The following is a 115,343-nucleotide window of genomic DNA, read 5'->3' on the forward strand; positions in this document are numbered from 1 at the left end:
GCCGTCCGGTGGTGATCCCTGGCCCACGCTGGACGTCCCGGCCCGTGCGCTGACGGCACAGACCGCGGCCCGGGCCGTCACCAAGGCGGTCGCGGCGGACCGGCCGCTGGACGAGGTGGAGCGGTCACTGGTCGACGCCTGCGCGCGGATGGCCGCCGCCGGCCCTTGCCTCCCACGGACTTGACCCCGGATCCGGCGCAGTAGGGTGCAACCGACCCGCGGGCGGACGGAGTCTGTCCTGGCGATACACGAAGCGGGAACGACCGGCGAGGAGTTGACCGATCATGCAGTGTCCGAAGTGCCGTGCACCGATGCATACCTACAACCGCAACGGTGTCCAGATCGAGCAGTGCAGCGGGTGCCGGGGCATCTTCCTCGACTACGGCGAGCTGGAGTCACTGACCCGGCTGGAGTCCCAGTGGTCCCAGCCCGCGCCCCCTGCCGCGGCGCCCCCTGTCGCCCCGCCGGCCGCCCCGCAGGCGTACCCGGCGGCTCCCCAGGCGCCCGGGTGGGGGGCCCCGCACGGCGGCCACTACGGTCACCGCCGGAAGAAGGGCTTCGGGCACATGCTCTTCTCCAGCTGACCCGCACGACGAAGCCCCCGGTCGCGCGGACCGGGGGCTTCGGGGATGTGGACGATACTGGGATTGAACCAGTGACCTCTTCCGTGTCAGGGAAGCGCTCTCCCGCTGAGCTAATCGTCCTCGGGACCACGACCACTCCGGGGAGCGGATCATGAGCACTGCGTGCGCGATACTGGGATTGAACCAGTGACCTCTTCCGTGTCAGGGAAGCGCTCTCCCGCTGAGCTAATCGCGCGGGGGATCCGGGGATCCAGTGGACGATACTGGGATTGAACCAGTGACCTCTTCCGTGTCAGGGAAGCGCTCTCCCGCTGAGCTAATCGTCCTTGGAGGTGGAGACGGGATTTGAACCCGTGTAGACGGCTTTGCAGGCCGTTGCCTCGCCTCTCGGCCACTCCACCCGGAGTGCAGGGGGCCGGGATGCCCCCTCTTCCTGCGAGCGGACGACGAGGTTCGAACTCGCGACCTCAACCTTGGCAAGGTTGCGCTCTACCAACTGAGCTACGTCCGCCTGTCGGTTCGGTCGGCTTGCGCTTTCCGGCGACGAGGTGAACTCTAGCGGATTCCGGTGCCAGTACAAAAACCCGTTTGTGCAGCGTGCTGCGGTGCGCCTGCTCACAGAGGTGCCCGGCCGCCCTCGACGCCCGTGACCACGCCACCCGTGACGCGCCCGCCATAGACTCGACACGTGCTCGACCTCCCGCCTCTCGCCCGCTTCGGCGACCGCGTCGCCACCGGACTTCTCGACGTCACCGACGATCCCGCGGCCCTGGACTCCAGTGGCTTCTGGGCCGTCGCCGCCGACTTCGAGGGCCGTCTGACCTGCGCTCGCTTCCGGGAGGTCAGGGAGGAGCCGGTCCCGGCGCCGGTGCCGGGAGCCTGGCGGGGACCCGCGGACGGTGACTGGGCGTCCTCGCTCGACCGCGCCGCGTACACGGCGGGCGTCCGCCGCATCCGCGCGCACATAGCCGCCGGCGAGGTCTACCAGGCCAACCTCTGCCGCGTCCTGTCCGCCCCGCTGCCGGCGGACGCCGACGTGGACGCCCTCACCGCCCTGCTGGCCCGGGGCAACCCCGCGCCCTACGCCGGAACGTTTCGGCTGCCGGAGCACGGAGTGGAGATCGCCACCGCGTCGCCCGAGCTCTTCCTGCGCCGCGAGGGCCGGACCGTCGAGTCCGGGCCGATCAAGGGGACCGGCCGGACCGAGGCCGACCTGCTGGAGAAGGACTACGCCGAGAACGTCATGATCGTCGACCTGGTCCGCAACGACATCGGCCGCGTCTGCGCGACCGGCACGGTGACCGTCCCCGACCTGTGCGCCGTCGAGAAGCACCCCGGCCTGGTCCACCTCGTGTCGACGGTGCGCGGGGAACTGCGCACCCGGGCCGGCTGGGCGGACCTGCTCGCGGCCGCCTTCCCGCCCGGCTCCGTCACCGGCGCGCCCAAGTCGAGCGCCCTGCGGATCATCGACGCGCTGGAGACGGCACCCCGCGGACCCTACTGCGGAGGCATCGGCTGGGTCGACGCCGACCGCGGCACCGGAGTGCTGGCGGTCGGCATCCGCACCTTCTGGATCGACCGGCACACCGGCGTCGGCGCCGTACTGCGTTTCGGTACCGGCGCCGGGATCACCTGGGGCTCCGACCCCGAGGGGGAGTGGCGGGAGACCGAACTGAAGGCCTCCCGGCTGCTCGCGGTAGCGTCGGGAACGTACGAGGTGACTGAAGGGACCTGGACGTGAAGATCTGGCTCGACGGCGGGCTGCAGGACACGGAGTCCGCCCGCGTCTCCGTCTTCGATCACGGACTGACCGTGGGCGACGGCATCTTCGAGACGGTGAAGGCCGTGGACGGACGTCCGTTCGCGCTCACCCGGCATCTCGACCGGCTGACCCGCTCGGCCCGGGGGCTGGGGCTGCCCGATCCCGACCTCGACGAGGTCCGCCGCGCCTGCGCCGCCGTCCTCGAGGCCAATCCCATGCCGCTCGGCCGGCTGCGGCTCACCTACACCGGTGGCCACGGCCCGCTGGGCTCCGACCGCGGCGAGCACGGGCCGACCCTCGTGGTCGCCCTCGGCGAGACCGCCCGCCGTCCCGACTCGACCGCCGTCGTCACCGTCCCCTGGACGCGCAACGAGCGTGGTGCGCTCACCGGCCTGAAGACCACCTCGTACGCCGAGAACGTCGTCGCCCTCGCCCGGGCCAGGGAACAGGGCGCCTCCGAGGCCTTGTTCGGCAACACCGTGGGACAACTCTGCGAGGGCACAGGGTCGAACGTCTTCGTCGTGATCGACGGCGAACTGCACACCCCGCCGCTCGCCTCCGGCTGCCTGGCCGGCATCACCCGGGCGCTCGCCGCCGAGTGGACCGGTGCCAGGGAGACCGACCTGCCCCTGGACGTGCTGGAGCGGGCGGAGGAGATCTTCCTGACCTCCACCCTGCGCGACGTACAGGCCGTGCACCGCGTCGACGGCCGTGAACTGCCCGGCGCCCCCGGCCCGGTGACCGCCAAGGCCATGCGGATCTTCGACGAGCGCTCCGGGGCCGACCTCGATCCGTGAGGTCCCGGAACCCGGTCCGCCGGAACCCGGTCCGCCGGGACGCGGACCGGCCGGGCAGGTCCCCGGGGGCCCTCGGTGCCGGGCGGGGAGCAGGCGGGTAGAACCTCTTCTGATGACCACCACCCTGCGGCCGGCCGAGCCGCTTCAGCTGGCCCCCGACGGCACGCGTTCACGCCGCTACCAGGTGTGTGTGAACGGCCGTCCCGTCGGAGAGGTCCACCTGGGCACACACCCGGTCTTCGGTGATGCCGTGGCCCGGATCATGGTCCTGCGCATCGACGAACCGGACCGTCACCGCGGCCGGGGCACCGTGGCGGCGCTCGCGGCGGAGGAGGTGGCCCGGGGCTGGGGGTGCCGCCGTATCGAGGCATCGGTCCCCGGCGGCTCCGGTACCGCCCTCGGGCTCGCCACCGCGCTCGGTTACGTCGTACGCAACCGGAACCTGGACAAACAACTCGACGCCACCCCGCCCGCTCTGCCGCAGGGCAGCGTGGCCCGGTCCATGACCGAGTCGGAGTTCGGCCCCTGGCGGGCCAGGGGGCGGGAGGAGTACGCGCGGGACTGGATCCGGCGCGGGGTGCCGGAGGCCGAGGCGCGGGCCAAGGCGGCGAACGACGACGCCGTGCTCCTGCCCGCGGGCCACGCCACCGAGGGCATGCTCTTCAGCGTTCTCGAGCACCGGGGTACGCCCGTGGGCACCCTGTGGCTGGCGGTGACCGGGGAACGGGCCTTCGTCTTCGACGTCGAGACCGACGCCGCCCACCGGGGCCGGGGGCACGGACGCGCTCTCATGCTGCTCGCCGAGGCCCAGGCGGTCGCCGCGGGCCGGCGGACCATCGGCTTGAACGTCTTCGCCGGCAACACGCCGGCCGAGCGGCTCTACGACTCCCTCGGCTACGGCACGACGCGGTACTTCATGTACAAGGCGCTGGCATAGCTCAGGCATCGGTGGGGTGGCCCGGTGCCGGCGCTCGGCTCCGGTGTCAGTCCCGCCGCTCGGCCAGCAGCCGGTCCACGATCTCCTCGACGCGCCCGCGCAGTCCCTCCTGGCTCTCTCCTCCGTCGAGACGCTCACCGCCGATCACATACGTCGGCGTGCCGGTCACCCCGATCGCCTTGCCCTCGGCCTGGTCCGCGTCCACGATCAGGATGTGCCGCCCGTCGATCAGCGCGGTGTCGAACTCCCCGGCGTCCAGACCGAGGTCCCGGGCGACCTCGACGAGGAACTCCTCACCCCGGCGGTCCAGCTCCTCGACCCGCCCCAGCACGGCTTCGGCGTACGCCCAGCCCTGCCCCTGCTCCAGCGCCTCCTCGACGGCCTGGGCGGCGGCGAAGGCGTGCTTGTGCTTCGCCAGCGGGAAGTGCCGCAGCCGCAGCTCCAGACCGTCGCCGTAGCGCGCCCGCAGGGCACGGAGATCATCGAGGGCGCCGCGGCAGTCCGGGCACTGCAGTTCGCACCAGATGTCGAGGACGGGGGTGCCGGCGGGACGGACGGGGGAGGAGTCGCTCATGGGCCACAGTCTTCCAGCCCGGTTCCGCACCGCCCAAGTCGGCCCGTCCGGCCCCGGCCCCCTACCGGGACCTGGGGAGGATCCGACCCGGAGATGTCCCTGATCTGCGGCCGGGAGATGGCCCCGCGGGGTCCGGCAGGTGCAGGATGGAGGGAAGGGAAGTACCGCCGCGACCGTACGCTGCCTGGAGGACCGGATGATTGCCGAGACCGTCTGCTCCGCCGTCTCCGCGGCGGGCCTGGGCATCGCGGTGGTCACGGCCTACCGCAAACGCTTCCTCGCCGCGGCCCGTGTCGCCGCCTACTCGCTGGTGCCCGTCGCCCTGGTGATGACCGGCCTCGTCCAGTGGCTCGCCGACACGGCCTTCAGCCCCACGGCCTGGGCGGGCTTCGGACTGCTGGGGCTGTCCTGGGTGCTGTTCGCGACCACCCGCACCGTGGAGCGCCGCCGCGGCGGCACCACCCGCAAGGAGCGCAAGGCCGCCCGCGCCGCGGAGTCCCCGGGCGCGGTGGCCCCGGAAGCCTCGGCGCCCGCGCTGGGCCAGGGAGCGCGCCCGGCGGCCAAGCAGGCGAAACAGGCGCCGGCGTCCCGGGGCGACGACGACTTCAGTGACATCGAGGCCATCCTCAAGAAGCACGGCATCTGACATCGCGGAACCGGGCGGAAACGTCACCGGGCAGTCCCGGAGCGCCCGGAAATGATCACAAGCCGGACCGTAGATCGCGCTTTCGGCGAACTCACAAGCTTTCCGTGAGTGTTGATCGCGTCGGGAGCTTCCGATGCGTCATCATCGCGGCGAGATGCTGGATACGACACAGAGCGATGCCGCGCCGCAGCAGGACGAGCCGCGTGGATGCCTCTTCGCCCTATCCCAGCCACCGCTGATGATCTTCCTTGCGGTGATCGGGTGTCTGCTGCTCACGGCTGCTCTGCACGACCTGCTGTGGCTGTGAGCCGTACCCGCGGTACCCGACGTCACCCGTCGGGACCGCGTCGGCACGGCATCGACCGACCCCGTCGGGCACGCGAGGGCTCTTCCGAGCCATGCGTCCGGCTGCCGGTACGCCGCCGGTTGCACCGCCCTTGGGATCAAGGCGCCGGAATCCGCAGGCCGGGACCGGTGGCTCCGCCGGATCGGGTGTTCGACCCGCCTCAGGGGCACGCTTCGCGGGCTGCCGCCTCCGCGGAGATCGTCATGGACCTCGTGCCGGGACGCGCAGTGCTTGATCCCCTGCGCCATGTCGTGGGGCACGCCCCCCGGACTCCGGGCGGGCCGGCGAGACCCGCTCCGAGGGACCGGGGAGGGCCCCCGAACCTCCGACCGAACCTCCGGACCTCCAAGCCGGCGTCCCGGGGCCCCGTCACGTACGGGCTCCCGCCGAGGCCGGCGGGGCGGGCCGCCGGTCTCGCCGGATCAGCCAGCGGCCTCCTTGCGGCGTGCCCGGTACGCGGCGACGTGCAGACGGTTGCCGCAGGTGCGGCTGTCGCAGTAGCGGCGTGAGCGGTTGCGGGAGAGGTCGACGAAGGCGTACCGGCAGTCCGGGGCCTCACAGCGCCGCAGCCGCTCCTGTTCCCCGGCGACCACGAAGAAGGCCAGCGCCATCCCGCAGTCGGCGGCGAGATGGTCGGCGACGGAAGCGCCGGGCGCGAAGTAGTGCACGTGCCAGTCGTAGCCGTCGTGGTCGGTCAGCCGGGGGGTGGTGCCCGCCGCCGCGATCAGCTCGTTGATCAGCCCGGCCGCGACGCGGGGGTCGGGAGCGGCGAAGACCGCAGCGAACCGGGATCGGATCCTGCGCACCGCGGCCAGATCGGCCTCGGTGAGCACCCCGACCTCGCTGACCTGGTGCTCCCGCACGAAAACCTGGAGTGCCGGGACGTCCGGCAGTCCGTCCGGCGTCGTGTCGTCCTCCGGCGCGGTGTTGACCAGATCCACCACGGTGTCGAGTGCACACCGGGTGTCGTGGGTGATCAGCACGATTCGCTCCCTGGCCTGGGGGTCGGGCGGGCGCCCGCCGATGCTGGCCGATCGTACTGGCTCCGGCGAACACCGTGCCTCTCCGCTCCGCACATGGCTTCGAATTCAACGCCGGAACCCTCACAGCCGTTCCCGGTCACCCCACGTCACCCCACGTCGCCCCGCGACACCCGCCGGGCCGCCCCGTCGCATCACCCGCCCGGCCCAGCCCAGCCGGCCGGGTCGTACCCGGTGGGCCTCTGCCCTGCCCGGTCGCCGCTGCGTCCCGTCCGGCAGCCGGGAGTACCGCCTCGCCGCCCGGCCGCGAGGCGTCCCTCCCGGCCGCCCGTCCCCGCGCGGGCGCCGCACGGCACAACGGCGCCGGCCGCGGTGACCCGCGGCGTCGGCGCCGTTGTGTGTGAGCCGTGTGCGGTGGTCCGTACGCGGCTGTCCGGGCCCGAGCCGTCACCCCGAGTCGACGGCGCCGGGCGGCTTGATGAGCCTCGCCTAGCTTTCCGCCAGGATGTGCGAGAGCTCCTGATCGAGGTCGAAGTGCCGGTGTTCCGTGCCGGGAGGCACGGCGGCGTCTGTGCGCTTCAGGAAGGACTCCAGAGCCCGTGCCGGGGCCTCGAGCAGGGCTTCCCCCTCCGGTGAGCTCAGGGCGATGCACACGACGCCCTGACCGTGACTGCGCGACGGCCAGACGCGGACGTCGCCGGTGCCCGTGGGGCGGTGGAGCCCCTCGGCGAGGAGGTCGCGGGCGAACACCCACTCGACGGTCTCCTCGGCTCCGGTGTGGAAGGTGGCGTGCACGGCGTAGGGGTCGGCCGTGTCGTACCGCAGGCCTGCGGGGACAGGCAGGGAGGACTCGCTCGACACAACGAGGCGCAGGTGCAGCTCGCAGCTGACCGTGGTGTTCATAAGCGCCAGGGCCTTTCGCTCAGTGTGCGCTCGGGGATTCGCACGTCGGCGAAATCGACATGCCACCTACGGTGCCGTTGTAAACCCCTCTGAGTGTTTTGCGTGCGTTTACGTAACTCTTCCGGCCGAGAGATCGTTCGGATCCTGCGCCCATTCCGGTGATGTGATTCGCTCGGGTAGTGTTTGGCCGTATGAACACGGGGAGTGACAAGTCTGTCGAGGTCACGGCGGCGGCTCACGGGGTGATGGTGGACGAGGGCGAGAGCCGGGACGAGCGCGCTCTCGGATCCAGGGCACCGGAGTTCGTCAAAGCGCGCCGCGCACTGCACATCGGCTGGCAGGTGGGCGTCTTCGTCGTCGGCCTCGCGGTCGTGGCGGCCGGCGCCGCGATGCTGGTGCTGCCCGGGCCGGGGTGGGTCGTGATCTTCGGTGGCATGGCCATCTGGGCGACCGAGTTCGTCTGGGCCCAGCTGGTGCTGCGCTGGACCAAGCGCAAGGTCACCGAAGCGGCCCAGCGTGCCCTGGATCCCCGGGTGCGGCGCCGGAACATCATCCTGACCTCGCTGGGAGCGGTGATCGTGGCCGCGGTGTGCGGCTTCTACCTGTGGAAGTTCGGCCTCGTGATGCCCTGGGAGATCAAGAACCAGTGACCCTCGCCGGGGACCGGCCCGCCCTGCCCCCGTTGGTCACGCGCGCCCCCTGACATCGGGTAATGTTCTCCCTGCGTCCGGGCGATTAGCTCAGTGGGAGAGCGCTTCGTTCACACCGAAGAGGTCACTGGTTCGAACCCAGTATCGCCCACCGGNCGGGCGATTAGCTCAGTGGGAGAGCGCTTCGTTCACACCGAAGAGGTCACTGGTTCGAACCCAGTATCGCCCACCGGATCATCAGGCGGCCCGGCTCACGATTCGTGAGCCGGGCCGCTTTGTCGTGGGCCTCCCGGGAGCCGTCCGGCGCCCTGTCCCGCCGTCCCGCTTCCGGCGAGGCGCCTTCGTCCGGCCGTGACGTTCCCCCGTCTCCGCCCGGGCCGGCTCCACGGTGTTCGGTCCGCCGGCCGAGGGGTGCCGACCTGGAGGTTCGGTCCCGGCGGGAACCCGGGAGCCGGCGATGTCGCCGACTGCGCGATCTCCCGGCGCGCACGAATTCCTGTCCGACTCATTGACGTCCCCCCGAGCCCTCCGTAACTTGTGCCAGCAAGCGCTTGCTTGAAACGATTCATGAGGCGACGCGGACGCCGCGGGGAGGCTCATATGCAGCAGAGCAGGGATGCCGGGAGGCGGACGGTCCTGAAGGCGGCGGGTGCCTCGCTGGCCGTCGCGGGCCTGAGCGCGACGGCCACCGCCTGTGGGGGAGGGGGCGGCTCGGGCGACGGGACGGTAACGCTCCGTTACGCCTGGTGGGGTGGTGAACCCCGCACCATCGCCATCAGGAAGACGATCGAACTCTTCGAGAAGAAGCACCCGAAGATCAGGATCAAGCCGGAATTCACCGACTACGAGGCGTTCTGGGAGAAGTTCCAGACCCAGGCCTCCGGCGGGAATCCGCCGGACGTATTCCAGAATGCGGTCGGATTCCTGCGCAAGTACGACAAGCGCGGTGTTCTGCTGGATCTCACAACGCAGGCGGACGCCGGACATCTGAGCCTGGACAACTTCCGCAACGGAGTTCTGGCGAACGGTCAGGTCGACGGCAAGCAGATCGCCGTCCCTGTCGGTGCCAACACCATGGCGCTCGTCATCGACCTCAAGGCCTTCCGGAAGGCCGGCGTGCAGGCGACGTTCGGCTGGACCTGGGACGAGTACTTCGACGCGCTGCAGAAGATCCAGGACAAGCTGAAGATCGCCGCGACAGTATCATTTGGGACAACTTCTCCATCCGCTATGAGGGCGAGGGGGAGTCCGACTACGGGCTGGCGCCGATCCCCACCACGGACGGCACGGACACCGGCCAGTACCTCGGTCTTTTCCTTCTGTGTGGATACCCCGTGCTTCAGTTCGGGGAGGAATCACAGCTCCTGCGGAGCAGGGCAACGGCTGGGATCCGCCGCCAGGGCGGAAAACAGTGCTGTGACCCGCAGGTTTGGTCTTAAGTCGCGGACCCGCTAGTTTGTGAGCGTGGTCACGAACCAGGTGAAGCGGGCGTTCAAGTACCGCTTCCGTCCGACCGATGCGCAGGCAGCGGAGCTGTCGCGCACGTTCGGGTGCGTGCGGAAGGTCTACAACCTTGCCCTCCAGGCCCGTACCGAGGCGTGGACGCTCCGTCAGGAGCGGGTCAACTACAACCAGACCTCGGCCATGCTCACCTCGTGGAAGAAATCCGAGGAACTGGCTTTCCTCTCCGATGTGTCGTCGGTGCCATTGCAGCAGACACTGCGGCACCTGCAAGGCGCGTTCACCAACTTCTTCGGTAGGCGGGCCAAGTACCCGGCCTTCAAGTCCCGGAAGAAGTCGCGGAAGTCCGCGGAGTACACCACCAGCGGTTTCCGCTTCCGCGATGGCGAGCTGACCCTCGCCAGGATGCGCGAACCGCTCGACATCGTGTGGTCCCGTCCCCTTCCCGAAGGTGCGACGCCGTCCACGGTGACCGTGTCGCAGGATCCGGCCGGGCGCTGGTTCGTGTCGATGCTGTGTGACGACATCCCCGCACCCATGCCCGGGACCACGAACGCTGTCGGTATCGACGCCGGTCTCACCTCCCTGCTGACCCTCTCCACCGGGGAGAAGGTCACCAACCCCACATTCGAGCGTAAGGACCGCGCCCGTCTCGTCAGGGCCCAACGGGTGCTGGCGAAGAAGGCCAGGGGGGACGGAGCGAACCGGGCGAAGGCCCGGCGCAAGGTCGCGAGGGTCCATGCCCGCATCGCCGACCGCAGGCGCGACTTCCTGCACAAGCTGACCACTCGTCTCGTTCGTGAGAACCAAACGATCGTGATCGAGGATCTGACCGTACGCAACATGGTCAGGAACCATTCCCTGGCCCGCGCCATCTCGGATGCGTCGTGGACCACTATGCGCGGCATGCTGGAGTACAAGTGCGCCTGGTACGGAAGGGACCTGGTCGCCGTCGACCGCTGGTTCCCCTCCTCCAGGCTGTGCTCCGCATGTGGCTCTCTCCAGGGGAAGATGCCACTGAACGTCCGCGAGTGGACGTGCAGGTGCGGCGCGACCCACGACCGGGACGTGAACGCCGCGAAGAATGTGCTGGCCGAGGGGCTCTCGGTGACAGTCTGTGGAGCTGGTGTGAGACCCCAACGGCGTACGCCGGGCGGGCAGCCGGCGACGAAGCAGAAAACCCCACGGCGCGAGCCGTAGGAATCCCCCTCCCTTCAGGAGGGGGAGGATGTCAAGTACCTGTACGACCTCTACCTCGCCTCACTACCTCCGTCAGAACGGCAAGGCCTTCTTCACGGACACCGATCTGGGTCTCACCGAGGACGATCTGACCGAGTGGTGGGCGGACGGCTACAAACGGGTGAAGTCCGGGCTCATCGCCGACCCGAAAAGGGTCGAGCAGGTCAAGCTCAAGGCGGCGCTCTCCGCGGGTCTCGCGGCGTCCGAATTCACGGCCTTCCAGCGCCATCTCATCGACGGCATGGCCACCTCCGGACTAAAGGGCTGAGGCGGTCGTCATGGCGCAGGCACGTGTGAGAATACAGACAGGGGAACAGGTCCGCAGCCTCGGCGTGCGCTTCACGGTCCCCCTGCGCGACGCGTCCTACGACCGCCACATCCGCCTCGGCGGCGAGGGCACCGGGCTGCTCCGCGAGGCCGTCAAAGGCATCACCGGACTGCGCCGCGACCCGGGAGCCGCGGTCCAGGCGGCCCAGTTCGCCGGCGAGAGGCTCCCCGACCCCGCCACCTGGGACCAGCGGGTCACCACCCGTCTGCAGTACATCCCCGAATGGGGCGACTACACCCTCTCCCAGCTCTCCGCCGACGGCTTCACCCTGCGCAAACGCACCAAGAAGGGCCACGGCTGGATCGGCGCCGGCGGCGGCCGGCGCGCCTCCGGCTTCGGCTACGCCGGCGGTGTCACCGGCGGCCTCTCCTTCGGCCTGCGCGACTTCTGGGAGAAGCACCCCGCCCAGCTCGACGTCCGCGACGCCCAGACCGACGCGGCCGAGATCACCCTCTGGCTCTGGTCACCCGAAGCCCAGCCCATGGACCTGCGCTTCTACCACGACGGCATGGGCCAGGACACCTTCCCCGAACAGCTCGAAGGCCTCAACATCACCTACGAGGACTACGAACCCGGATTCGGCACCTCTTACGGCATCGCCCGCACCTCCGAACTCCTCTTCTGGGCCAACGCCTCCACCCCGGCCCCCGCGAAGCTCGCCGAGCAGGTCGCCGCCGTACGAGTCCTCCCGCAACTCGCAGCCCCGCCCCGCCAGCTCATCGGCGCCGGCGTCTTCGGCAAGGGCCTGTACGCCGAACCCGACCGCTCCACCCCGGCCAGGGCGAAGATCGAGGACCCAAGACCATCGCCGCCCAGCCCAACGGCTTCGTCCAGGGCAGCGGCCTGTACGACCTCGACACCGGGAAGTTCGCCGTCGCCCCGACCCCGAAGGTCGAGGTCTCCCACCTGTCCGCCGTCTTCGGCCTGAGCGAACTGTGCGCGGAACTCATCGACCTCGTCGACATGCCGGAGTTCGAGGAGGCGTACTACGACTACTGCCGCTACTTCAACGCGAGCAAGGCGGAACAGGCCGCGCGCTACGGCTCCGACTTCGGCAGCCTGCTCCTCTTCCAGGGCCACTCCCGCCTCGACGCCTACGCCGCCGCGCGGACCGGCGACGAGCAGCTGGCGAAGCGGGCCTGGGAGAGGTTCTACGACTCCGACGGCTACAGGGAATCGGCACCCTGGAAGACCGAGAAGGTGAGCGGACCGACCGCCCTGGTCGCGGGGAGCGAGGCCACCTGGGTCACCACCAACGACACCGCGCTCTACGGCCTCGCCGCGATCGAGAACCTGGCGCTGCTGGGGGACCGGATGCCGTAGCCGCACATCCCGGGCGTGGGCGGGCACACTCCGTACATGGACTGGAACCATTACCGCTTCCGCAGTCTGTGGACCCTGTCCGCGCCCGCCGCGGCGGTGTACAGCGCATTGGAACGGATCGACGACTACCCCCTGTGGTGGCCCCAGGTACGCGACGTCACCCGCCTCGACGACACCAGCGGGATCGTCACGATCCGCTCCCTCCTGCCCTACGACCTGACCTCGACCGTGCGGGAGGGGCGGCGCGACCGGGAGACCGGGGTCCTGGAGGCGGGCCTGTCGGGCGACATCGACGGCCTCGCCCGCTGGACCGTCACCGGCCTGGGCGCCCACGGCTGTCTCGTCCACTACGAGCAGGAGGTCGACGTACGCAAGCCACTGCTGCGGCTGCTCGCCGTGCCCGCCCGGCCCGTCTTCCGCGCCAACCACGCGGCGATGATGCGGGCCGGCCGGCGCGGACTGACCGCACACCTGCAAGCGGTTTGAAGGAAGCCTCCCCGGACCTGTATTGTTCACTGCGTTCCCGGGCGATTAGCTCAGTGGGAGAGCGCTTCGTTCACACCGAAGAGGTCACTGGTTCGAACCCAGTATCGCCCACCGGGAAAGCCGGTCCGTCCCTGACGGACCGGCTTTTTGTGTCCCTGGCCATCCGGGCTTCTTCCGTTCCCCGACAGGCGGCCCTCACGCCGCCGCGGGCAGATCCGGACGCAGCGGCCACGCCGGGTCGACCACCTCGTCCGTGCCGCTGGGCGCGAACCACGCCTGAAGCCCCCGGGCCTGCGCCGCGTGCCACACCGCCTGCAGGGTGTGCAGCTCACCGGGCGAGAACCGCTCGAGCCGGGACGCGAAACGCCGCCCCACCGCCCGGGCGACCTCCAGCGCGGCCGCCGCGTCCGCCGCCGCGTCGTGCGCGGCCTCCAGCGGCACCTCGTACTGGGCGCACAGATCGGTCAGCGTGCGCCGGCCCTCGCGGCAGCGGTCCAGATGCCTGTCCAGCACCCACGGGTCCAGCACCAGCAGCGGCGTCCGCTCGAACCAGTCGGCCAGCGACGACGCCCGGTGCCTGCGCAACTCCCGGTCCAGCAGCGTGAGATCGAACGGCGCGTTCATCACCACCAGCGGCCGGCTCACCCGGGCCTGCTCCGCCAGCGCCTGGGCCACCTCGTACATCACCGGCGCCGGCCAGCGGCCGTTGCGCTGCAGATGCTCGTCCGTCAGCCCGTGCACCAGCGTCGCCCCGGGAGGCACCGGCACCCCCGGATTCACCAGCCAGCGGGTCACCCGGGGCCGGGACCCCGGTCCGTCCTGGACGACGAGAGCGGCCGACACGATCCGGTCGTTCTCGACGTCCACGCCCGTCGTCTCCGTGTCGAAGGCGGCCAACGGCCCTTCGAACCAGCACGCCATACCCACCAGCCCCTCGCTCACCCTCGGCAGTTGACGCACAGTCGACTGCCCGAACCGGTGATACCCGGCCTGTTCGCGGCGTACGCCGGAAGGAGGCAACAGGAGTACGCGTCTTTGCAGTTCAGTGACCCGTACGGGGAGAACACCGTGCTGGACGGCTGTTGGCCGTGGCCGTCGCGCGGCCCGGACGGGACGGGCTGCGGCGCGGGCGCCTGCCGGCCCCTCGCGGCACCCTCGCCACCACCGCCTGCAAGGCGACCCCGCAGGCCGGCTGCGGCCGCCGCGGAACCCGTCGGGTTCTCCCCGGCGGCCTGCCGGTCCTGCGCGAGGCCGGCCCGCGCCACCGGCGGGCGGAGCCGTCCGACCGTTCGGCTCACCGGCACCGTCGTACGGATGCACCGGTCCGCGCCATGTGGTGAGGGCGTGATCCGGACGCGTGTACGCGCCGGGGCGGAGACCGGCCACGGGGACGAGCGGGACCGCCTGGTCAAGGCCCTCCGGGCGAAGGCCGGGACCGCGGCCTTCTTCGGCGGGGCAGGCGGGCGGGACGGCGGGGGCTGACGCGGCCCGCCGTCCCGGCGGGGGAGAATGATTTCGCGGCCAGCCCGTCCGGGTCGGTACGATCGCACCCATGCGTGCGCTCCGGTATGGCGCCGCGACCACAGCCTTCAGTCAGGAGAGACCGGTGTCAGACGTCCGTGTGATCATCCAACGCGATTCCGAGCGGGACGAACGCGTGGTGACGACGGGCACTACGGCCGCCGAGCTCTTCGCCGGCGAGCGCTCGGTCATCGCCGCGCGCGTGGCCGGTGAGCTCAGGGACCTCTCCTGCGAGGTCAGGGACGGCGAGACCGTCGAGGCGGTCGAGATCTCCTCCGAGGACGGTCTGAACATCCTGCGCCACTCCACCGCGCACGTGATGGCCCAGGCCGTGCAGGAACTCTTCCCCGAGGCCAAGCTGGGCATCGGCCCGCCGGTCCGGGACGGCTTCTACTACGACTTCGACGTGGACAAGCCGTTCACGCCGGAGGACCTCAAGGCCGTCGAGAAGAAGATGCAGGAGATCCAGAAGCGCGGCCAGCGCTTCGCCCGCCGCGTGGTGACCGACGACGAGGCCCGCGAGGAACTCGCCGACGAGCCGTACAAGCTGGAGCTGATCGGTCTCAAGGGCTCCGCCTCGCACGACGACGGGGCGGACGTCGAGGTCGGCGCCGGCGAGCTGACGATCTACGACAACCTGGACGCCAAGACCGGCGAGCTGTGCTGGAAGGACCTCTGCCGCGGTCCCCACCTGCCCACCACCCGGAACATCCCGGCGTTCAAGCTGATGCGCAACGCGTCGGCGTACTGGCGCGGCAGCGAGAAGAACAAGCAGCTCCAGCGCATCTACGGCACCGCCTGGCCCACCAAGGACGAGCTGAAGGCCCACCTGGAGTTCCTCGCCGAGGCCGAGAAGCGCGACCACCGCAAGCTGGGCAGCGAGCTCGACCTGTTCTCCATCCCGGAGCAGATCGGTTCCGGCCTCGCCGTCTTCCACCCCAAGGGCGGCATCGTCCGCCGGGTCATGGAGGACTACTCGCGCCGCAGGCACGAGGAAGAGGGCTACGAGTTCGTCTACACCCCGCACGCGACGAAGGGGCGCCTCTTCGAGACCTCGGGCCACCTGGACTGGTACGCCGACGGCATGTACCCGCCCATGCAGCTCGACGAGGGCGTGGACTACTACCTCAAGCCCATGAACTGCCCGATGCACAACCTGATCTTCGACGCGCGGGGCCGGTCCTACCGTGAACTGCCGCTGCGCATGTTCGAGTTCGGGACCGTGTACCGCTACGAGAAGTCGGGCGTCGTGCACGGCCTGACCCGGGCCCGCGGCTTCACCCAGGACGACGCGCACATCTACTGCACCCGCGAGCAGATGTCGGAGGAGCTCGACAAGACCCTCACCTTCGTCCTCAACCTGCTGCGCGACTACGGCCTGACCGACTTCTACCTGGAGCTTTCCACCAAGGACGAGACGAAGTTCGTCGGCTCCGACGAGGCATGGGAGGAGGCCACGGAAACGCTGCGCCAGGTCGCCGGGAAGCAGAACCTGGAGCTCGTGGCGGATCCGGGCGGCGCCGCCTTCTACGGTCCGAAGATCTCCGTCCAGGCGCGCGACGCCATCGGCCGCACCTGGCAGATGTCGACCATCCAGCTCGACTTCAACCTGCCGGAGCGCTTCGACCTGGAGTACACGGCCGCGGACGGCTCCAAGACCCGCCCGGTCATGATCCACCGCGCGCTGTTCGGCTCGATCGAGCGGTTCTTCGCGGTGCTCCTGGAGCACTACGCGGGCGCGTTCCCGGCGTGGCTCGCCCCGGTCCAGGCGGTGGGCATCCCGGTCGGTGACGCTCATGTGCGGTACCTGGAGGAGTTCGCGGGCGAGGCACGGCGCAAGGGGCTGCGCGTCGAGGTGGACGCCTCCTCGGACCGGATGCAGAAGAAGATCCGCACGCAGCAGAAGCAGAAGGTCCCCTTCATGATCATCGTCGGTGACGAGGACATGCACGCGGGCACGGTGTCGTTCCGCTACCGCGACGGCTCGCAGGAGAACGGCATTCCGCGTGACCAGGCACTGGCCAAGCTCGTCGATGTGGTGGAGCGTCGCGTTCAGGTGTGACGTACTCCCCGCCGACGCGGATGCGGCCCGCTGCCGCCGTACCCCGGCGGGCAGCTGACGCGTGCTCCCCGCACAAGGGCTGAAGGCCCCCGGGCTTCCCGGGGGCCTTCACCCCGCCCTGGTGGGACGCCATATGCTGCATGCATGACGAGTGAGCCGGAGCAGCAGATGGGAGTGGGGACGCCGGACGCTTTCCAGCGTCTGTGGACGCCCCACCGGATGGCTTACATCCAGGGTGAGAACAAGCCGAGCGGTGCCGGCGACGGCTGCCCCTTCTGCTCGATCCCGGCCAAGTCCGACGAGGACGGGCTGATCATCAAGCGTGGTGAGCTGGTCTACGGGGTGCTCAATCTGTACCCCTACACCGGCGGCCACACCATGGTCGTGCCCTACCGCCACGTCGCCGACTACACCGAGCTGACCGACGCGGAGACCGCGGAGCTCGCGGAGCTCACCAAGCAGGCGATGACGGCACTGCGTAGCGCGTCGGGGGCGCACGGCTTCAACGTGGGCATGAACCAGGGCACGGTGGCCGGGGCGGGCATCGCCGCCCATCTTCACCAGCACATCGTGCCCCGCTGGGGCGGCGACACCAATTTCCTTCCCGTGATCGGCCACACGAAGGTACTGCCGCAACTCCTGGCGGACACCCGCAAGATCCTCGCGGAGGCCTGGCCGGCACCCACCAGCCCGTCCGGCGACTGAGGACGAGGCCGTTCAGGCCGATGAGGGCCTGGGGCGCGGCCCCGGGGGCCGTCACCGCGACGCACCCGAAGCCGCCCGACCGCCGCAGGCCTACGCGTCGTACAGATCGGCCTTCTGCGGCGAGGGGTCCTGCACCGCCGTGCTGAGGAACGACGACCGCGACCCGAACTTCTCCGTGTCCACCCCGTTCTCGTCCAGCACCTTGATCGCCGCCGAGTGCACCGCCCGCAGCACCGGCGCCGCCGCCCGCAGCGCGTCGTCCGCCATGAAGCGGTGCCGCCACGGTTTGTCCGCCCACGCGTGCCGCAGTCCGAACGGCTCCGGCAGGGTGAGCTTGCCGCCCAGCCAGTACAGCAGCGGCGGGTACCAGGTCAGCGGTGCCCGGGCGGCCAGGCGGACCACCTCGTCCGCGTCGACCAGGGGGAGCTTCACCTTCCGGGTCTCCCAGAACCGGATCGACTTCTGGACCTCCTTCTCCTTGGCCGCGGGACCGCTGGTGAACAGTGAGTGCACCGGCCCCAGCGCGTGCCCGGTCACCTCGATGCGCAGCGTCTCGTGCAGCACGGTCACGGTGATCAGCATGGTGATCACCAGCTGGCCGTCCCACAGCGTCCACTGCACGCCCAGGTAGTGCCGGTCCCCGGCGCCGAACTGCTGTTTGTTGCAGATCTCCTGTATGGCGTGCGACTTGATCTGGTACGCCTCGACGTCCGTGCCCTCCGGCCGGGACACCGCCGTGGCGTTCTCGCCGATCGGTGTGACGACCCAGTGCCGCACCGACGGCTTGGGGAACCCGCCGGTGTGCAGCGGCCCGCGCTCCAGCATCCGCAGCCGGTCGTGAATGGCCCGGATGACGTCCCAGCTGCGGAACGGGTTGATCTCCCGGTCCTTGTCGGCCGGCACCAGCTCCTCGGCGAGTTGCCAGCTGCCCCAGCGGGTGCCCATGCCGAGTATGCCCTTGGGCCCGGCGTAGAAGACGGAGTTGGACTGCTGCTCGGCGCTGAGCCGGGCCAGGGACTGGCGCAGTTGCTCGGCCGCGGTCTCGCCGGGACTGGAGGGAACCGCCTCGGGAACCTTGGCGCCGACGCTGCCGCCGGAGAGCAGACCGCTCCACCGCTCGCGCAGATCCGTCGCCGTACGCTCGCAGATCCGCTTGGCCCAGAACCAGCCCACCACCGGGGCGACCACCGTCGCCCGCGCGTACCAGCCCCAGAACCCCTCGAACGGCATACGGAGCAGGAACAGCACGGCGAGGCCGCCCACCCCGACCAGCAGGACGGTGGCGAGCGCGCCGGCCCGTTTGTCCTCGCGCCGGGACATCGTCGTACGGATCTGGAAGACCAGCAGCCAGACGATCAGACCGGGCAGGAAGAGCAGGCCGCACAGGACCATGACGGCGCTGAGCCAGTTGTCCCGATCGCGGCGGATGCGGTGCGCCGCCAGCGCGTGCTCCACCACCACCTGCGGCTGGGTGCCGAAGGACTGGATGAGCGGCGCCCGGCCGGAGCCCAGCATCCGGTCGATGACCGCCCTGGAGAACGCCTCCCCCAGGTTGGGCCGGAACAGCCGCACACGGGGCTTGGCGACCGCCGACTTGTGCCACTCGTTGTCGGCCTTGAGTATCTCGTCGGCCTCGTTGTCCCGGTAGGCCGCCGAGGCCAGAGCGAACGTCGGCGTCTGCCCCTCGTCGCCCGTGCGCGGCACCTGCGGACCGAAGAAATCCGCGTAACCGCTCTCACCGGTCATTCCCGCCCCCGATCGCCGCGACTGTCGTCTTGCGGCCTTCCCGACTTCCGTGCCCCGCACACCTGTTGATCAGGTCTTCAGCGTATCCGCAGTCACCGCACTCCGTCGGTGGACGGCGGAAGCGGTCCTCGGGCACGGAGTGAAGCGCTGGGGGCACGTCCGCGACGAGAGGCGCACGCGGGCGCCCGCGAGGTCTTCCCGCGAGCGCCCGGCGCCCGCTAAGAGGCCTTGCGCGCCTCCTCCTTGACCCGTTCCGCGACCTGCGGCGGCATGGGTTCGTGCCGCGCGTACCGGCGGCTGAAGCGGGCGGTGCCGTGCGAGAGCGAACGCAGATCGACGGCGTAGCGGCCGATCTCGATCTCCGGGACCTCGGCTCTGATGAGGGTGCGCCCGTCGGCCGACTGTTCGGTACCGAGCACCCGGCCGCGCCGGCCGGACAGGTCGCTCATGACGGAGCCCACGAAGTCGTTCCCGACGAGGACGCCGATCTCGGCCACCGGTTCCAGCAGATGGATCCTCGCGTCCGAGGCGGCCTCGCGCAGCGCCAGCGCGCCCGCCGTCTGGAACGCGGCGTCGGAGGAGTCCACCGAGTGCGCCTTGCCGTCCAGCAGGGTCACCCGCACGTCGATGAGCGGATGCCCGGCGGCGACTCCCCTGCCGGCCTGGGCCCTTACGCCCTTTTCGACGGACGGGATGAACTGCCGCGGCACCGCGCCGCCGACCACCTTGTCCACGAACTCGATGCCCGAGCCGTTCGGCAGCGGCTCCACCTCGATCTCACAGATGGCGAACTGGCCGTGTCCGCCGGACTGTTTGACATGCCGGCCGCGGCCGGCGGCCCTGCCGCCGAAGGTCTCCCTGAGCGACACCCGGTGCGGTACGACGTCGACCTGGACGCCGTAGCGGTTGCGCAGCCGCTCCAGGGCCACGTCCGCGTGCGCCTCGCCCAGACACCACAGGACCACCTGGTGGGTGTCCTGGTTGTGTTCCAGCCGCATCGTCGGGTCCTCGGCGACCAGGCGGGCCAGACCCTGGGAGAGCTTGTCCTCGTCCGGTTTGCTGTGTGCCTCGATGGCGAGGGGCAGCAGCGGGTCGGGCATCTCCCAGGGTTCCATGAGCAGCGGGTCGTCCTTGTCGGAGAGGGTGTCACCCGTCTCCGCCCGGCTCAGTTTCGCCACACACGCGAGGTCGCCCGCGATGACGTGCGACACCGGGCGCTGCTGTTTGCCGAACGGTGTGGACAGGGCGCCGATCCGCTCGTCGACGTCGTGGTCCTCGTGTCCCCGGTCGGCGAGCCCGTGCCCGGAGACATGGACGGTCTGGTCGGCGCGCAGGGTGCCGGAGAAGACCCGGATCAGGGAGATCCGGCCGACGTAGGGGTCGGAGGAGGTCCTGACCACCTCCGCGACCAGGGGAGCGTCGGGGTCGCACGGCTTGAGCTCGCGCGGCCTGCCGTCGACCGTGGTCACGTTCGGGATGCCGTGCTCCAGCGGGGTCGGGAAGCCGCCCGTGATCAACTCCAGCAGTTCGACCGTGCCGAGGCCCTGGCGGGCGCCGTCGGCGGCGGGTGCGGCGGCGAGGACGGGGAAGAACACCGCCCGCGCGACCGCCCGCTCCAGGTCTTCGGTCAGCGTCCGGACGTCGACCTCCTCACCGCCGAGATAGCGGTCCATGAGGGTCTCGTCCTCGCTCTCGGCGATGATTCCCTCGATCAGCCGGCCACGCGCCTCCTCGATCAGGGGCAGCCGCTCCTCGCCCGGCTCGGACTCCTTGCGCTCGCCGCCGGAGTAGTCGAACAGCTTCTGCGACAACAGGCCGATGAGGCCGTGCACGGGCGCGTGCCCGTCGGGGGCCTCGGGACCGCGCAGTGGCAGGTACAGCGGCAGCACGGCGTCGGGGTCGTCCCCGCCGAAGGCCTCCGCGCAGACGCGGGTCATCTCCTCGAAGTCCGCACGGGCCGCCTCCAGGTGCGTGACGACGATGGCGCGCGGCATGCCGACCGTCGCGCACTCGTCCCAGACCATGCGGGTCGAGCCGTCCACGCCGTCCGAGGCCGAGACGACGAAGAGGGCCGCGTCCGCCGCGCGCAGACCGGCCCTGAGTTCACCGACGAAGTCGGCGTATCCGGGGGTGTCCAATACGTTGATCTTGATGCCGTCCCAGGAGAGCGGCACCAGGGAGAGCTGCACCGAGCGCTGCTGGCGGTGCTCGATGTCGTCGTAGTCGGAGACGGTGCCGCCGTCCTCGACACGGCCCGCCCGGTTCACGGCCCCCGCGGTCAGCGCGAGAGCCTCGACCAGCGTCGTCTTGCCCGATCCGGAGTGGCCGACCAGCACCACATTCCGTACGGACGTGGGATGGCCGGCCGCCTGCGCCCTGCCGGCGGCCCCGGTGTGTGTGTGCGCCTTGTCGCCCATCAGTCTCCTAACGAGGGGACCGCCGACTTCAGCCGGTGGGGGGAATCGCTTCCCTGCTCTGTGGTGGTTCTCCGTTCGTCCCGAGGGGGACCGGTTCGGGCTGGACCGCGGCCCTCGGGTGGGGAGCCCCTCCTCCGGGCGGGGAGGGGAGCCACGGTCCTGCCTCCCGTGCGGTCGTCCCGTACGACCGGAGGGCGGGTCAGTGTGGGCGCCGGACCCGCGGAACGTGCGGTGCGGCTCCTGCGACGCCCGCTGTCATTCGAGCTTTCCACTCCTGTCACGGTGCGTCCATACGAACGACGCGATCCCGCGGCACGCCCCGCACATCGTGGTGCGGACGGGACTTCCCGCCGGGCCTCGCGTGTGTGCCCGGCCGTCGCCCGTGTGCCCGTACGACGTGGTCCTTCGCGCGCGTGTGCGGTCACGACGCGGTGCATCGCGATACAGCCGGGGGGTACGGCCGTCGGCCGGGCGCGCGCGTGGCTACGATTGGGCCCGCCGGTGGCCAGCAGGGGCCGCGCGGCCACACCGACCGTCGGGAAGGCCATGCTGAACAAGTACGCGCGTGCATTCTTCACGCGTGTCCTCACACCGTTCGCCGCGTTTCTCATCCGGCGGGGGGTCAGCCCGGACACGGTCACGCTCATCGGCACCGCCGGCGTGGTCGCGGGCGCGCTGGTCTTCTACCCCATGGGGGTGTTCTTCTGGGGCACGGTCGTCATCACGCTGTTCGTGTTCTCCGACCTCGTCGACGGCAACATGGCGCGCCAGCTCGGCCGGTCCAGCCGCTGGGGCGCCTTCCTGGACTCCACGCTGGACCGGGTCGCGGACGGAGCCGTCTTCGGCGGCTTCGCCCTCTGGTACGCGGGCGGTGGCGACAACATCGCGCTCTGCGCCGTGTCGATCTTCTGCCTGGCCAGCGGCCAGGTCGTGTCGTACACCAAGGCGCGCGGCGAGTCGATCGGCCTGCCGGTCGCCGTCAACGGTCTGGTCGAGCGGGCCGAGCGGCTGGTGATCTCACTGGTCGCGGCCGGTCTCGCCGGCCTGCACGACTTCGGGGTGCCCGGCATCCAGTACCTGCTGCCCGTCGCCCTGTGGATCGTCGCCGTGGGCAGCCTGGTCACGCTGATCCAGCGGGTCGTCACCGTGCGCCGGGAGTCCGCCGAGGCCGAGGCACAGGAGGCGCAGGAGACACAGGAGACCCAGGAGACACAGGAGACCCGGGGGAGCGAGGCCGCGAAGTGAGCGCCCAGGAGCGGCTCACCGACGCCCTGTACGGCGCCGGCTGGGGCACCGTCAGATCCCTCCCCGAGCCGGTCGCCGAGCGCCTCGGGAGGACCATCGCCGACGTCACGTGGAAGCGGCGCGGCAAGGGCGTGCTCCGGCTGGAGAGCAACTACGCGCGCGTGGAGCCGGACGCGGGGCCCGAGCGGCTCGCCGAACTCTCCCGCGCGGGGATGCGCTCGTACCTGCGCTACTGGATGGAGTCCTTCCGGCTGCCCGCCTGGAGCGCCGAGCGCGTAGCGGCGGGCGTCGACGTCCTGGACCTCCACCACCTGCACGACGGCATGGCGGCCGGCAAGGGCGTTGTCGTCGCGCTGCCGCACCTCGCCAACTGGGACCTCGCCGGAGCCTGGCTCACCACGAAGCTCGGCATACCGTTCACCACCGTCGCCGAGCGGCTGAAGCCGGAGACGCTGTACGACCGGTTCGTCGCCTACCGCGAGGGCCTCGGCATGGAGGTCCTCCCGCACAGCGGCGGCTCGGCCTTCGGCACCCTCGCCCGGCGGCTGCGCGGCGGTGGACTGGTCTGCCTGGTCGCCGACCGTGACCTGTCCACCTCCGGAGTCGAGGTCGACTTCTTCGGCGAGACCGCCCGGATGCCCGCCGGCCCCGCCCTGCTGGCCCAGCAGACCGGGGCCCGGCTGCTGCCGGCGACCCTCTGGTACGACGACTCGCCGGTGATGCGAGGCCGGGTCCATCCACCGGTCGAGGTCCCCGGGTCAGGTACGCGGCCCGAGAAGACGTCCGTCATGACGCAGGCGCTGGCCGACGCCTTCGCCACGGGCATCGCCGATCATCCGGAGGACTGGCACATGCTGCAGCGGTTGTGGCTGAAGGACCTCGACCCCGCGCGGGATCCCGCGACAGCCCCCGAGCAGGACCGGAAGGGGACCTCGTGAGGATCGGCATCGTCTGCCCGTACTCCTGGGACGTACCGGGCGGCGTCCAGTTCCACATCCGGGATCTGGCCGAGTACTTCATCCGCCTGGGCCATCATGTGTCCGTCCTGGCCCCGGCCGAGGACGACACCCCGCTGCCGCCCTACGTCGTCTCGGCCGGCCGCGCGGTGCCCGTGCCGTACAACGGCTCGGTGGCCCGGCTCAACTTCGGCTTCCTGTCCGCGGCGCGGGTGCGGCGCTGGCTGCACGAGGGCGCCTTCGACGTGGTCCACATCCATGAGCCGACCTCGCCCTCGCTCGGCCTGCTGACCTGCTGGGCGGCCGAGGGACCGATCGTCGCGACCTTCCACACGTCCAATCCGCGCTCCCGCGCGATGATCGCCGCGTACGCCATCCTCCAGGCGGCTCTGGAGAAGATCAGCGCGCGGATCGCGGTGAGCGAGTACGCCCGCCGCACCCTGGTGGAGCATCTGGGCGGCGACGCGGTGGTCATCCCCAACGGTGTGGACGTCGACTTCTTCGCGAAGGCCGAGCCCCGGCCCGAGTGGCAGGGCGACACCATCGGCTTCATCGGCCGGATCGACGAACCCCGCAAGGGGCTGCCGGTGCTGATGAAGGCCCTGCCGAAGATCCTCGCCGTCCGACCGCAGACGCGCCTGCTGGTCGCCGGACGGGGTGACGAGGAGGAGGCGGTCGAGTCGCTGCCGAGGGAGCTGCGCCCGCGGGTGGAGTTCCTCGGCATGGTCAGCGACGAGGACAAGGCCCGCCTGCTGCGCAGTGTCGACGTGTACGTGGCGCCCAACACCGGTGGCGAGAGCTTCGGCATCATTCTGGTCGAGGCGATGTCCGCGGGTGCGCCGGTGCTCGCCGCCGACCTGGACGCGTTCGCGCAGGTCCTCGACAGGGGCGCGGCGGGCGAGCTGTTCGCCAACGAGGACGCCGACGCGCTCGCCGAGGCCGCGCTGCGGCTCCTGCAGAACCCCGAACGCCGCGCGGCACTGAGCGAACGGGGCAGCGCACACGTCCGCCGCTTCGACTGGTCGACCGTCGGCGCGGACATCCTGTCGGTGTACGAGACGGTCACGGCGGGCGCGGCGGCGGTCGCGGCGGACGACCGCGCGACGGGACTCAGGGCCCGCCTGGGCCTGGCCAGGGACTGAGACCAGAGCTCCCGTCCCTCCCGGGGGCGCCGGCTGGGCGCAGTCACGAGCGTGAAGCCAGGAAAGCGGACGTCCGGGCGGCGTGTACGCCGGGGCAGTCCGGGAGACGGTCGCGGCAGGCGGGTTGTGCCGTCCGGGCCGAGGGGTGGTCCTGGATATGGCTGCCGGCGTCCCGGGCCCGGTGGCTGAGTCCTCCCGGGCCGTGCGTCGGGGCGGAGGGCGTGTGGTCCGGGGAGGGGGCGGTCATTGCCTGGTGGGCGGGCGTGACGGCTGGAAGGTGTCGGACGCTGTGCCGTTCCGGCTGACAGGGCTCGGGCCGGGGCGGTCCGGGGGACGGCACCGCCTGGTGGGGATCGAGGGCCGCGCCCGCCCTACCGGGCACGCCGGGGGCGACGCGGGACCGGGAGGCACAGCCCCAGGGGCGGCGACCGCCGACGGCGGTACTAGCCTTGCCGCCCGTGACCGCAACCCTCATCTGGATCCTCGTCGCCCTTGTCGCCATCGGCCTCTACCTGAGCTGGACGGCGGGGCGGCTGGACCGGCTGCACGCCCGTATCGACGCCGCCCGCGCCGCGCTCGACGCCCAGTTGCTGCGCCGTGCCTCCGTGGCCCAGGAACTGGCCACCTCCGGGGTGCTCGACCCCGCCGCCTCGATCGTGCTCTACGAAGCGGCGCACGCCGCGCGGCAGGCGGTCGAGGAGCACCGCGAGGTCGCCGAGAGCGAGCTGAGCCAGGCGCTGCGCGCGGTCTTCGCGGACGCGCAGCAGGTGGACGTGGTCAGGGAGGCGCCCGGAGGGGAGGAGGCGGCCCTGGAACTCGCCGAGGCGGTTCGCAGGGCGCCGATGGCCCGCCGCTTCCACAACGACACGGTGCGGGCCGCGCGGGCCCTGCGACGGCACCGCAAGGTGCGCTGGTTCCGGCTGGCCGGTCACGCTCCCTTCCCGCTGGCCTTCGAGATGGACGACGAGCCTCCCGCCGCCCTGATCGAACGGGCGGCCTGACCGAGGGACCCGGCCGGCCCGCGACGGCCGGGCCGCGACGGCCGGGCCGCGACGGCCGGCCCACGACGGCCGGCGGCAGCGGACGCCGGGGGCGTAGGACTGGCGTGCGGAGCGGGTCTCCGTGTGGAGCGGCGCGGCTGTCGTCCGAGGTGGCACCGTCCGCATCGGTCGGGTGTCGCGCGGGCGCCAGGTCGCCGCCGGGAGCGGACGCCGGGCGGTGCGGGCGTCTGCGGTGCGGCGCGGTCGCGGGGCGAGCGGGGGTCGCCGCCCCGGGCGGAGGAGAGTGCCGCGCACGGAGATACGTCTGCGCGCCGGAGCGACGCGCGTGCCGCGTCGGGCGGACACCGCCTGAGGGCGCGGAGCCGGGCGCCGCGCACCCGGGACGGCCGCCGCGCGAGACGGAGATTGCCCGGGACGGGGTGGACGACGGCCGCCGGGGAGCAGACCACCGCACGCGGCGACCGTCCGGGGCGCGCGGGGGGCCGGTGTTGCCCGGAAGCGGATCATCGTTGCTCGAAAACGATCCACCGGCTTTCCATTGGCCCTTGCTGTGGCCTGCTCCGTTCACGTTTCCTCAGTGCTGCAGCAACCCCCCTTTTCTCCCTCAGCGAGGTCATTCGTGTCCAGCACGCTCTCCGAAAACCAGGGTCCCGAGACCGGCACCGCCCGTGTGAAGCGAGGCATGGCCGAGCAGCTCAAGGGCGGCGTGATCATGGACGTCGTCACTCCGGAGCAGGCGAAGATCGCCGAGGACGCCGGAGCCGTCGCCGTCATGGCCCTGGAACGGGTCCCGGCCGACATCCGCAAGGACGGCGGCGTCGCCCGCATGTCCGACCCGGACATGATCGAGGGCATCATCGGCGCGGTGTCCATCCCCGTGATGGCCAAGTCCCGCATCGGCCACTTCGTCGAGGCCCAGGTGCTCCAGTCGCTGGGCGTCGACTACATCGACGAGTCCGAGGTCCTCACCCCGGCCGACGAGGTCAACCACTCCGACAAGTGGGCCTTCACCACCCCCTTCGTCTGCGGCGCCACCAACCTCGGCGAGGCCCTGCGCCGTATCGCCGAGGGCGCCGCCATGATCCGCTCCAAGGGCGAGGCCGGCACCGGCAACGTCGTCGAGGCCGTCCGCCATCTGCGCCAGATCAAGAACGAGATCGCCAGGCTCCGCGGCTACGACAACAACGAGCTGTACGCCGCCGCCAAGGACCTGCGTGCCCCGTACGAGCTGGTCAGGGAGGTCGCCGAGCTGGGCAAGCTCCCCGTCGTGCTGTTCTCCGCCGGTGGCGTGGCCACCCCGGCCGACGCCGCGCTGATGCGTCAGCTCGGCGCCGAGGGCGTCTTCGTGGGCTCCGGCATCTTCAAGTCCGGCGACCCGGCCAAGCGTGCCGCCGCCATCGTCAAGGCGACCACCTTCTACGACGACCCGAAGATCATCGCGGAGGCGTCCCGTGACCTCGGCGAGGCCATGGTCGGCATCAACTGCGACACCCTCCCCGAGACCGAGCGCTATGCCAACCGCGGCTGGTAGCCCCGGATGACCGACGCACCCGTCATCGGCGTCCTGGCCCTCCAGGGCGACGTCCGGGAGCACCTCGTCGCCCTGGCCGCGGCCGACGCCGTGGCCAGGCCGGTCAGGCGCCCCGAGGAGCTCGCCGAGGTGGACGGCCTGGTCCTCCCCGGCGGCGAGTCCACCACGATCTCCAAGCTGGCCGTGCTGTTCGGCCTGATGGAGCCCCTGCGCGCGCGTGTGCGGGACGGCATGCCCGTCTACGGGACCTGCGCCGGCATGATCATGCTGGCCGACAAGATCCTCGACCCCCGCTCCGGCCAGGAGACCGTAGGCGGCATCGACATGATCGTGCGCCGCAACGCCTTCGGACGGCAGAACGAGTCCTTCGAAGCCGCGGTCGACGTCCGGGGCGTCCCGGGCGAACCGGTCGAGGGCGTCTTCATCCGCGCGCCCTGGGTGGAGTCCGTCGGCGCCTCGGTGGAGGTGCTCGCCGAGCACGGCGGCCACATCGTCGCGGTCCGCCAGGGCCACGCCCTGGCCACGTCGTTCCACCCGGAACTGACCGGCGACCACCGCGTGCACGCCCTGTTCGTCGGCATGACACGCGCGAAGTGGGCGGCCGAGTCCTTGTAGGATTCCTGCGTTCGTTGCAGAGATGGGTTATGCGAAGGAGACAGGCAGATGTCCGGCCACTCTAAATGGGCCACGACGAAGCACAAGAAGGCCGTGATCGATGCCAAGCGCGGCAAGCTCTTCGCGAAGCTGATCAAGAACATCGAGGTCGCCGCGCGGATGGGCGGCGTCGACCTGGACGGCAACCCCACGCTCTACGACGCCGTTCAGAAGGCCAAGAAGCAGTCGGTACCGAACAAGAACATCGACTCCGCCATCAAGCGCGGTGGCGGTCTCGAGGCGGGTGGCGCCGAATACGAGACGATCATGTACGAGGGCTACGGTCCCAACGGTGTCGCGGTGCTCATCGAGTGCCTCACCGACAACCGCAACCGTGCCGCCTCGGACGTGCGCGTCGCCATGACCCGCAACGGGGGTTCCATGGCCGATCCGGGCTCCGTGTCGTACCTGTTCCACCGCAAGGGCGTGGTGATCGTGCCCAAGGGCGAGCTGAGCGAGGACGACGTCCTCACCGCCGTCCTGGACGCGGGCGCCGAGGAGGTCAACGACCTCGGTGAGTCCTTCGAGGTGCTCAGCGAGGCCACCGACCTCGTCGCGGTGCGCACCGCCCTGCAGGACGCCGGCATCGACTACGACTCCGCCGAGGCCAACTTCGTCCCGACCATGCAGGTCGAGCTGGACGAGGAGGGCGCCAAGAAGATCTTCAGGCTCATCGACGCCCTGGAGGACAGCGACGACGTGCAGAACGTCTTCGCCAACTTCGACGTGAGCGACGAGATCATGGAGAAGGTCGACGCGTAACGCGTCCACTGCTGAGCGGGCCGGCGGGGCACACTCCGTCGGCCCCTCGCTCTGTCGGTGGCACCCGATAGCCTGGCATGCGTCAAAGATCACCGTCCATGGGCCGCGACCGTCAGCCGGGGGACCCCGGCGGCGATCGACCAGGTCCGCGGGAGCGGCGGCGGTCCAGCCGCGAAGAGGGAAGGGTGCGGCGCGTGCGCGTACTGGGGGTGGACCCGGGGCTGACCCGGTGCGGCGTCGGCGTCGTGGAGGGTGTCGCCGGGCGGCCGCTCACCCTGCTCGGCGTGGGAGTCGTCCGCACGGCGGCGGACGCCGACCTGGGACACCGTCTCGTCGCCGTCGAACAGGGCCTCGAGCAGTGGCTGGACGAGTACCGGCCCGACCGTGTCGCCGTGGAGCGTGTCTTCAGCCAGCACAACGTACGTACGGTGATGGGCACCGCCCAGGCCAGCGCGGTGGCGATCCTGTGCGCCTCCCGTCGCGGCATACCCGTCGCCCTGCACACGCCCAGCGAGGTCAAGGCCGCGGTGACCGGCTCGGGCCGCGCCGACAAGGCCCAGGTCGGCGCCATGGTCACCCGGCTGCTGCGGCTCGACGCCCCGCCGAAACCCGCCGACGCCGCCGACGCCCTCGCGCTCGCCATCTGCCACATCTGGCGCGCCCCCGCCCAGAACCGGCTCCAGCAGGCCGCCGCCCTGCACGCCTCGAAAGCCTCTCGCGCACCACAAGCCCCGCACGCAACGAAAGGCCGTACGGCATGATCGCCTTCGTCAGTGGCCCGGTCGCCGCCCTCGCCCCCAACGCCGCGGTGGTCGAGGTCGGCGGCGTCGGCATGGCCGTCCAGTGCACGCCGGGCACCCTGTCCACGCTCCGCGTCGGCCGGCCCGCGAAACTCGCCACCTCCCTCGTCGTGCGCGAGGACTCCCTGACCCTGTACGGCTTCGCCGACGACGACGAGCGCCAGGTCTTCGAACTGCTCCAGACCGCCAGCGGCGTCGGTCCCCGGCTGGCCCAGGCGATGCTCGCCGTGCACGCTCCCGACGCGCTGCGCGCGGCCGTCGCCGCCGGCGACGAGAAGGCGCTGACCGCCGTCCCCGGCATCGGCAAGAAGGGCGCCCAGAAACTGCTCCTGGAGCTGAAGGACCGCCTGGGCGCGCCGGCGGGGGGCCCCGCCGCCGGCGCACCGGTCACCACCGGCTGGCGCGACCAGCTGCACGCCGCCCTGATCGGCCTCGGGTACGCGAGCCGCGAGGCCGACGAGGCCGTGTCCGCCGTGGCGCCCCGGGCGGAGGCCGCCGGGGGCACCCCGCAGGTGGGGCAGCTGCTGAAGGCCGCCCTGCAGACCCTGAACCGCGCCCGATAGCCCGCGGCCGAGAGCCCGTACCGAGAGCTGAGGCACACGCACATGAACTGGGACGACACGACCGACACCTCCGACGGGGAGCGGCTCGTCGGTGCGTCCGCCGACGGCGAGGACCAGGCGGTCGAGGCCGCCCTGCGCCCCAAGGACCTGGGCGAGTTCATCGGCCAGGAGAAGGTCCGCGAGCAGCTGGACCTCGTCCTGCGCGCCGCGCGCGCACGCGGGGCCACGGCCGACCATGTGCTGCTCTCCGGCGCCCCGGGCCTCGGCAAGACCACCCTCTCGATGATCATCGCGGCCGAGATGGGAGCCCCCATCCGCATCACCTCGGGCCCGGCCATCCAGCACGCCGGAGACCTCGCGGCGATCCTCTCCTCCCTCCAGGAGGGCGAGGTGTTCTTCCTCGACGAGATCCACCGCATGTCGAGGCCCGCCGAGGAGATGCTCTACATGGCGATGGAGGACTTCCGCGTCGACGTCATCGTCGGCAAGGGCCCCGGCGCCACCGCCATCCCCCTCGAACTGCCGCCCTTCACCCTGGTCGGCGCCACCACCCGGGCCGGCCTCCTGCCGCCCCCGCTGCGCGACCGCTTCGGCTTCACCGCGCACATGGAGTTCTACGAGCCGGCCGAACTGGAACGGGTCGTCCACCGCTCGGCGAGCCTGCTCGACGTGGAGATCGACCCGGACGGCGCCGCGGAGATCGCCGGGCGCTCCCGCGGCACGCCCCGCATCGCCAACCGTCTCCTGCGCCGTGTCCGGGACTACGCGCAGGTCAAGGCCGACGGGCTGATCACCAAGGACATCGCCGCGGCGGCCCTCGCCGTCTACGAGGTCGACGCCCGCGGCCTCGACCGGCTGGACCGGGGGGTGCTCGAGGCCCTCCTCAAGCTGTTCGGCGGCGGTCCGGTGGGCCTGTCCACGCTCGCTGTCGCGGTGGGGGAGGAGCGTGAGACCGTGGAAGAGGTGGCCGAGCCCTTCCTGGTACGGGAGGGACTGCTCGCCCGCACCCCCCGCGGACGGGTTGCCACTCCGGCGGCCTGGGCGCATCTCGGCCTCACCCCGCCCCGCTCGCAGGCCACCGGAAACGGACAAGGGAACCTGTTCGGGGCGTGAGAGCGAGAGCACTGGCCCGGGCAGGAACCCGGGTGCCATGCTGAGCGTTGTTCCGTTGGCGCGGACTCGCTTAGACTCCGCCGATGCCGCCCTTGCCGGCGGCACCACATACCCCCAACCATCAGGCCGTTCACCATCGCGGTCGTGTTGAAGGAAGTTCCGACCCGTGAGTCTCCTGACCCTCCTCCCGTTCATTGTGCTCATCGGGGCCATGTTCCTGATGACCCGGTCGGCCAAGAAGAAGCAGCAGCAGGCCATCGACATGCGGAACCAGATGCAGCCCGGTTCCGGCGTCCGCACCATCGGGGGCATGTACGCCACGGTCAAGGAGGTCAGCGAGGACACGGTCCTCCTCGACGCCGGTCCGGGTGTGGAGCTGCTGTTCGCGAAGAACTCGATCGGTGCCGTCCTGACGGACGAGGAGTACAACCGCATCGTCCACGGCATCGAGCACGACCTGAAGGCCGACACCGACGTCGTCCCCGACGACGCCTCCTCCCTCACCGGGACCGACGACTCCTCCGACGCTGCCGCCGTCTCCGACGACACGCCTGTCGACCTCGGCAAGAAGGACGCGGCCGACGAGCCGGCCGACGCCGACACCGCCGACGAGGCGAAGGCTGACGCGCAGCCGAAGAAGTCCGAGGGCGACTCCGAGGCGAAGTAGTCATGTCCCGGGGGGGGGGCGGGCGCGCGGGTACTGCCCGCGCGCCCCGGGACATGCCCAGCTCGCACGGAATCCCCACCATGTCATGACCGCGCCGCATCCTGATCCGGTGCGAGGCGGCTCGAGAGGGAGTACGAGAAGGTGGCAGCACTCAAAAAGGGAAAGAACGCGAGCGCCACAAGTAAGCCGTGGCGCTCGCTGGTTCTGATCCTGATCGCCACGGTGGCGCTCACGGGGGGGATGTTCGCTTCCGGGCACACCACACCGCGCCTCGGTATCGACCTGGCCGGGGGCACGAGCATCACCCTGGCCGCGGTCCCCGAGGCCGGCCGGGAGTCCGCGATCAACAAGACCAACATGGACACCGCGGTCTCCATCATGGAGCGGCGTGTCAACGGTCTCGGTGTCTCCGAGGCCGAGGTCCAGACGCAGGGCACCCGCAACATCATCGTCAACATTCCCAAGGGCACGAACTCCAAGCAGGCCCGGGAACAGGTGGGCACCACCGCCAAGCTCTACTTCCGCCCGGTCATCGCCACCGAACTCTCCGGCGGCGGAGCCGCCCCAGCGCCCAGTGCGACCGGCGACGGCTCGGAGCAGGGCTCCGGCGGGGACAAGGCGACCGACAAGGCGACCGACGGCTCGTCGCCGTCCGCCTCCGCCGGCCCGTCGGCGAGCGCCACCACCCAGGGCCGCGCGGTCACCGACGCCCTGAAGGCCGACGAGAGCCCCTCCGGCTCCCCGAGCGGCAAGGCCGACGACGAGCCCGAGGCCTCCCCGTCCGCCGCCGGTGGCGCCGGCGGCGACGCCGACAGCAAGCTCCAGGCCCAGTACGCCGCGCTCGACTGCACCAAGGAGAGCGTCCGCGCCAAGGCCGGTGACGGCTCCACGGCCACCGACTCGATCGTCGCCTGCGGCCAGAACTCCCAGGGCCAGTGGCAGAAGTACGTCCTCGGCCCCGCCGCGGTCGACGGCACGGACGTCGACGAGGCCGACGCCGTCCTGAACACGCAGACCGGTGCCGGCTGGATCGTCACCATGGGGTTCACTGACAAGGGCGCCGAGAAGTTCGCCGACATCACCGGCCAGCTCGCCCAGAAGCAGTCCCCGCAGAACCAGTTCGCCATCGTCCTGGACAACGAGGTCGTCTCCGACCCGTATGTCAGCCAGGCTCTGACCGGTGGGAACGCCGAGATCTCCGGCAACTTCAACCAGCAGTCGTCCCAGGAACTGGCCAACATGCTGTCCTACGGCGCGCTGCCGCTGACCTTCCGCGAGGACAGCGTCACCACCGTCACCGCCGCGCTCGGCGGTGAGCAGCTCAGGGCCGGTCTGATCGCCGGCGCCATCGGCATCGCCCTGGTCGTCCTCTACCTGCTGGTCTACTACCGCGGTCTGTCGTTCATCGCCATCGCCTCCCTGCTGGTCTCCGCGGCGCTCACCTACGTGATCATGTCGCTGCTCGGCCCGGCCATCGGCTTCGCGCTGAACCTCCCGGCCGTCTGCGGAGCCATCGTCGCGATCGGCATCACGGCGGACTCGTTCATCGTGTTCTTCGAACGGGTCCGGGACGAGATCCGCGAGGGCCGCACGCTGCGCCCCTCCGTGGAGCGGGCCTGGCCGCGTGCCCGGCGCACCATCCTGGTCTCCGACTTCGTGTCGTTCCTCGCCGCCGCCGTGCTCTTCGTCGTCACCGTCGGCAAGGTCCAGGGCTTCGCGTTCACGCTCGGTCTGACCACCGTGCTCGACGTCGTGGTGGTGTTCCTCTTCACCAAACCCCTGCTCACGCTGATGGCCCGCCGGAAGTTCTTCGCCGGCGGCCACAAGTGGTCCGGACTCGACCCGAAGGCGCTGGGTGCGAAACCACCCCTGCGCCGCACCCGCCGTCCCTCCGCCCCTGCCATGACGAAGGAGGCGTGAGAGATGTCGAGACTCGGCACCCTCGGGGCCCGGCTGCACCACGGTGAGGTCGGCTACGACTTCGTCAAGAACCGCAGGATCTGGTACGGCGTCTCCATCCTGATCACCATCCTGGCCATCGCCGGCCTGGGCGTGCGCGGCCTGCACATGGGCATCGAGTTCCAGGGCGGAGCGGTCTTCACCACCCCGAAGAACATGACCGTCTCGGTCGCCACGGCCGAGGAGTACGCGGAGGAGGCGTCCGGTCACGACGCCATCGTCCAGCAGCTCGGCGACGGCAGCATGCGCATCCAGGTCGCCGGCATCGACACCGGGACCTCGGACAAGATCAAGGAAACGCTCGCCGAGGACCTGAAGGTCGACGCCGAGCAGCTCAACGCCGAGCTGGTCGGACCGAGCTGGGGCGAGCAGATCGCCAACAAGGCCTGGCAAGGCCTCGGCATCTTCATGGTCCTCGTCGTGATCTACCTCGCGATCGCCTTCGAGTGGCGCATGGCGATCGCCGCGTTCGTCGCTCTGGTCCACGACATCACGATCACCGTCGGCGTCTACGCACTCGTCGGCTTCGAGGTCACACCGGGCACGGTGATCGGTCTGCTGACCATCCTCGGCTACTCGCTGTATGACACGGTCGTCGTCTTCGACAGCCTCAAGGAACAGACGAAGGACATCACCAAACAGACTCGCTGGACGTACGGCGAGATCGCCAACCGCTCCATCAACAGCACCCTGGTCCGCTCGATCAACACCACGGTGGTCGCGCTGCTGCCGGTGGCGGGTCTGCTGTTCATCGGCGGTGGTGTCCTCGGCGCCGGCATGCTGAACGACATCTCGCTGTCGCTGTTCGTCGGCCTCGCCGCCGGTGCGTACTCCTCGATCTTCATCGCCACTCCGCTCGTCGCCGACCTCAAGGAGCTCGAGCCGGGGATGAAGTCGCTGAAGAAGCGGGTCATGGCCAAGCGTGCCCAGGACGCGAACGAGGACGGGGACCCGCAGCCGGCCACGGTCACCGGCGGGGGCCACGGCGACGACGCCGGGGACATCACGCCGGCGGTCGTCGGACCGCGCAGCCGGCCCGCCTCCCGCGGCCGGGGCCGTCCTTCCGGGAAGCGCCGATGACCGACCTCACCGGCATCCAGGACCTGCTGCTCAGCCGGATCCGGGACGTGGCGGACCACCCGGAGCCGGGGGTGATGTTCAAGGACATCACCCCGCTCCTGGCGGATCCGGCGGCCTTCTCGGCGCTCAGCGACGCCCTCGCGGGCATCGCCCGGAGTACCGGCGCCACCAAGATCGTCGGTCTGGAGGCCCGGGGCTTCATCCTCGGCGCCCCGGTCGCCGTCCGCGCCGGCCTCGGCTTCATCCCCGTACGCAAGGCGGGCAAGCTCCCCGGAGCGACCCTCAGCCAGGCCTACGACCTGGAGTACGGCTCCGCCGAGATCGAGGTGCACGCGGAGGATCTGACCGACAGCGACCGGGTCCTGGTGGTCGACGACGTCCTCGCCACCGGAGGCACCGCCGAGGCCGCCGTCCAGCTCATCCGCAGGGCGGGCGCCGAGGTCGCGGGCCTCGCCGTGCTGATGGAGCTGGGCTTCCTCGGCGGCCGGGCCCGGGTGGAGCCCGCTCTGGCCGGCGCCCCACTGGAGGCGCTGCTCACGGTCTGACCGGCCCGGAACGGGCGAATCCGGCTATATCACACCACGCGGGCGGACCCGGAGGAATCCGGCGTCCGCCTCGTGCGTTTCCCGGGTAGACGGTCCTCACACCGCTCCGAAGGCGATCCGCGGGCGGGGGATCGCTACCATGGGGGCTCCGGAACCTGACCGGGGGACCCGGATCGCGCACGAGGAGCCCTCTTGTCAGACGAGGCCCAGCATCTGACCGCAGCCAAGCCCGAGTCCGCCTCGGCGGCCGCGGCGAAGCCCGCGCCGAGCGCGCCCCACGCGAAGAACGACACGCGTGGGCCGGTCCAGCACGCCCAGTCCACGCCGGTCGACAAGCCCGAGCAGCCGCGCCCCAAGCCGTCCCCGCCCGAGCGCGCGGTGGCCCGCCCGAACACCGGCCAGCCCGCCCGCTCGGGCTCCTCGAACCGCGTCCGCGCCCGTCTCGCCCGGCTCGGCGTCCAGCGCGCCAACCCGTACAACCCGGTGCTCGAACCGCTGCTGCGCATCGTCCGCGGCAACGACCCCAAGATCGAGAACGCCACGCTGCGCCAGATCGAGCGCGCCTACCAGGTCGCCGAGCGCTGGCACCGCGGCCAGAAGCGCAAGAGCGGCGACCCCTACATCACGCACCCGCTCGCCGTCACCACCATCCTCGCCGAGCTCGGTATGGACCCGGCCACGCTGATGGCCGGCCTGCTGCACGACACCGTCGAGGACACCGAGTACGGCCTGGAGGACCTGCGCCGCGACTTCGGCGACGTCGTCACCCTGCTCGTCGACGGCGTCACCAAGCTGGACAAGGTCAAGTTCGGCGAGGCCGCGCAGGCCGAGACCGTGCGCAAGATGGTCGTCGCCATGGCCAAGGACCCAAGGGTCCTGGTCATCAAGCTCGCCGACCGCCTGCACAACATGCGCACCATGCGCTACCTCAAGCGCGAGAAGCAGGAGAAGAAGGCGCGCGAGACTCTGGAGATCTACGCGCCGCTCGCCCACCGCCTGGGCATGAACACCATCAAGTGGGAGCTGGAGGACCTCGCCTTCGCGATCCTCTACCCCAAGATGTACGACGAGATCGTCCGCCTGGTCGCCGAGCGTGCCCCCAAGCGCGACGAGTACCTCGCCATCGTCACCGACGAGGTGCAGCAGGACCTCAGGGCGGCCCGTATCAAGGCCACCGTCACCGGCCGCCCCAAGCACTACTACAGCGTCTACCAGAAGATGATCGTCCGCGGCCGTGACTTCGCGGAGATCTACGACCTGGTGGGCATCCGCGTCCTCGTGGACACCGTCCGCGACTGCTACGCGGCCCTCGGCACGGTGCACGCGCGATGGAACCCGGTCCCCGGCCGGTTCAAGGATTACATCGCGATGCCCAAGTTCAACATGTACCAGTCGCTGCACACCACGGTCATCGGCCCCGGCGGCAAGCCGGTCGAGCTGCAGATCCGCACCTTCGACATGCACCGTCGCGCCGAGTACGGCATCGCCGCGCACTGGAAGTACAAGCAGGAGGCCGTCGCCGGTGCCTCCAAGGTCCGCACCGACGTGCCCAGGGGGCCGGCCGGCAAGGCCGGCAAGGACAGCGCCGCCGTCAACGACATGGCGTGGCTGCGGCAGCTCCTGGACTGGCAGAAGGAGACCGAGGACCCGGGCGAGTTCCTGGAGTCCCTGCGCTTCGACCTCTCCCGCAACGAGGTATTCGTCTTCACCCCCAAGGGCGACGTGATAGCGCTGCCCGCCGGTGCCACCCCCGTGGACTTCGCGTACGCGGTCCACACCGAGGTCGGCCACCGCACCATAGGAGCACGGGTCAACGGGCGTCTCGTGCCGCTGGAGTCGACCCTCGACAACGGCGACCTGGTGGAGGTCTTCACCTCCAAGGCGGCCGGGGCGGGCCCCTCCCGCGACTGGCTCGGCTTCGTCAAGTCGCCGCGCGCCCGCAACAAGATCCGCGCCTGGTTCTCCAAGGAGCGCCGCGACGAAGCCATCGAGCAGGGCAAGGACTCCATCGTCCGCGCGATGCGCAAGCAGAACCTGCCGATCCAGCGCATCCTCACCGGCGACTCCCTGGTCACCCTGGCGCACGAGATGCGCTACTCGGACATCTCCGCGCTGTACGCGGCGATCGGCGAGGGCCATGTCTCCGCGCAGAACATCGTGCAGAAACTCGTCCAGGCACTCGGCGGCGAGGAGGCGGCCACCGAGGAGATCGACGAGTCGGTCCCGCCGGCCCGCAGCCGCAAGCGCCGCTCCAGCGCCGACCCCGGCGTCGTGGTCAAGGGCGTCGAGGACGTCTGGGTGAAGCTGGCCCGCTGCTGCACACCGGTGCCCGGAGACCCGATCATCGGCTTCGTGACCCGTGGCAGTGGGGTCTCGGTGCACCGCAGCGACTGCGTCAACGTCGACTCGCTGTCCCGCGAGCCCGAACGGATCCTCGAGGTCGAGTGGGCACTCACCCAGTCCTCGGTCTTCCTGGTCGCCATCCAGGTCGAGGCGCTGGACCGCTCCCGGCTGCTGTCGGACGTCACCCGCGTCCTGTCCGACCAGCACGTCAACATCCTCTCCGCGGCCGTCCAGACCTCACGCGACCGGGTTGCCACCTCCCGGTTCACCTTCGAGATGGGCGACCCCAAGCACCTGGGCCACGTCCTGAAGGCCGTACGCGGGGTGGAGGGCGTCTACGACGTCTACCGGGTGACCTCGGCCCGCAACCGCACGTAGACGCACGGAAGAGGGGCTGCCGTACCAGGTACGGCAGCCCCTCTTCCGTGCGGGTCAGAACCCGGGGAACACTCAGCCGCCGAACTCCTGCAGGCCCTTCAGCGCCTGGTCCAGCAGCGCCTGGCGGCCCTGCAGCTCACGCTCGAGCTTCTCCGCCTTGGCGGTGTTGCCCTGCGCGCGCGCCTGCTCGGCCTGGCCCCTCAGCTTGTCCACGGCGGCCTGGAGCTGCCCGGTCAGACCCGCGGCACGCGCGCGTGCCTCCGGGTTCGTCCGGCGCCACTCGGTCTCCTCGGCCTCCTGCAGGGCCCGCTCCACGGTCTGCATCCGGCCCTCGACCTTCGGGCGGGCGTCCCGCGGCACATGGCCGATGGCCTCCCAGCGCTCGTTGATCGCGCGGAACGCGGCCCGCGAGGCCTTCAGGTCCGAGATCGGCAGGAGCTTCTCGGCCTCCCCGGCCAGCTCCTCCTTGAGCTTCAGGTTCTCCGCCTGCTCGGCGTCCCGCTCGGCGAAGACCGAGCTGCGGGCGGCGAAGAAGACGTCCTGGGCGCCGCGGAAGCGGTTCCACAGGTCCTCCTCGTGCTCGCGCTGGGCGCGGCCCGCGGCCTTCCACTCCGTCATCAGATCCCGGTAGCGGGCCGCCGTCGGCCCCCAGTCCGTCGAGCTCGACAGCGACTCGGCCTCGGCGACCAGCCGCTCCTTGGTCTTGCGGGCCTCCTCGCGCTGTGCGTCCAGCTGCGCGAAGTGCTGTTTGCGCCGTTTGGAGAACGCCGACCGCGCGTGCGAGAACCGGTGCCACAGCTCGTCGTCGGACTTGCGGTCCAGCCGGGGCAGGCCCTTCCAGGTGTCCACCAGGGACCGCAGCCGCTCACCGGCCACCCGCCACTGATCGGACTGAGCCAGCTCCTCCGCCTCGGCGACCAGCGCCTCCTTGGCATGGCGCGCCTCGTCCGACTGCTTGGCCCGCTGCGCCTTGCGCTCCTCGCGACGCGCCTCCACCAGCTCCACGAGCTTGTCCAGCCGGGCCCTGAGGGCGTCCAGGTCCCCGACCGCGTGATGGGCGTCCACCTGCTCGCGCAGATGCCCGATCGCGGTCTGGGCGTCCTTGGACGACAGGTCGGTGGTCTTCACTCGCTTCTCGAGGAGGCCGATCTCGACAACCAGGCCTTCGTACTTGCGCTCGAAGTAGGCCAGCGCTTCCTCGGGGGAGCCTGCCTGCCAGGAACCGACGACCTGCTCACCGTCGGCCGTACGCACGTACACGGTCCCCGTCTCGTCGACGCGGCCCCACGGGTCGCTGCTCACAGCGCCTCCTCCACATGATGCCGTCGAGGGGGCCTGTGAGCTCCCCCGGGCATCGTCCACAGTTTCGTCACGGCCAACATAGGCGACCGACGGGATGCCTGTCCGCATCCCGCGCGACCGAAATCTCGCAGTTGGGACTCAGGATTTCGTGACCGTCGCCTTGTTGATGACGACCGTCGCGTTGGGCGCGGTGTTCCCGGTCTGGGGGTCCATGGGCTGGGCACCGGCGTCCGCGATCTTCTTCAGTACCTTCATCCCCGCCTCGGACACCGTGCCGAACGGCGTGTAGTCGGGCGGCAGCTGACTGTCCTGGTAGACCAGGAAGAACTGGCTGCCCCCGCTGTCGCGCCCCTGCTGCGTCTGCGCGTTGTACTGGTTGGCCATCGCGACCGTTCCCGCCGGGTACACGTTGCCCTTGAGGCTCGCGTCCTTCAGGTTCTCGTCGGGGATCGTGTAGCCGGGGCCGCCCGCTCCGGTGCCCTGCGGGTCGCCGCACTGGAGCACGTAGATGCCCTGGTCGGTCAGCCGGTGGCACTTGGTGTGGTCGAAGTAGCCCTTGTTCGCGAGGAAGTCGAAGGAGTTGACGGTGTGCGGCGCCGCCGACGCCTTCAGCGCCACGTCGATCGCCCCGCAGGTCGTGTCCAGCTTCATGGTGTACTTCGCCGACTTGTCGATGGACATCGCCGGCTCCTTCTTCCACGTCTTGGACGCGGCCTTGCCCCCGGCCGGCTTGTCGCACGGGTCCGGAGCCTTGTCCGTCGGGGCGGCACTCGGCGTGACCTCGGCGTTGGCGTTGGTCTTGTCGTCGTCCTGCTCGAGCGCCCCGGTCGCGTACAGCGCGCCGCTGCCCACGAGGACCACACCGAGCGCGGACGCGATCACCGAGTTGCGGATCCGCGACTTGCGGCGCGCGTCGGTGCGCCGCTGCTGCTGCCGCAAGAACTTCTCCCGGGCGAGCTGACGCCGCCGCTGTTCCTGGCTGACCACCGGGTTCTCTCCTCATGCGTCTCGTGTGCCGGCCGGTACGCGTGCGTGCGTGCGGTGAGCCGACCGCCTGCGTGTGCCCCGTACCGTATATGGGTTCGCTGAGGAATCGGCAGCGCCGGTAGGCTCTGGCCACGGGCGCAGCCCGGTCGCAAGCCTCCCGTATCGACACAACGAAGGACGATCGTGCTCATTGCCGGGTTCCCCGCCGGGGCCTGGGGGACGAACTGTTATCTCGTCGCCCCCGCCGCCGGTGAGGAGTGCGTGATCATCGACCCCGGCCACCAGGCCGCCGACGGCGTCGCGGAGGCGGTCCGCAAGCACCGCCTCAAGCCCGTCGCCGTCGTCCTCACCCACGGCCACATCGACCATGTCGCCTCGGTCGTCCCGGTGTGCGGAGCGAACGACGTGCCGGCCTGGATCCACCCCGAGGACCGCTACATGATGAGCGACCCCGAGAAGGGGATCGGCCGCGCCATCGGCATGCCGCTCATGGGCGAGCTGACCGTGGGGGAACCGGACGACGTCAGGGAACTCACCGACGGCTCCCGGCTGGCCCTCGCCGGACTGGAGTTCTCCGTCGCGCACGCGCCGGGCCATACCAAGGGGTCGGTGACCTTCGGCCTGCCCGAGGCGGCGGACGTCCCGCCGGTCATGTTCTCGGGCGACCTGCTGTTCGCCGGCTCCATCGGACGCACCGACCTGCCCGGCGGTGACATGGCCGAGATGCTCGACTCGCTGGCCCGTGTGTGCCTGCCGCTCGACGACTCGACCGTGGTGCTGTCCGGCCACGGCCCCCAGACGACCATCGGCCAGGAGCGCGCCACCAATCCGTATCTGCGGCAGGTGGCGGGCGGCCAGGGCACCTCCGAGGCGCCCCGACGAGGAATGTGACGAGTAACTTCCGTGAGCACCTTCAAGGCCCCCAAGGGCACGTACGACCTGATCCCGCCGGACAGTGCCGTGTACCTCGCCGTCCGCGAGGCCATCGCGGCCCCGCTGCGGGGCTCCGGCTACGGCTACATCGAGACGCCCGGCTTCGAGAACGTCGAACTGTTCGCACGCGGCGTCGGTGAGTCCACCGACATCGTGACCAAGGAGATGTACGCCTTCGAGACCAAGGGCGGCGACCGGCTCGCCCTGCGTCCCGAAGGCACCGCTTCCGTGCTGCGCGCGGCCCTGGAGGCCAACCTGCACAAGGCCGGCAACCTCCCGGTCAAACTCTGGTACTCGGGCTCGTACTACCGCTACGAGCGCCCCCAGAAGGGCCGCTACCGCCACTTCTCCCAGGTCGGCGCCGAGGCGATCGGCGCGGAGGACCCCGCGCTGGACGCCGAGCTGATCATCCTCGCCGACCAGGCGTACCGCTCGCTGGGCCTGCGAGACTTCCGCATCCTGCTCAACAGCCTGGGCGACCAGGAGTGCCGCCCGGTGTACCGGGCCGCGCTGCAGGACTTCCTGCGCGGCCTGGACCTGGACGAGGACACGCTGCGCCGCGCGGAGATCAACCCGCTGCGCGTCCTGGACGACAAGCGCGAGTCGGTGCAGAAGCAGCTCACCGGTGCCCCGCTGCTGCGCGACCACCTCTGCGACGCCTGCACGGCGTACCACGAGGAGGTCCGGGCCCTGCTGACGGCTCAGGGCGTTGCCTTCGAGGACGACCACAAGCTGGTGCGCGGCCTGGACTACTACACCCGCACCACCTTCGAGTTCGTCCACGACGGTCTGGGCTCGCAGTCCGCGGTGGGCGGCGGCGGCCGCTACGACGGACTGTCCGAGATGATCGGCGGCCCCGCGCTGCCGTCCGTCGGCTGGGCGCTCGGCGTCGACCGCACCGTGCTGGCCCTGGAGGCGGAGGGCGTCGAACTCGAACTCCCCGTCACCACCAGCGTGTTCGCCGTCCCGCTCGGCGAAGAGGCCCGCCGGGTGCTGTTCGCCAAGGTCACCGAGCTGCGCAAGAACGGGGTGGCGGCGGACTTCTCCTACGGCGGCAAGGGCCTCAAGGCCGCCATGAAGGCCGCCAACCGCTCCGGCGCCCGCTACGCCCTGGTGCTGGGCGAGCGGGACCTCGCCGAAGGAGTCGTCCAGCTCAAGGACATGGAGTCCGGCGAGCAGACGGCGGTCGGCGTGAACGAGATCGTGGCGGAGCTCGAGTCACGGCTCGGCTGAGCACCGCACCACAGGCGCCGGGTGCCCGCGCGGGCACCCGGCGCCTCGCGCCGTCAACCGCGCGGTCCCGCGGAGCACCCTGGCGGGGGACGCCGGGTGGAGCGTGTGTGCGGTCCCGCACCAGACGTCGGCCGGAACCGTACGCCCACGGGCGAACGCCGGTATGTCCTTATGCCCGCTCAACGGCGGACCCACAGCCCCGTACGGCACAATGGCCCTGCCCGAAGCAGGTCCACACTTCCTCAGTGACGGAATCGGCGTGATGAGCAAGACGACAGTCAGGGACGTCGACATGGAGCCCGAACCCTCGGCCTCGCCGGAGCAGCCCGCACCGGCGCCGCGTGCGGAAGGCGCGAGCCGGGCCTTCGCCCTGCTCCTGGTGATCACCGGAGCCGCCGGCGTGCTCGCCGCGTGGGTGATCACACTCGACAAGTTCAAGCTGCTCGAGGCCAAGGTGAGGGGCGAGACCTTCGTCCCGGGATGCAGCCTCAACCCCGTCGTCTCCTGCGGCAGCGTGATGGAGAGCGACCAGGCCTCCGTCTTCGGATTCCCCAACCCGGTGCTGGGGCTCGTCACCTACGGCATCGTCGTCTGCGTCGGTATGAGCCTGCTCGCCCGGGCCCGGTTCCCGCGCTGGTACTGGCTCACCTTCAACGCGGGCACGCTCTTCGGCGTCGTCTTCTGCGCCTGGCTGATGTTCCAGTCCCTGTACCGGATCAACGCCCTGTGCCTGTGGTGCTCCCTGGCCTGGGTCGCCACGATCATCATGTTCTGGTACGTGACGTCGTTCAACATCCGCAAGGGCTACCTGCCCGCCCCGGGCTGGCTCAGGAGCTTCTTCGGCGAGTTCACCTGGGTGCTGCCGGTCCTGCACATCGGTGTCATCGGCATGCTGGTGCTGACCCGCTGGTGGGACTTCTGGACCAGCTGACCTCCCGCCCTGGTTGTCGGTGCGGTGCCTTAGGGTTTCAGCGTGGAGCCCGACCTGTTCACCGCCGCGGCAGAAGAACGCCAGGAGAAGGACCCGACCGGCAGTCCCCTGGCGGTCCGGATGCGTCCGCGCACCCTCGACGAGGTGGTGGGCCAGCAGCACCTGCTGAAGCCGGGCTCCCCCCTGCGCAGACTGGTCGGCGAAGGCGCCTCGGGCCCCGCGGGTCCCTCCTCGGTGTTCCTCTGGGGCCCGCCCGGCACCGGCAAGACGACCCTGGCCTACGTCGTCTCCAAGGCCACCAACAAGCGCTTCGTGGAGCTGTCGGCGATCACCGCGGGTGTCAAGGAGGTCCGCGCCGTCATCGAGGGCGCCCGCCGCGCCTCCGGCGGGTACGGCCAGGAGACCGTCCTCTTCCTCGACGAGATCCACCGCTTCAGCAAGGCCCAGCAGGACTCCCTGCTGCCGGCCGTGGAGAACCGCTGGGTCACCCTGATCGCCGCGACCACCGAGAACCCCTACTTCTCGGTCATCTCGCCACTGCTCTCCCGGTCCCTGCTGCTCACCCTCGAACCTCTCACCGACGACGACATCCGGGACCTGCTCCGCCGGGCACTCACCGACGAGCGGGGTCTGAAGGGTGCCGTCACCCTCCCCGAGGACACCGCGGACCACCTCCAGCGCATCGCCGGCGGTGACGCCCGCCGCGCGCTGACCGCCCTGGAGGCCGCCGCCGGCGCCGCGCTCGACAAGGGCGAGACGGAGGTGACGCTGGCCACCCTGGAGGAGACGGTCGACCGGGCCGCGGTGAAGTACGACCGCGACGGCGACCAGCACTACGACGTCGCCAGCGCCCTGATCAAGTCCATCCGCGGCTCCGACGTGGACGCCGCCCTGCACTACCTGGCCCGCATGATCGAGGCCGGCGAGGACCCCCGCTTCATCGCGCGCCGGCTGATGATCTCCGCCAGCGAGGACATCGGCCTCGCCGATCCCCAGGCGCTGCCCGTCGCGGTCGCAGCGGCCCAGGCCGTCGCCATGATCGGTTTCCCCGAGGCCGCCCTCACCCTCAGCCACGCCACCATCGCGCTCGCCCTCGCCCCGAAGTCCAACGCGGCGACCACCGCGATCGGCGCCGCCCTCGACGACGTGCGCAAGGGGCTGGCCGGGCCCGTCCCCTCCCACCTGCGGGACAGCCACTACAAGGGCGCGACCGAGCTGGGACACGGCAAGGGATACACCTACCCGCACGACCTGCCCGAGGGCATCGCCGAACAGCAGTACGCGCCGGACGCCCTGAAGGACCGCGCGTACTACGAGCCCACCCGGCACGGCGCGGAGGCGAGATACGCGGACGCGGTGGAGTGGACCAGGAAGCACCTGGGTCGCAAGCGGTCGTGACCACCCTGTAGACTTCCGCGCAGTGCTGCGTCCCGTGTCCGGCTCCGGTCGGCGCCTCAGGCGGGACATCCAGCCGGATCTTCGATCCAGGAGCGTCGCGCACCGTTGTAGGTGTCGCGGGCAGCCCACCACCACCCGTCAGTCCCGGGACCGGTCGGTGGGCCGTTCGTGTGCTGCACGTATGTGCCCAGAACAGGGGAGCGGCTGCCCGGCAGGTCCCCAGCGGACCTGTCGGGAATTCCCCGGCTGCGGATGCGACCTCCCGTAACCCTGAGGCAGCCGAAAAGGAAAAGGAAAAGAAGTGGCGAACCAGCCCCGCCCCAAGGTCAAGAAGTCGCGTGCCCTCGGCATCGCGCTGACCCCGAAGGCCGTCAAGTACTTCGAGGCCCGTCCCTACCCCCCGGGTGAGCACGGCCGTGGCCGCAAGCAGAACTCGGACTACAAGGTCCGTCTGCTGGAGAAGCAGCGTCTGCGCGCGCAGTACGACCTCTCCGAGCGCCAGCTGGTCCGCGCCTACGAGCGTGCCTCCAAGACCTCGATGAAGACCGGCGAAGCCCTCGTCATCGAGCTCGAGCGCCGTCTCGACGCGCTGGTCCTGCGTTCGGGCATCGCCCGCACGATCTACCAGGCCCGCCAGATGGTCGTCCACGGCCACATCGCGGTCAACGGCAAGAAGGTCGACAAGCCCTCCTTCCGTGTCCGCCCGGACGACGTCGTGGAGGTGCGCGAGCGCAGCAAGGAGAAGACCCTCTTCACGATCGCCCGTGAAGGCGGCTTCGCCCCCGACGGCGAGATCCCGCGCTACCTCCAGGTGAACCTCAAGGCCCTGGCGTTCCGCCTGGACCGTGAGCCGAACCGCAAGGAGATCCCGGTGATCTGCGACGAGCAGCTCGTCGTCGAGTACTACGCCCGCTGATCCCGGCAGGCACGCGGTATCCCGAGCCCGCCGTCTCCCCGCCCCTCCGGGCGGACGAGGCGGCGGGTTCGTCTTCGCCCGCAGCCGTGTCCCGGCGCGACCGCGCCGGTGGCGCACGGTAATCCGGTGCGGAGCGAGGTCACCGGCGCGATAGGCTCGGGGACACGATTTTCTCGACGTTCAGGCGCGTTTCAAGGGAGCGGGTGCACACAGTGTCCGGTGGCGAGGTGGCCGGCATCCTGGTGGCCGTGTTCTGGGCGATCCTGGTCTCCTTCCTCGCCGTCGCGCTGGCGAGGCTGGCCCAGACGCTCCGGGCGACCACCAGGATGGTGGCGGAGGTGACCGATCAGGCGGTCCCGCTGCTGGCCGACGCCTCCGCGGCGGTGCGCTCGGCGCAGACCCAGATCGAGCGGGTCGACGCGATCGCCTCCGACGTCCAGGAAGTCACCTCCAACGCCTCCGCGCTGTCGACCACCGTGGCCTCCACCTTCGGCGGCCCGCTGGTCAAGGTCGCCGCCTTCGGCTACGGCGTACGCCGGGCCGTCAGCGGCCGCAAGGACGACGCCCCGGCCAAGCCGTCGAGGCGTTCCGTGATCGTGGGCCGTACCGTCCCGGGGGCGCGGCGGGAAAAGCGGCCCCGGGGAAAGAGGGACTGACCCAGCGATGTTCCGCCGAACGTTCTGGTTCACCTCCGGCGTCGCCGCCGGCGTGTGGGCCACCACCAAGGTCAACCGCAAGCTGAAGCAGCTCACGCCGGAGAGCCTCGCCGTCACCGCCGCGAACAAGGCGATCGACGCCGGAGGCCGGCTCAGGGACCGTGCGGTGGACTTCGCCCTCGAGGTCCGCGACAACATGGCCCGGCGCGAGGCGGAACTGGGCGACGCGCTCGGGCTGAGCGCCCCCGTCGACCGTGAACTCCCCCCGCCCCGCGGCTACGCCGTCATCGAGAACCGCAACAGCACCAAGTACGTCGAGGGCCCGGCTCACCGGCCGACGTACCCGACGCACCCGTACAACCGGAATGAGGACCACTGATGGAGTCGGCCGAGATCCGCCGCCGCTGGCTGAGCTTCTTCGAGGAGCGCGGGCACACCGTCGTCCCTTCGGCGTCGCTCATCGCGGACGACCCGACTCTGCTGCTCGTCCCGGCCGGGATGGTGCCCTTCAAGCCCTACTTCCTGGGTGAGGTCAAGCCGCCCTTCGCCCGCGCCACCAGCGTGCAGAAGTGCGTGCGCACCCCCGACATCGAAGAGGTCGGCAAGACCACCCGCCACGGCACGTTCTTCCAGATGTGCGGCAACTTCTCCTTCGGCGACTACTTCAAGGAAGGCGCCGCGGAGCTGGCTTGGGAACTGCTCACCACACCCCAGGACAAGGGCGGCTACGGCCTCGACCCCGAGCGCCTGTGGATCACCGTCTACGAGCAGGACGACGAGGCCGAGCGCATCTGGCGCGACGTCGTCGGCGTGCCCGAGGACCGCATCCAGCGCCTGGGCAAGAAGGACAACTACTGGGACATGGGCGTCCCCGGCCCCTGCGGTCCCTGCTCCGAGATCAACTACGACCGCGGCCCCGAGTTCGGCGCCGAGGGCGGCCCCGCCGTCAACGACGAGCGGTACGTGGAGATCTGGAACCTCGTCTTCATGCAGTACGAGCGGGGCGAGGGGCCGGGCAAGGACTACCCGATCCTCGGCGACCTGCCGAGCAAGAACATCGACACCGGTCTCGGTCTCGAGCGGCTCGCCATGATCCTGCAGGGCGTCCAGAACCTGTACGAGATCGACACATCCATGGCCGTGATCGACAAGGCCACCGAGCTGACCGGCGTCCGCTACGGCGACGCCCAGGCCTCGGACGTCTCCCTGCGCGTGGTCACCGACCACATGCGCACCTCGGTCATGCTCATCGGTGACGGTGTCACCCCCGGCAACGAGGGCCGCGGTTACGTGCTGCGCCGCATCATGCGCCGCGCCATCCGCAACATGCGGCTCCTCGGCGCCACCGGCCCGGTCGTCAAGGACCTGGTCGACGTCGTCATCGGCATGATGGGGCAGCAGTACCCCGAGCTGGTCACCGACCGCGAGCGCATCGAGAAGGTGGCCCTCGCCGAGGAGAACGCCTTCCTGAAGACGCTGAAGGCCGGCACCAACATCCTCGACACCGCCGTCAGCGACACCAGGTCCGCCGGCGGTACCGTCCTCCCCGGCGACAAGGCCTTCCTGCTCCACGACACCTGGGGCTTCCCGATCGACCTCACCCTGGAGATGGCCGCCGAGCAGGGGCTCTCCGTGGACGAGGACGGGTTCCGCCGTCTGATGAAGGAGCAGCGGGAGCGCGCCAAGGCCGACGCCCGGGCCAAGAAGACCGGCCACGCCGGTACCGGTGCCTACCGGGAGATCGCCGACAAGGCCGGCGCCACCGACTTCGTCGGCTACACCGCCACCGAGAGCGAGTCCACGATTCTCGGCATCCTCGTCGACGGCGTCTCCTCCCCGGCCGCCACCGAGGGCGACGAGGTGGAGATCGTCCTCGACCGCACTCCGTTCTACGCCGAGGGCGGCGGCCAGATCGGCGACACCGGCCGGATCAGGGTCGACACCGGCGCCGTCGTCGAGATCCGCGACTGCCAGAAGCCGGTGCCGGGCGTGTACGTCCACAAGGGCGTCGTCCAGGTCGGCGAGGTCACCGTCGGTGCCAGGGCCGAGGCCTCCATCGACGGCCGCCGCCGTACGGCCATCGCCCGTGCCCACTCGGCCACCCACCTCACCCACCAGGCGCTGCGCGACGCCCTGGGCCCCACGGCCGCCCAGGCGGGCTCCGAGAACCAGCCCGGGCGCTTCCGCTTCGACTTCGGATCGCCGTCGGCCGTACCGACGGCCGTGATGACCGACGTCGAGCAGAAGATCAACGAAGTGCTCGCCCGCGACCTCGACGTGCGCGCCGACGTGATGGGTATCGACGAGGCCAGGAAGCAGGGCGCCATCGCCGAGTTCGGCGAGAAGTACGGCGAACGCGTGCGCGTCGTGACCATCGGCGACTTCTCCAAGGAGCTGTGCGGCGGCACCCATGTGCACAACACCGCCCAGCTCGGCCTGGTGAAGCTGCTGGGCGAGTCGTCCATCGGTTCCGGTGTGCGGCGTATCGAGGCCCTGGTAGGCGTGGACGCCTACCACTTCCTCGCCCGCGAGCACACGGTCGTCGCCCAGCTCCAGGAGCTGATCAAGGGCCGCCCGGAGGAGCTCCCGGAGAAGGTCTCCGCCATGCTCGGCAAGCTCAAGGACGCCGAGAAGGAGATCGAGAAGTTCCGCGCCGAGAAGGTGCTCCAGGCCGCCGCCGGTCTCGCCGAGTCGGCCAAGGACGTCCGCGGCATCGCGCTGGTCACCGGACAGGTACCCGACGGCACCGCGCCGGACGACCTGCGCAAGCTGGTCCTCGACGTGCGGGGCCGCATCCAGGGCGGCCGGGCCGTCGTCGTCGCGCTCTTCAGCGTGAACAACGGCAAGCCGCTGACCGTCATCGCCACCAACGAGGCCGCCCGCGAGCGCGGTCTCAAGGCCGGTGAGCTGGTGCGCACCGCTGCCAGGACGCTCGGCGGCGGCGGTGGCGGCAAGCCCGACGTCGCCCAGGGCGGCGGCCAGAACCCGGCCGCCGTCGGCGAGGCCGTCGACGCCGTCGAGCGGCTCGTGGCGGACACCGCCAAGTGAACGGCCCGGTGAACGAGCAGGCGGACGGCCCGGTGATGCGCCGCGGCCGGCGTCTCGCGGTCGACGTCGGGGACGCCCGCATCGGGGTCGCCTCCTGCGACCCCGACGGGATCCTCGCCACGCCGGTCGAGACGGTCCCCGGCCGGGACGTCCCGGCGGCGTACCGCAGGCTGAGGCAGCTCGTCGAGGAGTACGAACCGATCGAGATCATCGTGGGCCTGCCCCGTTCCCTCAAGGGGGGCGAGGGCCCCGCGGCCGTCAAGGTCCGCGGCTTCGTGGGCGAACTGGCCCGTCTGGTCGCCCCCGTTCCGGTGCGGCTCGTCGACGAGCGGATGACGACGGTGACGGCGAGTCAGGGACTGCGCGCCTCCGGGGTGAAGTCCCGCAAGGGGCGCTCGGTCATCGACCAGGCGGCCGCTGTGATCATCCTTCAGCAGGCGCTGGAATCCGAACGGGTGTCAGGCAGACCACCCGGTGAGGGCGTCGAAGTGGTCATCTGATCGCGATACGGTAACGTTCCGCGCGATGCGGACGGTGTTCGAACAGCCGCCGCACAGAGAGAGGCGCGACGGAATCCCTGGTCTTCAGGTGGCCGGGGTGACCGCCGCCTCGCGGCTCTAGGGGATCGATGACTGAGTATGGCCGGGGCCCAGGCTCCGAACCGTGGCATCCGGAGGACCCGTTGTACGGGGACGGCGGATGGGGAGGACAGCAGGCCCAGCAGGGTCAGCAGTCCCCCTACGGCGGCCAGCCGCAGCAGTATCCGCAGCAGCCGCAGGCGCAGTACGACGACTGGGGCACCTCCGGCCGGCAGGGTTCCTCCGACCAGCACGGTTACGGACAGCAGCAGTATCCCCAGTACAGCCATCAGCAGGGCTACGGGCAGCAACCGCAGTACGACCAGCAGTACGCCCCCGGCCAGCACCAGCACCAGCAGCCTCAGCATCACCAGCCGCACCAACACCAACACCAGCAGCAGCCGCAGCCGCAGCCGCAGTACGACCAGAACGGCTGGCCCGTCGGCGCGCATCACCCCCAGGACCCGTACGCGGCCGACCCGTCGCACCCCTACGGGCAGCAGCCCGGCGGGTACGGCGGGGAACAGGCCGACTACTACGGCACCCCCGAGGCATATCCCCCGCCCGAACCGCCCGGCCGCCGCCGCGCGGAGCCGGAGCCCGAGCCCGAGGCGGAGACCGACTGGGACCCCGGCCCCGACCGGGGCGAGCACGCCTTCTTCTCGGGCGAGGACGACGGCCGCGACGACGATCAGGCCGAACGGCGCGAAGGCGGCGAACGCCGGGGCGGCAAGGAGAAGAAGCGGCGCAGCGGCCTCGCCTGCCTCGTGGTGGTCGTGGTCTTCGGCGGCGGCCTGGCCGGTGTCACCTACTTCGGCTACCAGTTCTACCAGGATCGTTTCGGCAGTCCCGCGGACTACGCGGGAACCGGCAACGGCGAGCAGGTGACCGTCACGATCCCCAAGGGTTCCGGCGGCTACGCCATCGGCCAGGAGCTCAAGAAGCAGGGCGTCGTCGAGAGCGTCGACGCGTTCGTGGCGGCCCAGGCGGCCAACCCGCAGGGCAAGAACATCCAGGACGGCGTGTACACGCTGCAGAAGGAGATGTCGGCCGCCAGCGCGGTCGACCTGATGCTCAGCCCGAAGAGCCGCAACAACCTGATCATCGCCGAGGGCAAGCGCAACGCCGACATCTACAAGCTGATCGACACCCGCCTCGGTGTCGAGGCGGGTACGACGGCGAAGGTGGCCAAGGAGGACTGGGAGAAACTCGGTCTGCCCGAGTGGGCCCGGAACCACGAGAACGTCAAGGACCCGCTGGAAGGATTCCTCTTCCCCTCCAGCTACGGCGTGTCCAAGGGACAGAAGCCGGAGGACGTCCTCACCCGCATGGTCGCGCAGGCCACCGAGGTCTACGACCGGCTCAAGGTGGAGGAGAAGGCCCAGAGCCTCGGGCTCGAGGACCCGTGGCAGCTGGTCACCGTCGCCAGCCTCGTCCAGGCGGAGGGCACCAGCCACAGCGACTTCCGCAAGATGGCCGAGGTCATCTACAACCGTCTGGAAACCGGCAACACCGAGACCAACGGCATGCTGGAGTTCGACTCCACGTACAACTACATCAAGAACCAGAGCAAGATCGACCTGACCCTCGCGGAACTCAGGAACTACGACAACCCGTACAACACGTACTTCTACAAGGGCCTGCCGCCCGGGCCGATCAGCAACCCCGGCGAGGAGGCGGTCGAGGGCGCGCTCAGCCCGACGGACGACGGCTGGTTCTACTTCATCTCCCTCGACGGGAAGACCAGCAAGTTCACCAGGACCAATGCCGAACACGCGAAACTGGTCAGAGAATTCAACGCGTCGAGGAAGAACTGATGGCGGGATCCCGCCGCGCCGCCGTACTCGGCTCACCGATCGCCCACTCCCTCTCCCCGGTGCTGCACCGTGCCGCGTACGCGGATCTCGGGCTCGAGGGATGGACGTACGACCGTTTCGACGTCGACGAGAAGGCGCTGCCCGAGTTCCTCCGGACGCTCGGTCCCGAGTGGGCGGGGCTGTCCCTGACCATGCCGCTGAAGCGGGCGGTCATCCCGCTGCTCGACGAGATCAGCGGGACGGCGGCCTCCGTGGACGCGGTGAACACGGTCGTCTTCCACGAGGACGGCCGCAGGACCGGTGACAACACCGATATCCCCGGCATGACCGCCGCCCTGCGCGAGCACGGCATCGTGGAGGTGGAGGAGGCGGCGATCCTCGGCGCGGGCGCCACCGCGTCCTCCGCCCTGGCGGCGCTGGCCCGCATCTGCCGGGGAGAGATCACCGTGTACGTCCGCAGCGAGGCCCGGGCGGCCGAAATGAGGCGGTGGGCCGAGCGGCTCGACGTCGCGGTGCGCACCGCCGGCTGGGACGACGCCGAGCGGGGCCTGCACGCACCGCTGGTCGTCAGCACCACCCCGGCCGGTGTCACGGACCTGTTCGCCCGGGCCGTCCCGGAACGCCCGGCGGCCCTCTTCGACGTGCTCTACGACCCGTGGCCGACCCCTCTCGCCGCCCGCTGGTCCGCCTACGGCGGCGCGGTGATCAGCGGGCTCGACCTGCTGGTGCACCAGGCGGTGCTCCAGGTGGAGCAGATGACGGGACACTCGCCGGCCCCGCTGGACGCCGTCCGAAAAGCAGCGGAACGGGCCCTCGCGGCCCGCTAGGATCCACCTTCGGTTCCGCAGGGGGCGGAACACGGGAGGGGAACACGTTCCATGTCCGACAGCATGCCGCTGGCATCGTGGAAGACCCAGATATTCGAGTCCGTCCTGGGCTTCCTGCCCGACTGGGTGCAGATCACGGCGCTGGCCCTGGTCGTGCTCGCGGTGGCGGCCACCTGGGCCGTCAAGATCAAGCGCGGGATCGCCCACCGCCGTGCCGTCCGCCTGGGCACGGCGGCCCAGTACGGAGAGGACAGCGGCGCCCACTATCTGGGCCAGTACGCGCCGCGGCGGCAGAGCGGCGGGGCAGACCACCCCGGCGCCCCCGCGCCCGGGCCCACCACACCCGCCACACCCGCCACGCCGGCCCCGCGACCGCAGCCGAGCGGCGCCGACTTCCTCGGCGCCTACGCGCCGCCGCAGCGTCAGGGCGACGGTACGGCTTGATTTCCCCTTGTCCGGGCTCCCCGGCCGAGCCGTCCGTCTGATGGACCGGCGGCCGGTCGCCCCGCCCGGACGTGGGAGGATCGGAGGCGGCGGACCGGGGCCGCGCACCCCGTCACGCCACAGCGGTACGCGAACAGACGCGTCCGCAGGGCATACCGGGGCGCGAAGCACGGAGGAGCACCGTTGAGCAGGTTGCGCTGGCTGACCGCGGGGGAGTCCCACGGTCCCGCACTCGTCGCGACGCTGGAGGGTCTTCCCGCCGGCGTGCCGATCACCACGGAGATGGTGGCGGACCACCTCGCGAGGCGGCGGCTGGGCTATGGACGCGGTGCCCGGATGAAGTTCGAGCGCGACGAGGTGACCTTCCTCGGCGGTGTCCGGCACGGTCTGACCCTCGGTTCCCCCATCGCGGTGATGGTGGGCAACACCGAGTGGCCGAAGTGGGAGCAGGTCATGGCGGCCGATCCGGTCGACCCCGAGATCCTGGCCGGCCTGGCGCGCAACGCCCCGCTGACCCGCCCCCGCCCGGGCCACGCCGACCTGGCCGGCATGCAGAAGTACGGCTTCGACGAGGCCCGCCCGATCCTCGAGCGTGCCTCCGCCCGTGAGACGGCCGCCCGGGTGGCGCTGGGCGCGGTGGCCCGGTCGTACCTCAGGGAGACGGCCGGCGTCGAGATCGTCAGCCATGTCACCGAGCTGGCCGCGGCCAAGGCTCCCTACGGCGTGTACCCGACCCCCGCCGACGTGGAGCGGCTGGACGCGGACCCGGTGCGCTGCCTGGACGCGGACGCCTCGGAGGCGATGGTCGCGGAGATCGACCAGGCCCACAAGGACGGCGACACCCTCGGCGGCGTGGTCGAGGTGCTGGCGTACGGCGTTCCCGTCGGCCTCGGTTCCCACGTCCACTGGGACCGTCGCCTCGACGCCCGCCTGGCCGCCGCTCTCATGGGCATCCAGGCCATCAAGGGTGTGGAGGTCGGTGACGGGTTCGACCTCGCCCGCGTCCCCGGCTCCCAGGCGCACGACGAGATTCTCGCCACCCCCGACGGCATCAAGCGCGCCTCCGGCCGCTCCGGCGGCACCGAGGGCGGCCTGACCACCGGTGAGCTGCTGCGCGTACGCGCGGCGATGAAGCCCATCGCGACCGTCCCGCGCGCCCTGAAGACCGTTGACGTCGTCACCGGCGAGGAGACGGCCGCCCATCACCAGCGTTCCGACGTGTGCGCGGTCCCGGCCGCCGGCATCGTGGCCGAGGCCATGGTCGCCCTGGTCCTCGCGGACGCGGTCGCGGAGAAGTTCGGCGGCGACAGCGTCACCGAGACGCGCCGCAACGTGACGTCCTACCTCGACAACCTGGCCATCCGATGAGCCCGCGGATCGTACTGGTCGGCCCGATGGGCGTGGGCAAGTCCACCGTCGGCCGCCTGCTGGCCGAGCGGCTGGGCGTCGGTTTCCGCGACACCGACGACGACATCGTCACCGCCGAGAACCGGACCATCGCCGACATCTTCGTCGACGACGGCGAGGCCGCGTTCCGCGCCGTCGAGAAGCGCGTGGTGCGCACCGCGCTCGCCGGGCACGAGGGCGTCCTGGCCCTGGGCGGCGGCGCGGTCCTCGACTCCGGCACCCGCGCACTGCTCGCCTCCCGGCAGGTCGTCTATCTGTCGATGGACGTCGAGGAGGCGGTCAGGCGCACCGGCCTGGGCGCCGCCCGGCCGCTGCTCGCGGTCCACCCCCGCAAACAGTGGCGCGAACTGATGGAAGCCCGCCGGCACCTCTACGAGGAGGTCGCCACGGCCGTGGTGCCGACCGACGGCCGTACGCCCGAGGAGGTCACCGAGGCCGTCCTGGACGCGCTGGAACTGGAACCCGTACCTCCCGGGGGGCACCCCCCGGACTCCCGGCCGGAGGACGCTGTGGTGAACGATGTGACAAGGATCCGGATCGGCGGCACCGCCGGATCCGAGCCCTACGAGGTCCTGGTGGGCCGTCAGCTCCTCGGCGAGCTGCCGGATCTCATCGGCGACCGGGCCAAGCGCGTCGCGGTCGTGCACCCCGAAGCGCTCGCCGAGACCGGGGAAGCGCTCCGCGAGGACCTCGCCGCACAGGGCTACGAGGCCATCGCCGTCCAGGTGCCCAACGCCGAGGAGGCGAAGACCGCCGAGGTCGCGGCCTACTGCTGGAAGGCGCTCGGCCAGTCCGGTTTCACCCGCACCGACGTGATCGTCGGCGTGGGCGGCGGCGCCACCACCGACCTGGCCGGGTTCGTGGCCGCCAGCTGGCTGCGCGGGGTCCGCTGGATCGCCGTCCCCACCACCGTCCTGGCCATGGTCGACGCGGCCGTCGGCGGCAAGACGGGCATCAACACCGCCGAGGGGAAGAACCTCGTCGGGGCCTTCCACCCGCCCGCCGGCGTCCTGTGCGACCTGGCCGCGCTGGACTCCCTGTCGGTCAACGACTACGTGTCGGGCCTGGCGGAGGTCATCAAGGCCGGCTTCATCGCCGACCCGGTGATCCTGGACCTGATCGAGTCCGACCCCGCGGCCGCCCGCACCCCGGCCGGCCCGCACACCGCCGAACTGATCGAACGCTCCATCAGGGTCAAGGCGGAGGTGGTCTCCTCCGACCTGAAGGAACAGGGTCTGCGCGAGATCCTCAACTACGGCCACACCCTCGGCCACGCCATCGAGAAGAACGAGCGCTACAAGTGGCGCCATGGCGCGGCCGTGTCCGTGGGCATGCACTTCGCCGCCGAACTGGGGCGTCTCGCGGGCCGTCTCGACGACGCCACCGCGGACCGCCACCGCACGATCCTGGAGTCGGTCGGCCTGCCGCTGCACTACCGCCACGACCAGTGGCCGAAACTCCTGGAAGCGATGAAGGTCGACAAGAAGTCCCGCGGCGATCTGCTGCGCTTCGTCGTCCTCGACGCCCTCGCCAAGCCCACGGTGCTCGAAGGCCCCGACCCGGCCGTCCTGCTCGCCGCGTACGGCGAGGTGGGGGAGTAACCGGGCACTCATCACCGCCCCCGGCCGTTCACACAACGACGGCAGGGGGCGGTACCGTTCGGTAGCGCGGCGCGGGGAACCCCGCGCTCAGCACCCCATTCGCCTGTACGAGACGGAGTGGCACCGGATGCAGCACGCAGGGGGTTCTCCGCTGCCGCCGCCCCATCAGCCGGGGCACCGGCCGGCCGCCGGCTGGTCACCGGCCGCGCACCACCCGGGCCCGCACCCGGGGCCCGTCCCCGCGCCGATGCCTCCTCCGGCTCCGGGTTATCCCGTGCCTCCGCCCGCACCGTCCGCGGGTCCGCAGCACGCCTCCATGCCCCCGCCCCCGGACACCACCGGCCATGTGCCGCTGCCGCCCGGCGGCCCCGTCGCCATGCCGAGCCCTCCGGTGGCCCCGGCGGCACCCGATCCGGCCGGCACGATCCTCGCGGTGCTGCTCATAGGGCCCGCGGGCGCCGGCAAGACGAGTGTGGCCAAGTACTGGGCGGACCACCGCCGGGTCCCGACCGCCCACATCAGCCTGGACGACGTGCGCGAGTGGGTCCGCTCCGGCTTCGCCGACCCGCAGTCCGGGTGGAACGACCACTCCGAGGCGCAGTACCGCCTGGCCCGCCGCACGTGTGGATTCGCCGCGCGCAACTTCCTCGCCAACGGCATCTCCTGCATCCTCGACGACGCGGTCTTCCCCGACCGCCCGGTCGTCGGCCTCGGCGGCTGGAAGCGGCACGTGGGCCCCGGCCTGCTGCCGGTCGTCCTCCTCCCGGGCCTGGACATCGTCCTGGAACGCAACGCGGAGCGCAGCGGCAACCGACGGCTGACCGACGAGGAGGTCGCCCGCATACACGGCCGCATGGCGGGTTGGTACGGCTCGGGGCTGCCCATCATCGACAACTCCCAGCTGGACATACCGGAGACGGCCCGCATCCTGGACGACGTCCTGGCCCGCTCGATAGCCAGCCCGCCGCATTGGTGATCACCGCGGTGCCCGCCTGACCGGAGCCGCGCCGAACCGGAGTCCGCCGCTTGTCCGGTCCCCACCCCTGTCACCGTGGAAGTACGGTACGGGCCCGGCTGCGGCGGGCTCGCCGCACCACCACACCCCCGGCCCACGGCGCCGCCGCCGGCATCCCCGGCCCCCACTCGGCCCCGCTCGACCGGCGACATCCCCCCTCCCCTCCTACGCTCGAAGAATGTCTGAGGTCTACGCGATCCGCCGGACGCGGCTACGGGAATGCTGCAACGCGGTCGGCAGCGCGGCGGCGCTGGTCTCCCGCCCCGCCAATGTGCGCTACCTCGCCGGCGCCGCCCCCGAGGGCGCCGTACTCCTGCTGGGCAGGACCGAGGACGTCCTCGTGTGCGCGGGTCCGCCGGACGACCGGTCCCCGCAGAGCCGCCCCGACGAATCCCTGCGTCTGCACGTGATGAACGGCATCGGCGGCGACCCCGCCGCCACGGCCGCCGACCTCGCCGTCGCCCAGGATGCCGACTCCCTCGCCGTGGAGGAGCACCACCTCACCGTGACCCGGCACCGCCGGATCCACTCGGTCGCCCCCAAGCTCCGCCTCGCCGGTATCGCCGGCGCCGTGGAACAGCTCCGCGTGGTCAAGGACGAGGAGGAGATCTCCTGCCTCCGCATCGGCGCGGAGATCACCGACCAGGCCCTGGGCGAACTCCTGGAGTCGATCCTCGTGGGCCGCACCGAACGTCACCTCGCGCTGGAACTGGAACGCCGCCTGGTCGACCACGGCGCCGACGGCCCCGCCTTCCCCACCTCCGTGGCCACCGGCCCGAACGCCGGCCGCCCCGGCCACCGCCCCACCGACCGCCGCGTCGAGGAGGGCGACTTCCTCTCCGTCTGCCTGGGCGCCACCTACCGCGGCTACCGCTGCGAGATCGGCCGTACGTTCGTCATCGGCACGGCGCCCGCCGACTGGCAGATCGAGCTGTACGACCTCGTCTTCTCGGCCCAGCGAGCGGGCCGGGAGTCGCTGATGCCGGGCGCCGCGTACCGCGACGTGGACCGCGCGGCACGCCATGTACTGGATTCCGCGGGGTACGCCGAGGCCCTCCCGGTGCTCACCGGTCACGGTGTGGGACTGGAAATCGACGAGGACCCTCAATTGACCCCTGCGGCCATGGGTAAACTGGACGCTTGTGTGCCGGTCACCGTCGAACCGGGGGTTCATCTCCCCGGCCGGGGCGGGGTCCGGATCGATGACACGCTCGTCGTGCGCCCCGAGGCGGACGGCGGACCCGAGCTACTCACCATCACGACCAAGGAGCTGCTCGCGCTCTAGCCCCGTGCTGTGCGCCTGCCCCCGCCCCGGCCGTCGTCCACGTCAGTCAGTCCAGTCCAGGAGATTCCGCAACCGTGGCTTCCACGAACGACCTCAAGAACGGCATGGTGCTCAAGCTCGAAGGCGGCCAGCTCTGGTCCGTCGTCGAGTTCCAGCACGTCAAGCCCGGCAAGGGCCCGGCCTTCGTGCGCACCAAGCTGAAGAACGTGCTGTCCGGCAAGACCGTCGACAAGACCTTCAACGCCGGCGTCAAGGTCGAAACGGCCACCGTCGACAAGCGCGACATGCAGTTCTCGTACATGGACGGCGACTACTTCGTCTTCATGGACATGCAGACCTACGACCAGCTGCACGTCGACCGCAAGACGGTCGCCGACGCGGCCAACTTCCTCGTCGAGGGCTTCGAGGCCACCGTGGCGCAGCACGAGGGCGAGGTGCTCTTCGTCGAGCTGCCCACCGCCGTCGAGCTGACCATCCAGGAGACCGAGCCGGGCGTGCAGGGCGACCGCTCCACCGGCGGCACCAAGCCGGCCATCCTGGAGACCGGCCACCAGATCCAGGTCCCCCTCTTCATCACCACCGGTGAGAAGATCAAGGTCGACACCCGCACCAGCGACTACCTCGGCCGGGTGAACAGCTAACCGTGGCTGCCCGCAACACGGCCCGCAAGCGCGCCTTCCAGATCCTCTTCGAGGGCGACCAGCGTGGCACGGAGGTCCAGACGGTCCTCGCCGACTGGATCCGGCATTCCCGGACCGACACCCGGCAGCCGCCGGTGAGCGAGTACACGATGCAGTTGGTCGAGGGCTACGCGGAACACGCGAGGCACATCGACGAGCTGATCAGCCAGTACTCGGTCGGCTGGACCCTCGACCGGATGCCGGTCGTGGACCGCAGCATCCTGCGCCTCGGCGCGTACGAGCTGATCTGGGTGGACGAGACCCCGGACGCGGTGGTCCTCGACGAGATGGTGCAGTTGGCGAAGGAGTTCTCGACCGACGAGTCGCCCTCCTTCATCAACGGCCTGCTCGGCCGGTTCAAGGAGCTCAAGCCGTCTCTGCGCCGGGAGTAGGAGCCGTCCCACCGGGCGCGGCACACCGCACCCGGCCTCGGACGGCCCGCACCCGGCTTCCGACGGCCCGCGGCCGGACCGGGACCTGCCGCCGGTCCGACGAATCCGCCGCTCCGACGAAAACCGCCGGGGTGGCCGGAACCGACTAGGTTCCGGCCACCCCGGCGGCACGTTTCTGCGTGACCCCGCGGAGCCCCTACTCGTCGTGGGAGGCCACGGCACGCCGCGCGTCCGCGTCCAGGACGCCCCAGCTGATCAGCTGCTCGGTGAGCACCGAGGGCGACTGGTCGTAGATGACGGCGAGGGTGCGCAGGTCGTCCTGACGGATCGAGAGCACCTTGCCGTTGTAGTCGCCGCGCTGGGACTGGATCGTCGCCGCGTAGCGCTGCAGCGGGCCCGCCTTCTCGGCCGGCACCGTGGCCAGCCGCTCCAGGTCCAGGACCAGCTTCGGCGGCGGCTCGGCGGCGCCTCCCGGGGTGGTACCCGGCAGCAGCTCCTGCACCGGCACGCCGTAGAAGTCCGCCAGCTCCGCAAGGCGCTGTACGGTCACGGCGCGGTCGCCGCGCTCGTACGAACCGACCACGACCGCCTTCCAGCGGCCCTGGGACTTCTCCTCGACACCGTGGAGGGAAAGGCCCTGCTGGGTGCGGATCGCCCGGAGCTTGGCCCCGAGCTGTTTGGCGTATTCGCTGGACATATAGCTCCCCGGCACTGTGTCGACGCGGCTCTGGCTGGTTTCCATGCCGCGCGGCTGGTAACTCACTGTGAGGTTACGCAGCGTTACTCTCATGCGTCAAGCCGAATGGTCCACACCGACTCTTCCGTGGTAGCGAAGATCGGCTACGCCATTGGAGTGATGGGGGGTGTCGTTCCGCGCGGATTCCGGCCTGATAGCCTGAGCGACGCAATCCGACGTCCTTTAACGTCCGTCCCGTGAGGCGGAGAAGGAGGTCCGTTTCATATGGACAAGCAGCAGACCCAGCAGGCCGACCCCGCACAGTCCGATGCCCGGCCCGTTCTCGAAGGCCCGGACATCGCGCGGGTACTGACCCGCATCGCCCACGAGATCGTCGAACGCGCCAAGGGCGCCGACGACGTGGTGCTCCTCGGCATTCCGACCCGAGGCGTCTTCCTCGCCCGGCGGCTCGCCGCCAAGCTCGAGCAGATCACCGAGCGCAAGGTCCCGGTCGGCTCGCTCGACATCACGATGTACCGCGACGACCTGCGCATGCACCCTCCGCGCGCGCTGGCCCGCACCGAGATCCCGGGTGACGGCATCGACGGCCGGCTGGTCGTCCTCGTCGACGACGTGCTCTTCTCCGGCCGCACCATCCGCGCCGCCCTCGACGCGCTGAACGACATCGGGCGCCCCCGCGCGGTGCAGCTCGCCGTCCTCGTCGACCGTGGCCACCGCGAACTGCCCATCCGCGCCGACTACGTCGGCAAGAACCTCCCCACGTCGCTGCGGGAGACGGTCAAGGTCCTGCTCGCCGAGGAAGACGGTCGCGACACCGTGCTGCTCGGCGCCAAGCGGACCGCTCAGTAGCTCCTCGGGCGCGCACCGACGGGTGTGCGCCGGCTCGGCACGCCTGCGCGCGTACCCGTCCGCCCGATTTCGCCACATTGAACTGCCTTACGGAGCCTGACAGATGCAGCGTCATCTCATCTCGGCCGCCGACCTCACCCGCGACGACGCCGTCCTGATCCTCGACACCGCCGAGGAGATGGCCCGGGTCGCCGACCGGCCGATCAAGAAACTTCCGACCCTGCGCGGCCGCACGGTCGTGAACCTCTTCTTCGAGGACTCCACCCGCACCCGGATCTCCTTCGAGGCCGCCGAGAAGCGGCTGTCCGCGGACGTCATCAACTTCACCGCGAAGGGCTCCAGCGTCTCCAAGGGCGAGTCCCTGAAGGACACCGCCCAGACCCTGGAGGCCATGGGCGTCGACGCCGTGGTCATCCGGCACGGCGCCTCCGGGGCCCCGTACCGGCTGGCGACCTCGGGCTGGATCGACGCGCACGTCATCAACGCGGGCGACGGCACCCACCAGCACCCGACCCAGGCCCTGCTCGACGCCTTCACCATGCGGCGCCGGCTGGTCGGCCGGGACGCCGGGATCGGACGGGACCTCGCCGGCCGGCGCATCACGATCGTCGGCGACGTCCTGCACAGCCGGGTCGCCCGCTCCAACGTCGACCTGCTGCACACCCTCGGCGCCGAGGTCACCCTCGTCGCCCCGCCCACGCTGCTGCCGGTCGGCATCGACACCTGGCCCTGCGAGGTCTCCTACGACCTCGACTCCACGCTGGCGAAGTCCGACGCGGTGATGATGCTGCGGGTGCAGCGCGAGCGGATGAACGCCGCCTTCTTCCCCACCGAGCGGGAGTACTCGCGCCGCTACGGCCTCGACGGCGAGCGCATGGCGCGGATGCCCGGACACGCCATCGTGATGCACCCGGGTCCGATGGTCCGCGGCATGGAGATCACCGCCGACGTCGCGGACTCCGACCGCTGCACCGTGATCGAGCAGGTCACGAACGGAGTCTCCATCCGGATGGCCGTCCTCTACCTGCTGCTGGGCGGCAACGAGCCCGCCGTGACCCACGCCCGTACCACCGAGGAGAAGTAAGAATCATGAGCAAGATCCTGATCCGCGGTGCGAAGGTCCTCGGCGGCGAGCCGCGGGACGTACTGATCGACGGCCGGACGATCGCCGAGGTCGGCACCGGCCTGTCCGCCGAGGGTGCCGAGGTCGTGGAGGCCGCCGGCCGGGTTCTCCTGCCGGGTCTGGTCGATCTGCACACGCACCTGCGCGAGCCCGGCCGCGAGGACTCCGAGACCGTGCTGACCGGTACCCGCGCGGCGGCGAGCGGCGGCTACACCAACGTGTTCGCCATGGCCAACACCTTCCCGGTCGCCGACACCGCCGGCGTCGTCGAGCAGGTCTGGCGGCTCGGCCAGGAGTCCGGCTACTGCGACGTACAGCCCATCGGCGCCGTCACCGTAGGGCTCGAGGGCCGCAAACTCGCCGAACTGGGCGCGATGCACGAGTCCGCGGCCGGTGTCACGGTCTTCTCCGACGACGGCAAGTGCGTCCACGACGCCGTGATCATGCGCCGCGCGCTGGAGTACGTGAAGGCGTTCGGCGGGGTCGTCGCCCAGCACGCGCAGGAGCCGCGGCTCACCGAGGGCGCCGAGATGAACGAAGGCGTCGTCTCCGCCCAGCTCGGCCTCGGCGGCTGGCCCGCCGTGGCCGAGGAGTCGGTCATCGCGCGGGACGTGCTGCTCGCCGAGCACGTCGGCTCCCGCGTCCACATCTGCCACCTGTCGACCGCCGGGTCCGTCGAGATCGTCCGCTGGGCCAAGTCCCGCGGCATCGACGTCACCGCCGAGGTCACCCCGCACCACCTCCTCCTCACCGACGAGCTGGTACGGACGTACAACCCGGTCTACAAGGTCAACCCGCCGCTGCGTACCGAGCGGGACGTCATGGCCCTGCGCGAGGCGCTCGCCGACGGCACGATCGACATCGTCGCCACCGACCACGCCCCGCACCCGCACGAGGACAAGGACTGCGAGTGGGCCGCCGCCGCCATGGGCATGGTCGGCCTGGAGACGGCGCTGTCGGTGGTCCAGGAGACGATGGTCGACACCGGGCTGCTGGACTGGGCCGGCGTCGCCGACCGCATGTCCTTCGGGCCCGCGCGCATCGGACGGGCCAAGGGCCACGGCCGTCCCGTCTCGGCAGGTGAGCCCGCCAACCTCACCCTTCTCGACACGGCATACCGTGGCCCCGTGGACCCCGCGGGCTTCGCCTCGCGCAGCCGCAACACCCCGTACGAGGGCCGTGAGCTGCCGGGCCGTGTCACCCACACCTGGCTCCGGGGCAAGGCCACGCTCGTCGACGGGAAGCTCACGTGACACCTGTAATCCTGCTGGCCGCCGGGAAGGAATCGGCGGAAGTGACCGACTGGGCCGCCCGGATCGGCTGGGTCGTCGGACTCGCCCTCTTCGTCGCGCTCGTCTACTGGCTGATGCGCGAGGGCTGGAAGTGGCGAGGCACCCTCCAGGGCGACCTTCCGGAGCTGCACAGCGCGCCGGACGACCCGGGCCCGGCGAAACTGGAGCTGAGCGGCCGCTACCACGGCTCCACGACCGCCGGTCAGTGGCTCGACCGCATCGTGGCGCACGGCCTGGGCACCCGCAGCAGGGCCGAGCTGACGCTCACCGACGCCGGACTGGACGTCGTACGCCCCGGAGCGGAGGACTTCTTCATCCCGGCGGACGCGCTGCGCGAGGTCCGGCTGGACAAGGGCATCGCCGGCAAGGTCCTCACCGAGGGCGGCCTGCTGATTGTCACCTGGGCACACGGCGAGCGGCTGATCGACTCCGGTTTCCGCTCCGACCACGCGGCCGAGCACAACGAGTGGGCCGAGACCCTCCGCCACATGATCGACAAGATGGAAGGCGCACGATGACAACCTCCACCAGGGGAACCGGCAAGGTTCCCGCCGTACTCGTCCTGGAGGACGGCCGGAGTTTCCGCGGCCGTTCCTACGGGGCGGTGGGGGAGACCTTCGGCGAAGCGGTGTTCTCCACCGGTATGACCGGTTACCAGGAGACCCTCACCGACCCGTCCTACCACCGCCAGGTCGTCGTCATGACCGCCCCGCACGTGGGGAACACCGGCGTCAACGACGAGGACATGGAGTCCCGGAGGATCTGGGTCTCCGGCTACGTCGTCCGCGACCCCGCACGCGTCCCCTCCAACTGGCGCTCGACGCGCTCGCTGGACGAGGAGCTGGCCGCCCAGGGCGTCGTCGGCATCTGCGGCATCGACACCCGCGCGCTCACCCGCCATCTGCGGGAACGCGGCGCCATGCGGGTCGGCGTCTTCTCCGGTGACGCGGTCACCGACGAGGCCTCGATGCTCGCGCGGGTGCGCAGGGCCCCCGAGATGAGCGGCGCCGACCTCTCCGCAGAGGTCGCCACCACCGAGCCGTACGTCGTCCCGGCGGTCGGCGAGAAGCGGTTCACCGTCGCCGCCGTCGACCTCGGCATCAAGGGCATGACCCCGCACCGGATGGCCGAGCGTGGCATCGAGGTGCACGTCCTGCCGGCCACGGCGACCGTGGAGGACGTCTACGCCGTCGACCCGGACGGCGTCTTCTTCTCCAACGGACCCGGCGACCCGTCCACCGCCGACCACGCGGTCTCCGTCATGCGGGCGGTCCTGGAACGCGGCACCCCGCTCTTCGGCATCTGCTTCGGCAACCAGATCCTGGGCCGGGCCCTCGGCTTCGGCACCTACAAGCTGAAGTACGGCCACCGCGGCATCAACCAGCCGGTGCAGGACCGTACGACCGGCAAGGTCGAGGTCACCGCGCACAACCACGGCTTCGCCGTCGACGCCCCGCTGGACAAGGTCTCCGACACCCCCTACGGCCGTGCCGAGGTCTCCCACGTGTGCCTCAACGACAACGTGGTGGAGGGTCTCCAGCTGCTCGACCGGCCGGCCTTCAGCGTCCAGTACCACCCGGAAGCGGCAGCCGGCCCGCACGACGCCGCCTACCTGTTCGACCGCTTCACCTCTCTGATGAGCACCGTTCCGATGGAGGGCCAGCGTGCCTAAGCGCACCGATATCCAGTCCGTCCTGGTCATCGGCTCCGGCCCGATCGTCATCGGCCAGGCCGCCGAGTTCGACTACTCCGGCACCCAGGCGTGCCGGGTGCTGCGCGCCGAGGGCCTGCGGGTGATCCTGGTGAACTCCAACCCGGCGACGATCATGACCGACCCGGAGATCGCCGACGCCACCTATGTCGAGCCGATCACCCCGGAGTTCGTCGAGAAGATCATCGCCAAGGAGCGGCCCGACGCGCTGCTGCCCACCCTGGGCGGGCAGACGGCCCTCAACGCGGCGATCTCCCTGCACGGCAGCGGCGTCCTGGAGAAGTACGGCGTCGAGCTGATCGGCGCCAACGTCGAGGCCATCAACAAGGGCGAGGACCGGGACCTGTTCAAGGAGGTCGTGGAGGAGGTCCGCAGGAAGACCGGCCACGGCGAGTCCGCCCGCTCCTGCATCTGCCACTCCATGGACGACGTCCTCAAGGGCGTGGAGGAACTCGGCGGCTACCCGGTCGTCGTCCGGCCCTCCTTCACCATGGGCGGCGCCGGCTCCGGCTTCGCGCACGACGAGGAGGAACTGCGCCGCATCGCCGGCCAGGGCCTGACCCTCTCGCCGACCACCGAGGTGCTCCTGGAGGAGTCCATCCTCGGCTGGAAGGAGTACGAGCTGGAACTGATGCGCGACAAGAACGACAACGTCGTGGTCGTCTGCTCCATCGAGAACTTCGACCCCATGGGTGTGCACACCGGCGACTCGATCACCGTCGCGCCCGCGATGACGCTGACCGACCGCGAGTACCAGGTGCTGCGCGACGTCGGCATCGCGATCATCCGCGAGGTCGGCGTCGACACCGGTGGCTGCAACATCCAGTTCGCGGTGAACCCCGAGGACGGCCGGGTCATCGTCATCGAGATGAACCCGCGGGTGTCGCGCTCCTCCGCGCTCGCCTCCAAGGCGACCGGTTTCCCGATCGCCAAGATCGCCGCCAAGCTGGCCGTCGGCTACACCCTCGACGAGATCCCCAACGACATCACACGGGAGACCCCGGCCTCCTTCGAGCCGACGCTCGACTACGTGGTCGTGAAGGCCCCCCGGTTCGCCTTCGAGAAGTTCCCGAGCGCCGACTCCACGCTCACCACCACCATGAAGTCGGTCGGCGAGGCCATGGCCATCGGCCGCAACTTCACCGAGGCCTTCCAGAAGGCGCTGCGCTCCCTGGAGAAGAAGGGCAGCCAGTTCACCTTCGTCGGCGAACCCGGTGACAAGGCCGCACTGCTGCGCGAGGCGGTCCGTCCGACCGACGGCCGGATCAACGCGGTCATGGGCGCGATCCGGGCGGGCGCCACCCCTGAGGAGGTGTTCGACGCCACGAAGATCGACCCCTGGTTCGTCGACCAGCTCTTCCTCATCAAGGAGACCGCCGACGAGCTGGCCGCGGCGCCCGAGCTGACGCGCGAGCTGCTCGCCGAAGCCAAGCGCCACGGCTTCTCCGACCAGCAGATCGGCGAGATCCGCGGCCTGCGCGAGGACGTCGTGCGCGAGGTGCGGCACGTGCTGGGCATCCGCCCGGTCTACAAGACCGTCGACACCTGCGCCGCCGAGTTCGCCGCGAGCACCCCGTACTTCTACTCCTCCTACGACGAGGAGAGCGAGGTCGCGCCCCGCGAGAAGCCTGCGGTGATCATCCTGGGCTCCGGTCCCAACCGCATCGGCCAGGGCATCGAGTTCGACTACTCCTGCGTCCACGCCTCCTTCGCGCTGTCCGAGGCCGGCTACGAGACCGTGATGGTCAACTGCAACCCGGAGACCGTCTCCACCGACTACGACACCTCCGACCGGCTCTACTTCGAGCCGCTCACCCTGGAGGACGTGCTGGAGATCGTCCACGCGGAGCGGCGGGCCGGACCGATCGCGGGCGTCGTCGTCCAGCTCGGCGGCCAGACCCCGCTCGGCCTGGCCCAGGCGCTGAAGGACAACGGCGTGCCGATCGTCGGCACACCCCCGGAGGCCATCCACGCCGCCGAGGACCGCGGCGCCTTCGGCCAGGTCCTCAAGGAGGCCGGCCTGCCCGCCCCCAAGCACGGCACCGCCACCACCTTCGCCGAGGCCAAGACCATCGCCGACGAGATCGGCTACCCGGTCCTCGTCCGCCCGTCCTACGTGCTCGGCGGCCGCGGTATGGAGATCGTCTACGACGAGACCCGGCTGCAGTCCTACATCACCGAGTCGACCGAGATCAGCCCCTCCCGGCCGGTGCTCGTCGACCGCTTCCTCGACGACGCCATAGAGATCGACGTCGACGCCCTCTACGACGGCGAGGAGCTGTACCTCGGCGGCGTCATGGAGCACATCGAGGAGGCCGGCATCCACTCCGGCGACTCGGCGTGCGCCCTGCCGCCGATCACGCTCGGCGGGTTCGACATCAAGCGGCTGCGCGCCTCCACGGAGGCCATCGCACGCGGTGTCGGCGTACGCGGACTGATCAACATCCAGTTCGCGCTCTCCGGCGACATCCTCTACGTCCTCGAGGCCAACCCACGCGCCTCGCGCACCGTCCCCTTCACCTCGAAGGCGACCGCGGTGCCGCTGGCGAAGGCCGCCGCGCGGATCTCGCTCGGCGCCACCGTCGCCGGACTGCGGGCCGAGGGCCTGCTCCCGGCGAAGGGCGACGGCGGCGAGCTGCCGCTGGACGCGCCGATCTCCGTCAAGGAGGCCGTTATGCCGTGGTCGCGCTTCCGCGACATCCACGGCCGCGGCGTCGACACGGTGCTCGGCCCGGAGATGCGCTCCACCGGCGAGGTCATGGGCATCGACTCCGTCTTCGGCACGGCCTACGCCAAGTCGCAGGCGGGCGCCTACGGACCGCTGCCGACCAAGGGACGGGCCTTCATCTCGGTCGCCAACCGCGACAAGCGTTCGATGATCTTCCCCGCGCGGGAACTGGTGGCGCACGGCTTCGACCTGCTCGCCACCTCCGGCACCGCCGAGGTCCTCAAGCGCAACGGCATCAACGCCACCGTGGTGCGCAAGCAGTCCGAGGGCACCGGCCCGAACGGCGAGCGGACCATCGTCCAGCTCATCCACGACGGCGAGGTCGACCTCATCGTCAACACCCCCTACGGCACCGGCGGCCGCCTCGACGGCTACGACATCCGTACGGCCGCCGTGGCCCGGTCCGTGCCCTGCCTGACGACGGTCCAGGCGCTCGCCGCCGCGGTCCAGGGCATCGACGCGCTCAACCGGGGGGACGTGGGCGTCCGCTCGCTCCAGGAACACGCGCGGCATCTGACAGCGGCCCGCGAGGACTAGCAGCCCGCAGGGGGACACCGGAAACGGTGTCCCCCTCTTCATGAGGGACACCATGTACAAGATTCTCTTCACCCTGCTCTTCCGCCGGATGGACCCCGAGCAGGCCCACCACCTGGCGTTCGGCTGGATCCGCCGCGTCGCGCGGGTCCCCGTCCTGCGTACCCTCGTCGCCGCCGTGCTCGCCCCGCGCCACACGGAGCTGCGCACCGAGGCCCTCGGGCTGCGCCTGCACAGCCCCTTCGGGCTCGCCGCCGGCTTCGACAAGAACGCGGTCGGGATCGACGGCATGGCGATGCTCGGCTTCGACCACGTCGAGATCGGCACCGTCACGGGGGAGCCGCAGCCGGGCAACCCGAAGAAGAGGCTGTTCCGCCTGGTCGCGGACCGCGCCCTGATCAACCGGATGGGCTTCAACAACGACGGCTCGCTCGCCGTCGCGGCACGCCTGGCCTCCCGCACGCCCGCCTTCAGGACCGTGGTCGGCGTCAACATCGGCAAGACCAAGGCCGTACCCGAGGACGAGGCCGTCGCCGACTACGTGAAGTCCGCGGAGCGGCTGGCACCGTACGCCGACTACCTGGTCGTGAACGTCTCCTCCCCGAACACACCCGGACTGCGCGACCTCCAGGCGGTGGACCACCTGCGCCCGCTGCTCACCGCCGTACGCGAGGCCGCCGACCGCGGCGTGCCGGCCCGCCGGGTGCCGCTGCTGGTGAAGATCGCTCCCGATCTCGCCGACGAGGACATCGACGCGGTCGCCGACCTCGCCGTGGAACTCGGCCTGGACGGCATCATCGCCACCAACACCACCATCGCCCGCGCGGGACTCGGGCTGACGTCCGACCCCGCGGCCGTCAAGGAGACCGGCGGCCTGTCCGGCGCCCCCCTGAAGGCACGCTCCCTCGAGGTGCTGCGCCGCCTGTACGCGCGCGTGGGCGACCGGATCACCCTGGTCGGGGTGGGCGGTGTCGAGAACGCCGAGGACGCCTGGCAGCGTGTCCTGGCCGGCGCCACGCTGGTCCAGGGCTACAGCGCCTTCGTCTACGAGGGCCCCTTCTGGGCCCGCGCCATGCACAAGGGGCTCGCCGCGCGGCTGCGCACCAGCCCCTACGCCACGCTCGCCGACGCGGTGGGCGCCGACGTGAGGACAACGGTATGACCGCTCCGGAACCCTTCGGCGCGCGGCTGCGCCGCGCGATGGACGAGCGGGGCCCGCTGTGCGTGGGCATCGACCCGCACGCCTCCCTGCTCGCCGAGTGGGGTCTGAACGACGACGTGAGGGGCCTGGAGACCTTCAGCCGTACGGTCGTCGAGGCGGTCGCCGGACGGGTAGCCGTCCTCAAGCCGCAGAGTGCCTTCTTCGAGCGCTTCGGCTCGCGCGGCATCGCCGTCCTGGAGAAGACGGTCCAGGAGGCACGGGCGGCCGGGGCACTGGTCGTCATGGACGCCAAGCGCGGTGACATCGGCTCCACCATGGCCGCCTACGCCGAGTCCTTCCTGCACAGGGACGCGCCCCTGTTCTCGGACGCGCTCACCGTCTCCCCGTACCTCGGTTACGGCTCGCTGAGCCCGGCCGTCGCGCTGGCCCGGGAGACCGGTACCGGGCTGTTCGTGCTGGCGCTGACGTCCAATCCGGAGGGCGGGGAGGTGCAGCACGCGGTGCGCGCCGACGGGCGTACCGTCGGGGCGACCGTGCTCGGGCACCTTGCCCTGGAGAACGCCGGCGAGGAGCCGCTGGGGTCCTTCGGCGCGGTGGTCGGCGCGACACTCGGCGACCTGTCCTCCTACGATCTGGACACCGGCGGCCCGATCCTCGCCCCCGGCATCGGCGCGCAGGGTGCCACGGCGGCCGATCTCCCGGCGGTGTTCGGAAGGACGGTGCGCAATGTCGTGCCCAACGTCAGCCGGGGAGTGTTGCGCCACGGTCCCGACGTGGTCGCTCTGCGTGACGCCGCGGAGCGGTTCGCGGAAGAGATCCGGACCGCGGTGACGGCTGCCTGAGACCGGCCGACGAGGGAATCCGTGGTCGTCGCGCTGCGCGGACATCCTCGAATCCGCAGCCTTTTGTCCGTAATGCCCGTCCTGGCTGAGGCTGACCAGGACTTTTCCGCAGTTCTCGCTGACTCAGGCGAATCTGGCCGCTAGTCTCCGACGGAGAGTGAACGGGCGACGCTGTCGCCCGTGACTCCAGGTGTGGGGCGACCAGGTTCCTCACCGGTCCGTATCCGACAGTTCGACATCCGAGGTGACGTAGGCGTGGCTCTTCCGCCCCTTACCCCTGAACAGCGCGCAGCCGCGCTCGAAAAGGCCGCCGCGGCTCGCCGGGAGCGGGCCGAGGTCAAGAATCGACTCAAGCACTCCGGCGCCTCGCTTCACGAGGTCATCAAGCAGGGCCAGGAGAACGACGTCATCGGCAAGATGAAGGTCTCCGCCCTGCTCGAGTCCCTGCCCGGCGTCGGCAAGGTCCGCGCCAAGCAGATCATGGAGCGACTGGGCATTTCCGAGAGCCGCCGGGTTCGTGGTCTCGGTTCCAACCAGATCGCCTCCCTGGAGCGCGAGTTCGGCAGTACCGGCTCCTGAGTGCCGGGCAGCCCGGGACCGGCGTCCCGGGCATCCCGGGATTGCTGGAATAATCGCCGCATGGCTGCAACACCCCGGGGGACGTCCCCCGTACCCCCGGACGTACGTCCGCGGCTGACCGTGCTCTCCGGCCCCTCCGGGGTCGGCAAGAGCACGGTCGTCGCCCATATGCGCAAGGAACACCCGGAGGTCTGGCTCTCCGTCTCGGCGACGACGCGGAAGCCCCGCCCCGGTGAGCAGCACGGAGTCCACTACTTCTTCGTCACCGACGAGGAGATGGACAAGCTGATCGCCAACGGTGAGCTGCTGGAGTGGGCCGAGTTCGCCGGCAACCGCTACGGCACGCCCCGCGCGGCGGTGCTCGAGCACCTGGAGGCGGGTGTGCCCGTGCTGCTGGAGATCGACCTCCAGGGCGCGCGGCAGGTCCGCGGGTCCATGGCCGAGGCCCAGCTCGTGTTCCTGGCTCCCCCCTCGTGGGAAGAGCTCGTGCGCAGGCTCACGGGTCGCGGCACCGAGTCGGCCGAGGTCATCGAGCGGCGGCTCGCGGCCGCGAAGACCGAACTGGCCGCCGAACCGGAATTCGACGTCACCCTGGTCAACACCTCCGTCAGGGACGTCGCCCGCGAGCTGCTAGCCTTGATGAAGGTCGTGTGATCGTGAGCAGTCGCTCACCGCTCGGATCGACTGAATCTTTCCCATCCATCGGAAGGTAGAGCGTGTCCTCTTCCATCTCCGCGCCCGAGGGCATCATCAACCCGCCGATCGACGAGCTCCTCGAGGCCACGGACTCGAAGTACAGCCTCGTGATCTACGCGGCCAAGCGGGCCCGACAGATCAACGCGTACTACTCGCAGCTCGGCGAGGGCCTGCTCGAGTACGTCGGTCCCCTCGTCGACACCCACGTCCACGAGAAGCCGCTCTCGATCGCCCTGCGCGAGATCAACGCGGGACTGCTGACCTCCGAGGCCGTCGAAGGCCCCGGCCAGTAACCGGTCAGTACGTCCTATCAGCGGTTCGCAGCTGACTTTTCCACAGGCCCGGCAGCACGTCTGCCGGGCCTGTGGTGTCTCATGGGGACTGGTCGCACATTTCCGAGGTCCGGGGAGAGACGGTGGACAAGCCGAAGGTCGTCCTGGGGGTCAGCGGCGGCATCGCCGCCTACAAGGCCTGCGAGCTGCTCAGGCGGCTGACCGAGTCGGGGCACGAGGTGCGGGTCGTCCCCACCGCCTCCGCGCTGCACTTCGTCGGCGCCGCCACCTGGTCCGCCCTCTCCGGACACCCGGTCTCCACCGAGGTCTGGGACGACGTCCACGAGGTGCCGCACGTCCGCATCGGCCAGCACGCCGACCTGGTCGTCGTCGCCCCGGCCACCGCCGACCTGCTCGCCAGGGCCGCCCACGGCCTGGCCGACGACCTGCTCACCAACACCCTCCTCACGGCCCGCTGCCCGGTCGTCTTCGCCCCCGCCATGCACACCGAGATGTGGGAGCACCCGGCCACCCGGGACAACGTGGCGACGCTGCGCGCCCGGGGCGCCGTCGTCGTCGAACCGGCGGTGGGACGTCTCACCGGCGCCGACACCGGCAGGGGCCGGCTGCCCGATCCGGGCGCGATCCTCGAGGTCTGCCGCCGGGTGCTCGCCCGCGGAGTCACCGGGCCCGACCTCAAGGGCCGGCATGTCGTCGTCAGTGCCGGAGGCACCCGCGAGCCCCTCGACCCCGTCCGCTTCCTCGGCAACCGCTCCTCCGGCAAGCAGGGGTACGCCCTCGCCCGCACCGCCGCCGCCCGCGGCGCCCGCGTCACGCTGATCGCGGCCAACTCCGCGCTGCCCGATCCGGCCGGAGTCGACCTCGTGGCCGTCGGCACCGCGGTGGAACTGCGGGAGGCCGTGCTGCGCGCCGCCGCCGACGCGGACGCGGTGGTCATGGCCGCGGCCGTCGCCGACTTCCGCCCGGCGGCCTACGCCACCGGGAAGATCAAGAAGAAGGACGGACAGGAGCCCGAGCCCATCACCCTGGTGCGTAATCCGGACATCCTGGCCGAGATCTCCGGCGAACGGGTGCGGTCCGGACAGGTGATCGTGGGCTTCGCCGCCGAGACCGACGACGTGCTCGCCAACGGCCGCGCCAAGCTGCAGCGCAAGGGCTGCGATCTCCTGGTGGTGAACGAGGTGGGGGAGCGCATGACCTTCGGCCAGGACGAGAGCGAGGCCGTGGTGCTGGGCGCCGACGGCAGCGAGACCCCCGTCGCGCACGGCCCGAAGGAGACCCTGGCCGAGACCGTCTGGGACCTGGTGGCCGAACGCCTCGGATGAGTGATTTGTCCGCCCTTGGCCTCTCGCCGACCTCGTCCACCGGGGGCGTGGCCCCTCTGGCGCGCCTCGGCCGGCCCGGAGAGAATGCCCGTGCCGCAGGTCACAGCGCTCCCGGTAGGCGAGACAGGAGGACCCGTGGCGAGCGCGACCGATAAACTGTCCGACGGACGGCGCCCGGGTGCAGCCCCCGCCGTCCGCCCATGATCAGCCAGCAGCCGCTGCAACCCCAGGGAGCATTGTGTCCCGTCGTCTGTTCACCTCGGAGTCCGTCACCGAGGGCCACCCCGACAAGATCGCTGACCAGATCAGCGACACCATCCTCGACGCACTGCTGCGCGAGGACCCGGCCTCCCGGGTCGCCGTCGAGACCCTGATCACCACCGGCCTGGTGCACGTGGCCGGTGAGGTCACCACCAAGACGTACGCGGACATCGCGACGCTGGTGCGCAACAAGATCCTGGAGATCGGCTACGACTCCTCGAAGAAGGGCTTCGACGGCGCCTCCTGTGGCGTCTCGGTGTCCATCGGCGCGCAGTCCCCGGACATCGCTCAGGGTGTCGACGCCGCCTACGAGGCCCGCGTCGAGGGCGACGACGACGAACTGGACCGGCAGGGCGCCGGCGACCAGGGCCTGATGTTCGGCTACGCGACGGACGAGACGCCGACGCTGATGCCTCTGCCGGTCTTCCTCGCGCACCGCCTGTCCAAGCGCCTGTCCGACGTGCGCAAGAACGGGACCATCCCCTACCTCCGCCCGGACGGCAAGACCCAGGTCACCATCGAGTACGACGGTGACAAGGCGGTCCGTCTGGACACCGTGGTCGTCTCCTCCCAGCACGCCTCCGACATCGACCTGGAGTCGCTGCTCGCCCCCGACATCCGCGAGTTCGTCGTGGAGCCGGAGCTGAAGGCGCTGCTGGACGAGGGCATCAAGCTCGACACCGAGAAGTACCGGCTGCTGGTGAATCCCACCGGCCGGTTCGAGATCGGCGGCCCGATGGGCGACGCGGGCCTGACGGGCCGCAAGATCATCATCGACACCTACGGCGGCATGGCCCGCCACGGCGGCGGCGCCTTCTCCGGCAAGGACCCCTCCAAGGTGGACCGCTCGGCGGCGTACGCGATGCGCTGGGTCGCCAAGAACGTGGTGGCGGCCGGACTGGCCGCCCGCTGCGAGGTCCAGGTGGCGTACGCGATCGGCAAGGCCGAGCCGGTCGGCCTGTTCGTCGAGACCTTCGGCACCGCCACGATCGACACCGAGAAGATCGAGAAGGCCATCGACGAGGTCTTCGACCTCCGTCCGGCCGCGATCATCCGCGATCTGGACCTGCTGCGCCCGATCTACGCGCAGACCGCCGCCTACGGTCACTTCGGACGTGAGCTGCCCGACTTCACCTGGGAGCGCACCGACCGCGTGGACGCCCTGCGCAAGGCGACGGGGCTCTAGGCCCCGCCGCGTGTTCGCCCGAGGCCCGGCGGTCCCTTCCGAGGGGCGGCCGGGCCTGCGGGCGTACCGGGGCGGCGGTCCCCCGTACCGGGGCCGGCCGTAATCCCGGTGCGGTCCCGCGCCCGCGCGTCCTACGCTGCCGGTACAGCGGCGTCGCGGCCCGGTGCGAAGGGCACGGTTCCTTCCGGGTGACACCCTCGCAGGTTCGAATCCTGCTGCCGGTCCCGGACCGGCATGGCCGAGTGGACCAAGGCAGAAGCGTCTCCGGGCGCAGCGTCCGTACCCGGGCCGATCTCGGGCCCGGCGCCGTTGTCAGTGCCGTTTGGTAAGAATGCAGGCGTGAGCAGCGAGAACGGACAGCGGGACGGCGGCGCGGAGGGCGCGCCGCCCGAGCAGCTCGCGCTCATCCGGGACAGCGTGCGCAAGGCGAAGGTCCCCCGGGCCAAACCGCGCACGTGGCGGGGCGCCGCGCTGGCCGGGGAGCTGCCCGTCGCCCGGGTCCTGGTCGACAAGGGTGTGCTCCATCTCGACCGGTACTTCGACTACGCCGTGCCCGAGGAACTGGACGCGGACGCGCAGCCGGGCGTACGGGTCCGGGTGCGGTTCGGAGCCGGCCGCCACCGGGTCCGCGAGGGCCGGCGCGAGGGCGGCGGACTGATCGACGGGTTCCTCGTCGAGCGGCTCGCCGAATCCGACTACGCCGGTCCGCTGGCGGCGCTGGCCCAGGTCGTCTCGCCCGAGCCGGTGCTCGACGGGGAACTGCTGGGTCTCGCCCGCGCGGTGGCCGACCGGTACGCGGGCAGCCTCGCCGACGTTCTCCAGCTCGCCGTGCCGCCGCGCAACGCGCGCGCCGAGAAGCGCCCCTCGCCCGCTCCGCTGCCCCCGCCCCCGGCGCCCCCGCCCGGCTCCTGGGAGCGGTACGAGCAGGGGCCCGCGTTCCTGGAGGCACTCGAGGCCGGCGGCGTCCCACGGGCCGTGTGGAGCGCCCTGCCGGGCCCGCTGTGGAGCGAGGAGCTGGCCCGGGCCGTCGCGGCCACCCTGGCCTCCGGGCGCGGCGCGCTGGCCGTCCTGCCGGACGGACGGGCGGTGGCCCGCCTCGACGCGGCGCTCACCGCGCTGCTGGGTGAGGGCCGGCACGCGGTCCTCACCGCCGACGCGGGGCCGGAGAAGCGGTACGCGCAGTGGCTCGCGGTACGGCGTGGATCCGTACGGGCCGTCATCGGGACCCGGGCGGCGATGTTCGCGCCGGTACGGGACCTCGGACTCGTCGCCGTCTGGGACGACGGCGACGACAGCCACAGCGAGCAGCACGCCCCGCAGCCGCATACCCGTGAGGTGCTGCTGCTCAGGGCGGCCCAGGACCGGTGCGCCTTCCTGCTGGGCGGCTGGAGCTGCAGCGTGGAGGCCGCCCAGCTCGTGGACACCGGCTGGGCCAGGCCGCTGGTCGCCACGAGGGAGCGGGTCCGCGCCACCGCCCCGCTGGTACGGACCGTGGGCGACCAGGATCTGGCGCGCGACGAGGCCGCCCGCGCGGCCAGGCTGCCCACGCTCGCCTGGCAGGCCGTCAGGGAGGGACTGCGGCACGGACCGGTGCTCGTCCAGGTCCCCCGGCGGGGATACGTACCGCGGATGGCGTGCGCCACGTGCCGGGCTCCGGCCCGTTGCCGGCACTGCTCCGGACCGATCGAGGCACGGGGGGCCGACGATCTGCGGTGCGGATGGTGCGGACGCGGGGAGAGCGGCTGGCACTGCCCCGAGTGCGGCGGGTTCCGGCTGCGGGCGCAGGTGGTGGGGGCGCGGCGGACCGCGGAGGAACTGGGCCGGGCCTTCCCCGCCGTGCCGGTACGGACCTCGGGGCGCGAGCACGTCCTGGACACGGTGCCGGGGACACCCGCACTGGTCGTGAGCACGCCCGGGGCGGAGCCGGAGGCCGAGGGCGGTTACGCGGCGGCGCTGCTGCTGGACGGGTGGGCCATGGTGGGCCGGCCCGATCTCCGGTCGGGGGAGGACGCCCTGCGCCGCTGGATCGCCGCGGCGGCACTGGTCCGTCCGCAGCCGGCGGGCGGCACCGTCGTGGTGGTCGCCGAGCCGACGCTGCGGCCGGTGCAGGCGCTGGTGCGGTGGGACCCGGCGGGGCACGCGGTGCGGGAGCTGGCCGAGCGGGGCGAACTGGGCTTCCCGCCGGTGTCCCGGATGGCGGCGGTGTCGGGGCCGGGGGAGACGGTGGCCGAGTTCCTCCGTGCGGTGGAGCTGCCGGCCCGGGCGGAGGTCCTGGGCCCGGTGCCCCTGCCGGTCACCGCGCCCGGCCGCCCGCGGCGCCCGGGCGCACCCCCGCCGGGCGAACAGTGGGACCGGGCACTGGTCCGGGTGCCCCCCGGGCACGGCGCCGCGCTCGCCGCGGCGCTGAAGACCGCCCAGGCGGCCCGCATGGCCAAGGGCGGGGGCGATCCGGTGTGGGTCCGCGTCGACCCACTCGACATCGGCTGACCCGTCCGGACCGGACCGGCCGTGCAACATGCCGCCGCCCTCCCGAGGACGGTGCGTCCGGGAGGGCGGGTGTGGGGGGCGGGGCGGCTCAGCCGTTGCGCGGGGCGGGGAAGACCGCCGGGCGGGGCTCCTCGCGCAGGGACGGGCTGCCGGCCGTGGGCTGGGTCGGCATCGAGCGGGCCGCGGGGACCGTGGGCACGGTGGAGACACCCGCGCCCACGTTCACCACACGGGTTTCCGACGGCTCGGGGGCGCGTTCGGCCTGGACGGTGGCGGTGGCCGTGGCGGCGGCCGCCCGGTCGGCCGCACGGCGGGCGCCGTAACGGCGGTGCACCGCCTGCTTGGTGACTCCGAGCGCGGAGCCCACCGCGTCCCACGAGAAGCCCAGTGAGCGGTCGAAGTCCACGGCCGCCGTGACCAGGGTCTCGACGCTGTCCCGCAGTTCCTGGGCGAGACGGACCGTCGGGGCGGGGGCGCGTCCGTAGACGACGAAGCCCGTGGAGGGGCCGGAGCGGCGCGGGCGGTAGACGTTGCCCAGCTGGGCGGTGAGCGTGCGCAGTGCGTCCACCTGCCGCCGGACGCGCTCGATGTCCCGCACCAGCAAGTGCAGGCTGGCCCGAGCCTGGGCGTCGTGGGTTGCGTGGTCGGCCATGAACAAGCCTCTCGAACCGGCGTTGAAAGGAATGAGCCCGCTGCCGGGCCCGTGGGTCAATCTCTCTTGACCAACGCGCGGGCGCTCCGCTGGTCACGGGGAGGGGGCGTGGCGGCATATGCGTACGCCCCCTGGGAGGGCTCGTCGTGGGGTCTCGTCCCGGACCTGCGGTCTCGGGTGTCCCCCGCCGCGCACCGGCGTGTCCCGGGGCGGGAGACGGAGGTCTCCCCTTCCGGACGCCCGTCGCCGGCGGCTGTCCCCGGACGGGGGTCCCGGGTACCGGGCCATAGACTGGTGCGCTGCCCCAGCCGCCCCCGCCCGAGAGGCCCTCCGCACCCCATGAAGCTCGTCTTCGCCGGCACCCCCGAGGTCGCCGTTCCCGCACTGGACGCTCTTCTCGCCTCCGGGCGGCACGAGGTCGCCGCCGTGGTCACACGGCCCGACGCGCCCGCCGGACGGGGGCGCCGGCTGGTCGCCTCTCCCGTCGCCGAGCGCGCGGCAGAGGCCGGCATCGAGGTGCTCAAGCCCGCCAGGCCCCGTGACCCGGACTTCCTCGAGCGGCTCAAGGAGATCGCCCCCGACTGCTGCCCCGTCGTCGCCTACGGGGCCCTGCTGCCCCGGGCCGCCCTCGACATCCCCGCCCGGGGCTGGGTCAACCTGCACTTCTCCCTGCTGCCCGCCTGGCGCGGCGCCGCGCCCGTGCAGCACGCCGTCATGGCCGGCGACGAGATCACCGGCGCCACCACCTTCCTCATCGAGGAGGGCCTCGACTCCGGGCCGGTCTACGGCGCCCTCACCGAGGAGATCCGCCCCACCGACACCAGCGGCGACCTGCTCACCCGGCTAGCCTTCGCCGGCTCCGGCCTGCTCGCCGCGACCATGGACGGCATCGAGGACGGCACCCTCGAGGCCGTACCGCAGCCCGCCGAGGGCATCAGCCTCGCCCCGAAGGTCACCGTCGAGGACGCCCGCGTCGACTGGAGCACCCCGGCGCTGCGCGTCGACCGGGTGGTGCGCGGCTGCACCCCCGCCCCCGGCGCCTGGACCGCCTTCCGGGGCGAGCGCCTGAAGATCGTCCAGGCCCGCCCGGTACCGGAGCGGACCGACCTCGCGCCCGGGCAGCTGTCCGCGGGCAAGAACAACGTGTACGTGGGCACCGCCTCGTACGCCGTGGAACTGCTGTGGGTGCAGGCCCAGGGCAAGAAGCCGATGAGGGCGGCGGACTGGGCGCGCGGGGTGCGGATCGGCGCGGGGGAGACCGTCGGCGCCTGACGGCCCGTCCCCGGGATGTCCAGGACGTAGGCTGGGGCGCGCACTTCACCCCACATCCGGAGCACCTTTTCGTGAGCGACCAGCCCCGCCGGCCCCGCAAGCCCGCCAAGCCCTACCGCCGGCCCCAGAAGGACCCCGTCCGCGTACTCGCCTTCGAGGCCCTGCGCGCCGTGGACGAGCGGGACGCGTACGCCAACCTCGTCCTGCCGCCGCTGCTGCGGAAGGCGCGCGAGGAGAAGGACTTCGACGCCCGCGACGCCGCCCTCGCCACCGAGCTGGTCTACGGGACCCTGCGACGGCAGGGCACGTACGACGCGGTCATCGCGGCCTGCGTCGACCGGCCGCTGCGCGAGGTGGACCCGCCGGTGCTGGACGTGCTCAGCCTCGGCGCGCACCAGCTGCTCGGGACGCGGATCCCCACGCACGCCGCCGTGTCGGCCTCCGTCGAACTGGCCCGGGTGGTGCTCGGCGACGGGCGGGCCAAGTTCGTCAACGCCGTGCTGCGCAAGATCGCACAGCACGACCTCGACGGCTGGCTGGAGCGGGTCGCGCCGCCCTACGACGAGGACCCCGAGGACCACCTGTCGGTCGTGCACTCGCACCCCCGCTGGGTGGTCTCCGCGCTGTGGGACTCCCTGGGCGGCGGCCGGGCCGGTATCGAGGACCTGCTGCGGGCCGACAACGAGCGGCCCGAGGTGACCCTGGTCGCCCGTCCGGGACGGGCGACGGCCACCGAGCTGCTCGACGAGGAGGCCGCCGTGCCGGGCCGCTGGTCGCCCCACGCGGTACGGCTGACCGAGGGCGGGGAACCGGGAGCCATCAGGGCCGTGGCCGAGGGCAGGGCCGGTGTCCAGGACGAGGGCAGCCAGCTGGTGGCGCTCGCACTCGCGGCCGCGCCCGTCGAGGGCCGCGACCGGATGTGGCTGGACGCGTGCGCCGGACCCGGGGGCAAGGCCGCGCTGCTCGGGGCCCTCGCGGCCGAGCGCGGCGCCGTGCTGCTCGCGGCCGAGAAGCAGCCGCACCGGGCCGGACTCGTGGCCAAGGCCCTGGCCGGCAATCCCGGCCCCTACCAGGTCGTCGCCGCCGACGGGACGCGCCCGCCATGGCGGCCCGGCAGCTTCGACCGGGTGCTGGTCGACGTGCCGTGCACCGGGCTGGGCGCCCTGCGCCGCCGCCCCGAGGCACGCTGGCGGCGCCGCCCGGAGGACCTGGACGGCTTCGCGCCGCTCCAGCGCGGGCTGCTGCGCACCGCCCTGGAGTCCGTACGCGTGGGCGGTGTGGTCGGCTACGCCACCTGCTCGCCGCACCTCGCCGAGACCCGGGCCGTGGTCGCCGACCTCCTCAAGCAGTTCCCCGGCGCCGGACTGCTAGACGCCCGCCCCCTGCTGCCCGGCGTCCCCGACCTCGGCGAGGGCCCCGACGTACAGCTGTGGCCCCATGTGCACGGCACCGACGCGATGTACCTCGCCCTCGTCCGCCGCAACGGCTGACACCCTCGCCGGGGAGGTGGCACCGGCCCCCGGCTCGCCCGGGTCCCGCCCCGGAGCGGGCGACGGAGTCGGGACGGGAAGAGCGGGCGGGGCCGGCCGGCCCCGGTGTCACGGTGGCGGCGGTCCGGAGGCCGGCGGTTGTGCCGGCCGCGTCGGGGAGTGCTGGTCGCCGTGGGTGTGCGCGCGGGCGCGGTGTCGTGCTCACGGTGCTGTCCGGCGCCCCGGCCGTCCCGGCCCGAAGGTGCGGTGCTGCCGGGTGCGGCCTGCCGGGCCGGAGAGGGCGTCGGGGCCCGCGCCGTCCCCGGGAGGGCGGCGGACGCCGGGGCCCGCGGCGGCACCGCTGCACGCAACCTCCGCGGGGCATGGCAGTCTTGGTCCATGGCCCCGCAGATCAGCCCCAGCATCCTGTCCGCCGACTTCGCGCGCCTCGCGGACGAGGCGAAGGCGGTCGGAGGAGCCGACTGGCTCCATGTCGACGTCATGGACAACCATTTCGTCCCGAATCTCACGCTCGGTGTGCCGGTCGTGGAGTCGCTGGCCCGTGCGACGGACACCCCGCTGGACTGCCATCTGATGATCGAGGCCCCCGACCGCTGGGCGCCGCAGTACGTGGAGGCGGGGGCCGGGTCGGTCACCTTCCACGTCGAGGCCGCCGCCGCCCCGGTGCGGCTCGCGCGCGAGATCCGGGCCAAGGGTGCCCGCGCCTCCATGGCGCTCAGGCCCGCGACGCCGATCGAGCCGTACGAGGACCTGCTCCCCGAGCTGGACATGCTGCTGATCATGACGGTTGAGCCCGGCTTCGGTGGGCAGGCGTTCCTCGACATCATGCTTCCGAAGATCCGCCGCACCCGTGAACTGATCAGCAGGCACGGTCTGGAGCTCTGGCTCCAGGTCGACGGCGGAGTCTCGGAGTCCACCATCGAGCGCTGCGCGGACGCCGGCGCCGACGTCTTCGTCGCGGGTTCCGCCGTGTACGGGGCATCGGACCCGGCCGAAGCGGTACGTGCATTGCGCAACCAGGCGGAGGCCGCGACGGCGAAGGCACCATGGGCATGCGACCACTGAGCGTCAGGAACGTGAACGGCGCCCGGCAGGGCTGATCGACCGCGCCGGATCTGCAAGGATGAACGGCGAATCCAGATGTGAACAGCAGTGAGGAGATCGCCGTGTCGGGTATGTCGGCGGGCCGGTCAGCCATGCGGATGGGACCCGCTGAGCTGGTGCAGGCGGCGGCCATGGCCCGCCGCTTCTACCTTGAAGGCAAATCCAAGATCCAGATCGCCGAGGAGTTCGGCGTCAGCCGCTTCAAGGTGGCCCGCGTCCTGGAGACCGCCCTCGAGCGGGATCTTGTACGGATCGAGATCCGGGTGCCGGCCGAGCTGGACGCGGAGCGCTCCGACGTGCTCCGTGCCCGCTACGGGCTCAGGCACGCCGTGGTGGTCGAGTCCCCGCCGGAGTCGGAGGAGACACCCGACCCCGAGAACCTGGGAGAGGTGGCCGCCGACCTGCTCGGCGAGCTGGTCGACGAAGGGGATGTGCTGGGGCTGGCCTGGGGCCGGTCCACCATCCACATGGCGGCGGCCCTGGACCGGCTGCCGCCCTGCACGGTCGTGCAGCTCACGGGCGTGTACGACGCCGGGACCGCCGAGCGGGGCTCGGTGGAGGCCGTACGGCGGGCCGCGCAGGTGTCGGGCGGCGACGCCCACCCCATCTACGCGCCGATGCTGCTGCCGGACGAGGCCACCGCTCAGGCGCTGCGCCACCAGACCGGGATCGCGCGGGCCTTCGAGTACTTCGACAAGGTCACCGTCGCCTGCGTCTCCATCGGCTCCTGGGAGCCGGGCATCTCGACGGTGCACGACATGCTCAGCGACGAGGAGCGGGCGCACTACGCATCCCTCGGGGTCGCCGCCGAGATGTCCGCGCACCTCTTCGACTCGGAGGGGCGCCGGGTCGGCCGGGACCTCGGGGAGCGGTGCATCACGGTCAAGACCGACCAGCTGCGCCGGGTGCCCGAGGTCGTCGCGATCGCGGGCGGACAGCGCAAGGGGCCCGCGATCGACGCCGTGCTGCGGTCCGGACTGGTCACCAGCCTGGTGACCGACACGTCGGCGGCGGACTATCTGATGACGGCGGGACCGGCCCCGCGGTCCGCTCTCAACCGCGCGGACCCGGATGGCCCCTGACAGCGGGTGACGCGGGAGCGGGCCTGGCAGCATCGGCCGCATGGTGCTGCGTCAGGCCCTGCTCCCGCGTCTCCTCGCCTGTCTGCTCGTGCTGCTGGCCGGCTGCTCGTCCGCCGGCGACGGCGGCGGGGCGCCCGCCTGGGCCGACGGCATGCCCACCGTCCAGGAGGCGGACCTGCCCGCCGAGGCACAGCGCACCCTGGACCTCATCGACTCGGGCGGACCCTTTCCGTACGAACAGGACGGCGCCGTCTTCGGCAACTTCGAAGGGCTGCTGCCCCAGCAGCGGCGGGGTCACTACCACGAGTACACCGTGAAGACCCCGGGATCGGCCGACCGCGGGGCGCGGCGCATCGTCACCGGCCGGGACGGCGAGACCTACTACACCGAAGACCACTACGCATCGTTCACGGCGGTCCTGGGATGACGCACGAACTCACCGGCCGGTTCGTGGTCGCACTCGGCCTCGACGGAGTCACGGACAAGGCGGGCCTGATGGACCGCTGCGCCCGCGCCCTGGGACTGCCCGACTGGTTCGGCCGCAACTGGGACGCCCTGGCGGACTCCCTCGCCGACCACACGCTCTGGCCCGAGGGCTCCGTGGAGCGCGGAATGCTGATCGTCGTACACGACTGGCGGGCGTACGCGGCCGCGCGCCCCGGGGAGTGGGCGACCGCCCAGGACGTGTTCGCCGCGGCGGCGGACCGCACCTCCTCCCTCACCGTGGCCCTCGCCCTTGGAGGATGCTCCGAACAGCGCCCTGACCAGGATGGATGATCGGACCGGGGAGGACGCCGGAGCCGGCATGGGACAATGAAGTACGTGCTCTTCCCCCTGGCAGACCTGTCCCGGGGCCACCTCTGATCGACTGGGATGTGCAGCACGTGCGTTTCCTCAACGACATCCAGCCCGCGTACGACCTGACGTACGACGACGTCTTCATGGTGCCGGGCCGCTCCGCGGTCGGCTCGCGGCAGGACGTGGACCTCAGCTCCCCGGACGGCACCGGCACCACCATCCCGCTCGTCGTCGCCAACATGACCGCCATAGCCGGACGCCGCATGGCCGAGACCGTGGCCCGGCGCGGCGGACTCGTCGTCCTCCCGCAGGACATCCCGATCGAGGTCGTCGCCGAGGTCGTCTCCTGGGTGAAGGAGCGCCACCTGGTCCTGGACACTCCCATCGTGCTGGCCCCGCACCAGACCGTCGCCGACGCGCTGGCCCTGCTGCCCAAGCGCGCGCACAACGCGGGTGTCGTCGTCGACGACGACCGCCGGCCGGTCGGCGTGGTCACCGACACCGACCTGACCGGCGTCGACCGCTTCACCCAGCTCGAGGAGGTCATGTCCAGGGACCTGGTCCTCATCGACGCGGGCATGGACCCGCGCGAGGCCTTCAACACCCTCGACACCGCCAACCGCCGCTACGCGCCCGCCGTGGACGCGGACGGCCGTCTCGCGGGCATCCTCACCCGCAAGGGCGCCCTGCGCGCCACCCTCTACACCCCCGCCACCGACGCGCGCGGGCGGCTCCGCATCGCCGCCGCCGTCGGCATCAACGGCGATGTGGACGGCAAGGCGAAGCAGCTGCTGGAGGCGGGCGTCGACACGCTCGTCATCGACACGGCCCACGGCCACCAGGAGTCGATGATCAGCGCGGTCAAACTGGTGCGCGGCATCGACCCGCGGGTTCCGATCGTCGCCGGCAACATCGTCTCCGCCGAGGGCGTCCGCGATCTGATCGAGGCGGGCGCCGACATCGTCAAGGTCGGCGTGGGCCCCGGTGCCATGTGCACCACCCGCATGATGACCGGCGTCGGCCGGCCGCAGTTCTCCGCCGTCCTGGAATGCGCCGCCGAGGCGAGGAAGTACGGCAAGCACGTGTGGGCCGACGGCGGTGTCCGCCACCCGCGCGACGTGGCCATGGCCCTCGCGGCCGGCGCCTCCAACGTGATGATCGGCTCCTGGTTCGCCGGAACCCACGAGTCCCCGGGCGACCTTCAGCACGACGCCGACGGCCGCCCCTACAAGGAGTCCTTCGGCATGGCCTCCGCGCGTGCCGTGCGCAACCGCACCTCGGAGGAATCCGCCTACGACCGTGCCCGCAAGGCGCTGTTCGAGGAGGGTATCTCCACCTCCCGGATGTTCCTCGACCCGGCCTCCCCCGGGGTCGAGGATCTGATCGACTCGATCATCGCGGGCGTCCGCTCCTCCTGCACCTACGCCGGCGCCGGCTCGCTGGAGGAGTTCGCCGAGAAGGCCGTCGTCGGCATCCAGAGCGCCGCCGGCTACGCCGAGGGCAAGCCGCTGCACGCCAGCTGGAACTGATGGTCCCTTCCGGAACGGGGCGGGTGCCCTACGGCCCGCGGTGCCCGTGCAACGAACACCCGCCCCACCCCCGGCAACGCAACGATTCTGCGCCGATGCGCAAGGTTGCTGCATTTCAGGAGCAACGCAGAACCTCGTAGGGTTACGCGCTGTACGTGGTGCGGCGGGGACCCCGCTCGACGGGTCCCGGCTGTCGCGGGATGCCGTCGGTCCCTGCCGCGGAAGACCGGCAGCGATGAAGGAGCCAGCGCGTGCTCGATCAAGGCGCATCCCCCCACGACGGCAGTCCGGCGGGCCCGCACTCCCCGGGCCTCGGCGCGCGCCTCATGCGCCGCAAGCCCGTGGAGCGCCTGGTCGCCGAGGGTGGCCAGGGCGAAGGCGGCTCGCTGCGCCGCTCCCTGGGGCTGTGGCAGCTGACCATGATCAGCATTGGTGCCACCCTCGGCACCGGCATCTTCGTCGTCCTCGGCGAGGCCGTCCCCAAGGCCGGTCCCGCGGTCACGCTGTCCTTCGTCATCGCCGGTCTGACGGCCCTGTTCTCCGCGCTCTCCTACGCGGAACTGGCGGGCACCATCCCCGTCTCCGGCTCCTCCTACTCGTATGCGTACGCAACGATGGGTGAACTGATCGCCTGGGTCTGCGGCTGGTGCCTGATGCTGGAGTACGGGGTCTCGGTCGCCGCCGTCGCCGTCGGCTGGGGCGAATACCTCAACGAACTCCTCGACGGGACCATCGGCGTCACCATCCCGTCCGCGCTCTCCGCACCGCCAGGCGACGGCGGCGTCTTCAACCTGCCCGCGCTGATCGTGGTCCTGCTCGCCATGGCGTTCCTGATGGGCGGCGCCCGCGAGTCCGCCCGCGCCAACACGATCATGGTCATGGTGAAGATCGGCGCCCTGGTGCTGTTCTGCGCCATCGGCGTCCAGGGCTTCCGCTCCGGCAACTACGAGGACTTCATGCCGCTCGGCATGGCCGGCGTCAGCGCCGCCGGGGCCACGCTGTTCTTCTCCTACATCGGTTTCGACGCCGCCTCCACGGCCGGCGAGGAGGCGAAGAACGCCCAGCGGGACCTGCCCCGCGCCATCCTGCTGTCCCTCGCCATCATCACCGCGCTGTACGTCATGGTCGCCGCCGTCGCCGTGGGCGCGAAGCCCTGGCGCCGGTTCACCGAATCCGAGGCCGACCTCGCCCAGATCATGAGCGAGGTCACCGGCCAGGCGTTCTGGGGCACCCTGCTGGCGTTCTGCGCCGTCATCGCCATCGCGAGCGTCGTCCTGACCGTGCTCTACGGCCAGACCCGCATCCTCTTCGCGATGTCCCGGGACGGACTGGTGCCCAAGGTGTTCGGCAGGGTCAGCCCGAAGACCGGCACACCCCGCACCAACACCCTGATCGTCTCCCTCTTCTGCGGTGTGCTGGCCGCCGCCATCCCGCTCGGCCAGCTCGCCGACGCCACCAGCATCGGCACCCTCTTCGCCTTCGCGCTGGTCAACGTCGCCGTCGTGGTGCTGCGCCGGTCCCGCCCCGACATGCCTCGCACCTTCCGGGTGCCGCTGTCGCCGCTGCTGCCCGCCGTCGGCTTCGGGTTCTGCCTGTGGATGATGGGCAGTCTGTCCGCCGTCACCTGGGTGGTCTTCGCAGTCTGGATGGCCGTCGGGCTCGTGTTCTACTTCCTGTACGGCCACCGCCGCTCCCGCCTCGCCGCCGCACCGGCCCCCTCAGAAGCGAAGTGAACCACCCGCAGTGCTGAACGATCTCGACGAACGCATCGTGCACGCCCTCGCCGAGGACGCCCGCCGCTCCTACGCGGACATCGGCCAGCTGGTCGGCCTGTCCGCGCCCGCCGTCAAACGGCGGGTGGACCGGCTGCGCGCCACCGGGGCCATCACCGGATTCACCGTACGCGTGGACCCCGCCGCCCTCGGCTGGCAGACGGAGGGGTTCGTCGAGATCTACTGCCGCGGCAACACCTCACCCGAGACCATCCAGCGGGGCCTGGAGCGGTACCAGGAGGTCGTGGCCGCCTCCACCGTCACCGGCGACGCCGACGCGGTCGCCCAGGTCTTCGCCTCCGACATGCGTCACTTCGAACGGGTGCTGGAACGCATCGCGGGCGAGCCGTTCGTCGAGCGGACCAAGTCCGTACTGGTGCTGTCCCCGCTGCTGCGGCGGTTCTCGTCGGGATCGCCGGCCTAGGAGCCCCGTACCGGCGCGCGCCGTCCGTGCCGTCCACGGGCGGGCGCTCGCCCGCGCTGCCGGAGTCCGTCCGCCGCCGGCTGAGGTACCTCGTGCCACCGCCCCGCCTCCCCGCCCGGGAGCGGTGAGGCGAAGGGCCCGGAAAACGCCGTGCGGGCCCCGTGGCGGCGGGACTAACATGGGTGCATGACCTGGCGACATTGATCAACCAGTCGCGCCTCCCGAGGGCCGCCTCCGGTGCCGTACGTCCTCCACGTCCGGTGTCCGAACCGCCCTTTCGGGAAGGCCTCATGACTTTCACGCCCACGCGTGCCCAAGACGTCCGCGTGCGACGGCTCACGAGCACGCTGTACGGCTACTCGTTCCTCGAAGAGTTCATCCTGCTCTACCCGGTGTACGCGCTGCTGTTCAGCGACACCGGTCTGTCGGTGTGGCAGCTCTCCTCCCTGTTCGCCCTCTGGTCCGTCACCGCTGTGCTCCTGGAGGTTCCCTCCGGTGTCTGGGCCGACGCCGTCTCCCGCCGGCTGCTGCTGTGGCTCGGCCCGCTGCTGACCGCCACCGGCTTCGCCCTGTGGGTGCTGTTCCCGTCGTACGGCGCCTTCGCGGCAGGCTTCGTGCTGTGGGGCATCGGCGGCGCCCTCGCCTCCGGGGCGCTGGAGGCACTCGTCTACGACGAGCTGCAGCGGCTCGACGCGGCCGACCGCTATGCCCGCGTCATGGGCCGGGCCCGCGCGGCGGGGCTGGTCGCCGTGATGGCGGCGATGGGGCTCGCCGGCCCGGTGCTGACCTGGGGCGGCCACACCGCCGTCGGTGCCGCCAGCGTGCTGGTGTGTCTGACGGCGGCGGCCGTGGCGCTGCGGTTCCCCGAGCACCGCGCGCCGTCGACCGGGCACGCCCGGTGGACAGGGATCCTGCGTGCCGGTCTCGCCGAGGCGCGTGCCGACCGCTCCGTGCGCGGCGCGCTCTTGCTGGTCCCGGCGGTGAGCGCGGTGTGGAGCGCGCTGGACGAGTACACGCCGCTGCTGGTGCGGGAGACCGGTGTCGCCGACGGCACGGTGCCGTACCTGCTCCTGCTGATCTGGTCGGGCGCCACCGCGGGAAGCCTGCTGGCGGGGGAGGGCGAACGGCTCGGGACACCTGGCCTGGCCGCCGTGCTGGCCGGCGCCGGCATCGCCCTGGCCGCCGGTGTGATCGACGGCAGCCCCTGGGGACTGGTCCTCGTCGCCCTCGCGTTCGGCGGTTTCCAGGCGGCGACCGTGCTGGCCGACGCCCGGCTCCAGAGACGCATCCAGGACCGCGGGCGGGCCACCCTGACCTCGATCGCGGGACTCGGCTCGGAACTGGCGACGGTCGCAGCCTTCGGAGGCTACGCGCTGATCGCCACGGGCCATGCCCACAGCACCGCCTTCGCGGTGTTCGCGGTGCCGTATCTGGCGACGGCGGCGCTGCTGCTCGTGGGAAGGAGAGCGACGGCGGCCGAGCCACGGCAGTGACACGCCCTTCGCCGGTCCGGTGAGGACCCGGGCAGCCGTCCGCGGCCGGCGGGGGGCGGGGTGTCCGTCGTCCGGCGGGCGCGGTGTTCGGCGGGCCAGTACGGCCGGACACCCCCGCCCCGCCCCTCCGCGCGGTGCGCCCCCACGCCCACCGACGGCCCGCCGCCCGTACGCCGCCCGTATGCCGCCCGCGCACCACTCCCTCCCACGTTCCCAGGCAGGCGATCACCTGTCGCGGACCCTCGGCCCGCCACTCCCGCCTGCCGCCGCCCCCTCCGTCAGCGAGGGCGGGCGTGCCTCCCGCGGAGGGGGGTACGCCCGGGGCGGCACGGGTGGGCGCGATGGTGGCCGTGAGGGCCGGGCCGCGCGGACGTCCCCGGGTGGCCGGCGCTCATGCCCGCGGGCCCGTCGGCTCAGGTCCGCCCGACCGCCCCGGGCGGTTCGGGCCGGAGCGCGGGCACGCCACCCGTCGCTCCCGTCGGGTGCAACGAATCGCCGCCGACCCCGCACCACACGCAATGAACCGCTCACCGGCGCGCAACGGCTTCCGCTTGTCCGCCCGAGCCGGCCGACCGTACCGTCTATGCGACCCCCCGAAACCCCCGCGTACCGGTGAGGACCACGCATGCGTACCGCCCTGCTCCAGAGCTCCGGCCGGCCCGGATCCGTCGCCGAGAACCTCAAGGTCCTCGACGAGGCGGCCGCCCGTGCCGCCGCCGCGGGCGCCGGGCTGCTCGTCACCTCGGAGCTGTTCCTGACCGGGTACGCGATCGGTGAGGGCATCGGCCGGCTCGCGGAACCCGCCGACGGCGACGCGGCCGACGCGATCGCGGAGACCGCCGGCCGGTACGGTCTCGCCGTCGCCTACGGCTACCCCGAACGGGACGGCGACACGGTGTACAACTCCGTCCAGCTCGTCTCCGCCGACGGCACCCGCCTCGCGAACTACCGCAAGACCCACCTCTACGGCTGCTTCGAACGGGACCACTTCACCCCCGCGGAGCGGACCGTCGTCCAGGCCGAGCTCGGCGGGCTCACCGTCGGCCTGATGATCTGCTACGACGTCGAGTTCCCGGAGACCGTGCGCGCCCACGCGCTGGCCGGCACCGACCTCCTCCTGGTACCCACCGCGCAGATGCACCCGTTCCAGTTCGTCGCCGAGTCCGTCGTACCGGTACGGGCCTTCGAGAACCAGATGTACATCGCGTACGTCAACCGCGTCGGCCGCGAGGGTGAGCTCGAGTTCGTGGGGCTCTCCACGCTCGCCGCCCCCGACGGTGTCGCGCGGGCCCGGGCCGGCCGCACGGAGGAACTCGTGCTCGCCGACGCCGATCCCGTGCTCCTCGCCGTCTCCCGGGAGAACAACCCGTACCTGCGGGACCGCCGCCCCGGCCTCTACGGGTCCCTCGTCTGAACCTCCCCCCGCCGCGCCTCCGTTCCACCCCCGCAAGGAGCCCGTACCTCATGACGTCCACGGTGCCCAACGCCGTCGAGCACGCCGACGAGCAGCAGCCGCCCATCACCATGTTCGGCCCGGACTTCCCGTACGCGTACGACGACTTCCTCGCCCACCCGGCGGGGCTCGGGCAGATACCGGCCACCGAGCACGGCACCGAGGTCGCGGTCATCGGCGGCGGCCTCTCCGGCATCGTCGCCGCCTACGAGCTGATGAGGATGGGCCTCAAGCCCGTCGTCTACGAGGCCGACCGGATCGGCGGGCGGCTGCGCACCGTGGGGTTCGAGGGCTGTGACCCGTCCCTGACCGCCGAGATGGGCGCGATGCGCTTCCCGCCCTCCTCGACCGCCCTCCAGCACTACATCGACCTGGCCGGCCTGACGACGCGCTCCTTCCCCAACCCCCTCGCCGAGGCGACGCCCTCGACCGTCGTCGACCTCAAGGGCGAGTCGCACTACGCCGAGACCCTCGACGACCTGCCCCAGGTCTACCGTGACGTCGCCGACGCCTGGGCCGCGTGCCTGGAAGAGGGCGCCGACTTCACCGCCATGAACCGTGCCCTGCGGGAGCGGGACGTCCCGCGCATCCGCGAGATCTGGGCGAAGCTCGTCGAGAAGCTCGACAACCAGACCTTCTACGGCTACCTCTGCGACTCCGAGGCGTTCAAGTCCTTCCGGCACCGGGAGATCTTCGGCCAGGTCGGCTTCGGCACCGGCGGCTGGGACACCGACTTCCCCAACTCCATCCTGGAGATCCTGCGGGTCGTCTACACCGAGGCCGACGACCACCACCGCGGCATCGTCGGCGGCTCCCAGCAGCTGCCGCTCAGGATGTGGGAGCGCGAGCCGGAGAAGATCGTCCACTGGCCCTACGGCACCTCGCTGAAGACCCTGCACGTGGACGGCGAGCCCCGCCCTGCCGTGACCCGGCTGGCCCGCACCGCCGGCAACCGCATCACGGTGACGGACGCCGACGGCGACATCCGTACCTACCGGGCGGCGATCTTCACGGCCCAGTCCTGGATGCTGCTCTCCAAGATCGCCTGCGACGACGCGCTCTTCCCCATCGACCACTGGACCGCGATCGAGCGCACCCACTACATGGAGAGCTCGAAGCTCTTCGTGCCCGTGGACCGGCCGTTCTGGCTCGACAGGGCCGTCGACGACACGGGGAACCCCACCGGCCGGGACGTCATGTCGATGACGCTCACCGACCGCATGACCCGCGGCACCTACCTGCTCGACGACGGCCCCGATCGCCCCGCCGTCATCTGCCTCTCCTACACCTGGTGCGACGACAGCCTGAAGTGGCTGCCGCTGTCCGCGCACGAGCGGATGGAGGTCATGCTGAAGTCGCTCGGCGAGATCTACCCCAAGGTCGACATCAGAAAGCACATCATCGGCAACCCGGTGACCGTCTCCTGGGAGAACGAGCCCTACTTCATGGGCGCCTTCAAGGCCAACCTGCCCGGCCACTACCGGTACCAGCGGCGCCTGTTCACCCATTTCATGCAGGAGGAGCTGCCGGCGGACAAGCGCGGCATCTTCCTCGCCGGTGACGACATCTCCTGGACGGCCGGCTGGGCCGAGGGCGCCGTCCAGACCGCCCTGAACGCGGTCTGGGGCGTCATGCACCACTTCGGCGGCGAGACGGACCCGACCAACCCGGGGCCCGGTGATGTCTACGACCGGATCGCACCCGTGGAACTGCCCGAGGACTGAGCCGGACCGGACCCCCGCCCGCCCGCGCAGGCAGCGGCCGGGTCAGCCGGGCAACGGGGTGAGGAGCATACGCCCGGCGAATCCCACCGCCGTGTCCAGCCGTTGGGTGAACTCCCCGGCGACCTCGGGCAGCCGGCGCAGCGCCCACAGGGCGCGGGCGGCCGTCCAGGCCGCGTCCCGGGCGCGCTCCAGGCTCCACGCGCCCAGCAGATGAGTCAGCGGATCGGTGATCCGCAGCAGGTCGGGGCCCGGTGTCAGCTCCTCGCGGATACGGTCCTCCAGCGAGACCAGGAGCTCGCCGACCCGGTCGAACTCGTCCTCGAGGTCGGCCGGTTCACAGGCCAGCGTCCGGCAGGTGTCCACGACGGCCAGCGCGAGATCGTGACCGATGTGCGCGTTGACGCCCGCCAGGGCGAACTGCAGCGGGCGCACCCCCGGATGGTGGCGGGACGCGAACAGCGGACGCCAGCAGGCCGGCGGCCGGCGCTCCTCGAACACCGCGTCGACGGCGGCCAGATAGCGCTCCGCGAACCGCACGTCCAGCGCGATCGCCGCGCGGGTGTCCGGGAACAGGCCGGCGTCGATGCGCTGGTCCACTGCCTCGGTCACGGCGAGGTAGACACGGTTGAAGACCGCGACCCCGTCCCGTGCGGGCAGGACCGCGTCGAGGGCGCGCATACGGGAGATGACCCCGTCGACGGGGGTGAGGACGTGCTCGCAGGGGGCCATGAGCGCAGGGTGACACCTTCACGGCGATACCGGGGACGGCGGGCCCGGCGCTTCCCCGGAAAGGGGGAACGAGTCGGTCACGGGGGAGGGCGAGTACCGCGCTGCCGGGCCCGTGTGCCCGGCACCCGTCCGTGCCTGCGATCCCGCCGGGCACCCTGCCCGGGATGGCGGCCGGCACCGCGCCGAACGCCGGGGCTGAGCGTCTGCTTAGGATGAGCGGGCGCCGTCGTCCGATGTAGGCGGCACTCATCCCCGTACGTCCCAGGAGCACCACCCGTGACCGCCGAAGCGACACTCGCCCCCGCCCTCACCCACGGCCGGCTGATGCCCGTGACCGTCCACTTCGACGACCTCGACGCGCTGGGTCTGCTGCACAACGCCCGCTACCCGCTGCTGGTCGAGCGGGCCTGGACCGAGCTGTGGCACGACAAGGGCGTCCGCTTCGAGGGCGACTGGACCGCGGCCGGTGACGCCTGCAACGCGGTCAGGGAACTGCGCCTCACCTACGAGGCGCCCGTGACCCGTCCGGGCGCCTACGCCGTGCACCTGTGGCTGGACCGGCTCGGCACCACCGGGCTCACCTACGGCTTCCGCTTCTGCTCGGCGGACGGGGCGGTCACCTACGCCCGGGGCAGCCGGGTGCTGGTCCGGCTGGACGCCGCGACCCTGCGCCCGGCGCCCTGGAGCGGGACGTTCAGGGACGCGGCTCGGGAACTGCTGCGTCCGGACGCGTGACCTTCCTGCGGTCTCCCGAGCGCAGGACGCCCGCGAACCCCGCGATGCCGCACGACAGCACCGTCACCAGGACGAACGACACCAGCAGGCTGGTTGCCTGGGCCAGCAGGCCGATGGCGCTCGGGGCGACGAGCCCGGAGGTGTAGGTGATGGTCGCGACGCCGGCGATGGCCAGGCTCGGATTGGCGCCGCTGCGGCCGGCCGCGGCGAAGCACAGCGGCACGACCACCGCGATCCCGAGCCCCATCAGCGCGAACCCGCCCATCGCCGCCGCGGGGTGCTCGGCGAGGACGATCAGCACCCCGCCGAGCACGGCGACGACCCCGCTCGCGCGGACCGTGCGCACCGCGCCGTAACGGTCCACCACGCGGTCACCGGCGATCCGGGCGATCGCCATGGTGAGGGTGAAACCGGTGGTGCAGGCCGCCGCGAGCCCCGCCGAGGCCTCCAGCTGGTCGCGCAGGTAGACCGCCGACCAGTCCAGGCTCGCGCCCTCGGCGAACACCGCGCAGAAACCGATCGCGCCGATGAGCAGCGCCGAGCGGGGCGGCAGGGCGAACCGCGGTGGTGGCTCCTCGTCCGCGGCGGGCTGCAGATCGAGCACCCACGCGCAGGCGGTGACGCCCGCCACCGTCAGTACGCCTGCCGCCAGCGCGTGGTGGAGCCGGGCGTCCGTGCCGAGGTGGGCGGCGAGTGTGCCGGCCGCCGAACCGATCAGGGCGCCTGCGCTCCACATGCCGTGCAGCCCGGACATGATCGACTTGTCGAGCCGGTTCTCCACCTCCACGCCCAGCGCGTTCATCGCCACGTCCGACATGCCGGCCGTGGCGCCGTAGACGAACAGCGCCAGACAGAGCGTGACCAGGCTGGGGGCGGCCGACGGCAGGACCAGCGCGAGCGTCCACAGCGCGATCAGCCCGCGCAGCGCGTTCCGGGCCCCGAAGCGGTGGCTGACGCTGCCCGCCAGCGGCATCGCGACGGACGCGCCCAGCGCGGGGAAGGCGAGCGCGAGGCCGAGCTGGCCGGCGCTCACGCCCGCGTGGTCCTGGATCCACGGGACGCGGGTCGCGAACGATCCGGTGACCGCGCCGTGCACGGCGAACACGGCCGCCACTGCGTACCGCGCGTGCCTCACCTCGCGTGGTGCGCACACCTCTGGCTTCATCGCCCAGCCCCTCCCGGTGGTCCGTCGTCTCAGGCGCCGCCGTAAACTATCAGGAACCCTGCCTGATGGATAAGGGATTTTGAGCCCGTCCCTGCTCCTCCCGCGCCGCCCGTCCCTGCTCCTCCCGCTCCTCCCGCGCCGCCCGTCCCCGTTCCTCCCGCGCCGCCGGTCCTGGCGCCGACCGGTCCCGCCGATCTGGAAGGATCCCGGCATGGCCGCATCCCCGAGCACCGCCAGAGCCCTCAACGACAGGCTCGCCCTGCGCTTGCTCCAGCAGGAAGGCCCGCTGACCGCCGGGCAGTTGAAGCAGCTGACCGGGCTGTCCCGGCCCACCGTCGCCGACCTCGTCGAGCGGCTCACCGCGGCCGGTCTCATCGGGGTGGCCGGAGAGGCGGGAGAGCAACGGCGAGGCCCCAACGCCAAGCTCTACGGCATCGTCGCCGACCGGGCACACCTGGCCGCGCTGGACGTCCGCACCGAGGGCGTCACCGTGGTCGTGTCGGACCTAGTCGGCGGCGTACTGGCCGAGGCGGCCCTGCCCATCACCGGGGACACGGGCACCGGACCGGCGGTCGAACAGGCGGCCACGCTGGTGGAGCGGACGCTGAAGGAGGCGGGCGCCGACCGGCTGCACACCGTCGGCATCGGCGCCCCCGGACTGATCGACCCGGCGAGCGGCGAACTGCGCGACTCCACCAGCCTGCCCGAGTGGCACCGCCGCCTGGTCGCCGTACTCCAGGAACGCCTGCCCGAGGCCCGGGTCAGCGTCGAGAACGAGACCAACCTCGCCGCGCTCGCCGAGCAGCGCGACGGAGCGGCCCGCGACCGCGACACCTTCGTCCTGCTGTGGCTGGGCCACGGCACCGGCGCCGCCGTGATCCTCGACGGGAACTTGCGCAGGGGCGCCTCCGGAGGCACGGGCGAGATCGGCTTCCTCCCGGTCCCGGGCACCCGCGGTCTGCCGTCGGCCACCGACTGCGAGGGCGGCTTCCACTCGCTGGTCGGAGCCGCGGCCGTCGCCCGCCTGGCGCGGGAGTACGGCATCGCGGCGGAACGGGGAGCGGCCCCGGAGGCGGCGGACGCGGTACGGACGGCCGTCGCCGTCTCCACCGGGGGCCCCTTCCTCGACACCCTGGCCGACCGGATCACGGTGGGCGTCGCGTCGGTGGTCGCGCTGCTGGACCCCGGGTGCGTGGTCCTGGGCGGGGAGGTCGGACAGGCGGGTGGTGAGGCGCTGGCCGCGCGGGTGCGCGAGCGGCTGGCGACGATGTCACCGCTGCCCGCCGACGTATGTCCCAGCACCCTGGGCGGCGGTGCGGTGCTCCGCGGAGCCCTTCTGAAGGCCCGCGACCAGGCCCAGGACGATCTCTTCGGCGCGCCGGGGCGCTGACGGCGGCGGGATCGCTTCGCGAGCGGGCCGCGGGGGTCGCCCGGCCCCTGCCGGCATCGGGCGTCGTGCCTTCCGGCCCCCGGGCGGGTCCCCGGAGCTCGGGAGCCGGCTCGTGCCGGGTCGCCCGGCCGCTGTCCGGGGCCGGCGGGGCAGCGGAGCTGCGCTTCCCGGGGCCGGCCGGTCAGCGCCCTCCGCGCCCGGGGCCGGCGCGATCACCGGCCCTCACCGTTGTGTGACGCCCGCGGCGAACCGTTCCCTCAGGAACTCGTCGAACGTGACCGTGCCCACCGCCCGGTCCGGAGCGAGATGGCCCCCGGCGCGGAAGGCCCGGTAGGCCGCGCCGCGCAGCGGGACCTTCACCACCGCGCGGCGGCGGCCGGTGGCCCCGAGGTAGGCGCGGGCGAGGGAGTCGAACGTCCGCACCTCCGGACCGGCCATGTCCTCGACGCGGCCGGCCGGTGCCCCCTGGGCCAGCTCGGACAGACGGGCCGCGACCTCCGTGACCTCGACGGGCTGGTCCTTCACCCGGGCCGACAGCAACACCACCGGCAGCTTCGCCAGAGCCTGGAGCACGGTGAGGACCAGATCGTGGAACTGGGTGGCGCGCAGCACCGTCCAGCCGATCCCCGACTCCTCGACCAGCCGCTCCACCGCCAGCTTGGACCGGTAGTAGCCGTAGGGCACCCGGTCGACACCGACGATCGAGATGAACACGAGGTGGCCCACACCGGCCCGGCGGGCCGCGGCGATCAGGTTGCGCGCCGCCTTCTCGTCACCACCGCGCGGTGAGCTCGCGCAGTGCACGACCGTGTCCACGCCCGTCACGGCCGCGTCCAGCGCGCTTCCCCCCTCGCGCAGATCCACGGCGTACGGCGGGGCGTGCCGGCTGAGCACCCGCACGTCGTGCCCCGCCGCCCGCAGACGCTCCGTGACATGCCGGCCGAGGACTCCGGTACCGCCGGTCACCAGGATGGTCGTCATGCAGTCTCAGCCCCTTCGGACACCGGCGCTCCCCGGCGGAGCGCCTCTCACCGACCAAGACGCATCGGCCGCGCCGGATGTGACCTCGGCCGTGCGAGACGGTGCCGTACGCTCTTCAGCTTCGCCGGGTGACCCGCCGCACGCATCCGCGCAGGGTGAGGCCCGGCGGTGGGCAAGGGCCGTCGTCACCACCGCCGGGCCGGTCCGTGGGGAGGTCAGCAGACCCCCTGGTCCCGCCACACCCCCCATTCACCGGTGGTGCCGGGCTCCTCGCCCCGCGTCCACCACTGCGCCTTCCAGAGGTGCCCCGCGTGCGAGACCACACTGCTCCCGCCGTACGCGGTCGCCGCGTCCCAGGCCGGTTCCGCGCAGTCGCCGCCCTCACCCGGCGGTGTCGTCGGGGGATCCGTCGGGGTGCCCCCGCCCGGCTCCACGACCGTGGTCCCGCGGGCCAGGTCCCCGGCCAGGGAGTACGTCCTGCCGCCGAACGTCACCGTCCAGTTGGACGGGGTGGACACCGGCAGGTAGTACACGAGGTCCAGCTCCACCGAGGCGCCCGGCGCCAGCGACTGCCAGGCCGGCAGCTTCAGCGCCACCCGGTGGTAGTCGCCGTCGAGGCCGCCCGTGTTGCCGCCGGTGTGGTCGGAGCGGATCACCGTCGTACCCCATCCGGACTGGTCCTTGGCGTTGCCGGGGGCCGAGGTGGCGTAGTCGAACCGGAACTCCGTGCCGCCGGGCAGGGCCGCCGACGTGTTGTTGGTGATCCTCAGCTTGGGACTGATCGGGTAGTTGGAGTCGCCGAGCGGGAACTGCCCGAAGTCGACGCCGATGTCCAGCGCCTCGGAGGGCATCTCCGTCGTCGCGCGCGTCGCTCCGTAGGGCGAGGCCGACCTGAACGCCTCGTACATCGCCGTCGTCAGGGTCGAGCCCGGCTCGTACTGACCGGTGGCCGGGTTCCAGTCGTAGTCGCCGGCCAGCTCCCACACCATCGTGCCGCCGATACCGCGGTCGACGACGTAGTCGGCCTTGGCCTTCACCGACTGCTCGTCCTCGGTGGACAGGAACACCTTCTTCTCGGCGTTCCACAGCCAGGGCGCGACCAGCGTCGGGTCGTACTTGCGGGCATAGGTGCCGGTCAGCCGCGTGTCGGCCGGGAATCCGTAGTCCGTGACGTAGTCGCCGACGACACCCTTCTCCAGGTTCATGGCGTGCCACATCGGGTTGGAGCCCGCCGGCGACTCCTTGCCGTCGGTGTCCAGGTCGTGCCAGAGGTTGTCGATTCCGGTCGCGCCGTCGCCGCACCTGGTCAGCCCGGAGCCCGCCGGGCAGTCGGTCGAGGGCGCCCTGCCCCACAGACCGTCCGTGCCGCCCGTGACGTTCTTGAACCCGCGTGTGTAGTACGGCAGCCCGATGTTGATCCGGCCGGCCGGCATCGAGCCGCGGAAGTAGTGGTACGCCCAGTCGGTGTTGAGATAGCCGATCCCGCCGTACTGCGAGGTCGTGTAGACCCCCGCCGCGGCCAGTTCGGCGTCCTTGCCGTCGTCGAAGAGGGAGGCGTTCGGACCGACGTACTCGTTCCAGGCGCCGTGCAGGTCGTACGACATGATGTTGACGTAGTCCAGGTACTTCTGGACCTGGAAGGTCTCCATGCCGCGCAGCAGGTAGCCGGACGAGGGGGCCGCCACGGTCAGCAGGTAGTGCCTGCCGTCGTCCGCGCCCGCGCGGTCCAGCTTCTCGCGCAGCGTCTTCATCAGCGACGCGTAGCCCTGGACCAGACCGGCCCGGCGGGCATTGGCGAAGGAGTGGTCGAGCGGGTTGCCGGCGTCCTTCATCGTGGTCGGGTACTCGTAGTCGATGTCGACGCCGTTGAAGCCGTACGTCCGGATGAAGTCGACCGCCGAGTCGGCGAAGGTGTCGATCCCGGCCTGGTTGACCGAGCCGTCGGCGTTGGTCGCCATGGAGTAGAAGCCGCCGGAGTCCACCCGGTCGCCACCGTCGTCGAAGTAGCCGCCGGTCTCGGCCCAACCGCCCACCGAGATCAGGGTCTTGACGTCGGGGTGCTGCTTCTTGAACTTGGTCAGCTGGTTGAAGTGCCCCTGGTAGGGTAGTGCCGGGTCCATCTCCGCGCCGGGCACGCCCGGCCAGGTCATCCCGGTCGCCGGGTTGGTGGCGCGGTCCGCGCCGACGGAGAGCCTGTTGCCCTGGTCGACGTGGGCGAACGCGTAGTTGATGTGGGTGATCTTCTCCCACGGGATGTCGGACGCGAGGTAGGCGGGCTTCCCGTCCTTGCCGGTGCGCCAGCCGGTGAAGTAGCCGATCACGCGGCGCTGGTGGTCGTCGCCCATCTTCTCCCGGCCCGCCTGGTCGTAGACCGAGCAGTAGGGGACGTCGACACCCGGTGTGGCGTACAGGCCGTCGGGACGGCAGGACTCCTGGTCGGCGGCGTGCGAGACGGTGGCGGGCAGGGCGGTGAGCAGCAGGCCCGCGACCGTGGCGGCGGCGGCGAGCAGCGCGGGTCTCGCCCCGGGACGTGAGGGGGACGGCACAGTGGGGTTCCTCTCCACGGAAGGTGGCTCGGACCCTAAGAGGACTAGACCAGAGCGTCAATAGGTATGGACCAATTGGGTCCGTACAAGAGGCGGCGGAACGGGGGGAGTTGCCGGAGGTGTTGACGGCCGGCGGCCCAGGGCGCCGCCGCCTGTGAGCCACCCCACACTCCTCGCCCGGCTGCGGGGCGCCCGGTCGTGGCAAACTGGCCCTGTACCAGTAGCAGCGCACTCCGGGGTCGGTGAAAGTCCGAACCGGCGGTTACAGTCCGCGACCCGGTCGCTTCCAGCGGCCGGTTGACCAGGTGAAATTCCTGGACCGACGGTTAAAGTCCGGATGGGAGGCAGTGCGCGGCGGGCGGGCATCCATGCGCGCCGCCGTACCGGTTCGCCGTCGAGGCGAACTCCGTCCGGCGTCGCTCCCGGTGTTCCCGCTCGTACTTTCTGCTCTCATCGGCAGCCCCGGAGTCCGTGCCCCACAGGCAGGAGGACCCGGGAAGTGTTCACCGGAATCGTCGAAGAGCTGGGCGAGATCACCGCCGTCGAGACCCTCGACGACGCCTGTCGCTTCCGGCTGCGCGGCCCCGTCGTCACCCAGGGCGCTCAGCACGGCGACTCCATCGCCGTCAACGGCGTCTGCCTCACCGTCGTCGAGCACGAGGGCGACGAGTTCACCGCCGACGTGATGGCGGAGACCCTCAGCCGCTCCAGCCTCGGCGCCCTCGCCGTCGGCTCCCGCGTCAACCTCGAACGCCCCACGGCCGTGGGCTCCCGCCTGGGCGGCCACATCGTGCAGGGGCACGTCGACGGCACGGGGGAGATCCTCGGCCGCGAGCCGTCGGAGAACTGGGAGATCGTGAAGATCTCCCTGCCCGCGGACCTCTCCCGCTACGTGGTGGAGAAGGGCTCCATCACCGTCGACGGCATCAGCCTCACCGTCGTCGACGCCGGAGCCGACCACTTCACCGTCAGCCTCATCCCCACCACGCTCGCCCTGACCACGCTCGGCCGCAAGCGGCCCGGCGATCCGGTCAACCTCGAGGTGGACATCATCGCCAAGTACGTCGAGCGGATGCTCGGCGACCGCGTCACCGGGACGGGGGCGGCCCGGTGAACTGGCTCAACTCCGAGGCGTTCACCCTTCTCGGCCAGCACATCAAATGGTCGGACATGATCGGCAACGTGGTCGGTCTGATCGCCCTCGCGCTCGGCTGGCGGCGCTCCATCTGGACCTGGCCCGCCCAGTTCGCCTCCGGCCTGGTCCTCTTCGGGGCCTTCGCCACCGCCCACCTCTCCGGCAGCGCGGGCAAGCAGCTCGTCGTCATGCTGGTCGCCTCCTGGGGCTTCTGGCAGTGGAACCGCGGCCGGCAGCAGGCACAGGACGGCTCCATCGCCGTACGGTTCGCCACCTGGCGCGAGCGCGGCACCCTGCTGGCCGGGGCCGCTCTCGGCACCCTCGCCGTCGGCGGGCTGTTCACCCTCTACCCGTCCCTGTCCTGGGACCCCTGGCCGGACGCCTACATCTTCGTCGGCACGATCGTCGCCATGTACGCCCAGGCCCGCGGCATGGTCGAGTTCTGGTTCGCCTGGCTGCTGGTCGACCTGGTCGGCGTCCCGCTGAACTTCGCCAACGGCTTCGCCTTCTCCGGCTTCGTCTACGTCATCTACGGCGCACTGGTCCTGTGGGGCCTGCGCGACTGGTGGCTGCGCACCCGCGACGCGCGGCCCGCCCTGGAAGGAGCGCCGGCATGAGTACGGCACCGATCCTCTACGACACCGAGGACCTCGACCTCCGGCTCGATCCCGTCGAGCGGGCCGTCGCCGACATAGCGGCCGGCCGGCCGGTCGTGGTCGTCGACGACGAGGACCGGGAGAACGAGGGCGACCTCGTCATCGCCGCCGAGATGGCGACCGAGGAGATCGTCGCCTTCATGATGAGCGAATGCCGGGGTCTGATCTGCGCCCCCATGGAGGGGGACGAACTGGACCGGCTGCGCCTCCCGCAGATGGTCGACGACAACACCGAGTCGATGAAGACCGCGTTCACCGTCTCCGTCGACGCCTCCGCCGCCCACGGAGTGACCACCGGCATCTCCGCCGCCGACCGTGCCGCCACGCTCCGGCTGCTGGCGGCCGGCACCGCCGCACCCGCGGATCTCGTCCGCCCCGGCCACGTCTTCCCGCTGCGTGCCCGCCCCGGCGGCGTCCTGGTGCGCGACGGGCACACCGAGGCCGCGGTCGACCTCGCCCGCCTCGCGGGACTGCGCCCGGCCGGCGCCATCGTCGAGATCGCCGGCGAGGACGGCCGCATGCTGCGGCTGCCCGAGCTGGTCCCGTTCGCCCGCAAGCACGGCCTGACGATCATCTCCATCGAAGACCTGACCGCCTACCGCCGCTCCGCCGAACCCACCGTCCGCCGCGAGGCCGAGGTACGGCTGCCCACCGCCCACGGCACCTTCACCGCGTACGGCTACCGCTCCACCGTCGACGGCGTCGAGCACGTCGCCCTCGTCCACGGCGAACTCGGCGACGGCGAGGACGTCCTCGTCCGCGTCCACTCCGAATGCCTTACCGGCGACATCTTCGGCTCCCAGCGCTGCGACTGCGGTCCCCAGCTGGACGCCTCCCTGGAGCGCATCCAGGGCGAGGGCCGGGGCGTCGTCGTCTACCTGCGCGGACACGAGGGACGCGGTATCGGCCTGATGTCCAAGCTGCGCGCCTACGAACTGCAGGAGCGCGGCCGGGACACCCTCGACGCCAACCTCGAACTCGGCCTGCCCGCCGACGCCCGCGACTACGGCGCCGGCGCGCAGATCCTCGCCGACCTCGGGGTCCGCGGCGTCCGCCTGCTGACCAACAACCCCGACAAGTCCGACGCGCTCGTCCGCCACGGCATCGAGGTCATCAGGCGCGAGCCGATGCCCGTCACCGCGAGCGAGCACAACCTCCGCTACCTGCGCACCAAGCGGGACCGGATGGGCCATGACCTGCCCTGGCTGGACACGCCGACCGTGCCCGCCTGCGGCAACCAGTAACGAGAACCACCGAGGAGTGACGTGAGCGGCAAGGGTGCACCGGAACTGTCCGTACGCGATGTGGGGGACCTGCGGGTCGCCGTCGTCGCGGCACAGTGGCACGAGAAGGTGATGGACGGACTGGTGGACGGCGCCCTGCGCGCCCTGCACGACCTCGGCATCGACGAGCCGACCCTGCTCCGGGTCCCCGGCAGCTGGGAACTCCCCGTCGTCGCCAAGGTCCTGGCCGGCCGGGGCTACGACGCGGTCGTCGCCCTCGGCGTCGTCATCCGTGGCGGCACACCCCACTTCGACTACGTGTGCCAGGGCGTCACCCAGGGCCTCACCCAGGTCTCCGTGGACACCGGGGTGCCCGTCGGCTTCGGCCTGCTCACCTGCGACGACGAGGAGCAGGCACTGGACCGCGCCGGACTGGAAGGCTCCAGCGAGGACAAGGGCCACGAGGCGGTCACCGCGGCCGTGGCGACCGCCGCGTGCCTGCGTTCGGTATCCGAACCCTGGCGGTGAGCAGTCCCCGTCAGCGCGTAGGGTAAGGACCACCATGTCCAAGAAGACGTTCGAGGAGCTCTTCACCGAGCTCCAGCAGAAGGCCGCCCAGGGCGACCCCGCCACCTCCCGCACCGCCGAGCTGGTCGACAAGGGCGTCCACGCCATCGGCAAGAAGGTCGTCGAGGAGGCAGCCGAGGTCTGGATGGCCGCCGAGTACGAGGGCAGGGAAGCGGCCGCCGAGGAGATCTCGCAGCTGCTCTACCACGTCCAGGTGATGATGGTCGCCCGCGGCATCTCCCTCGACGACGTCTACGCCCACCTGTAAACCGCCGTCGTCCGCGACGCACCCCCGCACACCGAAGGAAGCCGACCTCATGCTGCGCATCGCCGTCCCCAACAAGGGTTCCCTGTCCGGCCCCGCGGGGGAGATGCTGCATGAGGCCGGCTACCAGCAGCGCCGCGAGTCCAAGGAACTGCGGATCGTCGACCCGACGAACGAGGTGGAGTTCTTCTACCTCCGCCCCCGCGACATCGCGATCTACGTCTCCTCCGGCAAGCTCGACATCGGCATCACCGGCCGCGACCTGCTCGTCGACTCCGGCGCCGAAGCCGAGGAGATCCTCCCCCTCGGCTTCGCCCGCTCCACCTTCCGCTTCGCCACCAGGCCCGGCACGGCGAACGACGTCGCCGGCCTCAGCGGCAGGACGGTCGCCACCTCCTACGAGGGGATCGTCGCCAAGCACCTCGCCGACCACGGCATCGACGCCTCCGTCGTCCACCTCGACGGCGCCGTCGAGACCGCCATCGAACTGGGCGTCGCCGAGGTCATCGCCGACGTCGTCGAGACCGGCACCTCGCTGCGCAACGCGGGCCTGGAGGTCTTCGGCGAGCCGATCATGAAGTCCGAGGCGGTCGTCATCCGCCGCACCGGCGCCACCGCCGGCGGCGACGAGACCGCCGAGCCCAAGGTGCAGCAGTTCCTGCGCCGTCTCCAGGGCGTCCTGGTCGCCCGCACGTACGTGATGATGGACTACGACTGCCGGGTCGAGCAGCTCGAGAAGGCCGTCGCGCTCACCCCGGGCCTGGAGTCCCCGACCGTCTCCCCGCTGCACAACGAGGGCTGGGTCGCCGTCCGCGCCATGGTCCCGTCCAAGGAAGCACAGCGGATCATGGACGACCTCTACGACATCGGCGCCCGCGCCATCCTCACCACGGCCATCCACGCCTGCCGCCTCTGACCGGGACCCGGAGCACCTTCATGTCGGAACCCGCGCCGGGCCCGCTGCCCACCCTGCCCGTCACCTTCCGTCCGGCCCGCACCCGGGCGGTGCTGCTCACGGCCGGCACCGTGCTGTTCGCGGTCATCACCCTCGTCGCGCTGCTCCTGGAGCAACTCGGCCCGGGGGAGCGGGCCAGCTTCGTGATCACCGCGGCCCTGCTGGCGGGCGTGCTCTTCCTGCTGGCCCGGCCCAAGGTCGTCGCCGACGAGGCGGGCGTCACCGTCGTCAACATCATGAGCCGGCGCCGTCTGGAGTGGGCGGAGATCCTTCGGGTGAACCTCCGCGCGGGTGATCCCTGGGTCTTCCTCGACCTCAGCGACGGCACCAGCATGCCCGCCCTCGGCATCCAGCCGGGCATCGCCCGGGCACGCGCCGTCGCCGACGCACGCGCCCTGCGGGCACTGGTCGAGGACCGCTGCGCGGCCGGTCCCGGCACGGCGGACGGCTGACGGACCTCCCGGCGGGCCGCCACAGCGGGACCGCCGGGGGACGCCCGGAGGAAGCACCGGGGCCGTCCACCTGCCGCAGTCGCCCATGTCTTGACTAATCTGTGGGCACGGGCGCGACGACAGCGCCCGTGTCCCTGCCGCCCCGCCCGGTGGCCCAGGGGCTCCAGCTACCCGAGGAGTGACACCCTCCGGCGATGGACGGACCGTCCTGCAGTATCTGCGCCGCCCCCTGCCGACATAGCGCGGACCCGTCTTCCCGGGTTCGCGCACATGTGGAGGCGGCGGCATCATGACCACCCCCCTGCTGCTGCTCGCAGCCGCGTTCCTGCTGATCCTGGCCAACGGATTCTTCGTGGCCGCCGAGTTCGGCCTCGTGACCGTCGAACGCGCGGACGCCGAACGGGCCGCCGCGAGCGGCGACCGGCGCGCCCGCCGGGTCGTCGCCTCGCTGAGAGAACTGTCCTTCCAGCTCTCCGGCACCCAGCTCGGCATCACCATCACCTCCCTCGTCGTCGGCATGCTGGCCCAGCCGGCGCTCGCCGCGCTGCTGCACGGCCCCTTCACCGCCCTCGGCATACCCCGGACAGCGGTCACCGGCGTCTGTGTCGTCGTGGGCATACTGCTGGCCTCGGCCGTGCAGATGGTGATCGGCGAACTCGTGCCCAAGAACTGGGCGGTCTCCCGCCCGCTGCAGGTCGCCCGCTTCGTGGCCGGACCGCAGCACGCGTTCGCACGGCTGTTCCGTCCGGTCATCGCCGGACTGAACGCCGTGGCCAACCGCCTGGTGCGCCTGCTCGGCATCGAGCCCGCCGAGGAGCCGGCCTCCGCCCGCACCCCGGGCGAACTCGTCTCCCTGGCCCGGCACTCGGCCCGTGCCGGGGCCCTGGAACAGGACACGGCGGACCTCTTCGTCCGCACCCTGTCCCTGAGCGGGCTGACCGCACAGCACGTCATGACCCCGCGCGTGCGGGTCAGCGCCCTGCACGCGTCGGCCACCGCCGAGGACGTGGTCAACCTGACCCGGGCCACCGGTCTGTCCCGCTTCCCCGTGTACCGGGACCGGATCGACGAGATCGCCGGAATGGTCCATCTCAAGGACGCCCTCGCCGTGTCCGTACGGGACCGGCTGCGCACCCCCGTGGGCCGTATCGCCCGCCCGGCCCTGATGGTCCCCGAAACCCTGCCCGTACGGCCGCTGCTCACGCGGCTGCGCAGCGAACAGCCCATCGCGGTCGTCGTCGACGAGTACGGCGGCACGGCCGGCGTGGTCACGCTCGAGGACATCGTCGAGGAGATCGTCGGCGAGGTGCGCGACGAGCACGACGGACAGGACGTCCCCGAGATCACCGCGGCCCCGCCCGAGGACGGCAGCCCGGCGTGGGACGTCGACGGCGGAGCCCGCGTCGACATCCTGCTGCGCATGGGCCTGGAGGTGCCCGAGGGCCCCTACGAGACGGTGGCCGGCCTGGTCGCCGATCTGCTCGGCCGTATCCCGGCCGTCGGCGACCGCGCGGAACTGCCCGGCTGGCGCCTGTCGGTCCGCCGGGTCGGCCACTACCGCGCCGAACGCGTCCGGCTGGTCAGAACGGCCCCGCTGCCCCTGGTGGAGGCGGCCGGATGAGCGCCCTGCACCTGCTGTTCGCCGCGCTGCTCGTGCTGGCCAACGGCTTCTTCGTCGGCGCGGAGTTCGCGCTGGTCTCGGTCCGCCGCAGCCAGATCGAGCCGCTCGGCAGCGCCCGGGCCCGCCAGGTGCTGTACGGCCTGGAGCATCTGCCGCGGATGATGGCGGCCGCCCAGTTCGGCATCACCGTCTGCTCGCTCACCCTCGGCGCGGTCGCCGAACCGACGGTCGCCCGTCTGCTGGAGCCCGTCTTCGCCTGGATGCACGTACCGCACGGACTGATTCACCCGCTCGGCTACGTCATCGCGCTCGCCGTCGTCGTCTTCTTCCACCTCGTCATCGGCGAGATGGTCCCGAAGAACCTGGCGATGGCGGCACCGGAGACGGCCGCGCTGTGGCTGAGCCCGGGCCTGGTCCGGTTCGCCCGCCTGTGCGGGCCGGTCACCGCCGCGCTCGGCGCCTGCGCCCAGGCCGTGCTGCGCCTCTTCCACGTCGAGCCGAAGGACGAGATCGGGGCCGTCTTCACCAGCGAGCAGCTCAACCGGCTGGTGGAGGACTCCGGCCAGGCGGGCCTCCTGGACCCCGAGGAGGCCGAACGGCTGGAGGACGCGCTGGAGCTGGGCTCCCGCCCGGTGACCGACGTCCTGCTGGAGGGCGAGTCGCTGGTGACGGTCACCCCCGCGGTCACCCCGGAGCAGATCGTGGAACTCACCGCCCGCACCGGCTACTCACGCTTCCCGGTGGCCGCGGAGAGCGGCGTCTTCCTGGGCTACCTGCACGTCAAGGACGTACTGGACCTGGAGGAGCCCGACCGGGCCGTCCCGCGGCACCTCTGGCGCCCCATGCCGACCCTGCGCCCCGAACTCCCCCTGGACGACGCCCTCACCGTGATGCGCCGCGCCGCGACCCACCTCGCCCAGGTCTCCCGCCCCACCGGCAGGATCCTCGGCCTGGTCGCCCTGGAGGACGTGCTGGAACTCCTGGTGGGCGAGGTGCGCGACCCGGCCCACAGAGAGGTGACGCTCACCCCCCAGCGCACCACCGACACCGCCGAGCGGACCCTGACCACCTGACCGCCCGACCACGCGCGCGCCGCCCCCACCGCGGGTATTCGTGCCTCCCCCGCTCGAGCGAAGCCGAGAGTGGGGGAGGCGCCCCTTCAGCGGGGCGATCGGCAACCCCGTACGCCGGACTCATGCCGGCGTTTCACACCCCGCCGGAGGGAGGCCCCGCCGGCCCCCGCCCCGACAACACCTCCCCGTACGCCTGCATGAGATCCGGCAGCCGCAACGTCGCCAGATCATCCCGGGTCAGCGCCCCCGGATACATCGACAACCGCAGATCCCGGTAGGCACAGCTCTTCTCGTACAGCGTCCGCAGGAACCGGCCGTTCCCCAGCTCGTCGATCCACCCCTGATCCACCACATGCCCGGCGATCGACCGCAGCTCGTCCAGCGCCTCCTCGTCCCACCCGTCCCCGTTCTCCTCCGCCAGCACCTCACCGATCGCGGTCAGCTCCAGCGGCCGGTACGAGGGAAAGTCCACCCGCGTGGTGAAGCGCGACGACAGCCCGGGATTGGCCGCCAGCAACCGGTCCATGCCCTCCGGATACCCGGCCAGGATCACCACCAGGTGGTCCCGGTTGTCCTCCGCCCGCTTCAACAGCACCTGGAGCGCCTCGTCCCCGTACGCGTCACCCTTGCCGTAGCCCGAGTTGGACAGCGAGTACGCCTCGTCCACGAACAGCACCCCGCCGAGCGCGGAGTCGATCAGTTCGTTGGCCTTGACGGCCGTCTGCCCGAGGTACTCACCCACCAGATCCGCCCGCTGGGCCTCCACCAGATGGTCGCCGCCGAGCAGCCCGAGGGCGTAGAAGACCCGGCCCAGAATGCGGGCCACCGTGGTCTTGCCGGTCCCCGACGGACCGGAGAAGACGAAGTGCCGTTTCGGCGGCTGCACCGGCAGCCCCTGCCCGGACCGCAGCCGGGCCATGTTCAACTGCGCCGACAGAGCCTTGACCTGACGCTTCACCGGTTCCAGACCCACCATGCGCTCCAGTTCCGCGAGCGCCTCCTCCAGTAACGCCGGATCGGTGGGGCCGGTCGGCAGCGGCCACGCGGGACCGCCCGCCCGCTCGCGTACCCCCGGGCCGGTGACCGACGGCAGCGGGGCCGGCGGCTGCCCGGGCTCGGACAGCCTGAGATCACGTCCCTCGTTGCCGAAGAGCGGGTCGAGCGTGTCCGGCCCGTCGACCATGTCACCGGCACCGGCGAGGGTGATCGCGGCGAGGTCGGCGGCATCGTCGTACCCGTCGCCCTCGGAGATCGCGGCCAGCCGGGCGGAGGTGTCCATGAAGGCCGGATCGACCCGGTGCACCGCCCGGTACAGGGGCAGCGCGGCGGCGGTGCGGCCGGTCCCCTCGTGGGCGCGGGCCAGCCAGTAGCGCAGCTCCTTGCGCTGCGGCTGCTCGCTGCGGCAGCGCATCAGCGCCGCCGAGAGCAGCGGTTCGGCCTGCCCGTACATCTCCAGGCGCACCCGGGCCATGCCGCCGAACAGCCCCGCCTCGATGCCCAGTACCGGGTCCTCGACCAGTGAGTCCGTGTGCCGGACCAACTGCTCCCAGTCCTTGACCAGGTAGGAACGGCAGGCGTGCAGGAAGCGGACCTGCGGATCGGTGTCCACCGGAGGGAGACCGGCCAACGCCCGGTCCAGTTCGGGGACATGGCGGCCGTCCAGCCAGTGCGAGGCGTGCGCCAGCAGCAGATCGCGTGGGCTCTCCAGTACCGGTTGCACCCACCAGCCCAGCCAGTACCAGGAGTTGATGGTGCGCCGGTGCCGCGTGCGCTGCTCTCCGAAGCGCTCGCGATGGCGGAACATCCGCAGCAGCGCGGTCGTCGTGTCGACCCGCAGCGCGTGCAGGCCGAGCCAGCCGTCGGCCATCCCCGGGTCGATCCGCACCGCCGTCCGGAACTCCTCCTCCGCCTGCGGATAGGCGCCCACGCTGTAGGCGTCCACGCCTCGCAGCCAGGCGAGGTCGGCCGAGGCCGGCGGGCCCTGCGCGGCGAAGTCCATCACGTCCCCCACGAACCGTGCCCCCGTCGGTGTGCCGGCCGGCCCTCGCCCGTCGGCGCCCTTTGGTCGAACCGCTGTACCGCGGACCGGAGTTGCAAGGTGCGCGAAGCCGTGACCGGACGCACCGAGGGCATCGTACCTGCGGTGGCGTCAGGTCCGAAGGGTGCCGTGCGGGTGAGGGAGCGAGGCGGGGCAGCGGAACACCGGCCGGTCGGTGACTCAGGGTGATCGTTCCGTGCCGCTGAGCGGTCGAGAATCGCGAAAAGGGCAGAACGAAGCCCCCGATCACGGGGGAACAACCGGGGGCTTCGTGTCCGCGGGCGGCTCCGAAGTGCCGCACATTGAGAACGTAAGACCTGTACGGGCCGCCGGTCAAGCGGAGTTGGGGTACTCCGGCAACTCGCCCGAGCGTCGTCCTTCACAGGATCACCACACAGCCGATGGTCCGTCACCCTGTGTGAGTGAAGGGGGTGACTCACCTGTCCCGGCAGGCCCCGCGAGTACCTCGTACCCTTCCCCGCACTGCCGCACCGACAGGTCCGCGAAGGGACGCGAGGGGTCGCCCGCGAAATGCTCCCGCTCCGCGCGGACCCAGCCCTCCCAGAACTCCCGCTGCTCCTCACCGTCCCGCGCCCGTCCCCGGGCCCAGGACTCCTCCCGGGACAGATCCATCCAGAGCAGCAGCGCCAGATGCGGACGCAGCGCGCGGCGGCCCGCGCCGACCCCCTCCACGAGGATCACCGGGGCGGGAGGCAGCGGGCGGGGCGGTCCGAAGCGGCGGGCGATCCAGTCGTAGGGGGAGTAGTACGCCGTCTCCCCCCGGCCGAGCGGTTCGATCACCTGGCTCAGCAGCCGTTCCGTCCAGCCGAACAGCGCCTGGTGATCGGCGATGTCGTCCAGGCGCAGCACCGGGGCGCCGTCCAGCGCCCCGGCCAGCTGTTCGGCGAAGGTCGACTTCCCCGAGCCGGCGTGGCCGTCCACCCCGACGAGCCGGACCGGACCGCAGGACGGATCGAGCCGCCGGATGCGGGAGGCGAGATCGTGCATGGCTGGTTCCCGGGACTGTGGGGGCGCGGGCTGTGGCTGTCGCCGGGGCTGTGCCTGGGGACGGCGCGGGCGGTGCGGGGCTGACGGAAGCACTCTAGGCCCCGGTCCGGCGAGGCCCGCCGCGCGTCCCGCCATTGGTCGAGTCCCATGTTGGTCGGACACGGCACGGCCGGGGTGCTGGCAGGATGCGCCCGGCTGCGTTCATAGTTGGCCCACGCCCGCTCCATCCGGCGGACGTACAGCGTCCGGCCGGCCATGCACTGGTCCTGTCCCGACTCCGACACCTGGGGGTCCTCCACCCATGAGCAGAGCCGAACTGCCGTCCCGCAGAACCCTCCTGGCCGCGGCAGTAGTCGCCACCGTCGCCGGGAGCGCCGCCCCGGCGCCCGGTGCCGGTGGCGCCCCGGCACCGGGCGCCACCGGCACCGCGAACGCCGGGCGGCCCGCCGCCCGCACCGTCGACAACCGGGCCTGGACCTCGTACACGGACTGGCGCGGTGGCAGCGCCGACGGGACCCGCGCCGTCGCCGGCGCCCGCCCCGGCCTGGTGATCGCGAAAGCCGCCGGAACCACGGATCACACCGACCCGCACACCGGCCGCACCTCCACCTGGGCCTACGCCCGCTGGACGTCGCCCGTCCACCGCCTCAGGGTCCCGGCCACGGAGGTCATCACCTCCTGGAACGCGCACACCCCCGCGGGCACCTGGCTGCAGATCGAGCTGAAGGGCACGTACTCCGACGGCACGGACACCCCCTGGTACGTCATGGGCCGGTGGGCGGCGGGGGACCAGGACATCCGGCGCAGCTCGGTGGACGGCCAGGGCGACGGCAGGAGCAGTGTCTGGACGGACACCCTCGCCCTCGACGACGCGGGCTCGGGCCTGCGCCTCGCCTCCTACCGACTGCGCCTCACCCTCCACCGCCGCCCCGGCACCCGCCTCACCCCGACCGTGTGGCGGGCCGGCGCGATGGGCTCCGACGTCCCCGACCGGTTCACCGTCCCCGCCTCCACGCCCCGTCCGGCCCGGGAACTGATCGTCCCGCGCTACTCCCAGGAGATCCACAAGGGCCAGTACCCGGAGTACGACAACGGCGGCGAGGCCTGGTGCAGCCCGACCTCCTCGCAAATGATCATCGAGTACTGGGGTGGCAGGCTCACCCGGGAGCAACTGTCCTGGGTGGACCCGGCCTACGCCGACCCGCAGGTCTGCCACGCGGCCCGGTACACGTACGACTACCAGTACGAGGGCTGCGGCAACTGGCCGTTCAACGCCGCCTACGCCGCGACCTTCGAGGGGCTGCAGGGCGTGGTCACCCGGCTGAGCTCCCTCACCGACCTGGAGACGCTGATCGCGGCGGGCATCCCCGCCATCACTTCGCAGTCGTTCCTGGAGGAGGAGCTGACCGGGGCGGGATACGGCACCTCCGGGCACCTGATGACCGTGATCGGGTTCACCGCGGACGGTGACGTGATCGCCAACGACCCGGCCTCGGACGACAACGCGGCCGTGCGCCGGATCTACCGACGGCGCGAGTGGGAGAACATCTGGCTGCGGACCAAGCGGTACAACGCCTCCGGCAAGGTCGCCTCAGGCACCGGAGGGGTGTGCTACCTGTACTTCCCGGCACATCCGACCCCGCGCCAGCGCAAGGCGCTCGCGGCGGTGGGCGTGCGCTGAGCCGGTCCGGCGAGCGGGGCCCCGGCCGTCCGGGGCTCCGCCGTCCTGTGACCGATGTCTCGGCCGCGAAAGCCGCCTCCGGTGGCAAGGTGGACATCAGCCGAAGGGGGAGTCCACGGATTCCACGCACCGCCGAGACCAGCGAGAAGCCATGACCGCGAATGCAGCCACCGTCACCCGCGCCCGCACCGGCGGTCCGCGGGAGGACGGACCGAAGATCCTCGAGCACGTCATGGGATGGACACTCGTCGTGGTCCTCGCGATGCTCGTGACCCAGCTCGGGATGCTGTAGCCCGGCGGCGGCACGGGGCCGCTCGGACCGGCCCGATGGTCGACCTGTCATACTGCGGCGGGATTGTCCCGCCGCCCGCAGGAGACCTGGGTCGACATTGAACACCAGCCAGCAGTCCCCCGTGCGTCCACGTCCAGGAGCGCGCGGAAGCCGGCGTTCCTCGACCCGCCGGGCCGAACTCATCGCCATCGGGCGGAGCCTGTTCGCGGACACGTCCTACGACGCGCTCTCGATGGATGACATCGCCCGCCAGGCGGGGGTCGCCAAGGGGCTGATCTACTACTACTTCCACTCCAAGCGCGGTTACTACCTGGCGATCATCGAGGACTCGGTGGCCGGACTGGTCTCCTACGCGGCCAGCGGAGCCGAACTCCCGCCCGTGGAACGGGTGCAGCGCACCATCGACAGCTATCTGCGCTACGCCGGGCACAACCAGGCCGCCTATCGCGCGATCGTCAGCGGCGGCGTCGGCTTCGACACCGAGGTGCACGCCATCCGGGACGGGGTGCGGGAGGCGATCGTCGCGACCATCGCCGAGGGCGCCTACGGCCGTACCGACATCGCCCCGGTGGCACGGATGGGGCTGCTTGCCTGGGTGTGCAGCGTGGAGGGCGCCACGCTGGCCTGGCTCGACCGAGGCGACCTGACCCGCGAGACGATGCGTGAGCTGCTGGTGAGGACGCTCGGCGGGGCCATGTGCGCCATCGAGGACCTGGACCCCGCCCACCCGGCTCCTGCGCCCGCCCGCCGCGACGCCTGAGCGGGGCCGGCCGGACGGTGGGGCGGAGGCCCCCGTGGACCTCCGCCCCGCCGCCCGCGCCAGAAGGGTCACCGGACCCGAGGGGTCAGCGGATCGCCTTGATCAGCTCCCCGTTCGCGGTGTCGCCGCTCAGTTCCCAGAAGAACGTGCCGGCCAGCCCCTGCTGGTCCTTGTAGCCCATCTTGGTCGCGATGGTGGCCGGGGTGTCGTAACTCCACCACTCGTCGCCGCACCGCGCATAGGCGGTGCCGCCGACCGTTCCGGTCGCCGGACACTCGGCCCTGAGCACCTTGTAGTCGTCGATCCCCGGTTCGTACGTGCCGGGCGCCGGGCCGGTCGCCGTGCCGCCGGGCGCCGACTGTGTGACACCGGTCCAGCCGCGGCCGTAGAAGCCGATCCCGAGCAGCAGCTTGGCGGCCGGGACACCGAGGCCCTTGAGCCTGTCGATGGTCGCCGAGGAGTGGAAGTCCTCCTTCGGGATGCCGTCGTACGAGGTCAGCGCCGAGTGCGGAGCGGTGGGACCGGCGGCCTCCCAGGCGCCGAAGAAGTCGTACGTCATCGGGTTGTACCAGTCGACGTACTGGGCGGCGCCCGCGTAGTCGGCCGCGTCGATCTTGCCGCCCTCGGTGGCGTCCGCGGTGATCGCCGCGGTGACCAGGTTCCCGGAGCCGAACGTGGTCCGCAGCGCCGACATCAGCTCGGGGAAGGCGTCCCGTCCGCTGGTGTCGCAGGTGGCGCCGCAGGCGTTCGGGTACTCCCAGTCGATGTCGATGCCGTCGAAGACGTCGGCCCACCGCGAGTTCTCGACCAGGTCGTAGCAGGACCGGGCGAACGCGGCCGGGTCCTTCGCCGCCTCGCCGAAACCGCCGGACCAGGTCCAGCCGCCGAACGACCACAGGACCTTGAGGCCGGGGTGCCTTTCCTTCAGCTCGCGCAACTGGTTGAAGGTGCCGCGCAGCGGCTGGTCCGAGATGTCCTCGACGCCGTCGACGGACTCGCCGGCCGTGTAGGCGCGTTCGGTGGCCGCGTAGGAGCCGCCCATGGCGCACTTGCCGTCCGTGACGTTGCCGAAGGCGTAGTTGATATGGGTGAGTCTGTCCGCGGAGCCGGACGTCTCGATGTTCTTGACGTAGTACGCGCGGTCGTAGGTGCCCCATTCGGTGAAGTAGCCGATGACCTTGGAACCGGCGGCGGCCTCCTGAGCCGAGGTCGCGGCGGTCGCGGTCGAGGTGCCGGCGCCGGCGAGCAGCCCGGCGCAGAGCGCGGCGGCGCACGCGGCGGACAGGAGCGCCCGCAGGGTTCGAGGGCGGTGGGGGGATGGAATTCGTGGTCTCCTCGTGGGGGAGGGGAGCGCGAGTCAGGGACGTCGGGAAGTCGTCGGGAAGTCGTCGGGAGGTCGCTGTGGGGTCGTCGTGCGGTCGAGGGGGAGAAGCAGTCGATTGGCATGCACGCGGTGACTCGCTCGTGGACCAAGACCCTAGGAGGACTAGACCAGTTGGTCAATGGTGCGGACCAATGGGAATCGAGCGGGAGGGGGTGAAGGTATCCTGAAGTGAGCGGTCGTTAACCAGTGACTTGCTTCGGCCGATCGGGCATACTCACAGCGCACAGCCGCTGGTCAGCAGCTTCCGAGACCCGGGAATGCGAGCATCGGCCAGGCACCGGAACGACCCCGGCGGAGCCGCCCCCACCCAAGGCGCACGCCGATGTGCCCCAACAGGGAGGAGAGCGTCGCCATGCCCGACCGCGCCCCGCAGCCGGTGGACCGGCAATTGCCCACGGACGAGGCCCGGGACCTCATCTCACTCGTCCGCGACATCGCCCAGCGCGAGGTCGCCCCGGCTGCCGCCGAGGAGG

The 115,343-nt window shown here is 71.4% G+C and carries 104 protein-coding genes, 8 tRNA genes, 3 pseudogenes and 1 riboswitch (2 of these 116 only partly in view); of the genes and pseudogenes, 93 read left to right on the plus strand and 22 right to left on the minus strand.

Annotated elements, in window-relative coordinates:
* Both HTV45_RS13925 and HTV45_RS13930 read left to right on the plus strand, forming a co-directional pair.
* Positions 1-184, plus strand: the final stretch of a protein-coding gene (locus HTV45_RS13925) for an aminoglycoside phosphotransferase family protein (RefSeq protein WP_308309576.1). 752 nt of this gene lie to the left of the window's left edge; 184 of the gene's 936 nt are visible here — the last part of the coding sequence; the start codon falls outside the window, past its left edge; its stop codon occupies positions 182-184.
* A 100-nt stretch (positions 185-284) separates the two neighbouring features.
* Positions 285-584, plus strand: a complete 300-nt coding sequence (locus HTV45_RS13930; protein WP_215206055.1) for a zf-TFIIB domain-containing protein — start codon at positions 285-287, stop codon at positions 582-584.
* 48 nt (positions 585-632) lie between these two features.
* Here the strand turns inward: HTV45_RS13930 and HTV45_RS13935 are convergent.
* The 5 genes from HTV45_RS13935 to HTV45_RS13955 form a co-directional block, all read right to left on the minus strand.
* Positions 633-704 (minus strand) — tRNA-Val (locus HTV45_RS13935).
* 43 nt (positions 705-747) lie between these two features.
* Positions 748-819, minus strand: a tRNA-Val gene (locus tag HTV45_RS13940).
* Between the two features lie 19 nt (positions 820-838).
* Positions 839-910 (minus strand) — tRNA-Val (locus HTV45_RS13945).
* 1 nt (position 911) lies between these two features.
* Positions 912-985, minus strand: a tRNA-Cys gene (locus tag HTV45_RS13950).
* A 37-nt stretch (positions 986-1,022) separates the two neighbouring features.
* Positions 1,023-1,095, minus strand: a tRNA-Gly gene (locus HTV45_RS13955).
* A 177-nt stretch (positions 1,096-1,272) separates the two neighbouring features.
* On the opposite strand from HTV45_RS13955, the gene HTV45_RS13960 reads away from it, so the two are divergent.
* The 3 genes from HTV45_RS13960 (at position 1,273) to HTV45_RS13970 (ending at position 4,080) form a co-directional block, all read left to right on the plus strand.
* Positions 1,273-2,325: a chorismate-binding protein gene (locus HTV45_RS13960; RefSeq protein WP_215206056.1), complete on the plus strand. Its 1,053-nt coding sequence runs from the start codon at positions 1,273-1,275 to the stop codon at positions 2,323-2,325.
* On the plus strand, positions 2,322-3,143 hold the full coding sequence (locus tag HTV45_RS13965; RefSeq protein ID WP_215206057.1) for an aminotransferase class IV: 822 nt from the start codon (positions 2,322-2,324) through the stop codon (positions 3,141-3,143). Before HTV45_RS13960 ends, HTV45_RS13965 begins: the two co-directional genes overlap by 4 nt.
* Positions 3,144-3,255: 112 nt before the next feature.
* Positions 3,256-4,080: an N-acetyltransferase gene (locus HTV45_RS13970; RefSeq protein ID WP_215206058.1), complete on the plus strand. Its 825-nt coding sequence runs from the start codon at positions 3,256-3,258 to the stop codon at positions 4,078-4,080.
* A gap of 46 nt (positions 4,081-4,126) precedes the next feature.
* Here the strand turns inward: HTV45_RS13970 and HTV45_RS13975 are convergent, their stop codons facing one another.
* Positions 4,127-4,654: a DsbA family protein gene (locus HTV45_RS13975; protein ID WP_215206059.1), complete on the minus strand. Its 528-nt coding sequence runs from the start codon at positions 4,652-4,654 to the stop codon at positions 4,127-4,129.
* A gap of 196 nt (positions 4,655-4,850) precedes the next feature.
* Between HTV45_RS13975 and HTV45_RS13980 the strand changes: the two genes are divergently transcribed.
* Together HTV45_RS13980 and HTV45_RS13985 are read left to right on the plus strand one after the other, a co-directional pair.
* A complete protein-coding gene (locus tag HTV45_RS13980) occupies positions 4,851-5,300 on the plus strand; it encodes a hypothetical protein (protein ID WP_215206060.1) in 450 nt (149 codons plus the stop codon).
* Positions 5,301-5,433: 133 nt separating this feature from the next.
* The gene (locus tag HTV45_RS13985; protein WP_156698612.1) at positions 5,434-5,607 is read left to right on the plus strand and encodes a hypothetical protein; all 174 of its coding nucleotides are present in this window, start codon (positions 5,434-5,436) and stop codon (positions 5,605-5,607) included.
* Between the two features lie 461 nt (positions 5,608-6,068).
* Here the strand turns inward: HTV45_RS13985 and HTV45_RS13990 are convergent, their stop codons facing one another.
* Together HTV45_RS13990 and HTV45_RS13995 are read right to left on the minus strand one after the other, a co-directional pair.
* Entirely contained in the window at positions 6,069-6,629 is a 561-nt protein-coding gene (locus tag HTV45_RS13990) for a CGNR zinc finger domain-containing protein (protein ID WP_215206061.1), read from the minus strand.
* Between the two features lie 486 nt (positions 6,630-7,115).
* Positions 7,116-7,529, minus strand: coding sequence for an SsgA family sporulation/cell division regulator (locus HTV45_RS13995; protein WP_004002642.1), 414 nt, complete (start codon positions 7,527-7,529; stop codon positions 7,116-7,118).
* Between the two features lie 191 nt (positions 7,530-7,720).
* Between HTV45_RS13995 and HTV45_RS14000 the strand changes: the two genes are divergently transcribed.
* From HTV45_RS14000 to HTV45_RS14040, 9 genes and pseudogenes are all read left to right on the plus strand, one after another.
* Positions 7,721-8,179: a TIGR02611 family protein gene (locus HTV45_RS14000; RefSeq protein ID WP_215206062.1), complete on the plus strand. Its 459-nt coding sequence runs from the start codon at positions 7,721-7,723 to the stop codon at positions 8,177-8,179.
* A gap of 79 nt (positions 8,180-8,258) precedes the next feature.
* Positions 8,259-8,330, plus strand: a tRNA-Val gene (locus HTV45_RS14005).
* Positions 8,331-8,336: 6 nt separating this feature from the next.
* Positions 8,337-8,408: transfer RNA gene (locus HTV45_RS14010), tRNA-Val, on the plus strand.
* 371 nt (positions 8,409-8,779) lie between these two features.
* Positions 8,780-9,501: pseudogene (locus tag HTV45_RS14015) on the plus strand (ABC transporter substrate-binding protein); the annotation flags it as partial.
* 136 nt (positions 9,502-9,637) lie between these two features.
* Positions 9,638-10,840: an RNA-guided endonuclease TnpB family protein gene (locus HTV45_RS14020; protein WP_215206063.1), complete on the plus strand. Its 1,203-nt coding sequence runs from the start codon at positions 9,638-9,640 to the stop codon at positions 10,838-10,840.
* A 30-nt stretch (positions 10,841-10,870) separates the two neighbouring features.
* Positions 10,871-11,093 (plus strand): annotated as a pseudogene (locus HTV45_RS14025) (sugar ABC transporter substrate-binding protein); the annotation flags it as partial.
* Between the two features lie 94 nt (positions 11,094-11,187).
* Positions 11,188-12,530: pseudogene (locus tag HTV45_RS14030) on the plus strand (hypothetical protein); the annotation flags it as partial.
* 36 nt (positions 12,531-12,566) lie between these two features.
* Positions 12,567-13,016, plus strand: coding sequence for an SRPBCC family protein (locus HTV45_RS14035; protein ID WP_215206064.1), 450 nt, complete (start codon positions 12,567-12,569; stop codon positions 13,014-13,016).
* 39 nt (positions 13,017-13,055) lie between these two features.
* Positions 13,056-13,127 (plus strand) — tRNA-Val (locus tag HTV45_RS14040).
* An 84-nt stretch (positions 13,128-13,211) separates the two neighbouring features.
* Here HTV45_RS14040 and HTV45_RS14045 read toward each other — a convergent pair.
* Positions 13,212-13,937 (minus strand): exonuclease domain-containing protein, encoded by a 726-nt coding sequence (locus tag HTV45_RS14045; protein ID WP_215206194.1) that lies wholly within the window; start codon positions 13,935-13,937, stop codon positions 13,212-13,214.
* Positions 13,938-14,360: 423 nt separating this feature from the next.
* Here HTV45_RS14045 and HTV45_RS14050 point away from each other — a divergent pair, with 423 nt between their 5' ends.
* From HTV45_RS14050 to HTV45_RS14060, 3 genes are all read left to right on the plus strand, one after another.
* Positions 14,361-14,498 (plus strand): hypothetical protein, encoded by a 138-nt coding sequence (locus HTV45_RS14050; protein ID WP_215206201.1) that lies wholly within the window; start codon positions 14,361-14,363, stop codon positions 14,496-14,498.
* Between the two features lie 124 nt (positions 14,499-14,622).
* A complete protein-coding gene (gene thrS, locus HTV45_RS14055) occupies positions 14,623-16,599 on the plus strand; it encodes a threonine--tRNA ligase (RefSeq protein ID WP_215206065.1) in 1,977 nt (658 codons plus the stop codon).
* Between the two features lie 144 nt (positions 16,600-16,743).
* On the plus strand, positions 16,744-17,304 hold the full coding sequence (locus HTV45_RS14060) for an HIT domain-containing protein (protein ID WP_215206066.1): 561 nt from the start codon (positions 16,744-16,746) through the stop codon (positions 17,302-17,304).
* Between the two features lie 90 nt (positions 17,305-17,394).
* Here HTV45_RS14060 and HTV45_RS14065 read toward each other — a convergent pair whose 3' ends face one another.
* Positions 17,395-19,050 carry a hypothetical protein gene (locus HTV45_RS14065; protein WP_215206067.1) on the minus strand — a complete coding sequence of 552 codons (1,656 nt, stop codon included), beginning with the start codon at positions 19,048-19,050 and terminating at the stop codon, positions 17,395-17,397.
* 218 nt (positions 19,051-19,268) lie between these two features.
* Positions 19,269-21,467, minus strand: coding sequence for an elongation factor G-like protein EF-G2 (locus HTV45_RS14070; protein ID WP_215206068.1), 2,199 nt, complete (start codon positions 21,465-21,467; stop codon positions 19,269-19,271).
* A gap of 489 nt (positions 21,468-21,956) precedes the next feature.
* Here HTV45_RS14070 and pgsA point away from each other — a divergent pair, with 489 nt between their 5' ends.
* From pgsA to relA, 15 genes are all read left to right on the plus strand, one after another.
* The gene (pgsA, locus tag HTV45_RS14075; RefSeq protein ID WP_251692033.1) at positions 21,957-22,712 is read left to right on the plus strand and encodes a phosphatidylinositol phosphate synthase; all 756 of its coding nucleotides are present in this window, start codon (positions 21,957-21,959) and stop codon (positions 22,710-22,712) included.
* Positions 22,709-23,650: a phosphatidylinositol mannoside acyltransferase gene (locus tag HTV45_RS14080; RefSeq protein ID WP_215206069.1), complete on the plus strand. Its 942-nt coding sequence runs from the start codon at positions 22,709-22,711 to the stop codon at positions 23,648-23,650. The genes pgsA and HTV45_RS14080 overlap by 4 nt, the downstream gene beginning before the upstream one ends.
* Complete coding sequence (locus HTV45_RS14085; RefSeq protein ID WP_215206070.1) at positions 23,647-24,810, plus strand: glycosyltransferase family 4 protein; 1,164 nt, start codon at positions 23,647-23,649, stop codon at positions 24,808-24,810. Before HTV45_RS14080 ends, HTV45_RS14085 begins: the two co-directional genes overlap by 4 nt.
* Positions 24,811-25,268: 458 nt before the next feature.
* Positions 25,269-25,811, plus strand: a complete 543-nt coding sequence (locus HTV45_RS14090; RefSeq protein ID WP_215206071.1) for a hypothetical protein — start codon at positions 25,269-25,271, stop codon at positions 25,809-25,811.
* A 619-nt stretch (positions 25,812-26,430) separates the two neighbouring features.
* Positions 26,431-27,342, plus strand: coding sequence for a pyridoxal 5'-phosphate synthase lyase subunit PdxS (gene pdxS / locus HTV45_RS14095; protein ID WP_215206072.1), 912 nt, complete (start codon positions 26,431-26,433; stop codon positions 27,340-27,342).
* Positions 27,343-27,348: 6 nt separating this feature from the next.
* Positions 27,349-27,957 carry a pyridoxal 5'-phosphate synthase glutaminase subunit PdxT gene (gene pdxT, locus HTV45_RS14100; RefSeq protein ID WP_215206073.1) on the plus strand — a complete coding sequence of 203 codons (609 nt, stop codon included), beginning with the start codon at positions 27,349-27,351 and terminating at the stop codon, positions 27,955-27,957.
* A 48-nt stretch (positions 27,958-28,005) separates the two neighbouring features.
* Positions 28,006-28,758 (plus strand): YebC/PmpR family DNA-binding transcriptional regulator, encoded by a 753-nt coding sequence (locus HTV45_RS14105; protein WP_215206074.1) that lies wholly within the window; start codon positions 28,006-28,008, stop codon positions 28,756-28,758.
* Positions 28,759-28,952: 194 nt separating this feature from the next.
* Positions 28,953-29,519, plus strand: a complete 567-nt coding sequence (gene ruvC, locus HTV45_RS14110) for a crossover junction endodeoxyribonuclease RuvC (protein WP_215206075.1) — start codon at positions 28,953-28,955, stop codon at positions 29,517-29,519.
* On the plus strand, positions 29,516-30,121 hold the full coding sequence (gene ruvA / locus HTV45_RS14115) for a Holliday junction branch migration protein RuvA (RefSeq protein ID WP_215206076.1): 606 nt from the start codon (positions 29,516-29,518) through the stop codon (positions 30,119-30,121). The genes ruvC and ruvA overlap by 4 nt, the downstream gene beginning before the upstream one ends.
* A gap of 42 nt (positions 30,122-30,163) precedes the next feature.
* Complete coding sequence (gene ruvB / locus HTV45_RS14120) at positions 30,164-31,234, plus strand: Holliday junction branch migration DNA helicase RuvB (RefSeq protein ID WP_215206077.1); 1,071 nt, start codon at positions 30,164-30,166, stop codon at positions 31,232-31,234.
* Between the two features lie 166 nt (positions 31,235-31,400).
* Positions 31,401-31,901 (plus strand): preprotein translocase subunit YajC, encoded by a 501-nt coding sequence (yajC, locus tag HTV45_RS14125; RefSeq protein WP_215206078.1) that lies wholly within the window; start codon positions 31,401-31,403, stop codon positions 31,899-31,901.
* 141 nt (positions 31,902-32,042) lie between these two features.
* Positions 32,043-33,821 carry a protein translocase subunit SecD gene (secD, locus tag HTV45_RS14130; protein ID WP_215206079.1) on the plus strand — a complete coding sequence of 593 codons (1,779 nt, stop codon included), beginning with the start codon at positions 32,043-32,045 and terminating at the stop codon, positions 33,819-33,821.
* A 3-nt stretch (positions 33,822-33,824) separates the two neighbouring features.
* Complete coding sequence (secF, locus tag HTV45_RS14135; RefSeq protein WP_215206080.1) at positions 33,825-34,940, plus strand: protein translocase subunit SecF; 1,116 nt, start codon at positions 33,825-33,827, stop codon at positions 34,938-34,940.
* Positions 34,937-35,485, plus strand: coding sequence for an adenine phosphoribosyltransferase (locus tag HTV45_RS14140; protein WP_215206081.1), 549 nt, complete (start codon positions 34,937-34,939; stop codon positions 35,483-35,485). The genes secF and HTV45_RS14140 overlap by 4 nt, the downstream gene beginning before the upstream one ends.
* 192 nt (positions 35,486-35,677) lie before the next feature.
* Positions 35,678-38,206, plus strand: coding sequence for a GTP pyrophosphokinase (gene relA, locus HTV45_RS14145; protein WP_215206082.1), 2,529 nt, complete (start codon positions 35,678-35,680; stop codon positions 38,204-38,206).
* A 72-nt stretch (positions 38,207-38,278) separates the two neighbouring features.
* Here relA and HTV45_RS14150 read toward each other — a convergent pair whose 3' ends face one another.
* On the minus strand, positions 38,279-39,508 hold the full coding sequence (locus tag HTV45_RS14150; RefSeq protein WP_215206083.1) for a DUF349 domain-containing protein: 1,230 nt from the start codon (positions 39,506-39,508) through the stop codon (positions 38,279-38,281).
* A 138-nt stretch (positions 39,509-39,646) separates the two neighbouring features.
* A complete protein-coding gene (locus HTV45_RS14155) occupies positions 39,647-40,495 on the minus strand; it encodes a peptidylprolyl isomerase (RefSeq protein WP_215206084.1) in 849 nt (282 codons plus the stop codon).
* 183 nt (positions 40,496-40,678) lie between these two features.
* On the opposite strand from HTV45_RS14155, the gene HTV45_RS14160 reads away from it, so the two are divergent.
* From HTV45_RS14160 to nusB, 18 genes are all read left to right on the plus strand, one after another.
* Entirely contained in the window at positions 40,679-41,386 is a 708-nt protein-coding gene (locus tag HTV45_RS14160) for an MBL fold metallo-hydrolase (RefSeq protein ID WP_215206085.1), read from the plus strand.
* Between the two features lie 12 nt (positions 41,387-41,398).
* On the plus strand, positions 41,399-42,661 hold the full coding sequence (gene hisS, locus HTV45_RS14165) for a histidine--tRNA ligase (RefSeq protein WP_215206086.1): 1,263 nt from the start codon (positions 41,399-41,401) through the stop codon (positions 42,659-42,661).
* 262 nt (positions 42,662-42,923) lie between these two features.
* On the plus strand, positions 42,924-43,592 hold the full coding sequence (locus HTV45_RS14170; RefSeq protein WP_215206087.1) for a vitamin K epoxide reductase family protein: 669 nt from the start codon (positions 42,924-42,926) through the stop codon (positions 43,590-43,592).
* Positions 43,593-43,634: 42 nt separating this feature from the next.
* The gene (locus tag HTV45_RS14175; protein ID WP_215206088.1) at positions 43,635-44,990 is read left to right on the plus strand and encodes a replication-associated recombination protein A; all 1,356 of its coding nucleotides are present in this window, start codon (positions 43,635-43,637) and stop codon (positions 44,988-44,990) included.
* Positions 44,991-45,291: 301 nt separating this feature from the next.
* Positions 45,292-45,906, plus strand: coding sequence for a 30S ribosomal protein S4 (rpsD, locus tag HTV45_RS14180; RefSeq protein WP_215206089.1), 615 nt, complete (start codon positions 45,292-45,294; stop codon positions 45,904-45,906).
* Positions 45,907-46,109: 203 nt separating this feature from the next.
* On the plus strand, positions 46,110-46,562 hold the full coding sequence (locus HTV45_RS14185; protein ID WP_215206090.1) for a DUF948 domain-containing protein: 453 nt from the start codon (positions 46,110-46,112) through the stop codon (positions 46,560-46,562).
* Between the two features lie 7 nt (positions 46,563-46,569).
* A complete protein-coding gene (locus tag HTV45_RS14190) occupies positions 46,570-46,941 on the plus strand; it encodes a hypothetical protein (RefSeq protein ID WP_215206091.1) in 372 nt (123 codons plus the stop codon).
* Entirely contained in the window at positions 46,941-49,610 is a 2,670-nt protein-coding gene (alaS, locus tag HTV45_RS14195; RefSeq protein ID WP_215206092.1) for an alanine--tRNA ligase, read from the plus strand. Before HTV45_RS14190 ends, alaS begins: the two co-directional genes overlap by 1 nt.
* 35 nt (positions 49,611-49,645) lie before the next feature.
* On the plus strand, positions 49,646-50,110 hold the full coding sequence (gene ruvX, locus HTV45_RS14200) for a Holliday junction resolvase RuvX (protein ID WP_215206196.1): 465 nt from the start codon (positions 49,646-49,648) through the stop codon (positions 50,108-50,110).
* 128 nt (positions 50,111-50,238) lie between these two features.
* Positions 50,239-52,005, plus strand: coding sequence for an endolytic transglycosylase MltG (gene mltG / locus HTV45_RS14205; protein WP_215206093.1), 1,767 nt, complete (start codon positions 50,239-50,241; stop codon positions 52,003-52,005).
* Positions 52,005-52,832: a shikimate dehydrogenase gene (locus tag HTV45_RS14210; RefSeq protein WP_215206094.1), complete on the plus strand. Its 828-nt coding sequence runs from the start codon at positions 52,005-52,007 to the stop codon at positions 52,830-52,832. The genes mltG and HTV45_RS14210 overlap by 1 nt, the downstream gene beginning before the upstream one ends.
* 51 nt (positions 52,833-52,883) lie before the next feature.
* Positions 52,884-53,276, plus strand: a complete 393-nt coding sequence (locus tag HTV45_RS14215) for a hypothetical protein (RefSeq protein WP_215206095.1) — start codon at positions 52,884-52,886, stop codon at positions 53,274-53,276.
* Positions 53,277-53,459: 183 nt separating this feature from the next.
* Positions 53,460-54,644: a chorismate synthase gene (gene aroC / locus HTV45_RS14220; protein WP_215206096.1), complete on the plus strand. Its 1,185-nt coding sequence runs from the start codon at positions 53,460-53,462 to the stop codon at positions 54,642-54,644.
* Entirely contained in the window at positions 54,641-56,284 is a 1,644-nt protein-coding gene (gene aroB / locus HTV45_RS14225) for a 3-dehydroquinate synthase (RefSeq protein ID WP_215206097.1), read from the plus strand. The genes aroC and aroB overlap by 4 nt, the downstream gene beginning before the upstream one ends.
* A 127-nt stretch (positions 56,285-56,411) precedes the next feature.
* Entirely contained in the window at positions 56,412-57,260 is an 849-nt protein-coding gene (locus tag HTV45_RS14230) for a Pro-rich N-terminal domain-containing protein (protein ID WP_215206098.1), read from the plus strand.
* A gap of 217 nt (positions 57,261-57,477) precedes the next feature.
* On the plus strand, positions 57,478-58,584 hold the full coding sequence (locus tag HTV45_RS14235) for an aminopeptidase P family protein (RefSeq protein ID WP_215206099.1): 1,107 nt from the start codon (positions 57,478-57,480) through the stop codon (positions 58,582-58,584).
* A 74-nt stretch (positions 58,585-58,658) separates the two neighbouring features.
* Positions 58,659-59,225 (plus strand): elongation factor P, encoded by a 567-nt coding sequence (gene efp / locus HTV45_RS14240; RefSeq protein ID WP_215206100.1) that lies wholly within the window; start codon positions 58,659-58,661, stop codon positions 59,223-59,225.
* 2 nt (positions 59,226-59,227) lie between these two features.
* A complete protein-coding gene (gene nusB, locus HTV45_RS14245) occupies positions 59,228-59,656 on the plus strand; it encodes a transcription antitermination factor NusB (RefSeq protein WP_215206101.1) in 429 nt (142 codons plus the stop codon).
* Positions 59,657-59,852: 196 nt separating this feature from the next.
* Here nusB and bldD read toward each other — a convergent pair whose 3' ends face one another.
* Entirely contained in the window at positions 59,853-60,353 is a 501-nt protein-coding gene (bldD, locus tag HTV45_RS14250) for a transcriptional regulator BldD (RefSeq protein WP_215206102.1), read from the minus strand.
* A gap of 264 nt (positions 60,354-60,617) precedes the next feature.
* Here bldD and pyrR point away from each other — a divergent pair, with 264 nt between their 5' ends.
* The 14 genes from pyrR (at position 60,618) to HTV45_RS14320 (ending at position 77,421) form a co-directional block, all read left to right on the plus strand.
* Positions 60,618-61,202, plus strand: coding sequence for a bifunctional pyr operon transcriptional regulator/uracil phosphoribosyltransferase PyrR (gene pyrR, locus HTV45_RS14255; protein ID WP_215206103.1), 585 nt, complete (start codon positions 60,618-60,620; stop codon positions 61,200-61,202).
* A gap of 103 nt (positions 61,203-61,305) precedes the next feature.
* Positions 61,306-62,286, plus strand: a complete 981-nt coding sequence (locus tag HTV45_RS14260) for an aspartate carbamoyltransferase catalytic subunit (RefSeq protein ID WP_215206104.1) — start codon at positions 61,306-61,308, stop codon at positions 62,284-62,286.
* Positions 62,287-62,291: 5 nt separating this feature from the next.
* Positions 62,292-63,578, plus strand: a complete 1,287-nt coding sequence (locus tag HTV45_RS14265; protein WP_215206105.1) for a dihydroorotase — start codon at positions 62,292-62,294, stop codon at positions 63,576-63,578.
* A complete protein-coding gene (locus HTV45_RS14270) occupies positions 63,575-64,135 on the plus strand; it encodes a hypothetical protein (RefSeq protein ID WP_215206106.1) in 561 nt (186 codons plus the stop codon). The genes HTV45_RS14265 and HTV45_RS14270 overlap by 4 nt, the downstream gene beginning before the upstream one ends.
* Positions 64,132-65,289 carry a glutamine-hydrolyzing carbamoyl-phosphate synthase small subunit gene (carA, locus tag HTV45_RS14275; protein ID WP_215206107.1) on the plus strand — a complete coding sequence of 386 codons (1,158 nt, stop codon included), beginning with the start codon at positions 64,132-64,134 and terminating at the stop codon, positions 65,287-65,289. Before HTV45_RS14270 ends, carA begins: the two co-directional genes overlap by 4 nt.
* A complete protein-coding gene (carB, locus tag HTV45_RS14280) occupies positions 65,282-68,593 on the plus strand; it encodes a carbamoyl-phosphate synthase large subunit (protein WP_215206108.1) in 3,312 nt (1,103 codons plus the stop codon). Before carA ends, carB begins: the two co-directional genes overlap by 8 nt.
* 52 nt (positions 68,594-68,645) lie before the next feature.
* Positions 68,646-69,752 (plus strand): quinone-dependent dihydroorotate dehydrogenase, encoded by a 1,107-nt coding sequence (locus tag HTV45_RS14285; RefSeq protein WP_215206109.1) that lies wholly within the window; start codon positions 68,646-68,648, stop codon positions 69,750-69,752.
* Complete coding sequence (pyrF, locus tag HTV45_RS14290) at positions 69,749-70,594, plus strand: orotidine-5'-phosphate decarboxylase (RefSeq protein ID WP_215206110.1); 846 nt, start codon at positions 69,749-69,751, stop codon at positions 70,592-70,594. The genes HTV45_RS14285 and pyrF overlap by 4 nt, the downstream gene beginning before the upstream one ends.
* Positions 70,595-70,849: 255 nt before the next feature.
* Positions 70,850-71,173 (plus strand): integration host factor, encoded by a 324-nt coding sequence (locus tag HTV45_RS14295; protein ID WP_003977346.1) that lies wholly within the window; start codon positions 70,850-70,852, stop codon positions 71,171-71,173.
* Between the two features lie 60 nt (positions 71,174-71,233).
* Positions 71,234-71,827 (plus strand): guanylate kinase, encoded by a 594-nt coding sequence (gmk, locus tag HTV45_RS14300; protein ID WP_215206111.1) that lies wholly within the window; start codon positions 71,234-71,236, stop codon positions 71,825-71,827.
* Between the two features lie 62 nt (positions 71,828-71,889).
* Positions 71,890-72,162 carry a DNA-directed RNA polymerase subunit omega gene (rpoZ, locus tag HTV45_RS14305; RefSeq protein WP_004933985.1) on the plus strand — a complete coding sequence of 91 codons (273 nt, stop codon included), beginning with the start codon at positions 71,890-71,892 and terminating at the stop codon, positions 72,160-72,162.
* Positions 72,163-72,284: 122 nt separating this feature from the next.
* A complete protein-coding gene (gene coaBC, locus HTV45_RS14310) occupies positions 72,285-73,487 on the plus strand; it encodes a bifunctional phosphopantothenoylcysteine decarboxylase/phosphopantothenate--cysteine ligase CoaBC (protein WP_215206112.1) in 1,203 nt (400 codons plus the stop codon).
* A 238-nt stretch (positions 73,488-73,725) separates the two neighbouring features.
* The gene (gene metK / locus HTV45_RS14315) at positions 73,726-74,934 is read left to right on the plus strand and encodes a methionine adenosyltransferase (protein ID WP_215206113.1); all 1,209 of its coding nucleotides are present in this window, start codon (positions 73,726-73,728) and stop codon (positions 74,932-74,934) included.
* Between the two features lie 339 nt (positions 74,935-75,273).
* Complete coding sequence (locus HTV45_RS14320; protein WP_215206114.1) at positions 75,274-77,421, plus strand: primosomal protein N'; 2,148 nt, start codon at positions 75,274-75,276, stop codon at positions 77,419-77,421.
* A gap of 88 nt (positions 77,422-77,509) precedes the next feature.
* Here the strand turns inward: HTV45_RS14320 and HTV45_RS14325 are convergent, their stop codons facing one another.
* The gene (locus HTV45_RS14325; RefSeq protein ID WP_215206115.1) at positions 77,510-78,073 is read right to left on the minus strand and encodes a hypothetical protein; all 564 of its coding nucleotides are present in this window, start codon (positions 78,071-78,073) and stop codon (positions 77,510-77,512) included.
* A gap of 339 nt (positions 78,074-78,412) precedes the next feature.
* On the opposite strand from HTV45_RS14325, the gene fmt reads away from it, so the two are divergent.
* The 12 genes from fmt (at position 78,413) to HTV45_RS14385 (ending at position 92,214) form a co-directional block, all read left to right on the plus strand.
* Complete coding sequence (gene fmt / locus HTV45_RS14330; protein WP_215206116.1) at positions 78,413-79,345, plus strand: methionyl-tRNA formyltransferase; 933 nt, start codon at positions 78,413-78,415, stop codon at positions 79,343-79,345.
* Between the two features lie 71 nt (positions 79,346-79,416).
* Positions 79,417-80,835, plus strand: a complete 1,419-nt coding sequence (locus HTV45_RS14335; RefSeq protein ID WP_215206117.1) for an RsmB/NOP family class I SAM-dependent RNA methyltransferase — start codon at positions 79,417-79,419, stop codon at positions 80,833-80,835.
* Positions 80,836-81,213: 378 nt separating this feature from the next.
* Positions 81,214-81,900, plus strand: a complete 687-nt coding sequence (gene rpe / locus HTV45_RS14340; protein WP_215206118.1) for a ribulose-phosphate 3-epimerase — start codon at positions 81,214-81,216, stop codon at positions 81,898-81,900.
* Between the two features lie 77 nt (positions 81,901-81,977).
* On the plus strand, positions 81,978-83,021 hold the full coding sequence (locus HTV45_RS14345; RefSeq protein ID WP_215206119.1) for a sugar-binding transcriptional regulator: 1,044 nt from the start codon (positions 81,978-81,980) through the stop codon (positions 83,019-83,021).
* A 40-nt stretch (positions 83,022-83,061) separates the two neighbouring features.
* Complete coding sequence (locus HTV45_RS14350) at positions 83,062-83,448, plus strand: ribonuclease domain-containing protein (RefSeq protein ID WP_215206120.1); 387 nt, start codon at positions 83,062-83,064, stop codon at positions 83,446-83,448.
* A complete protein-coding gene (locus HTV45_RS14355; RefSeq protein WP_215206121.1) occupies positions 83,445-83,798 on the plus strand; it encodes a barstar family protein in 354 nt (117 codons plus the stop codon). The genes HTV45_RS14350 and HTV45_RS14355 overlap by 4 nt, the downstream gene beginning before the upstream one ends.
* 107 nt (positions 83,799-83,905) lie before the next feature.
* Positions 83,906-85,348, plus strand: coding sequence for a GuaB1 family IMP dehydrogenase-related protein (locus HTV45_RS14360; protein ID WP_215206197.1), 1,443 nt, complete (start codon positions 83,906-83,908; stop codon positions 85,346-85,348).
* A 251-nt stretch (positions 85,349-85,599) separates the two neighbouring features.
* A complete protein-coding gene (locus HTV45_RS14365) occupies positions 85,600-87,081 on the plus strand; it encodes an amino acid permease (protein WP_215206122.1) in 1,482 nt (493 codons plus the stop codon).
* 10 nt (positions 87,082-87,091) lie between these two features.
* A complete protein-coding gene (locus HTV45_RS14370) occupies positions 87,092-87,544 on the plus strand; it encodes an Lrp/AsnC family transcriptional regulator (RefSeq protein ID WP_215206123.1) in 453 nt (150 codons plus the stop codon).
* A 290-nt stretch (positions 87,545-87,834) separates the two neighbouring features.
* Entirely contained in the window at positions 87,835-89,037 is a 1,203-nt protein-coding gene (locus tag HTV45_RS14375; RefSeq protein ID WP_215206124.1) for an MFS transporter, read from the plus strand.
* Between the two features lie 625 nt (positions 89,038-89,662).
* Positions 89,663-90,451: a carbon-nitrogen hydrolase family protein gene (locus tag HTV45_RS14380; protein WP_215206125.1), complete on the plus strand. Its 789-nt coding sequence runs from the start codon at positions 89,663-89,665 to the stop codon at positions 90,449-90,451.
* Positions 90,452-90,501: 50 nt separating this feature from the next.
* The gene (locus tag HTV45_RS14385; RefSeq protein ID WP_215206126.1) at positions 90,502-92,214 is read left to right on the plus strand and encodes an NAD(P)/FAD-dependent oxidoreductase; all 1,713 of its coding nucleotides are present in this window, start codon (positions 90,502-90,504) and stop codon (positions 92,212-92,214) included.
* A gap of 42 nt (positions 92,215-92,256) precedes the next feature.
* Here the strand turns inward: HTV45_RS14385 and HTV45_RS14390 are convergent, their stop codons facing one another.
* Positions 92,257-92,943, minus strand: a complete 687-nt coding sequence (locus tag HTV45_RS14390; protein WP_215206127.1) for a DUF5995 family protein — start codon at positions 92,941-92,943, stop codon at positions 92,257-92,259.
* A 276-nt stretch (positions 92,944-93,219) separates the two neighbouring features.
* On the opposite strand from HTV45_RS14390, the gene HTV45_RS14395 reads away from it, so the two are divergent.
* Positions 93,220-93,678, plus strand: coding sequence for a thioesterase family protein (locus tag HTV45_RS14395; RefSeq protein ID WP_215206128.1), 459 nt, complete (start codon positions 93,220-93,222; stop codon positions 93,676-93,678).
* Here HTV45_RS14395 and HTV45_RS14400 read toward each other — a convergent pair.
* Entirely contained in the window at positions 93,638-94,843 is a 1,206-nt protein-coding gene (locus HTV45_RS14400) for an MFS transporter (protein ID WP_215206129.1), read from the minus strand. The genes HTV45_RS14395 and HTV45_RS14400 overlap by 41 nt on opposite strands.
* A 211-nt stretch (positions 94,844-95,054) precedes the next feature.
* On the opposite strand from HTV45_RS14400, the gene HTV45_RS14405 reads away from it, so the two are divergent.
* Positions 95,055-96,233 carry an ROK family transcriptional regulator gene (locus HTV45_RS14405; protein WP_215206130.1) on the plus strand — a complete coding sequence of 393 codons (1,179 nt, stop codon included), beginning with the start codon at positions 95,055-95,057 and terminating at the stop codon, positions 96,231-96,233.
* Positions 96,234-96,455: 222 nt separating this feature from the next.
* On the opposite strand, the gene HTV45_RS14410 is transcribed toward HTV45_RS14405, so the two are convergent.
* Positions 96,456-97,214, minus strand: a complete 759-nt coding sequence (locus HTV45_RS14410) for an SDR family oxidoreductase (protein ID WP_215206131.1) — start codon at positions 97,212-97,214, stop codon at positions 96,456-96,458.
* A gap of 215 nt (positions 97,215-97,429) precedes the next feature.
* Positions 97,430-99,760 (minus strand): chitinase C-terminal domain-containing protein, encoded by a 2,331-nt coding sequence (locus HTV45_RS14415; protein ID WP_215206132.1) that lies wholly within the window; start codon positions 99,758-99,760, stop codon positions 97,430-97,432.
* 224 nt (positions 99,761-99,984) lie between these two features.
* Positions 99,985-100,115, plus strand: a riboswitch (FMN riboswitch).
* Between the two features lie 144 nt (positions 100,116-100,259).
* Between HTV45_RS14415 and HTV45_RS14420 the strand changes: the two genes are divergently transcribed.
* The 9 genes from HTV45_RS14420 to HTV45_RS14460 all read left to right on the plus strand — a co-directional run bounded on the left by HTV45_RS14420 (position 100,260) and on the right by HTV45_RS14460 (position 107,707).
* The gene (locus HTV45_RS14420; protein ID WP_215206133.1) at positions 100,260-100,874 is read left to right on the plus strand and encodes a riboflavin synthase; all 615 of its coding nucleotides are present in this window, start codon (positions 100,260-100,262) and stop codon (positions 100,872-100,874) included.
* Positions 100,871-101,512: a nicotinamide mononucleotide transporter family protein gene (locus HTV45_RS14425; protein ID WP_215206134.1), complete on the plus strand. Its 642-nt coding sequence runs from the start codon at positions 100,871-100,873 to the stop codon at positions 101,510-101,512. The genes HTV45_RS14420 and HTV45_RS14425 overlap by 4 nt, the downstream gene beginning before the upstream one ends.
* Positions 101,509-102,795 carry a bifunctional 3,4-dihydroxy-2-butanone-4-phosphate synthase/GTP cyclohydrolase II gene (locus HTV45_RS14430; RefSeq protein ID WP_215206135.1) on the plus strand — a complete coding sequence of 429 codons (1,287 nt, stop codon included), beginning with the start codon at positions 101,509-101,511 and terminating at the stop codon, positions 102,793-102,795. Before HTV45_RS14425 ends, HTV45_RS14430 begins: the two co-directional genes overlap by 4 nt.
* A gap of 21 nt (positions 102,796-102,816) precedes the next feature.
* Positions 102,817-103,302 carry a 6,7-dimethyl-8-ribityllumazine synthase gene (gene ribH / locus HTV45_RS14435; protein WP_215206136.1) on the plus strand — a complete coding sequence of 162 codons (486 nt, stop codon included), beginning with the start codon at positions 102,817-102,819 and terminating at the stop codon, positions 103,300-103,302.
* A 34-nt stretch (positions 103,303-103,336) separates the two neighbouring features.
* Positions 103,337-103,609 (plus strand): phosphoribosyl-ATP diphosphatase, encoded by a 273-nt coding sequence (locus tag HTV45_RS14440; protein ID WP_215206137.1) that lies wholly within the window; start codon positions 103,337-103,339, stop codon positions 103,607-103,609.
* A gap of 49 nt (positions 103,610-103,658) precedes the next feature.
* Complete coding sequence (gene hisG, locus HTV45_RS14445; RefSeq protein ID WP_215206138.1) at positions 103,659-104,522, plus strand: ATP phosphoribosyltransferase; 864 nt, start codon at positions 103,659-103,661, stop codon at positions 104,520-104,522.
* Positions 104,523-104,542: 20 nt separating this feature from the next.
* On the plus strand, positions 104,543-105,013 hold the full coding sequence (locus HTV45_RS14450; protein WP_215206139.1) for a PH domain-containing protein: 471 nt from the start codon (positions 104,543-104,545) through the stop codon (positions 105,011-105,013).
* 289 nt (positions 105,014-105,302) lie between these two features.
* A complete protein-coding gene (locus tag HTV45_RS14455; protein ID WP_215206140.1) occupies positions 105,303-106,634 on the plus strand; it encodes a hemolysin family protein in 1,332 nt (443 codons plus the stop codon).
* Complete coding sequence (locus tag HTV45_RS14460) at positions 106,631-107,707, plus strand: hemolysin family protein (RefSeq protein WP_215206141.1); 1,077 nt, start codon at positions 106,631-106,633, stop codon at positions 107,705-107,707. Before HTV45_RS14455 ends, HTV45_RS14460 begins: the two co-directional genes overlap by 4 nt.
* A 133-nt stretch (positions 107,708-107,840) precedes the next feature.
* Here the strand turns inward: HTV45_RS14460 and HTV45_RS14465 are convergent, their stop codons facing one another.
* Positions 107,841-109,706, minus strand: coding sequence for an AAA family ATPase (locus HTV45_RS14465; protein ID WP_215206198.1), 1,866 nt, complete (start codon positions 109,704-109,706; stop codon positions 107,841-107,843).
* Between the two features lie 426 nt (positions 109,707-110,132).
* Complete coding sequence (locus HTV45_RS14470; RefSeq protein ID WP_215206142.1) at positions 110,133-110,753, minus strand: uridine kinase; 621 nt, start codon at positions 110,751-110,753, stop codon at positions 110,133-110,135.
* Between the two features lie 301 nt (positions 110,754-111,054).
* Between HTV45_RS14470 and HTV45_RS14475 the strand changes: the two genes are divergently transcribed.
* The 3 genes from HTV45_RS14475 (at position 111,055) to HTV45_RS14485 (ending at position 113,486) form a co-directional block, all read left to right on the plus strand.
* Entirely contained in the window at positions 111,055-112,434 is a 1,380-nt protein-coding gene (locus HTV45_RS14475; RefSeq protein WP_215206143.1) for a peptidase C39 family protein, read from the plus strand.
* A gap of 151 nt (positions 112,435-112,585) precedes the next feature.
* Positions 112,586-112,726 (plus strand): SCO1431 family membrane protein, encoded by a 141-nt coding sequence (locus HTV45_RS14480; RefSeq protein ID WP_215206144.1) that lies wholly within the window; start codon positions 112,586-112,588, stop codon positions 112,724-112,726.
* A 97-nt stretch (positions 112,727-112,823) separates the two neighbouring features.
* Positions 112,824-113,486: a TetR/AcrR family transcriptional regulator gene (locus HTV45_RS14485; protein WP_215206145.1), complete on the plus strand. Its 663-nt coding sequence runs from the start codon at positions 112,824-112,826 to the stop codon at positions 113,484-113,486.
* 85 nt (positions 113,487-113,571) lie between these two features.
* Here the strand turns inward: HTV45_RS14485 and HTV45_RS14490 are convergent, their stop codons facing one another.
* Positions 113,572-114,810: a glycoside hydrolase family 18 protein gene (locus tag HTV45_RS14490; protein ID WP_215206199.1), complete on the minus strand. Its 1,239-nt coding sequence runs from the start codon at positions 114,808-114,810 to the stop codon at positions 113,572-113,574.
* 412 nt (positions 114,811-115,222) lie between these two features.
* Between HTV45_RS14490 and HTV45_RS14495 the strand changes: the two genes are divergently transcribed.
* On the plus strand, positions 115,223-115,343 hold the 5' end (the start) of the coding sequence (locus HTV45_RS14495; protein WP_215206200.1) for an acyl-CoA dehydrogenase family protein. It continues 1,052 nt past the right edge of the window; only the first 121 of its 1,173 coding nucleotides appear in the window; the start codon lies at positions 115,223-115,225; its stop codon lies beyond the right edge, outside the window.

The sequence above is a fragment of the Streptomyces sp. CHD11 genome (genome assembly GCF_018638295.1).
Taxonomy (GTDB): Bacteria; Actinomycetota; Actinomycetes; order Streptomycetales; family Streptomycetaceae; genus Streptomyces.

Bases quoted from the DNA above. Each gene is read 5' to 3' on its own strand.
- HTV45_RS14140 (WP_215206081.1), top strand. From the start codon at position 34,937: ATGACCGACCTCACCGGCATCCAGGACCTGCTGCTCAGCCGGATCCGG.
- HTV45_RS14350 (WP_215206120.1), top strand. From the start codon at position 83,062: ATGGTGCTGCGTCAGGCCCTGCTCCCGCGTCTCCTCGCCTGTCTGCTC.
- hisG (WP_215206138.1), top strand. From the start codon at position 103,659: ATGCTGCGCATCGCCGTCCCCAACAAGGGTTCCCTGTCCGGCCCCGCG.
- HTV45_RS14390 (WP_215206127.1), bottom strand. From the start codon at position 92,943: ATGGCCCCCTGCGAGCACGTCCTCACCCCCGTCGACGGGGTCATCTCC.
- HTV45_RS14105 (WP_215206074.1), top strand. From the start codon at position 28,006: ATGTCCGGCCACTCTAAATGGGCCACGACGAAGCACAAGAAGGCCGTG.
- HTV45_RS14210 (WP_215206094.1), top strand. From the start codon at position 52,005: ATGGCGGGATCCCGCCGCGCCGCCGTACTCGGCTCACCGATCGCCCAC.
- HTV45_RS14215 (WP_215206095.1), top strand. From the start codon at position 52,884: ATGTCCGACAGCATGCCGCTGGCATCGTGGAAGACCCAGATATTCGAG.
- HTV45_RS13980 (WP_215206060.1), top strand. From the start codon at position 4,851: ATGATTGCCGAGACCGTCTGCTCCGCCGTCTCCGCGGCGGGCCTGGGC.
- HTV45_RS14460 (WP_215206141.1), top strand. From the start codon at position 106,631: ATGAGCGCCCTGCACCTGCTGTTCGCCGCGCTGCTCGTGCTGGCCAAC.
- bldD (WP_215206102.1), bottom strand. From the start codon at position 60,353: ATGTCCAGCGAATACGCCAAACAGCTCGGGGCCAAGCTCCGGGCGATC.
- HTV45_RS14380 (WP_215206125.1), top strand. From the start codon at position 89,663: ATGCGTACCGCCCTGCTCCAGAGCTCCGGCCGGCCCGGATCCGTCGCC.
- HTV45_RS14470 (WP_215206142.1), bottom strand. From the start codon at position 110,753: ATGCACGATCTCGCCTCCCGCATCCGGCGGCTCGATCCGTCCTGCGGT.
- HTV45_RS14405 (WP_215206130.1), top strand. From the start codon at position 95,055: ATGGCCGCATCCCCGAGCACCGCCAGAGCCCTCAACGACAGGCTCGCC.
- HTV45_RS14410 (WP_215206131.1), bottom strand. From the start codon at position 97,214: ATGACGACCATCCTGGTGACCGGCGGTACCGGAGTCCTCGGCCGGCAT.
- ruvB (WP_215206077.1), top strand. From the start codon at position 30,164: ATGAACTGGGACGACACGACCGACACCTCCGACGGGGAGCGGCTCGTC.
- HTV45_RS14230 (WP_215206098.1), top strand. From the start codon at position 56,412: ATGCAGCACGCAGGGGGTTCTCCGCTGCCGCCGCCCCATCAGCCGGGG.
- HTV45_RS14035 (WP_215206064.1), top strand. From the start codon at position 12,567: ATGGACTGGAACCATTACCGCTTCCGCAGTCTGTGGACCCTGTCCGCG.
- gmk (WP_215206111.1), top strand. From the start codon at position 71,234: ATGGCTGCAACACCCCGGGGGACGTCCCCCGTACCCCCGGACGTACGT.
- HTV45_RS14260 (WP_215206104.1), top strand. From the start codon at position 61,306: ATGCAGCGTCATCTCATCTCGGCCGCCGACCTCACCCGCGACGACGCC.
- HTV45_RS14455 (WP_215206140.1), top strand. From the start codon at position 105,303: ATGACCACCCCCCTGCTGCTGCTCGCAGCCGCGTTCCTGCTGATCCTG.
- HTV45_RS14285 (WP_215206109.1), top strand. From the start codon at position 68,646: ATGTACAAGATTCTCTTCACCCTGCTCTTCCGCCGGATGGACCCCGAG.
- HTV45_RS14375 (WP_215206124.1), top strand. From the start codon at position 87,835: ATGACTTTCACGCCCACGCGTGCCCAAGACGTCCGCGTGCGACGGCTC.
- HTV45_RS14070 (WP_215206068.1), bottom strand. From the start codon at position 21,467: ATGGGCGACAAGGCGCACACACACACCGGGGCCGCCGGCAGGGCGCAG.
- HTV45_RS14060 (WP_215206066.1), top strand. From the start codon at position 16,744: ATGACGAGTGAGCCGGAGCAGCAGATGGGAGTGGGGACGCCGGACGCT.
- alaS (WP_215206092.1), top strand. From the start codon at position 46,941: ATGGAGTCGGCCGAGATCCGCCGCCGCTGGCTGAGCTTCTTCGAGGAG.
- secF (WP_215206080.1), top strand. From the start codon at position 33,825: ATGTCGAGACTCGGCACCCTCGGGGCCCGGCTGCACCACGGTGAGGTC.
- HTV45_RS14190 (WP_215206091.1), top strand. From the start codon at position 46,570: ATGTTCCGCCGAACGTTCTGGTTCACCTCCGGCGTCGCCGCCGGCGTG.
- HTV45_RS13970 (WP_215206058.1), top strand. From the start codon at position 3,256: ATGACCACCACCCTGCGGCCGGCCGAGCCGCTTCAGCTGGCCCCCGAC.
- HTV45_RS14235 (WP_215206099.1), top strand. From the start codon at position 57,478: ATGTCTGAGGTCTACGCGATCCGCCGGACGCGGCTACGGGAATGCTGC.
- HTV45_RS13995 (WP_004002642.1), bottom strand. From the start codon at position 7,529: ATGAACACCACGGTCAGCTGCGAGCTGCACCTGCGCCTCGTTGTGTCG.
- HTV45_RS14400 (WP_215206129.1), bottom strand. From the start codon at position 94,843: ATGAAGCCAGAGGTGTGCGCACCACGCGAGGTGAGGCACGCGCGGTAC.
- HTV45_RS13930 (WP_215206055.1), top strand. From the start codon at position 285: ATGCAGTGTCCGAAGTGCCGTGCACCGATGCATACCTACAACCGCAAC.
- HTV45_RS14430 (WP_215206135.1), top strand. From the start codon at position 101,509: ATGAGTACGGCACCGATCCTCTACGACACCGAGGACCTCGACCTCCGG.
- mltG (WP_215206093.1), top strand. From the start codon at position 50,239: ATGACTGAGTATGGCCGGGGCCCAGGCTCCGAACCGTGGCATCCGGAG.
- HTV45_RS14045 (WP_215206194.1), bottom strand. From the start codon at position 13,937: ATGGCGTGCTGGTTCGAAGGGCCGTTGGCCGCCTTCGACACGGAGACG.
- HTV45_RS14475 (WP_215206143.1), top strand. From the start codon at position 111,055: ATGAGCAGAGCCGAACTGCCGTCCCGCAGAACCCTCCTGGCCGCGGCA.
- HTV45_RS14440 (WP_215206137.1), top strand. From the start codon at position 103,337: ATGTCCAAGAAGACGTTCGAGGAGCTCTTCACCGAGCTCCAGCAGAAG.
- rpe (WP_215206118.1), top strand. From the start codon at position 81,214: ATGGCCCCGCAGATCAGCCCCAGCATCCTGTCCGCCGACTTCGCGCGC.
- ruvA (WP_215206076.1), top strand. From the start codon at position 29,516: ATGATCGCCTTCGTCAGTGGCCCGGTCGCCGCCCTCGCCCCCAACGCC.
- HTV45_RS14385 (WP_215206126.1), top strand. From the start codon at position 90,502: ATGACGTCCACGGTGCCCAACGCCGTCGAGCACGCCGACGAGCAGCAG.
- aroB (WP_215206097.1), top strand. From the start codon at position 54,641: ATGAGCCCGCGGATCGTACTGGTCGGCCCGATGGGCGTGGGCAAGTCC.
- HTV45_RS14065 (WP_215206067.1), bottom strand. From the start codon at position 19,050: ATGACCGGTGAGAGCGGTTACGCGGATTTCTTCGGTCCGCAGGTGCCG.
- HTV45_RS14480 (WP_215206144.1), top strand. From the start codon at position 112,586: ATGACCGCGAATGCAGCCACCGTCACCCGCGCCCGCACCGGCGGTCCG.
- pyrF (WP_215206110.1), top strand. From the start codon at position 69,749: ATGACCGCTCCGGAACCCTTCGGCGCGCGGCTGCGCCGCGCGATGGAC.
- ruvX (WP_215206196.1), top strand. From the start codon at position 49,646: ATGCGCCGCGGCCGGCGTCTCGCGGTCGACGTCGGGGACGCCCGCATC.
- pdxT (WP_215206073.1), top strand. From the start codon at position 27,349: ATGACCGACGCACCCGTCATCGGCGTCCTGGCCCTCCAGGGCGACGTC.
- HTV45_RS14000 (WP_215206062.1), top strand. From the start codon at position 7,721: ATGAACACGGGGAGTGACAAGTCTGTCGAGGTCACGGCGGCGGCTCAC.
- HTV45_RS14355 (WP_215206121.1), top strand. From the start codon at position 83,445: ATGACGCACGAACTCACCGGCCGGTTCGTGGTCGCACTCGGCCTCGAC.
- HTV45_RS14465 (WP_215206198.1), bottom strand. From the start codon at position 109,706: ATGGACTTCGCCGCGCAGGGCCCGCCGGCCTCGGCCGACCTCGCCTGG.
- HTV45_RS14170 (WP_215206087.1), top strand. From the start codon at position 42,924: ATGAGCAAGACGACAGTCAGGGACGTCGACATGGAGCCCGAACCCTCG.
- HTV45_RS14450 (WP_215206139.1), top strand. From the start codon at position 104,543: ATGTCGGAACCCGCGCCGGGCCCGCTGCCCACCCTGCCCGTCACCTTC.
- pyrR (WP_215206103.1), top strand. From the start codon at position 60,618: ATGGACAAGCAGCAGACCCAGCAGGCCGACCCCGCACAGTCCGATGCC.
- fmt (WP_215206116.1), top strand. From the start codon at position 78,413: ATGAAGCTCGTCTTCGCCGGCACCCCCGAGGTCGCCGTTCCCGCACTG.
- HTV45_RS14265 (WP_215206105.1), top strand. From the start codon at position 62,292: ATGAGCAAGATCCTGATCCGCGGTGCGAAGGTCCTCGGCGGCGAGCCG.
- HTV45_RS13985 (WP_156698612.1), top strand. From the start codon at position 5,434: ATGCGTCATCATCGCGGCGAGATGCTGGATACGACACAGAGCGATGCC.
- carA (WP_215206107.1), top strand. From the start codon at position 64,132: ATGACAACCTCCACCAGGGGAACCGGCAAGGTTCCCGCCGTACTCGTC.
- HTV45_RS14325 (WP_215206115.1), bottom strand. From the start codon at position 78,073: ATGGCCGACCACGCAACCCACGACGCCCAGGCTCGGGCCAGCCTGCAC.
- HTV45_RS13975 (WP_215206059.1), bottom strand. From the start codon at position 4,654: ATGAGCGACTCCTCCCCCGTCCGTCCCGCCGGCACCCCCGTCCTCGAC.